95 protein-coding genes and 6 pseudogenes (2 of these 101 only partly in view) are annotated in these 115343 nt (G+C 60.0%); 61 read left to right on the top strand and 40 right to left on the bottom strand.

Features of this window, described 5'->3' with window-relative positions; translation table 11 throughout:
* The 4 genes from ABIB00_RS20560 to ABIB00_RS20545 form a co-directional block, all read left to right on the top strand.
* On the top strand, positions 1-224 hold the end of the coding sequence (locus tag ABIB00_RS20560) for a pyridoxal-phosphate dependent enzyme (protein WP_354105627.1). 1126 nt of this gene lie to the left of the window's left edge; 224 of the gene's 1350 nt are visible here — the last part of the coding sequence; the start codon falls outside the window, past its left edge; it ends in the stop codon at positions 222-224.
* Between the two features lie 3 nt (positions 225-227).
* Positions 228-977 carry a VTT domain-containing protein gene (locus ABIB00_RS20555; RefSeq protein WP_354105626.1) on the top strand — a complete coding sequence of 250 codons (750 nt, stop codon included), beginning with the start codon at positions 228-230 and terminating at the stop codon, positions 975-977.
* 91 nt (positions 978-1068) lie between these two features.
* On the top strand, positions 1069-1962 hold the full coding sequence (locus ABIB00_RS20550; RefSeq protein WP_354105625.1) for a transporter substrate-binding domain-containing protein: 894 nt from the start codon (positions 1069-1071) through the stop codon (positions 1960-1962).
* Positions 1963-2042: 80 nt separating this feature from the next.
* On the top strand, positions 2043-4784 hold the full coding sequence (locus ABIB00_RS20545) for a putative bifunctional diguanylate cyclase/phosphodiesterase (protein ID WP_354105624.1): 2742 nt from the start codon (positions 2043-2045) through the stop codon (positions 4782-4784).
* Between the two features lie 408 nt (positions 4785-5192).
* Here ABIB00_RS20545 and ABIB00_RS20540 read toward each other — a convergent pair whose 3' ends face one another.
* Both ABIB00_RS20540 and ABIB00_RS20535 read right to left on the bottom strand, forming a co-directional pair.
* Positions 5193-6740 carry a Fic family protein gene (locus ABIB00_RS20540; protein WP_354105623.1) on the bottom strand — a complete coding sequence of 516 codons (1548 nt, stop codon included), beginning with the start codon at positions 6738-6740 and terminating at the stop codon, positions 5193-5195.
* 148 nt (positions 6741-6888) lie between these two features.
* A complete protein-coding gene (locus ABIB00_RS20535) occupies positions 6889-7476 on the bottom strand; it encodes a hypothetical protein (RefSeq protein WP_354105622.1) in 588 nt (195 codons plus the stop codon).
* A 535-nt stretch (positions 7477-8011) separates the two neighbouring features.
* Between ABIB00_RS20535 and ABIB00_RS20530 the strand changes: the two are divergent.
* From ABIB00_RS20530 to ABIB00_RS20465, 14 genes and pseudogenes are all read left to right on the top strand, one after another.
* Positions 8012-8178: pseudogene (locus tag ABIB00_RS20530) on the top strand (cation acetate symporter); the annotation flags it as partial.
* Between the two features lie 784 nt (positions 8179-8962).
* Positions 8963-10297, top strand: a complete 1335-nt coding sequence (locus tag ABIB00_RS20525) for an NtaA/DmoA family FMN-dependent monooxygenase (RefSeq protein WP_354105621.1) — start codon at positions 8963-8965, stop codon at positions 10295-10297.
* 47 nt (positions 10298-10344) lie between these two features.
* Positions 10345-12048, top strand: coding sequence for an ABC transporter substrate-binding protein (locus ABIB00_RS20520; RefSeq protein WP_354105620.1), 1704 nt, complete (start codon positions 10345-10347; stop codon positions 12046-12048).
* Entirely contained in the window at positions 12045-13001 is a 957-nt protein-coding gene (locus tag ABIB00_RS20515; RefSeq protein ID WP_354105619.1) for an ABC transporter permease, read from the top strand. The genes ABIB00_RS20520 and ABIB00_RS20515 overlap by 4 nt, the downstream gene beginning before the upstream one ends.
* 89 nt (positions 13002-13090) lie before the next feature.
* Positions 13091-13870 (top strand): ABC transporter permease, encoded by a 780-nt coding sequence (locus ABIB00_RS20510; protein ID WP_247774396.1) that lies wholly within the window; start codon positions 13091-13093, stop codon positions 13868-13870.
* A 1-nt stretch (position 13871) separates the two neighbouring features.
* Positions 13872-15590, top strand: coding sequence for a dipeptide ABC transporter ATP-binding protein (locus ABIB00_RS20505; RefSeq protein WP_354105618.1), 1719 nt, complete (start codon positions 13872-13874; stop codon positions 15588-15590).
* A 766-nt stretch (positions 15591-16356) separates the two neighbouring features.
* Positions 16357-17742 carry an extracellular solute-binding protein gene (locus ABIB00_RS20500; protein WP_354105617.1) on the top strand — a complete coding sequence of 462 codons (1386 nt, stop codon included), beginning with the start codon at positions 16357-16359 and terminating at the stop codon, positions 17740-17742.
* Between the two features lie 82 nt (positions 17743-17824).
* The gene (locus ABIB00_RS20495; RefSeq protein WP_354105616.1) at positions 17825-18760 is read left to right on the top strand and encodes a carbohydrate ABC transporter permease; all 936 of its coding nucleotides are present in this window, start codon (positions 17825-17827) and stop codon (positions 18758-18760) included.
* Positions 18761-18770: 10 nt separating this feature from the next.
* Positions 18771-19631 carry a carbohydrate ABC transporter permease gene (locus tag ABIB00_RS20490; protein WP_354105615.1) on the top strand — a complete coding sequence of 287 codons (861 nt, stop codon included), beginning with the start codon at positions 18771-18773 and terminating at the stop codon, positions 19629-19631.
* Entirely contained in the window at positions 19628-20569 is a 942-nt protein-coding gene (locus ABIB00_RS20485; protein ID WP_354105614.1) for a ribokinase, read from the top strand. Before ABIB00_RS20490 ends, ABIB00_RS20485 begins: the two co-directional genes overlap by 4 nt.
* Positions 20566-21336 (top strand): SDR family NAD(P)-dependent oxidoreductase, encoded by a 771-nt coding sequence (locus ABIB00_RS20480; RefSeq protein ID WP_026233437.1) that lies wholly within the window; start codon positions 20566-20568, stop codon positions 21334-21336. The genes ABIB00_RS20485 and ABIB00_RS20480 overlap by 4 nt, the downstream gene beginning before the upstream one ends.
* Entirely contained in the window at positions 21329-22156 is an 828-nt protein-coding gene (locus ABIB00_RS20475) for an HAD-IIA family hydrolase (protein WP_354105613.1), read from the top strand. Before ABIB00_RS20480 ends, ABIB00_RS20475 begins: the two co-directional genes overlap by 8 nt.
* Complete coding sequence (locus ABIB00_RS20470) at positions 22156-23268, top strand: ABC transporter ATP-binding protein (protein ID WP_354105612.1); 1113 nt, start codon at positions 22156-22158, stop codon at positions 23266-23268. Before ABIB00_RS20475 ends, ABIB00_RS20470 begins: the two co-directional genes overlap by 1 nt.
* A 33-nt stretch (positions 23269-23301) precedes the next feature.
* Positions 23302-25077 (top strand): phosphoenolpyruvate hydrolase family protein, encoded by a 1776-nt coding sequence (locus tag ABIB00_RS20465; RefSeq protein ID WP_018457744.1) that lies wholly within the window; start codon positions 23302-23304, stop codon positions 25075-25077.
* On the opposite strand, the gene ABIB00_RS20460 is transcribed toward ABIB00_RS20465, so the two are convergent.
* Complete coding sequence (locus ABIB00_RS20460) at positions 25052-25726, bottom strand: hypothetical protein (RefSeq protein ID WP_354105611.1); 675 nt, start codon at positions 25724-25726, stop codon at positions 25052-25054. The genes ABIB00_RS20465 and ABIB00_RS20460 overlap by 26 nt on opposite strands.
* A 1089-nt stretch (positions 25727-26815) precedes the next feature.
* Between ABIB00_RS20460 and ABIB00_RS20455 the strand changes: the two genes are divergently transcribed.
* The 3 genes from ABIB00_RS20455 to ABIB00_RS20445 all read left to right on the top strand — a co-directional run bounded on the left by ABIB00_RS20455 (position 26816) and on the right by ABIB00_RS20445 (position 30549).
* Positions 26816-27967 carry a hypothetical protein gene (locus tag ABIB00_RS20455; protein WP_354105610.1) on the top strand — a complete coding sequence of 384 codons (1152 nt, stop codon included), beginning with the start codon at positions 26816-26818 and terminating at the stop codon, positions 27965-27967.
* A gap of 10 nt (positions 27968-27977) precedes the next feature.
* Positions 27978-28970: an AraD1 family protein gene (gene araD1 / locus ABIB00_RS20450; RefSeq protein ID WP_247410757.1), complete on the top strand. Its 993-nt coding sequence runs from the start codon at positions 27978-27980 to the stop codon at positions 28968-28970.
* Between the two features lie 226 nt (positions 28971-29196).
* Complete coding sequence (locus tag ABIB00_RS20445; RefSeq protein ID WP_354105609.1) at positions 29197-30549, top strand: aminotransferase-like domain-containing protein; 1353 nt, start codon at positions 29197-29199, stop codon at positions 30547-30549.
* Positions 30550-30607: 58 nt separating this feature from the next.
* Here the strand turns inward: ABIB00_RS20445 and ABIB00_RS20440 are convergent, their stop codons facing one another.
* Positions 30608-32053, bottom strand: a complete 1446-nt coding sequence (locus ABIB00_RS20440) for an aldehyde dehydrogenase family protein (RefSeq protein WP_354105608.1) — start codon at positions 32051-32053, stop codon at positions 30608-30610.
* 261 nt (positions 32054-32314) lie between these two features.
* On the opposite strand from ABIB00_RS20440, the gene ABIB00_RS20435 reads away from it, so the two are divergent.
* From ABIB00_RS20435 to ABIB00_RS20425, 3 genes are all read left to right on the top strand, one after another.
* The gene (locus ABIB00_RS20435) at positions 32315-33526 is read left to right on the top strand and encodes a CaiB/BaiF CoA transferase family protein (protein ID WP_354105607.1); all 1212 of its coding nucleotides are present in this window, start codon (positions 32315-32317) and stop codon (positions 33524-33526) included.
* 74 nt (positions 33527-33600) lie between these two features.
* On the top strand, positions 33601-34380 hold the full coding sequence (locus tag ABIB00_RS20430) for an enoyl-CoA hydratase-related protein (protein ID WP_354105606.1): 780 nt from the start codon (positions 33601-33603) through the stop codon (positions 34378-34380).
* Between the two features lie 1246 nt (positions 34381-35626).
* The gene (locus tag ABIB00_RS20425; RefSeq protein ID WP_354105605.1) at positions 35627-36952 is read left to right on the top strand and encodes an MFS transporter; all 1326 of its coding nucleotides are present in this window, start codon (positions 35627-35629) and stop codon (positions 36950-36952) included.
* A gap of 493 nt (positions 36953-37445) precedes the next feature.
* Here ABIB00_RS20425 and ABIB00_RS20420 read toward each other — a convergent pair whose 3' ends face one another.
* From ABIB00_RS20420 to ABIB00_RS20395, 6 genes are all read right to left on the bottom strand, one after another.
* Positions 37446-38681, bottom strand: coding sequence for an NAD(P)/FAD-dependent oxidoreductase (locus tag ABIB00_RS20420; protein ID WP_354105604.1), 1236 nt, complete (start codon positions 38679-38681; stop codon positions 37446-37448).
* The gene (locus ABIB00_RS20415; protein WP_354105603.1) at positions 38678-39553 is read right to left on the bottom strand and encodes a sugar phosphate isomerase/epimerase family protein; all 876 of its coding nucleotides are present in this window, start codon (positions 39551-39553) and stop codon (positions 38678-38680) included. The genes ABIB00_RS20420 and ABIB00_RS20415 overlap by 4 nt, the downstream gene beginning before the upstream one ends.
* 28 nt (positions 39554-39581) lie before the next feature.
* A complete protein-coding gene (locus ABIB00_RS20410) occupies positions 39582-39902 on the bottom strand; it encodes a Rieske 2Fe-2S domain-containing protein (RefSeq protein ID WP_354105602.1) in 321 nt (106 codons plus the stop codon).
* A gap of 154 nt (positions 39903-40056) precedes the next feature.
* Positions 40057-41052, bottom strand: a complete 996-nt coding sequence (locus tag ABIB00_RS20405; protein ID WP_354105601.1) for a sterol desaturase family protein — start codon at positions 41050-41052, stop codon at positions 40057-40059.
* Between the two features lie 109 nt (positions 41053-41161).
* A complete protein-coding gene (locus ABIB00_RS20400) occupies positions 41162-41992 on the bottom strand; it encodes a 3-methyl-2-oxobutanoate hydroxymethyltransferase (protein ID WP_247298928.1) in 831 nt (276 codons plus the stop codon).
* A gap of 327 nt (positions 41993-42319) precedes the next feature.
* Positions 42320-43255 (bottom strand): ribokinase, encoded by a 936-nt coding sequence (locus tag ABIB00_RS20395; protein ID WP_354105600.1) that lies wholly within the window; start codon positions 43253-43255, stop codon positions 42320-42322.
* Between the two features lie 246 nt (positions 43256-43501).
* Between ABIB00_RS20395 and ABIB00_RS20390 the strand changes: the two genes are divergently transcribed.
* The 7 genes from ABIB00_RS20390 to ABIB00_RS20360 all read left to right on the top strand — a co-directional run bounded on the left by ABIB00_RS20390 (position 43502) and on the right by ABIB00_RS20360 (position 50984).
* Positions 43502-44389 carry a helix-turn-helix domain-containing protein gene (locus tag ABIB00_RS20390; protein WP_354105599.1) on the top strand — a complete coding sequence of 296 codons (888 nt, stop codon included), beginning with the start codon at positions 43502-43504 and terminating at the stop codon, positions 44387-44389.
* 430 nt (positions 44390-44819) lie between these two features.
* Positions 44820-46334, top strand: coding sequence for an amidase (locus ABIB00_RS20385; RefSeq protein ID WP_354105598.1), 1515 nt, complete (start codon positions 44820-44822; stop codon positions 46332-46334).
* A gap of 36 nt (positions 46335-46370) precedes the next feature.
* Positions 46371-47228: a branched-chain amino acid ABC transporter permease gene (locus ABIB00_RS20380; RefSeq protein WP_026233434.1), complete on the top strand. Its 858-nt coding sequence runs from the start codon at positions 46371-46373 to the stop codon at positions 47226-47228.
* A gap of 7 nt (positions 47229-47235) precedes the next feature.
* A complete protein-coding gene (locus tag ABIB00_RS20375) occupies positions 47236-48453 on the top strand; it encodes a substrate-binding protein (protein WP_371827294.1) in 1218 nt (405 codons plus the stop codon).
* Between the two features lie 78 nt (positions 48454-48531).
* Complete coding sequence (locus ABIB00_RS20370; RefSeq protein ID WP_354105648.1) at positions 48532-49569, top strand: branched-chain amino acid ABC transporter permease; 1038 nt, start codon at positions 48532-48534, stop codon at positions 49567-49569.
* On the top strand, positions 49556-50290 hold the full coding sequence (locus ABIB00_RS20365) for an ABC transporter ATP-binding protein (RefSeq protein WP_018457729.1): 735 nt from the start codon (positions 49556-49558) through the stop codon (positions 50288-50290). Before ABIB00_RS20370 ends, ABIB00_RS20365 begins: the two co-directional genes overlap by 14 nt.
* Positions 50283-50984: a branched-chain amino acid ABC transporter ATP-binding protein gene (locus ABIB00_RS20360; RefSeq protein ID WP_354105597.1), complete on the top strand. Its 702-nt coding sequence runs from the start codon at positions 50283-50285 to the stop codon at positions 50982-50984. Before ABIB00_RS20365 ends, ABIB00_RS20360 begins: the two co-directional genes overlap by 8 nt.
* Before the next feature lie 35 nt (positions 50985-51019).
* On the opposite strand, the pseudogene ABIB00_RS20355 reads toward ABIB00_RS20360, so the two are convergent.
* Positions 51020-51547: pseudogene (locus tag ABIB00_RS20355) on the bottom strand (transposase family protein); the annotation flags it as partial.
* Between the two features lie 323 nt (positions 51548-51870).
* Here ABIB00_RS20355 and ABIB00_RS20350 point away from each other — a divergent pair.
* The 7 genes from ABIB00_RS20350 to ABIB00_RS20320 all read left to right on the top strand — a co-directional run bounded on the left by ABIB00_RS20350 (position 51871) and on the right by ABIB00_RS20320 (position 60738).
* Complete coding sequence (locus ABIB00_RS20350; protein ID WP_247376955.1) at positions 51871-53049, top strand: Tm-1-like ATP-binding domain-containing protein; 1179 nt, start codon at positions 51871-51873, stop codon at positions 53047-53049.
* The gene (locus ABIB00_RS20345) at positions 53042-53866 is read left to right on the top strand and encodes a phosphoenolpyruvate hydrolase family protein (protein WP_018457725.1); all 825 of its coding nucleotides are present in this window, start codon (positions 53042-53044) and stop codon (positions 53864-53866) included. Before ABIB00_RS20350 ends, ABIB00_RS20345 begins: the two co-directional genes overlap by 8 nt.
* Positions 53867-53896: 30 nt before the next feature.
* A complete protein-coding gene (locus ABIB00_RS20340; RefSeq protein WP_354105596.1) occupies positions 53897-55672 on the top strand; it encodes an FAD-dependent oxidoreductase in 1776 nt (591 codons plus the stop codon).
* Between the two features lie 299 nt (positions 55673-55971).
* Positions 55972-57384: a pyruvate kinase gene (pyk, locus tag ABIB00_RS20335; protein ID WP_354105595.1), complete on the top strand. Its 1413-nt coding sequence runs from the start codon at positions 55972-55974 to the stop codon at positions 57382-57384.
* A 354-nt stretch (positions 57385-57738) separates the two neighbouring features.
* The gene (locus ABIB00_RS20330; RefSeq protein ID WP_354105594.1) at positions 57739-58116 is read left to right on the top strand and encodes a nuclear transport factor 2 family protein; all 378 of its coding nucleotides are present in this window, start codon (positions 57739-57741) and stop codon (positions 58114-58116) included.
* 353 nt (positions 58117-58469) lie between these two features.
* Positions 58470-59420 (top strand): phosphotransferase, encoded by a 951-nt coding sequence (locus ABIB00_RS20325; RefSeq protein ID WP_354105593.1) that lies wholly within the window; start codon positions 58470-58472, stop codon positions 59418-59420.
* Positions 59421-59475: 55 nt separating this feature from the next.
* On the top strand, positions 59476-60738 hold the full coding sequence (locus ABIB00_RS20320; RefSeq protein WP_354105592.1) for an MFS transporter: 1263 nt from the start codon (positions 59476-59478) through the stop codon (positions 60736-60738).
* A gap of 96 nt (positions 60739-60834) precedes the next feature.
* Here ABIB00_RS20320 and ABIB00_RS20315 read toward each other — a convergent pair whose 3' ends face one another.
* Both ABIB00_RS20315 and ABIB00_RS20310 read right to left on the bottom strand, forming a co-directional pair.
* A complete protein-coding gene (locus tag ABIB00_RS20315) occupies positions 60835-61098 on the bottom strand; it encodes a hypothetical protein (protein WP_247396694.1) in 264 nt (87 codons plus the stop codon).
* The gene (locus ABIB00_RS20310; RefSeq protein WP_354105591.1) at positions 61098-61673 is read right to left on the bottom strand and encodes a hypothetical protein; all 576 of its coding nucleotides are present in this window, start codon (positions 61671-61673) and stop codon (positions 61098-61100) included. Before ABIB00_RS20310 ends, ABIB00_RS20315 begins: the two co-directional genes overlap by 1 nt.
* Before the next feature lie 118 nt (positions 61674-61791).
* Between ABIB00_RS20310 and ABIB00_RS20305 the strand changes: the two genes are divergently transcribed.
* Positions 61792-62649 (top strand): protein-L-isoaspartate O-methyltransferase family protein, encoded by an 858-nt coding sequence (locus ABIB00_RS20305; RefSeq protein ID WP_247405904.1) that lies wholly within the window; start codon positions 61792-61794, stop codon positions 62647-62649.
* A gap of 86 nt (positions 62650-62735) precedes the next feature.
* On the opposite strand, the gene ABIB00_RS20300 is transcribed toward ABIB00_RS20305, so the two are convergent.
* Positions 62736-63032 carry a chorismate mutase gene (locus ABIB00_RS20300; RefSeq protein WP_247396690.1) on the bottom strand — a complete coding sequence of 99 codons (297 nt, stop codon included), beginning with the start codon at positions 63030-63032 and terminating at the stop codon, positions 62736-62738.
* Positions 63033-63467: 435 nt separating this feature from the next.
* Positions 63468-64685, bottom strand: coding sequence for an MFS transporter (locus tag ABIB00_RS20295; RefSeq protein ID WP_354105590.1), 1218 nt, complete (start codon positions 64683-64685; stop codon positions 63468-63470).
* A 515-nt stretch (positions 64686-65200) separates the two neighbouring features.
* Between ABIB00_RS20295 and ABIB00_RS20290 the strand changes: the two genes are divergently transcribed.
* Positions 65201-65689: a GNAT family N-acetyltransferase gene (locus tag ABIB00_RS20290; RefSeq protein WP_354105589.1), complete on the top strand. Its 489-nt coding sequence runs from the start codon at positions 65201-65203 to the stop codon at positions 65687-65689.
* Positions 65690-66508: 819 nt separating this feature from the next.
* The gene (locus ABIB00_RS20285; protein ID WP_354105588.1) at positions 66509-67132 is read left to right on the top strand and encodes an NUDIX hydrolase; all 624 of its coding nucleotides are present in this window, start codon (positions 66509-66511) and stop codon (positions 67130-67132) included.
* Positions 67133-67688: 556 nt separating this feature from the next.
* Here the strand turns inward: ABIB00_RS20285 and ABIB00_RS20280 are convergent.
* Positions 67689-68842 (bottom strand): IS3 family transposase gene (locus tag ABIB00_RS20280; protein WP_354049800.1). Its coding sequence is split into 2 segments (ribosomal slippage): positions 67689-68584 and positions 68584-68842, totalling 1155 coding nucleotides; the frame shifts between segments, so codons are not numbered across the junction.
* 595 nt (positions 68843-69437) lie between these two features.
* Here ABIB00_RS20280 and ABIB00_RS20275 point away from each other — a divergent pair.
* A pseudogene (locus ABIB00_RS20275) lies at positions 69438-69584 on the top strand (IS3 family transposase); the annotation flags it as partial.
* A gap of 498 nt (positions 69585-70082) precedes the next feature.
* Here the strand turns inward: ABIB00_RS20275 and ABIB00_RS20270 are convergent.
* The gene (locus ABIB00_RS20270) at positions 70083-70271 is read right to left on the bottom strand and encodes a hypothetical protein (protein ID WP_354105587.1); all 189 of its coding nucleotides are present in this window, start codon (positions 70269-70271) and stop codon (positions 70083-70085) included.
* Positions 70272-70568: 297 nt separating this feature from the next.
* On the opposite strand from ABIB00_RS20270, the pseudogene ABIB00_RS20265 reads away from it, so the two are divergent.
* Positions 70569-71838: pseudogene (locus tag ABIB00_RS20265) on the top strand (IS256 family transposase).
* A gap of 142 nt (positions 71839-71980) precedes the next feature.
* On the opposite strand, the pseudogene ABIB00_RS20260 reads toward ABIB00_RS20265, so the two are convergent.
* Positions 71981-73391: pseudogene (locus ABIB00_RS20260) on the bottom strand (caspase family protein).
* Positions 73392-73752: 361 nt separating this feature from the next.
* Between ABIB00_RS20260 and ABIB00_RS20255 the strand changes: the two are divergent.
* From ABIB00_RS20255 to ABIB00_RS20245, 3 genes are all read left to right on the top strand, one after another.
* Positions 73753-74829: a DUF2336 domain-containing protein gene (locus ABIB00_RS20255; RefSeq protein WP_354105647.1), complete on the top strand. Its 1077-nt coding sequence runs from the start codon at positions 73753-73755 to the stop codon at positions 74827-74829.
* A complete protein-coding gene (locus ABIB00_RS20250; RefSeq protein WP_354105586.1) occupies positions 74826-75170 on the top strand; it encodes a PilZ domain-containing protein in 345 nt (114 codons plus the stop codon). Before ABIB00_RS20255 ends, ABIB00_RS20250 begins: the two co-directional genes overlap by 4 nt.
* Before the next feature lie 61 nt (positions 75171-75231).
* On the top strand, positions 75232-76278 hold the full coding sequence (locus ABIB00_RS20245) for an HD-GYP domain-containing protein (protein WP_354105585.1): 1047 nt from the start codon (positions 75232-75234) through the stop codon (positions 76276-76278).
* Positions 76279-76536: 258 nt separating this feature from the next.
* On the opposite strand, the gene ABIB00_RS20240 is transcribed toward ABIB00_RS20245, so the two are convergent.
* Together ABIB00_RS20240 and ABIB00_RS20235 are read right to left on the bottom strand one after the other, a co-directional pair.
* The gene (locus ABIB00_RS20240) at positions 76537-77307 is read right to left on the bottom strand and encodes a molybdate ABC transporter substrate-binding protein (RefSeq protein WP_354105584.1); all 771 of its coding nucleotides are present in this window, start codon (positions 77305-77307) and stop codon (positions 76537-76539) included.
* 1212 nt (positions 77308-78519) lie between these two features.
* Positions 78520-81537 (bottom strand): DEAD/DEAH box helicase, encoded by a 3018-nt coding sequence (locus tag ABIB00_RS20235; RefSeq protein WP_354105583.1) that lies wholly within the window; start codon positions 81535-81537, stop codon positions 78520-78522.
* A 12-nt stretch (positions 81538-81549) separates the two neighbouring features.
* Between ABIB00_RS20235 and ABIB00_RS20230 the strand changes: the two genes are divergently transcribed.
* Entirely contained in the window at positions 81550-81855 is a 306-nt protein-coding gene (locus ABIB00_RS20230) for a hypothetical protein (protein ID WP_354105582.1), read from the top strand.
* Here the strand turns inward: ABIB00_RS20230 and ABIB00_RS20225 are convergent.
* The 3 genes from ABIB00_RS20225 to ABIB00_RS20215 form a co-directional block, all read right to left on the bottom strand.
* Positions 81821-82621, bottom strand: a complete 801-nt coding sequence (locus ABIB00_RS20225; protein ID WP_354105581.1) for a hypothetical protein — start codon at positions 82619-82621, stop codon at positions 81821-81823. The genes ABIB00_RS20230 and ABIB00_RS20225 overlap by 35 nt on opposite strands.
* A 154-nt stretch (positions 82622-82775) precedes the next feature.
* Complete coding sequence (locus tag ABIB00_RS20220; RefSeq protein WP_354105580.1) at positions 82776-83408, bottom strand: hypothetical protein; 633 nt, start codon at positions 83406-83408, stop codon at positions 82776-82778.
* Between the two features lie 85 nt (positions 83409-83493).
* Complete coding sequence (locus ABIB00_RS20215; RefSeq protein ID WP_354105579.1) at positions 83494-85821, bottom strand: hypothetical protein; 2328 nt, start codon at positions 85819-85821, stop codon at positions 83494-83496.
* Between the two features lie 581 nt (positions 85822-86402).
* Here ABIB00_RS20215 and ABIB00_RS20210 point away from each other — a divergent pair.
* The 6 genes from ABIB00_RS20210 to ABIB00_RS20185 are packed head-to-tail and all read left to right on the top strand — an operon-like array spanning position 86403 to position 92695.
* Positions 86403-86966 (top strand): hypothetical protein, encoded by a 564-nt coding sequence (locus ABIB00_RS20210; RefSeq protein WP_354105578.1) that lies wholly within the window; start codon positions 86403-86405, stop codon positions 86964-86966.
* Positions 86966-87316 carry a hypothetical protein gene (locus tag ABIB00_RS20205; protein WP_354105577.1) on the top strand — a complete coding sequence of 117 codons (351 nt, stop codon included), beginning with the start codon at positions 86966-86968 and terminating at the stop codon, positions 87314-87316. Before ABIB00_RS20210 ends, ABIB00_RS20205 begins: the two co-directional genes overlap by 1 nt.
* Positions 87313-88584 (top strand): hypothetical protein, encoded by a 1272-nt coding sequence (locus ABIB00_RS20200; RefSeq protein WP_354105576.1) that lies wholly within the window; start codon positions 87313-87315, stop codon positions 88582-88584. The genes ABIB00_RS20205 and ABIB00_RS20200 overlap by 4 nt, the downstream gene beginning before the upstream one ends.
* Before the next feature lie 12 nt (positions 88585-88596).
* The gene (locus ABIB00_RS20195; protein ID WP_354105575.1) at positions 88597-89433 is read left to right on the top strand and encodes a hypothetical protein; all 837 of its coding nucleotides are present in this window, start codon (positions 88597-88599) and stop codon (positions 89431-89433) included.
* Positions 89430-91268 carry an SIR2 family NAD-dependent protein deacylase gene (locus ABIB00_RS20190; RefSeq protein ID WP_354105574.1) on the top strand — a complete coding sequence of 613 codons (1839 nt, stop codon included), beginning with the start codon at positions 89430-89432 and terminating at the stop codon, positions 91266-91268. The genes ABIB00_RS20195 and ABIB00_RS20190 overlap by 4 nt, the downstream gene beginning before the upstream one ends.
* Complete coding sequence (locus ABIB00_RS20185; protein ID WP_354105573.1) at positions 91265-92695, top strand: argonaute/piwi family protein; 1431 nt, start codon at positions 91265-91267, stop codon at positions 92693-92695. Before ABIB00_RS20190 ends, ABIB00_RS20185 begins: the two co-directional genes overlap by 4 nt.
* A 41-nt stretch (positions 92696-92736) precedes the next feature.
* On the opposite strand, the gene ABIB00_RS20180 is transcribed toward ABIB00_RS20185, so the two are convergent.
* Together ABIB00_RS20180 and ABIB00_RS20175 are read right to left on the bottom strand one after the other, a co-directional pair.
* Positions 92737-94041, bottom strand: coding sequence for a hypothetical protein (locus tag ABIB00_RS20180; RefSeq protein WP_354105572.1), 1305 nt, complete (start codon positions 94039-94041; stop codon positions 92737-92739).
* A 61-nt stretch (positions 94042-94102) separates the two neighbouring features.
* Positions 94103-94738: a hypothetical protein gene (locus ABIB00_RS20175; protein WP_354105571.1), complete on the bottom strand. Its 636-nt coding sequence runs from the start codon at positions 94736-94738 to the stop codon at positions 94103-94105.
* A gap of 93 nt (positions 94739-94831) precedes the next feature.
* Here ABIB00_RS20175 and ABIB00_RS20170 point away from each other — a divergent pair, with 93 nt between their 5' ends.
* From ABIB00_RS20170 to ABIB00_RS20150, 5 genes are read left to right on the top strand one after another with little or no spacing between them, the layout of a single operon-like run.
* Complete coding sequence (locus ABIB00_RS20170) at positions 94832-95386, top strand: hypothetical protein (RefSeq protein ID WP_354105570.1); 555 nt, start codon at positions 94832-94834, stop codon at positions 95384-95386.
* Between the two features lie 12 nt (positions 95387-95398).
* Positions 95399-96322, top strand: coding sequence for a hypothetical protein (locus ABIB00_RS20165; RefSeq protein WP_354105569.1), 924 nt, complete (start codon positions 95399-95401; stop codon positions 96320-96322).
* A 51-nt stretch (positions 96323-96373) separates the two neighbouring features.
* Positions 96374-97789 (top strand): hypothetical protein, encoded by a 1416-nt coding sequence (locus ABIB00_RS20160; protein WP_354105568.1) that lies wholly within the window; start codon positions 96374-96376, stop codon positions 97787-97789.
* A gap of 55 nt (positions 97790-97844) precedes the next feature.
* Entirely contained in the window at positions 97845-98768 is a 924-nt protein-coding gene (locus ABIB00_RS20155) for a phage exclusion protein Lit family protein (RefSeq protein ID WP_354105567.1), read from the top strand.
* An 18-nt stretch (positions 98769-98786) separates the two neighbouring features.
* A complete protein-coding gene (locus ABIB00_RS20150) occupies positions 98787-99290 on the top strand; it encodes a GIY-YIG nuclease family protein (RefSeq protein WP_354105566.1) in 504 nt (167 codons plus the stop codon).
* On the opposite strand, the gene ABIB00_RS20145 is transcribed toward ABIB00_RS20150, so the two are convergent.
* Entirely contained in the window at positions 99284-99571 is a 288-nt protein-coding gene (locus ABIB00_RS20145; RefSeq protein WP_354105565.1) for a hypothetical protein, read from the bottom strand. The two genes, ABIB00_RS20150 and ABIB00_RS20145, sit on opposite strands and share 7 nt — an antisense overlap.
* 118 nt (positions 99572-99689) lie before the next feature.
* On the opposite strand from ABIB00_RS20145, the gene ABIB00_RS20140 reads away from it, so the two are divergent.
* Positions 99690-99812, top strand: coding sequence for a hypothetical protein (locus ABIB00_RS20140; RefSeq protein WP_354105564.1), 123 nt, complete (start codon positions 99690-99692; stop codon positions 99810-99812).
* Positions 99813-99918: 106 nt separating this feature from the next.
* Here the strand turns inward: ABIB00_RS20140 and ABIB00_RS20135 are convergent, their stop codons facing one another.
* From ABIB00_RS20135 to ABIB00_RS20115, 5 genes are all read right to left on the bottom strand, one after another.
* Positions 99919-101058 (bottom strand): restriction endonuclease subunit S domain-containing protein, encoded by a 1140-nt coding sequence (locus ABIB00_RS20135; RefSeq protein WP_354105563.1) that lies wholly within the window; start codon positions 101056-101058, stop codon positions 99919-99921.
* 2 nt (positions 101059-101060) lie between these two features.
* Positions 101061-102617: a class I SAM-dependent DNA methyltransferase gene (locus ABIB00_RS20130; protein WP_354105562.1), complete on the bottom strand. Its 1557-nt coding sequence runs from the start codon at positions 102615-102617 to the stop codon at positions 101061-101063.
* Positions 102618-102631: 14 nt separating this feature from the next.
* On the bottom strand, positions 102632-105004 hold the full coding sequence (gene hsdR, locus ABIB00_RS20125) for an EcoAI/FtnUII family type I restriction enzme subunit R (protein ID WP_354105646.1): 2373 nt from the start codon (positions 105002-105004) through the stop codon (positions 102632-102634).
* Positions 105001-105957 carry a nucleotidyl transferase AbiEii/AbiGii toxin family protein gene (locus tag ABIB00_RS20120; protein ID WP_354105561.1) on the bottom strand — a complete coding sequence of 319 codons (957 nt, stop codon included), beginning with the start codon at positions 105955-105957 and terminating at the stop codon, positions 105001-105003. Before ABIB00_RS20120 ends, hsdR begins: the two co-directional genes overlap by 4 nt.
* A gap of 71 nt (positions 105958-106028) precedes the next feature.
* On the bottom strand, positions 106029-106904 hold the full coding sequence (locus ABIB00_RS20115; RefSeq protein ID WP_354105560.1) for a type IV toxin-antitoxin system AbiEi family antitoxin domain-containing protein: 876 nt from the start codon (positions 106902-106904) through the stop codon (positions 106029-106031).
* A gap of 323 nt (positions 106905-107227) precedes the next feature.
* Here ABIB00_RS20115 and ABIB00_RS20110 point away from each other — a divergent pair.
* Both ABIB00_RS20110 and ABIB00_RS20105 read left to right on the top strand, forming a co-directional pair.
* Positions 107228-107449: pseudogene (locus ABIB00_RS20110) on the top strand (DUF932 domain-containing protein); the annotation flags it as partial.
* Positions 107341-107814 carry a phospholipase effector Tle1 domain-containing protein gene (locus tag ABIB00_RS20105; RefSeq protein ID WP_354105559.1) on the top strand — a complete coding sequence of 158 codons (474 nt, stop codon included), beginning with the start codon at positions 107341-107343 and terminating at the stop codon, positions 107812-107814. The pseudogene ABIB00_RS20110 and the gene ABIB00_RS20105, both read left to right, overlap by 109 nt.
* Before the next feature lie 535 nt (positions 107815-108349).
* Here the strand turns inward: ABIB00_RS20105 and ABIB00_RS20100 are convergent.
* The 9 genes from ABIB00_RS20100 to ABIB00_RS20060 all read right to left on the bottom strand — a co-directional run.
* Positions 108350-109453, bottom strand: coding sequence for an FAD-dependent monooxygenase (locus tag ABIB00_RS20100; protein ID WP_354105558.1), 1104 nt, complete (start codon positions 109451-109453; stop codon positions 108350-108352).
* Between the two features lie 57 nt (positions 109454-109510).
* Positions 109511-109921 (bottom strand): hypothetical protein, encoded by a 411-nt coding sequence (locus ABIB00_RS20095; RefSeq protein WP_354105557.1) that lies wholly within the window; start codon positions 109919-109921, stop codon positions 109511-109513.
* 34 nt (positions 109922-109955) lie between these two features.
* Positions 109956-111143 (bottom strand): extracellular catalytic domain type 1 short-chain-length polyhydroxyalkanoate depolymerase, encoded by a 1188-nt coding sequence (locus tag ABIB00_RS20090; protein ID WP_354105556.1) that lies wholly within the window; start codon positions 111141-111143, stop codon positions 109956-109958.
* 3 nt (positions 111144-111146) lie between these two features.
* A complete protein-coding gene (locus ABIB00_RS20085) occupies positions 111147-111566 on the bottom strand; it encodes a ribbon-helix-helix domain-containing protein (RefSeq protein WP_354105555.1) in 420 nt (139 codons plus the stop codon).
* A 126-nt stretch (positions 111567-111692) separates the two neighbouring features.
* Positions 111693-112607, bottom strand: coding sequence for a L,D-transpeptidase family protein (locus tag ABIB00_RS20080; RefSeq protein WP_354105645.1), 915 nt, complete (start codon positions 112605-112607; stop codon positions 111693-111695).
* Between the two features lie 101 nt (positions 112608-112708).
* Positions 112709-112939, bottom strand: a complete 231-nt coding sequence (locus tag ABIB00_RS20075) for a hypothetical protein (RefSeq protein WP_247564498.1) — start codon at positions 112937-112939, stop codon at positions 112709-112711.
* A 147-nt stretch (positions 112940-113086) separates the two neighbouring features.
* On the bottom strand, positions 113087-113701 hold the full coding sequence (locus ABIB00_RS20070; RefSeq protein WP_247484032.1) for a trimeric intracellular cation channel family protein: 615 nt from the start codon (positions 113699-113701) through the stop codon (positions 113087-113089).
* Positions 113702-113718: 17 nt separating this feature from the next.
* Positions 113719-114966 (bottom strand): M20 family metallopeptidase, encoded by a 1248-nt coding sequence (locus tag ABIB00_RS20065; protein ID WP_354105554.1) that lies wholly within the window; start codon positions 114964-114966, stop codon positions 113719-113721.
* Between the two features lie 102 nt (positions 114967-115068).
* Positions 115069-115343 carry the final stretch of an NADPH-dependent FMN reductase gene (locus ABIB00_RS20060; protein WP_247282226.1) on the bottom strand. It continues 292 nt past the right edge of the window, so only the last 275 of its 567 coding nucleotides appear in the window; its start codon lies beyond the right edge, outside the window; the stop codon is at positions 115069-115071.

Raw genomic sequence — 115343 nt, 5'->3', positions numbered from 1 at the left:
GCAGCTGGCAGCCCGGCTACGGCTTGGTCGAAGCCACCGACCTTGCGTGGGCGAACGAGTTGGAGGAAGCCGGACTCAGCCTTGATCCAGTTTTTACTTTGAAAGCATGGCGCTCGTTGCTCACCATGTCTAAAGCGGGAGGGCTGAAGAACAAGAAGGTTCTTTTCTGGAACACCTACAACAGCTTTGATTACATGCCGCCTCTTTTATCCAGCTTGGGATAGCGGATGCGCGGTTACCAGCCACTGATCGTCTATATAGCAGTCGTCATGTTTCTGGCGCTGGCATATTTTGCATCACCTATATCGCGAGAGGCCTTTTGGCAGGTGTTTCCGGGGCTTGAAACAATGGCCCAAGCGCATCCACTCGCCACCGCTGTGGTGTTTTTGGTCACATCCACTGTCCTTGCATTTCTGGCCTTTCCCTCCATGCCAATGATTTGCCTGGCGGCCGGTTTTTACATGGACGGGTTGGAGGGAGGCGCCACCGTGCTCCTCGGCAGCGCCTTTGGCGGGTTGAGCGCGTTTCTCTTCTATCGAAAGCACATTCAACGTCCCGGCGCTTCATTATGTCAGCAATCGGCTGTGAGACTCTGGTTGACCTTGCTCGGACTACGCCTCTCGCCCCTCGTGCCCGCACCACTGGTGAATTTCATTGCCGCGATGCTTGACGTCACCCCTCTTCAGTACCTGACGACCAGCATGTTGGGCGGCGCGCCGCTGGTCCTGTTCTATGCGCAAATAGGGCAGCAAGGGCATCACTTATTGTCCGGCGAAACACCGCATTGGCATCAGTTTTCCGGATATTTGACCATATTATGCTTAAGCACGCTGTTGAGCGCGATGGGTCCGTGGCGGTCGGTGCTGAACGATCTCAAGAAACTGAAAGGCACGCCCGGATCGAACAATCTTCCGCTGCACTCAGCACCTGGTCTGCAATCAATCCTTTACCGACAAACTGGTTTTTCCGAAAACTGAAATCTACTTTGTTGTATTTCGCCATCCTTTCTTAAACTCACAGCTATAGATTGCAGGCGCTTCTCCTGGTACAAAGGTAAAGAGCGCCTCCATGTCCCTGAAACGCTTTGTCCGCGTGTCGCTGAGCGGCGCCATGGTCTTCCTTTTCGCGACTTCAGGCTGGGCAGCTGATCTTGCAGAGATCAAGCAGCGAGGCGAAATCCGCCATATTGGCATCCGCTACGCCAACTTTGTGACCGGCGCGGGCGATGGTTTGGAGGTCGAGCTGATGCAGGGCTTCGCCAAAAGAATTGGCGTTTCCTACAAGCTCGTCTACTCGGATTTTTATTCGGTCATCCGCGACCTGCTCGGCAAGGATGTGGTGCGCAAAAATAGCGAAGTGACACTGGCAGGTGACTATCCCATCAAAGGCGATGTGATATCGAGCGGCTTCACCGTGCTGCCCTGGCGTGAGGCCATTCTTCTATATTCCGAGCCGACCCTTCCTTCGCAGGTTCTCTTGGTGGCACCAGCCGAGTCTGATCTGCAGCCGATCCAGGACGGCGCGGATCTTGCGGCAGACATCGTCAACACCCGGAAGGCGATCGGATCCAAGAGCGTACTCGTGATGGAGCGCACCTGCTTGGATCCATCCAATTACGGCCTGGTCAACGTCGGTATCGATTTAAAGGCTTACAACAAGAGCGCCAACCTGAACGAGATGGTCCCGGCCATGCTCAACAAAGAAGCCGAATTGACACTGCTCGACGTGCCGGACGCCATTCTGGATTTGCGCAAATGGGCGGGCAAAATCAAAATTCTGGGGCCGATCTCCGAGCAGCAAACGTTGGCAACCGCCTTTCCGAAGGACGCTCCAGCTTTGCGCAATGAATTCAACGCGTATTTGAGCGAGATCAAGGCCTCCGGCTTCTATGACCAGCTGGTGGATAAATATTATCCCGGCATTCGTCGATTTTTCCCGGAATACTTCGCGAAAACGAATTGATGATATCTTCGCTGATTAGATTCAGTCGATCGTTAGCTCCACGCTGGCTCTTGATAGCAGCAGCGGCGTTTCTGCTGTCTATGTTTTATCTGACTGGCAATCTCTATACGTCGCAAGTGGAGTTGCGGCAAAACGCCGATGCGCGTCTGGTGTCGCTCGGTGAAGCGCGCGCCGCGGAGGTCAGCGATTTCTTAGCCGAACGGCGGCAGGCCGCCGCACGGCTCGCAGCCAGCGAGGACATTTCCAACTATTTCAGCAATCTCGATCTCGGAATGTCCGTCAAATATGGCCTCTTCGCCAATTTGGCTGCAATCGAGCGCCGCTTTCAGGCGACGGTGGGTGAGGAGAAATATCAGGGCCAAGCCGCCTATTTGCGGTTGGCTTTCTTCGATCGCAACGGCGTGGCGCAAGTTAATGTCGGCTCGTCCAGCGCGACGACAGCTTCGCCGGTGCGTAACGCCCTGGCCGAACCATATATTCAGATTGACGACAAGCGCCGCCTGATTGTGGTCAGCGTACCGGTACTCCAGAAGGGCAAGATAAGGGGAACGGTCGAGACCGTGAGCAGTCTCAATCTACTTTCCTCATTGGTGTCTACCAACAACCTCGGCCAGCCGCGCGAATTCCTCCTGGGAGACGATGGGCAGGTGCTGCTCCCGATCGAGCGAGAGCACTCGGCCGTTGTCACCGAAGGCCCCTCGCTGGCCAAGCTTCCGTCTGGCCGCATACAACCTCTGTCAAATCTCAGCGCTTCCGAGCTGAGAGGATATCTCGCACTTCGCTCGCCAGTTGCCGGTACTCGACTTTCCGTCCTGAGGCTGGCCAGCGAGGATGAGCTATACGGTCGTACGCTTTCACCCCTCTCCGTTTTCTATGTTGGCCTCTTCGCTATCGTGCTATTTATGCTGGCCATCGGCTTCGAGCGAATGCGTCAAAATGCGGCGCGGTTACAAATCAAGTTCGTCGAGTCCAATCGACATAGAGCGGAGCTGGCCGAAAACAATCTCGCTCTCTCTCAAGAGATCAGGCGGCGCGAAGCCATTGAGGCCGACCTGCAGCGACAGAGGGAGGCTCTTGACAAGTCAAACTCTGAATTGCGCATAGCCGCGGCTGCTTTCAATTCTCAGGAGGGCATGATCGTCACCGATACCAAAGGCGTAGTCTTGAGTGCCAACCGCGCCTTCGTGGGCTTAACCGGCTATACGATCGAAGAATTGGTTGGACAAACCCCGCGACTGTTCCGGTCTCATCGGCGTGATGGCGAATTCTACCGCAGTATGTGGGGTTCCGTTCAAGCAACTGGCGGCTGGCAAGGTGATATGAGTCTCAGGACCAGGAGCGGCGAAAACTGCGCGCGCTGGCTGACTATATCTGCTGTGAAAAACGAGGCGGGCGAGGTCACCAACTACATCGGCTCGTATTATGACATTTCTAAACTGAAGCACGCTGAGGAAAAGATCCAAGAACTCGCTTTCTTTGACCAGCTAACAGGTCTGCCGAACCGCGTCCTGCTAATCGACCGCGTGCGCCAAGCCGTCAATGCGAATATCCGTAGCAAATCCTACGGCGCTTTGCTGTTCATTGACCTGGACAATTTCAAGACACTGAACGACTCGCTGGGTCACCACATGGGCGATATGCTGCTGAAATGTGCGGCTCAGCGCCTCTCCCATTGTGTGAGGGCGGATGACACAGTTGCCCGCTTTGGCGGCGACGAATTTGTCGTTCTTCTCGCCAATCTGGGTACACAGAAAGCAAAGGTCGCAGCCTTACAGGCGGAAGCGATAGGCGAGAAGATACTCGCAGCCTTCACCGAGGTCTTCCAACTCGATGCGTATGAATATCCCTGTACCGCAAGTGTTGGCGTGACCTTGTTTTCGACTGATGAGTGCAACGTCGACGAGTTGCTCAAGAGAGCCGATCTGGCAATGTACGATGCGAAAACGGCGGGACGAAATGGCCTGCGGTTTTTCGACCCGGCCATGCAGACTATGATTACAGCCCGCGCTGCCCTCGAGACCGATCTACGAGAAGACCTTAAGAAGGAACGGCTTTTGCTGCATTACCAGCCGCAGGTCGATCACGAAGGAAGGCTGCTGGGGGCAGAAGCGCTGGCGCGCTGGCCGCATGCGCATAAAGGGATGATTTCGCCTAGCGAATTCATCCCGGTCGCAGAAAGCACCGGCCTCATCCTTCCGCTCGGCGCCTTGATGTTGAAGACTGCGTGCCGTCAGCTGGCTCGCTGGTCAACCGATCCGGCGACCGAACGCCTGACCATCGCGATCAATGTCAGCGCCCTGCAGATGCGTCAGAAGAATTTTGTCGAAGAGGTCCGCGCGATCATTGAGCAAACCGGCGCCAATCCCCATCGCCTCAAAATCGAACTCACTGAAAGCACATTAGTCAGCAACGTCGACGATGTGATCGCCAAGATGGGCAAATTGAAAGCGATTGGCATCGGCTTCAGCCTCGATGATTTCGGAACCGGCTATTCAGCGCTTTCATATCTGAAGCGTTTGCCGCTTGACCAGCTCAAGATCGATCGCAGCTTCGTCAAGGACGTTCTGGTTGACTCTAATGACGCCGCGATAGCCCAGATGATCATAGCGCTTAGCAGAAGCCTTGGCCTTTCAGTCATCGCCGAAGGCGTCGAAACGGAAGAGCAATATGCGTTCCTGGCGCGACATGGACAGCTCAGTTACCAGGGCTATTTGTTCGGACGGCCTATGCCGGCCGAGGATTTCGTGAGTCTCGCCCGAGCTTTCTCGACGCGTCACCGTTTGAAGCGGGTACGCGGGTCGGTCAATCAGGCTTCCGCATAGGCCGTCGGCGGGAGAGCGCCAATTGCTGTTATTTCCTGCTCGTTCTGAGTGGCGAAGCAGCCGTCCGAATGCAACCGACACAGCCAAAGCCCAAGCGAGGCCACAGCGGCGGCTCGTGGTCCAAATCGGCCGCGCCCCGGCGATGGGCGATGTCGCGCCTGCTCGCATTATGTCGTCGATCATCGGTGGTTCCGTGGTTCCTCTGGTTGCGTTGTTGCCGTTGGCGTGTCGCAACCCGATCCTACCGGAGAATTTCCGGTGGCCAGCGCAATGGCGCCCGCCTGCTACGGCGCTTTTAGAGGCGCACGACCGGGTGGCTTTGCTCTACCGAGCTACACCACAACCGTGGACACGACCCGTACCACCGCTGGAAAGAATGGGCTTCCTGTCTCTGCGCAAGACGCGCCGTTAGTCACTTAAGGCTCCGCTTTGACCGAATGAGTCCGCGTACAATTGCTCAAGTTTCACAACTTCATCTTGAGTGAGCTCGGCGAATTCGTTCTCTCGTGCCCGCTTTGAAAGTCTTCCTTGATTCTGTCGCAGAAAGCCAAACAGGTTGTTGAGCGTTCGCTCGGGCATGTCGATGATGTTTTCGACTCCGGATCGGAACATATCAAAGTTGCGCAGGAAGCTCGTCTCATTCGGAAGGTCCAGCTCAATCGTCTGGCGTACACATTCGTAGAGAAATTCCGCATGCGGGGTGGCGTCGAAGAAGCGGTAGAAATCGCCGGTATCGTTCAAAACCTTCACATTATTCTTTGGGGTCGCTTCCCATTGAACGCACGGAAGTAGCCTGCTGGAATAGCTTTCCAGCACGCCTTTGTACTCGGTGATCCGGTCAAGAATCGCCGACGACACTGGAAAATGGACCCCGGCCGGATTAAATCCGCGCCGCGCGAGGACATGATGCATCAGATATCGATGGATGCGTCCGTTGCCGTCCTCGAATGGATGGATATAAATAAAGCCGAACGCGAGCACCGCCGCCGCGATAATGGGATCGAGCTCGTTCTCGGCGGCGAGATCGAATGCGATCAATCCTGCCATAAGAGAGGCGATGTCTTCATGCCTCGCGCTGATATGGTCCGGGATAGGGCGCTGTGTATCGCGGTCATGCTCTCCGACGAAGCCTCCTTCCTGCCGGAACCCGAGCTTCACGAAACGCTCGTCTCCGATGACGATGCCTTGCAGGCGCAAAAACTCCCGCTCATCGAGCGGCGCGCGCCCAGCCTCGCCGATGGCGCGTCCCCATCTTTGAATGCGATCCTGAGGCGGCCTTTCTCCCTCGATGATGTAACTGGACTTTGAATCTTTCAGCAGCAGAAAGGCGGCGGTCCGCGCGAGCAAATCCTTCGGGACTTCGCTGACGACAGCGCGCGCGCGCTCCTTCCAGTTCTGCGCGAGAAATTGGTTCAGCGCGGCCGTCTTGAAAACGAGCGGACAAAATTCCGCGGTGCCGGGAAGGTTGTTGCGAACGCGATGCCGGGCGGAATTCGTGCCAATCCCTCCGAACTGGAGGTCGGTATCGATGGCGTCTACATATGAGACCTTGTCTGTAAGCGACAGATTCAGCTCGCGGCCAAGCAACCACTCGTACAGAAACCAGATGCGGCGTGTGTAAATTCCGGTCGGCTTCTGCCGGACAAGCTCCGCGATATCACCCTCATTGACGACGCGGAAAAGTCGCTTCAGGACGGAAAGATCGACTCCTTCGTTCTTGAGGGCAAAAGTCAGGTGTCCCTCAAGCGAGGCCTGGGGAGCATGGCGAGGCGTGTAGATCCGCCAACCATCCTGTTCAATGATGCGGTGCCGGGCTCCGATGGCCGAAAGGGTGCGGGGGACCGGCACGGCCAGCTTGTAAGTGTCGATGAGCGCGGCATAACCCGCGGGGACAGCGGGCCCAGGCAATCGCCTATCGTGAAAAACATTCACCGATCCTGAAAATTCTGCGCTCACTTACATTCCTCTGAAAACCACTTTCCGTCCTCGAATTCTAGTCACTCACAGCCTAAACTTCGAAATTCTATGATGCCACGCGAAAAATAATCTCTCAACCTAATAATCATGAAAATGGTTCACTTTGGACGAAAACCCGGCCCCACCATTACAGTAGCGGACCAGGTCGGTCCGGGATGGAACCCGTCATGGCGCCGGTGATCGCCGACGTCCTGGTTTCCGTGCCCGCCGTCATTTTCATGAAGTTCCGATAGGGCTGATTCCGCCGAAGACGACGAATTCTCTTGGCATTCACGCACTGCGATGCCGCGGGACGACCGCGGTCCAGCCAATCGCACGGCACGACCTGCGAGGCGCTGCCGCTCTTGAAGATCGACCCGGGCGTGCAGAAGCCGACAGAGGCCACATCCTTGTCAATCGCGGCTCCGACCCTGACCGCAAGAGAGAGGCCGTCGCCGGTGACATCGCATGAGCAAGCGTGTTCGTCATGCTGGTGGGGTCCGCTTAGTTCGGATCCCTGTGAGGGCCGGTATTGACCGGCCGGCGTTTCGATCTCGCTCGATAGCCCCTCGACCCGCTCATCCAGTCGTTTCCAGTCTTCCGCTAAAAAATAGACCCGTGCGTTCCTCCTGGAGCGAGGCATGGTGTTGCGGCAAAGCCTACATTCCCTGTTCGAGTTGCCCGCTCTCTTGGCAATTAGCGCCAATGTGCTTTCGCTTTGCATGTCGCGCATCATCGAGGGCTCACGCGTGTCCGAGCCACCCCGTCACCGTAGTCCTTGCGCGCAAGGATCGATGCCGTCGTAGGCATGCCGTCATTCGCCCACATGGTTGTTGTCCCGCGACGAGCCCGACGAGACAGCCTTGCCTTCGGCGAGGCAGCAAATCCGCACAGTAAATCGCAAAATTTCATGGTTCCCCTCGCTTGCGGCTCGGCGGAAGCTGGCCGGTAGTGGATATAAGACCTTCGGGGGGTGATGGACACGCAGACTTCCGTCAATCCCGGCGTCGCGTGTCGTGCTGTCATGCTCGCGCGGAGGCGTCTCAGGATCGCGCTGCTGCTTTGTGCGACGATGATCACGATCTATTTCGGCTTCATGCCATTATTCGCGTCGACAAGCCGCTGTTTGTGCTTGCGCCCGGGCTCTCGCTTTGCATCATGATCGGCCCTCTCGTCATCATTTCATCGTTCCTGCTCTGGTGATCTATCTGCGGTGGGCCAACCTGGTATTTGATCCCAGCTTTCGCGACCTCGAACGTTAGGACCTCGCGGTGGCCATCAACTCGCTCTCGGTCGGCTTCTTCTTCGCATTTGTTGTCCTGACGCTCCCGATTGGGCGGCCCGACGCACCCGTACCACGGAGCACTTCTTTGCCGCGGGCGGGGAGATCACAGCATGGCAGAATGGCTGGGCGCTCGCCGGCGACTTCCTCAGCGCGGACGTTGCTCACGACCGTCCTGATCGAGCCGAGGTGCCGCAGGGCCAGCCGATCTCGGCGCCGCTTTCCGTCGTCGCCTGTTTGATCCCGTTGGCAACGCTCTTTAGCCTCGATGCAGCCGCTGAAAAGTCTCGGCCAGATCGCCTGCGCGGCCCGGCTCGATGGTGGCATCGAGAATCCCCGTCGCTGACACCGTGCGCGCGTCCCCAACGACGATGCTCCAAGAGACACATCAGATTTGCAATCACTCGCCTCGGCGTGACTTTGGGATCGCGCTCCGAAACCGCGACAAGCAGACTGCACGCGCACAAATCCTGCAAGCTCGAAGACAACGAGGCTGTTGTAGAAGAGTATGCCAGCGCGCGGTAGCAGATTGAAATACGCAACTATTGCGTTTGATGTCCGCTCGCTTGATTCTCTCGCGATCGAAGGCCGCGGGTGTCGGCCGTGGAGTGGTCATGACAGCGGCTTTGGTCATCGCGCGAGTTGCGCGCATTGTAAGGCTCACCAGCAGAGTTTCGGGCAAGTACAATACACAATGTCCCCCGGCCAACGGTCGCTCGAGCGAATTCGTCAGAGGTCCAGCTGGTTCGCGCTTGGGCAAGTGTTCGGGCTCCTTGAGCGCGCGAGTTGCTTCACCTGATCCGCTAATCTCGACCGGCGGCCTCGCCGCGTCCTCGGATGCCGCTCGTTCTCTGCGCGAGAGCGCAAGAAGCAGCCAGGTAGCGTAGCCGAGCCAACACACCCCTTAAACTGCGCATGCCATCCCGCGCTTGGAGAATTCATGTCTTCTGCAATCCGAACGCTTCATCTTGGGCTTAATCTTCACGGCGCGGGCGGACACGCCGCAGCATGGCGTTGGCCGAGCACCAATCCGAGCGCTTTCTTTGACATCGAGCATTATCTTCGCGCAGCGAAGGTGGCGGAGCGCGGCTTGCTCGACGCGGTGTTTCTTGCAGATACCCCGGCAATATCTTGGGATATTACCCGCCGACCGCCAGTCAACGGGCTTGAACCTACGCTTGTTCTCACCGTAATCGCACGTGAGACGAAGCACATCGGACTGATTGCAACCGCATCGACGACGTACAATGAGCCGTACAACCTGGCGCGTCGTTTCCAATCACTTGATGTCATTAGCGGCGGCCGCGTCGCCTGGAATGCTGTCACGACCTCCAGCCCCGCGACGGTCGGCAATTTCGGTGGGCGCGAGCTCGGTCGCGAGGAGCGCTACAAGCGCGCCGAAGACTTCGTCGAAACGGTCCGTGGGCTATGGCTGAGCTGGGGAGATGGAACAATCGTCGGGGATCAGACATCTGGAATCTACGCCAATCCCCAGTTTCGACTGCTCGACCCTAACACCAATATTTTTAGTGTCCGCGGTCCGCTCACGCACCCCGGTTCGCGACAAGTGCACCCGATCATCGTTCAAGCGGGAGGCTCGGACGACGGATTGCGGCTCGCTGCGCGCAGCGCCGATCTGGTGTTCGCTGCTGCGGGCGACCTGGAGACAGCGCTGCGCGAGGCCGGACGCCTGCGTGCGCTGTCGCATCAACTCGGCCGGCGGACGGCGCCGATCATACTGCCGGGCCTGGTCACCTTCGTTGGCGGCACGGAAGAGGAGGCGTATCGCCGCAAGAGAGCGATCGACGAATTACTCGATCTGCCCAGCGCGCTCGTCGCTTTGGCGCGAGGCATCAATGTGGCGCCCGAAAAGCTCAGCCTTGACAAACCCATTCCCGAGGAACTGCTGCCCGATCCGAATGATGTCCCATTTTCGGTCGGTCATCACCGCACCATCGAAAGCTTGGCACGCCAAGGCCGGACAGTTGAAGAGATCATAAGCAGCGTTCAAGGTTTCGGCCATCGCGTGATCGCGGGCGCACCGGAACAGATCGCCGATTCGATCGAGGCATGGTACCGCGCCGGCGCAGTTGATGGCTTCAACATCATCCCAGATGTGTTGGAGGATGGTGCGCCCGCCTTCATCGATCATGTCGTTCCAATACTGCAGCGCCGCGGACTGTTTCGCACCGAGTATCGGGAAGAAACCTTGCGTGACCGTTTTGGCCTTGCGCTCCCAGGGGGCGTTCCGTCGCAAGAGCGGGCGACGGCCTGATCGCCCGTCTGCCTCGCGGTTTCACTATCAATAGCTTGGAGTTCGATATGTCTCTGTCCGACACACAATCATCTGCGTTTCTCGCGGGCCAGCCACACGCCTACAGAAAGCAAAAGGCGGCAGCCATTGCAATCGCGCTCTCCACGCTGTCGCAGATCGCCTATGCGCCCAGCACTTATGCTCAGGACGATTCGAGCGATAGTACGAGGCGCGGTGGCATTATTCGATATGGCCACTTTCAGGAGCCGCCTTGCTTGTTCGGAGGATGGGTCCAGCAATGGTATCTACAGCGGCAATATAGCGACAATCTAGTCGCCCGGACCAAGGACGGGGAGATTGTGCCATGGCTGGCCACATCATGGACCATCTCCGACGACAAGAAAGTGTACACGTTTGAGATCAAGCCGAACGTGAAATTCACCGACGGGACACCGCTCGATGCACAGGCAGTTGCCGACAACATCAATGGCTGGCTCAGCACCAATCCGGACCTCCGCAATCCGACGGCCGCTCCTTACCTCAGCGACAACTTTGAATCGGCAGCGGCAATCGCGCCCGCGACACTTCGACTAACGCTAAAGGCGCCGTTCCAGCCGTTGCTCAATGTTCTGGCCCAGTCGTCCCAGGGCATTCTGTCGCCAACGGCGCTCAAGCGTGGACTTGCGGTGAACTGCGAGAACCCGGTCGGATCGGGTCCATTCATCGTCCAGAAGTGGAATCGGGGAAAAGAGGTTATATTCCGCCGCAATCCCGACTACAACTCCGCGCCGGCAACAGCCAAGCACCAGGGACCGGCTTACGTTGACGGGATCCAGTGGAAGTTCTTCCCCGATCAGACCGTTCGGTATGGCTCTCTGCTAACCGGGGAATCTGATGCAGCTTACGACGTTCCAGCCGTCGCTTGGAAAGATGCCAACTCGCGCTTCACTGTCTTGCGGCACATTACGGGTGGCACGCCCCTGCGCTTGGCGTTGTATACGGCTCGCTCGCCTTTTGACGATCTGCTCGTTCGCCAGGCGTTTGCCTATGCCGCCGACCGAAAAGCCGCGGTCGAGTCCTCGTTCCTGGGCTCCTTGCCGTTTGAAGGCAATGGCGCGCTAAGCCAAAGCTCGCCCGAATATATCAGCGAGCTTGCCCCGTCATACAGGTATGACGTCGGCAAAGCCAATCAGCTCCTGGATCAGGCAGGTTGGACCGAGCGTGACAGCAGGGGCGTTCGCCTCAAGCATGGCAAGCCGCTCGTCGTACGCATCTCCTATTCGAGCTCGTTCTTGAAGCCCGACGGTGAGCAGGCCGTGCAGGTGATCCAACAGCAGGCAAAGGCTGCCGGCTTCGACGTGCGGCTTCAGCCAACGAACCAGGCCGATTTCTTCGCCGGGAAAAATCTCGGTCCGAACGATTACGAGGTCGTCCTTCTCTACTGGGTTGCTCCCGGCGCTGAAATCTTCCGCATCTCCTGGAAGCCTGACCTTAATGGTGAGCTCAATCGCTTCAATCCCTCACGCTACCAGGACCGGGCACTGTGGGACATTATTCAGAAGGCCGAAAAACACTTCGACAATGCTGAGCGAACCGCGCTCTATCAGGAAGCAGAGCGCAAGATCGTCGCTGACGCTCCTGTCGTGGGGTTCGCAGTCCTTGACGTCACTCTAGCTGTGCAAGCACATCTAAAGGACATTTGGCTCGACCGCGGCTCCGTCGGCGAGCCGGTCTTCTATGATAGCTATTTCGACAAGAAATCCGCCCCGTGAAAGTCGCAGCCCGCAGACAGGCCGTGTGGTTCGCACATCGCATCCTGTCCGCCGCAGCGACCGTATGGGCTGCGGCAACATTCACCTTCCTTGTCCAATGTCTGCTGCCAGGTGACCGCGCCCAGATCATCCTCAGTGTCGTCAGCGGCAATGTAGGGGCGGCCCCTCGACAAGAGCTTGCGGCAATCAACGCACAATATGGCTTCGACCAGCCGATTTTCTTGCAATACGCGAAATACATCTCCGGGATTTTGCAGGGGGACCTTGGCCAATCCTACCACCAGCATCGGCCAGTGGCAGCCATCATTGCCGAACAGATTGGGCCAACCGTCCTCCTTGCGGTCGCCGCGCTCGTAACCGCGTGGGTGATCACTATTCTGACCACAGTTTTTGCAGCCGGGAGAGATAATTTCTGGGCGAAGCTGCTGAGCGGGATGCAGGTTCTGTTGGCGACCGTGCCGCCTTACTGGCTAGCTACCATTCTGCTCGTCCTCTTTGCCGTACAGCTTCGCATCTTTCCTGTGGTGGGAGGCAATTCGGCGATCGGCCTCATTCTTCCAACCCTGGCGCTGGCGTTGGAACTGTCTGGGCTCTTCGGGCAAGTCGTTACGAGTGAGTTCACGCGTTTGCTCGAGTTGCCCTTTGTAACTTCGGCGCGAACGCGAGGCATGGGCGATCTCGGCGTGCGGTTTCGTCATGTCCTGCGCCATGCAGCTTTGCCAGCAATCACCTTGTCAGGCTGGGCGTTCGGTAAGCTTCTGTCCGGTGCCGTTTTAATTGAGGCCGTCTTTGCCCGACAGGGACTTGGCGGCGTCCTGGTCGCCGCTACATCCACGCGCGACGTTCCCGTCGTCTCCGGCGTCATTCTGGTCTCCGCTGGCCTGTTTGTCATTGTCAGCGTGACCGTCGATTTCGCCTACAGTATCGTTGACCCAAGGATCAAATTGGCATGACTTGCTCTGCCGCGCTACCAGACGTCCTCAAATCTCACTATTGGAAGGAAGCACTTTCAACGGCACAGGCAATTCCTTTGCGGGTTTGCTTGGCCATAACCATCGTTACCTTCTTCTTAACAGCGGCGGCCGCGCCCTGGCTGCTACAGACCCATGATCCGCTGGCGATTGACCTGACGTCCTCACTACAGGCCCCGTCGCCCAGCCACTGGCTGGGGACTGATCAGTCCGGTCGCGATTTATACTCCCGCATTGTTGAAGGGGCAGGGCAGTCCCTGACCATCGGTCTTGGCGCGACCGCGTTGAGCGTGTCAATTGCACTCGTTCTGGGGTTCGCCGCCGGTCTTTGCGGCGGAGCCATCGATAATGTTCTCAGCCGTTTGCTCGACGCACTTTTCGCGCTACCGGTGCTTTTCCTTGCGCTTCTGTTCGTGGCCGTTTTCGGCACGACTGTGCTGACGTTGGTCATCGCGGTCGGGATCGGAACGGCCCCGGGTTATGCCCGGATGATCAGGGGGCAGGTCCTGTCTGTTAAGGGCGCAGGATATGTGGAGGCAGCCAAGGCGCTTGGACACCCTTATTGGCGTATCGTGCGAAGGCACATCCTCCCGAATGCCATGAACCCGTTGACCGCGATGATCACGCTTGGCGTCGGCCAGGCCATCATCTGGGCATCTGGCGTTGCGTTTCTGGGACTCGGTGTTCCCCCTCCAGCCCCTGAATGGGGGGCGCTCCTGAATGCTGGCCGCAACTACGTGATCTATGCGTGGTGGCTCGAGATCATGCCGGGTCTGGCAGTGGTGATCTTTGCTCTCAGCGTGACGGTGATCGGACGTTATCTGCAGAACCGCCTCGAAGGAAAGGGCTGACATGTTGCATGTTCTTCCTCCCCAGCCTCCTCAGCCAAGTCTTCTCAAAGTAGATTCGCTGCGCGTGTCATTCGGACGCGACGATCCAAGCGGCACGGCCGTGCGTGGCGTGTCGTTCTCGCTTCGACCGGGGCGTTGCCTCGCGATCGTCGGCGAATCCGGCTCGGGCAAGAGCGTAACCGCGCGCGCTCTCGTCGGGCTTGCGGGCCATGGCGCACATGTTCATGCGCACGAGATGAACTTCACAGGGACAGACCTGACTGACCTCAATGAACGTTCATGGCGGCTCATCCGGGGCAAGAAGATCGGCTTCGTGCTGCAGGACGCCCTTCTCTCGCTCGATCCACTCCGTCAGGTCGGCAGAGAAATCGGCGAGGGCCTCCTTCTCCATCGTGCTGTCCACTCCCGTGAGGAACTCAAACGCCGCGTGGTTGAGCTGCTCGAACTCGTTGGGGTTCCTGAGCCTGAGATCAAAGCCCGGCAGCTGCCGCATCAATTGTCCGGTGGCCAACGCCAGCGAGCCCTCATTGCGTCGGCGCTCGCACTCGATCCAGACCTCTTGATCGCCGATGAGCCAACCACCGCGCTCGACGTGACCGTGCAGGCACAGGTGCTGGCGCTGCTGGAGGAAACCAAGGCACGGGGCAAGGCTCTGATCCTGATCAGCCATGACCTGGCGGTGGTCTCGCGCATGGCGGATGATGTTCTGGTCATGCGCGAAGGCGAGGTCGTCGAGCGTGGACCAGCTGCGCAGATCTTCGGCGACCCGCAACACGATTACACCTCGCAGCTCCTGAACGCGGTACCCTCGGGACGTCCCCGCGGCTCCCGTTTGTCGTCCACGGCGATTGCACGGCTACCCAAGTCTCTGAGCCCGCTGCAACAACAACCCTCGCCTAAATCCACTGCAATCATCCTCAGTGCGACCAATCTTGTGAAGCGATTCAACGGCCCTGATGGCGTCCCGCGGACGGTGGTTGACGGTGTGTCCTTCGAGCTTCGGTCAGGCGAAACACTGGGCCTTGTAGGGGAATCAGGATCAGGTAAATCCACCACAGCCCGCCTGGCGATGGCTCTGGATACTCCCGACGAGGGAGCCGTCCTGTTCCAGGGAGAGGCGTGGAGCGAAATCGCCGAACGCAAGCGTAGGGCGCGACGCCGCTCGATCTCCGTGATCTATCAAGATCCGCTCAGCTCCTTTGATCCACGCTGGACCGTCGGCCGCATCATATCTGACAGCCTCCTTGATGTGGACACCGGGTCGGAGCGTCGCCTGCGCATTATTGAGCTGCTCGAGTCGGTGGGCCTATCGCCAGCATTCCTGGATCGCCGGCCACTGGAGCTCTCGGGCGGCCAGCGCCAACGCGTCGCGATCGCGCGTGCGATCGCGCCAAAGCCAGCTGTGATCGTCTGCGATGAACCGGTTTCCGCTCTGGACGTCTCGATCCAGGCGCAGGTGCTCGATCTGCTCGGGGATCTCAAGGCGCAGCTCGGTATGAGCTATCTCTTCATCTCGCACGATCTCGGCGTGATTCGCCATCTCAGCGACCGTGTCATGGTCATGCGCCATGGACGTGTCGTCGAGAGTGGCGATACGGATGAGGTTTTCCTCAATCCACGGGCGGACTATACCAAGCGTCTGATTGCTGCGGTACCTCGCCTCGTCCGACCAGTCGCAACCGATCGCTCCTCGAGCCTCGTCAGCGGAGAGGTCGCATGAATGCGCCAGTACTTTCGGTTAGGTTTAGCGTGGATTGGGGACCAATAGACTGCCCGCCGAGACCGATGTCCCGCCAATCCCATCGGGGCTGCTGATACCTCTTGCTTGCAAACGGATCGGAGGATCCGTCTCAACCAATAGACGAGACCCCTCCTGATATGGTTGAGCCGGCTCATTGAAGGCGAGTATGCGGGCGGTCCAAGCCGCACAAGCTTCTCTAGAGTCTATGTTGCTTGCTGATTGCCATGCACGACGATCTGTCCGGGCATCTCACGACTTCTCCACCTGTGACGGGATGGAGTAGGTGCAGACTCATTTGAGCGCTTTCTCCTGACACGATTGCCGTGCAGCGCGGCGACCGCTTCAACGCGAATATTGCTGCGCCCATACCACTTGGCTGCACTAACGCCCATCATATCGCCGCTTGGATCGCGCTCCAGAAGCCGTATATCGTATACGGCAACGGAGCACCGATCCCGATGCGCGCCCTGTGCGCCTTAGTGCTGTTCGTCTCGAACTGGGGTATAAACGCAGCCATCACAGCGCTCGCCAGGCTGTGGCGTCAACCGGGGCCCATTCCAAACTCCGCTTCTTCCAATTGATACTTTCCCAATCGCCCGACTTTTTGACTTACCCAACCTTACCCAATCCGAGCCTCAAAGGCCGCTTTCGTTGGATGCGCGAAGATTAGCCTCGGCAACGCCGCGGCCGCTTGAAGAGGAGGGGGCGCGTGGTTTGCGGGCCAAAGAGCCCATCGGAGGGAATCATGCCAAGGACGCTCGCCGCTTTGCGCGGCCATACGGCTAGTTTTGCAAAAAAAGCTCTCATCTGCTCCACGCTTTTGGCCGGAACGGCCATGGCGTTTTCCCAAGCTAAGGCGGACGACATCAACTGGCGCCAGTTCGAAGGCACGTCGATCGTCTGGGCCTACGACATTCATCCGTATGCCGACGCGGTCGCGGCCCAGTTGCCGGAATTCGAGAAACTCACCGGCATCAAGGTGACGCCCGAACTCTATCCCGACGATGCCTATTGGAATAAGCTGACCATCCAGCTCAGTACAAAATCCCGCAGCTGGGACGTGGTGGGCACGGGCATTCAACCGGCCTGGGATCTCGCACCGGGCCAGTTGCTCGAGCCGCTCGATCAGTATCTGAACGACGCTAAGCTCACGGCCGCGGGCTACGACTACAAGGATTTCTTCCCTGCATTGCGGGATGCGCTGACCTGGAAAGTCAAGGAAGGCCAAATCGAGCCGGGAAGCGGGCAGGTGTGGGCGATCCCGCATGGCTTTGAGAACATCCAGCTGTTCTACCGTAAGGACATACTTGCCAAATACGGCATCGGGGTCCCAACGACCCCGCCAGAGATGTCCGCCGCCTGCGATAAGCTGAAGGCTGCGGATCCCGCCATCACCCCTTTGGGCGTGCGCGGCGTGCGCTTTTGGAGCAGCATCCACACAGCTGCCATCTCGATTGCCAGGTCCTATGGCGTGCATGATTTCGTCGTCCAGGAAGGCAAGTTGGAGACAGGGCTGGATTCGCCCGAGTCGATCGCCTTCCACAAAGACTATGTGGACATGATCAAGAAATGCGCGGCGCCGTCCTTTGCCAATGACAACTGGTACCAGGTCGTTGATGGCATCAATTCAGGGCGCACCGCGATGGCGATTGATTCTAATATGTTCGGGTTTTGGAACGACGTGGCTGGCAAGCCCGCGTCCGGCAAAATCGCGTTCGCACCCCCATTGCACGCTCCGACTAGCAAGAACTTCGAGTCGAATATCTGGATCTGGTCGCTTGCGATGAACGCTGCGTCCCAGAAAAAAGGAGCCGCCTGGCTGTTCATCCAATGGGCGACATCGAAGCAAGTCGAGCTGAACGGCGCCATCGCCGGCAAGCTCGTCAACTCTCCGCGCGCCTCGACCTGGAGCGACAAGGCCTGGCTCGACTATGCGGCAAAGCCAGAGTTCAACAATTTCGTAGACACGTTTAAAACCGTGCAGGAACGGGCGCAACTCGCCTTCACAGCCCGCGTCGGCTTTGCCGAAGCAATGAACGCATGGGCCGTAGCCATGCAGAAAATGGTCAACGGAGCCGACGTGAAGGCGACGCTGGCCGCCCTTGCCTCGGAAATCCGTTCGTCAATGTGAAACAAATGGGGCGGCGAGCTCATCGCCGCCCCATGCATTTTAGAGATAGACCGAGATGGACCTTCGAGGATCCGACGGGCTCGTGACGCTGCAGTCTTCAGCTAGCCCACTTGTTGCGTCAAACGATAAGGCGGTCGCGCGCGCCGAGCAGTCGCATCTTGACTGGTGGAGCATCGCAGCCATAGCGCCAGCGATCACCATATTGCTCGGCTTTCTTTTTCTGTTCTTCTATGGCGTCTTTCAGTCGCTGACGGATCTCAAGTTCGGTCGGCCGCTGGTCCACTTCGTCGGCCTCAACAACTATGCAGCGCTGATCAAGTCGGATGATTTCTGGAACAGCATTCGGGCCACTCTTGTCTACGCCGGATCGGCGGTGGTTGCGGAGGCTGCCTTCGGTCTTGCACTTGCACAATTGTTCGCGACCGAAGTCATCGTTGCACGGCTGATGCGGCCGGTCATCCTCTTGCCCCTCGTGCTGCCTCCGATGAGCGTAGCGCTCATGTGGACGACGATGATGGACCCGCAAAGCGGGATCCTTAACTATCTGCTCTCGCTTGCAGGAATCGCCCGCTTTGCATGGATTTCAGATCCCAACACCGCAATGTTCTCGCTCGTCCTGATTGACGTCTGGACCTACACGCCATTCTTTGCGCTGATCATTTTCGCAGGCCTTCAGGGTATCAATGAAGAAGTGAGGGAGGCCGCGCGTGTCAATGGCGCAAAAGGGTGGGCAACCTTTGTGCATATCGAGTTGCCGCTGATCGCTCCCTACATTCTGATCGCCGCGGTGTTTCGGCTGATCGAATCGCTCAATCAGTTCGACATCATTTTTGGCACTACCCAAGGCGGGCCTGGAGATAGCACCTCCGTTCTTTCCGTGCGTGCCTACATTATCGCATTCCAGAATCTCGCCTTCGGGCGTGGTGCAGCCCTCATGGTCGTCAACTGGATGATTGTGCTGGTGGGAACGTTCGCCATGGTCAAGCTGTGGCGCGTCGTGCGGCAGCGCGTCAGCTGAGGGCCAACGTATGCGACTGAAACGCGCCGCCTCCGTCAATTTGATCCTGAACCTGCTCGTCGGCATTTGCGCATTGATTCTCGCCTTCCCGCTTGTCTGGATCGTGATGATGTCGCTCAAGCAGCAGGCAGAGGTCATGACCTGGCCGCCGACCTTCTTGTTCTCGCCGACATTGGAAAACTTTCGCGTCTTGTTTGACGTCGCCCAAGCCGGAGCAACCAGCTACGGCACTATCAAGATCGATTTCCTGACCCCGATCACGAACAGCGTCGTCATAGCGCTTGGCTCTGTCTTCGTGTCCCTGCTCGTGGGGGTCCCTGCCGGCTACGTGCTGGCAAGGCGGGACATTCCCCTCAAAGAAGACATTGCCTTCTTCATTCTGGGCTTCCGCTTTGCCCCGGTCCTACTGGTCGTCATCCCCCTGTTCAGCGTTTTCCAGACGATTGGCCTGTATGACACCTATATCGGCATGATCTGGGTCTACCAGGTCGTCACACTGCCGATGATCGTTTGGCTGAGCCGCTCCTATATCGAAGATATCCCAAAGGACATCGAAGAGGCGGCTGCCATGGATGGCGCCAAGCCGGTCAGGGTCGTGTTGCACATCGTGCTGCCGCTTTTGAAACCCGGTCTGATAGGGGCCTCTCTGCTCATCTTCCTGCTCGCGTGGCACAATTTTGCCCTCGGCCTGATCCTCTCTTCGACCAAGGCGCCGGTAACCGTCGCTCTGCTCAAGCTGCTAAACCCGGGCGTGCAATTCTATCCCGTCATGGCGGCAGGATTGGTCGTGACGATGATCATTCCCGTGATCCTGATCGTCATCGGCCAGCGCCACCTGGAGCGTGGCCTTACCTTTGGTGCTGTAAAATGAGTGCCAGGCCGTTGATGTTCTTCGGAACGACAAACCTCGATCTCTGCTTCAATGTCGAGCGGCTGCCAACGCCAGGTGAAAGCCTGATGGGAACGCTGACCCGTCACCCTGGAGGGAAAGGCGCCAATCAGGCTGTGGCCGCGGCTCGGCTTGGCTTGAGACCGCACTTTTACACGCGCCTTGGCGATGATGATGCGGGTCATTGGCTCCTGCAGTCCCTGACAGAGGCCGGCGTTTGCGCCGACGCGATCAAAATCGCGCCGGGCGAAGTCTCCGGCTCGGCTCTGGTCATGGTCGGTGACGACGGCACTAACATGATTGTCATAGATCCCGGCGCCAACCTAAACGTCACGCCACAGATGATTGAGAACGCCGCGGAATTCATTCAGCACAATGCGATCGTGGTCGCCGAAATGGGTATGCCGGTCGGAGCGCTCAACAGGCTCTTCGAGCTGAAGCGGGACAAGGGATTCGAGCTGATCTTCAATCCGGCGCCAGTGAGGTCCGGGCTTCCGTCGACAGCGTGGAGCTGTGTCGATTTCGTCACACCGAACCAGACAGAGGCGTTTGAGCTGACAGGTATCGAGGTCGACGACTTTAAAGGTGCCGCCCACGCTGCGTCCAAGCTTCTTGATCTCGGGCCAGGTGCCGCGCTGATCACCCTCGGGGCACAGGGCGCCTATTATGCTGATAAGACCCGCTCTTTTGCCCTGCGAGCCTTTCCCGTGAGAGCGGTCGATACTACCGCCGCAGGCGATGCCTTCAACGGAGCATTCGCCGCATCACTGGCCGAACGGCTGCCCTTGAGAGAAGCAGTTAGGAAAGCGCTGGCGGTAGCCGCGCTCTGTGTGACTAGACGCGGCGCGCAAAGCTCCATGCCGAGCGCCGAGACCGTTGACGAGTTTCTGAAATCCCAAACGATCCTGGAGTTGGAATGACCGAACAGTTCTCAGTTTCAAACAGAACGGTGCTCGTGACCGGTGCCGGGGGCGGCATCGGGTCTGCCATCGTGAATGCGTTTCGATCTGGTGGAGCGAATGTCCTTGCCACCGATGCCAACCTGGAAACTCTCAGGAGCACTCTGGCAAGCCTGCCCCATGGCAATGGCGTACTACCGATGGCGATGGATGTCGCAAGCGAGGACGATGTTAACAGGGTTCTGGACGCGGTCGCCAAGCACTTTGGCCGGCTCGATGTGCTGGTTAACAATGCGGGCGTCAAATCTGCCCAACCGCTCCTGAATGGCGATGCGGACAAAATCGAGCGGACCATACAGATCAACTCGGTCGCGGTCCTGCGCTGCTCAAAGCTCGCGATCGAGCGCTTCATGAAGGACAAAGGGGGCCGGATCGTCAATATCGGATCCTCGCTATCGTCCCAAGGTGCAGTCTTTAACTACCAGGCGGGCGGCGCCGACTATTGTTTGTCGAAAGCAATTGTTCACGACCTCACCAAGCTGCTCGCCTATGAATGTGCCCCACACAAGATCAATGTGAATGCCATTGCGCCCGGGATCATCGATACACCGATGCATGGGCGCCCGCGCGAGGAAACCGAGGCACGTCACGGGGGCCGTATCCCGCTCGGACGGGTCGGCGTGCCGGAGGATATCGCAGGTCTTGCTGTTTTTCTTGCAAGTCCTGCAGCTTCCTACATGACCGGGCAGATCGTACACGTGAATGGCGGGATGCTGATGAATGGCTAGTGTCGCTTCTCCCCCCATTTGGCCGCCAGTGGACGGTATCATTTCGGATCTCGACGGCGTCGTCTACCGCGGCAACGCGGCTATCGTCGATTCCGTGGAGGCATTTGGACGGTGGCAGGCAGCCGGATTGCCCATCTGCTTCGTGACGAACAACTCGACGCACACGCCAGCAGATGTCGTCAGCAAACTGGAAGGCCTTGGGCTTGTTATTGCGCCGAAGGACGTGGTCACCAGCGCCATCACCGCCGCCGAGCTCATCCGCGCTACATACCCGGAGTTTGGGCGTATTTTCGTCATCGGCGCGCCATCCCTTACGAAAGCCATGACAGACGCGGGGCTCGAGGTGACGGATCGAAAGCCCGACGCCGTGGTCATGGGGCTCGATCGACAAATTACGCATGAGAAGCTGCGGATTGCGGTCGACGCGATCCTAAATGGAGCAGCCTTTATTGGCACCAACCCCGACCTCCTGTTGCCGACCGCAGGTGGATTCGAGCCCGGGGCAGGAGCTACGATCGCCGCCGTGGCTGCCGCCACGAAAGTGGAGCCTTTGATTGTTGGTAAGCCGGAGCCGCATATGATCGAGACTGCACTTTCCCGCCTGGGCACGGTACGCAGCGCCACCTTGATGATCGGAGACCAGATTCAGACTGATATTCAGGCTGGCAAGAGAGCAGGGCTTCCGACCGTGCTGGTCACGACCGGCGTGCCGCCCCGAGATGATCCCTCACTGGTATCGCCCGATTTCATCGTGTCCAGCCTGTCTGAGGTTGGGATAGCCCGAGCCACCATTGGAAGCCAGCGACCGAGGAGAGCGTGATGGCCGATGTTCGCCTGGAAGGTATCAATAAGGCCTATGGGACGATCCAAATCCTGCGGAATGTCGACCTGATCATTGAACATGGCGAATTCGTCGTGTTCGTTGGACCATCGGGTTCAGGCAAGTCGACACTGCTCCGAATGATCGGAGGGCTCGAGCGTATCAGCGGCGGGCGGCTCTTGATCGACAATGAAGTCGTCAATGACGTTGATGCCGCCGACCGAAACATCGGCATGGTGTTTCAGAGCTACGCACTCTATCCGCACATGACCGTGCGCGAGAACCTTGCCTTCCCCCTGCGTATGGCCAACGTTCCGAAGGCCGGGATTGAGGCCAGGGTCACCGAGACCGCATCACTCTTGCAGATCGATCATCTGCTGGGACGCAAGCCTCGGCAACTGTCAGGCGGACAAAGGCAACGCGTGGCTATTGGGCGTGCCATTGTACGCGAACCCAAAGTGTTCCTGTTCGACGAGCCGCTGTCGAATCTCGATACTGAGTTGCGGGTGCAGATGCGGGTGCAGATTGCCAAGTTACACAAGCAGCTTGGCAACACCATGATCTACGTGACCCACGATCAGGTCGAGGCAATGACAATGGCCGACAAGATCGTCGTACTCAAGGACGGCAACATCGAGCAAGTGGGCAGTCCGCACGACCTCTATCACAATCCGGCATCTCGCTTTGTCGCCGGGTTCATCGGCTCGCCTAAGATGAACTTTCTCAGCGGCCACATCGAATCAGCGCACGCGACGGGCATGGGCGTCAAGCTCGATGCAGGCGCGACAATCCTCGTCCCCGTCCAGCCGAACCAGTCGCTTGTCGGCAAGCCGATCACGGTCGGAATTCGCCCCGATGATTTCTCTCCATCCGCGGCGGAGAAGACTGATATTGGGATCGAGATCGACGTCGATTTCGTCGAGCATCTTGGCAGCGTCACCTACATCTACGGCAATGCTGGCAGAGAATCGATGGTTGCCAAGGCACCGAACGCGGCGGCGCCCAGTAGGTCCGGCAAGGTTCGTCTTGCGGCTTCGCCGGCGGACTGCCACCTCTTCATGATGAACGGAAATGCGTTGCGACGGTTGCATGCGCCGGCAAATTGGAGCTAGCCTTCCGACCTGCCCTGCAGGAGGCGGGACGGCATGCACACGCGGGTGGACCAGGTCAAGGGCGGCGGGATCAGGCGGTTCTTCCGGAACTCTCGTTCTTTTGTACTCGGGGCGGGGATCGGATCAGGCATGGCCGCCAGAGCTGCCGAGCGGGCGGGCGCGGATTTTGTGCTTGCGCTCAATGCTGGCCGGTTTCGCGCAATGGGTGGCTCTTCACCTGCTTCAATTCTTCCGATCCGCAACAGCAACGAATTCGTGGCTGGCTTCGGTCGGACCGAGATCCTGCCTTCAACGAAATTGCCAGTCTTTTTCGGGGCCTGTACCTTCGATCCAAAGCTCGACATCGACCGCTTTCTCGAGCGCATCATCAGCTGGGGCTTTTCCGGGGTCACCAACTTTCCTTCCGTGATCCACATCGATGACTACAGAAGATCTCTGCTGGAAAAGTCCGGCCTTGGCTACGAGCGGGAAATCGAACTCCTGGTCAAAGCTGCACAACACGGCCTGATGGCAATCGGCTATACGCGCACCCAGCCCGAGGCAAGGCGCATGGTCGAAGCCGGCGTCGAGGCCATCTGCATCAATTTCAATCTCAACCGGCCGATCGAAAGCGGATGCGACCCCACGATCAGCCTGTCCGAGCTCGCCGCGCGCACAAGCGCTGTTGCTCGCGTCGCTCAATCCATCGACAGGAACACGATCTGCCTGATGGGGGGCGGGCCAATTACGAAGCCTGACGAACTCCTCGATATCTGCCGCGAAACAGGCGTTCAGGGCTTCATCGGCGGCTCGTCGCTCGACCGCGTCCCGTTGGAAATGTCGGTCCTTGAGGTGACTTCAGGCTTCAAGACCATTCACTTGTTGCGGGAGAAGGTCGATCTTCTCGAGCGTCAGCTCCAACTGAGCGGATTCAGGCACGGTGTGATCGCGCAATCCTCAATCATGAAGCGCGTGCTCGAGACCGCAAGGCGCTTGGCAGGCCATCCCAGTCCTGTGCTGGTGTGGGGCGAGGCGGGGTCAGGAAAGCGACGAATAGCCAGTCTGGTCCACGCCTTCAGCGACAAGAAACTGACCAAGCCTGCGCTGTTTCAATGTCGGCCCGGCCCAGCCATCGATACGGTCGGCGTCCTGTTCGGCGCCGGGCAGACTGAGACCAGGCGACGCCAAGTGTCGCTCCTGGAAACCGCAACGGATTCTACGATCCTGCTCATGCATGTCGATCAATTGTCCCGGGACGGGCAAGAGCGTCTTGCCGACTATCTGGAAACCGGCAGTTTCACGCCGCTGAATAGCGTAGCACTGGCACGTTCCTCTGCACGGATCATTGCAACTGCAACCGTTGCTCGCGGGGGGGCTCTTAACGCTGTACTATGCCCTCGGCTTGTTGCGCTATTTGCCGGGCTAGATATTGGGTTACCCCCGCTGCCCGATCGTCTCGAGGACCTTCCGCAACTTGTTCAGCATTTCACGGTGGAGGCTAAAGGAGATTCGAATGCCCAGACGCTCGGTATAGAAAATTCTGCGTTCTTGGCGCTCGCAGGCCACAACTGGCCGGGCAATTTGAGAGAACTACGCCAGATCGTGAATCAGCTGGTGACGTTGCAACAAACGCACATTACGGCTGATGTCCTGAGGCCACTCTTGACGGCGTCATCACCTCTGAAGCCGACAAGCGCGTTCTCCGAACGCGAGTGGATCATCGAGGGCTTGAAACGAAACAAGCTGCATCGAGGGAAGACTGCCCGGTATCTGGGGCTTTCAAGAAAAACTCTGTACAACAAGATCAAGGGGCTGAGGATCTTGGAGTAGCAGTTGCCCTCTTGTTTTTGCCCACCGGCCGCCTTGAAGCTGTCACGTCTAAGAGCCCGAACTTCGGGATCGACGACCCCTGTTGGTCAAGCCTGGCCAATTCCATCTCGTCGCAAATCCTCAGCGCGAGAGCCGTTTCCGGCAAGTAGACAATGCCATGGAGATGCGGACCAAGTCGTCTCTCTGCCGATATCATCGCAGCATCATCGGCAGCGGCGAACAAGATCTTAAACCCCAGGCTAGCAAACCATTCCAGGCGCCGAAGTTCGAGCTCCTGGCCGGAATCGACCGGTTCGCCAGCCGCAGATCGCTCAATCATGGAGGCTGGTGGGAACTTTACTACTCCGCTGACCCCAGCTTTTTTCAACGCTTCGGCAACGTCCTCCCAACACGCGAACGGATCGATCATCATGATGGCCGCGTACGTGTGGGCGCGCGTTATCTCGGAAACGTTTTGCAAGCCGCGCAGCAGACAGTCATTCCAATCGATAATGGGCAAGGTAGCCATCACGAGTATGGAGCCCTTCGGAAGGCTGCGCAAAGATGGTGCGTAGATTTCCAACGGCGCACCTTTACGGCCGACGGGCAGAAGACTGGCAAGTTTCCCGACGCCTGTCACTTTCAACGCATTATACCCGATTTTACTCATCGTATCATTCGCCGATCTTACACGTGATTTGAACCCGGTCTACATGTGAGCGCACGCCGGATCCGCTGGCAGACCGGGCTTGTCTGCTTCCTCCCTCGACTTAAGCCGCTGTTGGAGAAGTCCAGCAGCGGCCTCTTTTTCAGGTTCCGGGCCAGTGAGGGCATGCGATGCCACACATTCCGTCAGAAGCTTTCCGAGCAGGCGTGCTTTTTTGAACTGCGGGGGACCATCTTCGAAGCACTCGCAGGAGTGTGGCTCCATCCGGTCCTTCCGCGGACATACTAATCAGATTGCAGGTAAAAGCAGGTCGGCATTCTGCGTGCGACACCCGATAAGTCTGTACGGCGCGGCGATCTCCTCCTAGTCGAAGTCCTCGATCCCGGACACAACTAGGACGGCGATGGAGAAGCACGCAGACTTTCTTGGTGCTCAAGATAGAACTTGTTCATCTTGGCTATGACCTGCGGAATGTTCGTCTCGAACGATCTACTGAAGCTGGTCTCTCATGTCGGCCGAGGCGCTCGCAGGCTCGACGCACCTGCAGGTCTTCGTTCCAATGCTCGTTGATATCTGCTCAGCCTCCACGCGCGTCAGTCTCGGAAGGGTGATCTTCGGCATGTCCGGCCTCCTCTTAGGCACGACAGAGGGTTGTACCAATTATAGAGCTCTTGCCGGGTGGCGCCGCCCGATCTTCGTACATTCCGACCGCGAAGCGTCCGGCCAGATCGTAGCCGAAACTTGTTGGGCGTTGCGTTAGCCTTGTGAGGACGAATTCGCGCGGCTCCTGCAGGGGGAACGTTCGCAGTATCCGAGGCCGATGCCCGTTGCGACTCGGACCGATAGCCGGTCGCGAGTGGCCATGTGAGCGCCGTTTAGGACAGCGATCGAGACCGTCGCACCAATCGTGACCGACGAGCAATTTGGCAAGCAAGTGCGGGCTAGTCGGGCGACCATAAGAGGGCAATGCCCCGATGTCAACCAAGAGAGCTGAACCAATCTGCGATTGATATATCTCAATAATCGTGCGACCCTTGCCATGTGTATGGAGCGGCCACAGAGGCGCCCGATAAACGGCAACAAGGACGTGAGATGACTAGGAACTGGGATGAAGCGATCGAGCGCGTCAAAGATCGCATTCGTTCGACAGCGCAGCAGGTGGGCGATAGTTTCCCGCATTGGGCTGATCCAAATACCGGAATCTGGAAAACGACAGCTCATGGTGATTGGACCGGCGGCTACTGGCTCGGAATGTTGTGGCTTGCGTCGCGAGACGAGGAAGGCGAGCGCTACAAGCATTTGGCTGACGAAGTCTGTAAGCGTCTCGTATCCCGCGTAAATGCCGACACAGCCTTCAAGGCTGCGACGTTCTACTACGGTGCCGGCCTGGGGGCGCTGCTCGGAGGAAGCAAGTCAGCGCGAGAGTTGGGTCTCGCGGCGGCAAGAGACATCAAACATCGATTCGACCCCAAGCTGGGTTTGGTGCCGCTCGGAGCGAATGCCGAAGAAGGATCACATGTTGGAGCGACCGCAAGCAGCATCGATAGCTTGGTCGTATCTCTGCTGCTCTTTTGGGCTGCAAGGGAGTCGAACGACAGCCAAATGCTGGACGTCGCCGCCAAACATACAGCCCGGGTTCTCTCAATCCATCAACGAGAAGATGGTGCCTTCGTTCAATCCTCTTCCCTAGACGTGCAGAGTGGCGAAGTGCTTCAACGCTATACGCACAAGGGATACAGCGAAAGCAGCGTTTGGGCGAGGGCGCAGGCATGGGGCGTGCTGGGTGCGACCATCAGTTGCCTCTCGGGAGGCATCGACGAGCGCTTCCTTGCTGCCGCAGTCAAGGGTGCGGATTGGTGGATTGATCACGTGCCAGCCGATGGCATTTCTTACTGGGACTTCAACGATCCTGCGGCCCCGAATACTGAACGAGACACAGCCGCGAGCGCCTTCATGGCGTCTACTCTGTTCAAGCTGAGTTCGGTCGCGCCCTGTGAAGGCAAGCGTCAAAAATACAAAGATGCTGCGGAAAAGACGGCCGCCGCTCTCGTCGATGGCTATCTCACCCCGTTGGGAGACGATGACATCAGACCCGTCGGCATGTTGGTCGAGGGCTGCTTCAACAAACGGGAAGATTCTCGGCCCGAGGACTACGTCAAAAATGCCGAGCTTATCTTCGGTAGCTATTATTTGTTTGAGGCGCTGCTGATGCTCAGCGGTCGCCTGCAGCCCTCTGAGGTGTAAGGAACGCGAGATGCGACTAGTTCAATTTGTGACGCCGGAAGGCCGTCGGCAGGTGGGCGCCATTCTCAACGATGGTGCCCAGCCGGTGGTCGTCAAAGATGCGACGAGCGTCCGCGAGCTTGCGCTGGAAGCCGCGCGCTCGGATGCGTCCTTGGAACAACTTATTTCGGCACGGGGGGGTGAGGGAGAAGTCGATTATGACGAAATTGTTGCCGAGAAGAGGTTGCTTCTGCCGCTCGATCATGCGGAGCCGTCCCGCTGCACCATTTCCGTGACGGGCCTAACGCATCTCGGAAGCGCCGAATCTCGAGATGCCATGCACGCAAAATTAGCAGCAGATGATCTCTCCGACTCGATGCGCATGTTCAAACTCGGTCTTGAAGGTGGCAAGCCGAATCATGGAAGCATCGGGGTGCAGCCCGAGTGGGCATACAAGGGGGATGGTTCGTGGGCGGTGCCTCCTGAGCATCCGCTTAGTTTGCCGGCGTGGGCCGAAGATGGCGGCGATGAAGCAGAGGTCGTGGGCCTCTACGTCATCGGCGACCAAGGGGAGGTCCTGCGTGTGGGCTTCAGCCTCGGCAACGAGTACTCGGATCACGTGATGGAGCAGCAGAACTATCTCTATCTCGCCCATTCAAAATTGCGCGAGTGCTCTTACGGTCCCGAAGCCTTGCTCGGCGAGCTCCCGAGTGACGTAACGGGTACCGTGCGCGTATCGCGGGCCGGTTCAACGATCTGGTCTGACAAATTCATTTCCGGCGAAGACAACATGTCACATACCATCCGCAACCTTGAACATCACCACTTCAAGTATCGCGGTTTCCGTCGGCCGGGTGATGTTCACGTGCATTTCTTCGGCGCGAGCGTTTTGAGCTTCGCCGCCGGGGTCAGGCCGCGCAGCGGTGACGTCTTCGAGGTGGAATCGAAAGCGTTTGGCCGACCATTGCGCAACCCACTTATCGCGGACGAAAAGACGGAGCTCCTTTCGGTCAAGGTACTTTAGGTTTCACAATCGAGGCAGGTCTACCTAAGTGACGCTTGGGTCCTTCATGGAGCGAGTGACCGTGCGGCGAGGCGGCGGTCACTGACCTCTCCTGTATCCGGAGCGCTCCGCCGTCTTTCGACACGTCGGAAATCTGTTGAAAATCAGCGGCTTCTCGCCCAAATTCGTGATTGCGAGCTCGGCCTCGGGAGTTGAAGGTCAAGGTCCTCTAAGATAAGCGGTTGAAATGCAAAAATGGTATCCCGAACTGCGCCCCGGCAAGGCACCCGCTTTTCTCCGTTTACTCGAGGCTATTGAGAAGGACGTTTCGTCCGGGTCGCTTGCTGTCGGGGCGAAACTCCCGACTCAGCGTGACTTGGCGGAGCGCCTCGGTCTCAGCGTCGGCACGGTGATCAAGGCCTACGCAGAGGGGCAACGCAGAAGCCTGCTCGTTGGCCACGTTGGCCGAGGGACGTTTGTTGCAGAACAGCGCCAGAGCGTCCAGTCTCGCGTGCGGGTGATCGACCTGAGCTTGAACATACCAGGCCCCTCGCGGTTGCCGAAAGTGCTCGCAGATAGCAGGTGGACGTTCCCCAGTGACATCTCCGATTATGTCGGCTACCTCTCTCAGTCCGGGGTGATGGATCATCGTAGCCAGTTCGCCAGGCTGTTGCGCGATACCGGCTTCGATACCGGACCTGACAATCTCGTCGTCACGAATGGGGCGCAACACGGGTTCTCGTTGACACTGAGCGCCATTTGTCAGCCGGGTGACAAGGTATTCGTCGAGGCCGCCACTTACCATGGCATGAAATCGTACGCTCATTTCGCCAAGCTTGAGCTGGTCGGGCTTCCAATGGATAGCGAAGGCCTCGTTCCGGAGGCGTTCGACAGAGCGGCGGCTTCGGGCAATGCGCGAGTGCTGTTCACGATGCCCACGGTCCAGAGTTCCACGGCCACAATCATGGGAGCCGCTCGCCGCCAGGAGATTGTGCGAATTGCACGCAAGCACGACATCCTAATCATCGAGGACGATGCCTACGGCTTCTTGGACCAGGCCAGCATTCCTCTCGCCTCGCTGGCTCCGGAGCGGACGTTCTACGTCAATACGCTGTCGAAATGTCTGGCGCCAGGCCTACGCCTGGGCATGCTCGTCGTGCCCGAACAGTATATACCCCGTATCCATCAGGCCATGCGGGCGACCGTTTGGATGGCGTCTCCCATCTCCTCCATGATCGCCTCCGAGTGGATCGAGAACGGCCTTGCCGCCAAGGTGCGTCAGTCGTTGGCACAAGAAGCGAAGAACCGCGTCAAACTCGCTTCACAGATCCTACGGCCGCATATTAGGGCCAACCATCCACCGAGCTTTCACGTCTGGCTGGATTTGCCGAGTGGCGCCGTCGAGCATGTTGCCGCCAGAGCATTGCAACGTGGAGTGATCACCACGCCGTCTTCCGCTCTGCTTGTCGATCCGTCGCTGATCTCGGGATTGCGAATCTCGATCGGCGTGCCGGATCGTATCGAGGATCTCGGGTGGGCCTTGCGGCAATTGGCCGGATCGTTAGAGCCCACCAACGAAGCTGACATGTCCATCATCTGAAACCAGAATGCGCCGAGCGCATTCTGGTTGTGCTGTCTCTTCCGGAAGTGGCACCTGGTCAGATGTTGCCGCCGAAGGAATAGGACGTCTTGACTGTCGTGTAGAACTCGGCGGCATATCTGCCCTGTTCGCGCGGTCCGTAGGACGAACCCTTACGGCCGCCGAACGGAACGTGGTAGTCCACCCCCGCGGTTGGCAGGTTGACCATGATCATCCCCGCTTGAGCATTGCGTTTGAAGTGACTCGCGTACTTCAGACTCGAAGTGCAAATCCCAGACGACAGTCCGAACGGGGTATCGTTTGCGATCTCCAGGGCATTTTCATAGTTACGAGCACGGATCACCGTTGCAACGGGTCCGAATATTTCCTCTCGTGCGATCCGCATTCGATTGTCGACTTCCGCGAAGAGGGCAGGAAATAAATAGAAGCCCGGCATATCTCGACTAAGCAGTTCGCCGCCAGCCACGAGCTTGGCGCCTTCATCCTGGCCTAGACGAATATAGCTGAGATCTTGATCGAGCTGACGCTGATCGACCACCGGGCCAATGTGGGTTCCGGCTCTGCAGGCGTCGTCCACTACAAGGGATTTCATACGTTCTGCCATTGCCGCAACGAAATCGTCGTGGACGCCATCTGTCACGATAAAGCGGGAGGAGGCAGTGCAACGCTGGCCCGTCGAGAAGAAGGCGCTGTTCACTGCACATTCGATGGCGACGTTGAGGTCGGCGTCGTCCAGAACGACCATCGGATTTTTCCCGCCCATCTCAAGCTGAACCTTTTTCATCGGATGAGCCGTCGTACAACTCTGTGCGATATGTTCCCCCGTGGAGGTCGAGCCGGTGAATGAAATCGCGGCAATTTTGATATTCTTCAGCATGGCCTCACCAACGACGGAGCCGCGGCCCATGACGAGGTTGAACACACCTGGCGGAATACCTGCGCGCGAGATGATCTCCGTTAACGCGTGCGCCGATCCTGGCACCAGCTCTGCTGGCTTGAATACGACCGTGTTCCCGCACGCGAGAGCAGGAGCAATCTTCCAGGCAGGGATCGCGACGGGAAAATTCCAGGGCGTGATGAGCCCCACAACGCCCACGGGTTCTCGCGTAATCTCGACGTCCACCCCAGCGCGAACGGACGGCAGCTTCTCGCCTGGGAGACGCAGACATTCACCCGCGAAGAACTGGAAGATCTGTCCTGCACGCGTGACCTCGCCAATCCCCTCTGGAAGGGTCTTACCCTCTTCGCGGGAGAGAAGCCGCCCAAGTTCCTCCTTCCGTGAAAGGATCTCGGCGGCGATCGCATTGAGGCAATCGTGCCGGGTCTGGATGGTTGAATGGGACCAGGCTCGGAAAGCGTCGAATGCCGCGTCAATCGCTCGCTCCACATCGGCTGCCGAAGCTTGCGCAAATTCCCCGACCACGTCGGACGTGTTCGAAGGGTTCACGTTCGGCACTGCGTTTGACGCAGCAAGCCATTCCCCGGCGATGTAATTCAAAGTCATCGATGTCCTCCAAATTAGGTTTGTCGAAAAATGCCATGCGGGCGGATGGCGAATTCATCATCGCTCTACGCGTCAGCGGCGTTGGTACCGGAATTCCCGCGGGACAGTGCTCGACCGCGCCGCAATCCAATTCCACATATATTGGGATATATCAATGCCACATTGGGCTAGCATATGATTTGACCTGTTTAGGGTTGTGCTGTAGCCTTCGTGTGTCGGCTCGTGGCCAACCAAAATCAGATCCATTAGAGAGGTCGCCAAGTGATCGCTGAACCCGCAGACAACACGCTCGCCCCCAAAGCCGGCGCCCTCAACGGAATTGTCGTGCTGGAAGTGGGAATGGTGATGCAGGTCCCTCTTGCCGGCCAAGTCTTGGGCGATCTCGGCGCGGACGTCATCAAGGTCGAAAGACCCCAGGGCGACATCACCCGTGGGCTCGATTTCGAGGCGACTCGGGTTGGGGGAATGAGCTCCTACTATGCAGCCATGGGACGCAATAAGCGTACACTCGCCTTGGATCTCAAGAATCCAATCGCCAAGGAAATCCTGCTTCAGCTGGTCGATAAGGCCGACGTGCTCATGCATAACTTCCGACCGGGCGTGATGGAGCGACTAGGCCTCGGATTCCCCGAACTGAGCGCGCGCAATCCTCGGTTGGTCTATGCCGCTGGGTTCGGCTTCGGTGAAAGCGGGCCTCTGGCGAACCGGCCCGGCCAGGATATGTTGGCGCAGGCTTTCAGCGGGCTTGCTCGCGGCGGGCTTGAAGAGCATCAACCACCTCACTTGACCAATTCGCCTATCGTTGACTACGGCGCTGCAATGTCGCTTGTACAAGGTGTTCTCGCCGCCCTTATTGAACGTCAAACCTCTGGGCTCGGCCAAGTCGTCTCGACCTGTCTGTACGATGTTGCACTCGCCATGCAACTCTGTGAAATTGCGAGCGAGAGCATTTACGGAACGAAGACGAACTGGATCAGTCAGTCGATCTTCTTCAAAACTAAGGACGGCTGGGTCTCGGTGGTTATGCTGTTCCGTGACAATCCGCTTGGGCTGATGTGCCAAGCGCTCGGCCTGCCCGACATCAGCACGCGACCTGAGCTGTCAACCCGCGAAGGTCAGGTTGCGAACCTTTCGACCGTTCAGGAATATTGCGCGGAGGCGATAGCCTCACTCACGACCGAGGCGGTCGTGCAGCGACTGTCTGAGGTGGATCTCCTTTGCACGGCCGTCAATGAGATCGCGGACGCCGTCAGTCAGGCCCAAACTGCGCACAATGGCATCATGTGGCAAGTAGATGTACCCGGGCGCGGAACCGTTCCGTTGGCCGGTCTTCCGATTAGCCTGTCGCGTACCCCGCCAGGCATCCGGATCCACCCAGCACCGATCGGTGCTGCCACCGACGAGGTGTTGTCCTCATTCGGATTCTCAGTCGAGGCCATTGCCGAGGCCCGCAATAGAAGGGCGTTCGGCTAGCCGCCGCGACCTTCGTTCGCGGCTAGCGCGAAGAAGCGCCATAAATTCCAAGCCAAACCTTCACGGATCATCCTTTGACCACATCAGACCTCCTCATCGCGTCCACGCCGTCCCCACATGTTCGGCTGTTGAGCATGAATAGACATGCGAAACGAAACGCTCTGAGCAATGAACTCATCGCACATATTGCCCAAGCCTGCCGCACTGCCGTTTCCGACGAGGATGTACGTTGCATCGTGCTCACAGGAGGTGACGCCTTCTTTTGTGCGGGCGCGGACATCAAGGAAATGCAGCAGCGCGGGTTCGAAGCCATCAACAACCCTATCAGGCGGAATAATTGGAGAGATATTACGACCTGCGTGAAGCCCATCATTGCAGCCGTTGAAGGTGTATGTTTCGGCGGCGGGAACGAACTGGCCATGCTCGCCGACATCGTGGTGGCGGGCGAGAATGCACAGTTTGGGCAGCCAGAAATCAATATAGGCGTGATCCCTGGCGACGGAGGCACTCAACGATTGACCCGCGTAGCAGGAAAATCATTGGCAATGTTGATGGTTCTGGGCGGTCAGCCAATTTCTGCTCAGGCCGCGCTGCGTGCCGGGCTCATCGCGGACATCGTCCCCACCGGCACGGCGAGCGCGCGAGCGCTCGAGATCGCAGGCCTCATTGCGCAGAAGCCGCCGCGCTCCGTAGAACTCGCCAAATCAGCCGTGCTCGCCGCATATCAGACGCCTCTGGATGCCGGTGTGGAATTCGAACGACAGGCAATTCGGGTGGCCTTCGCGACTTCGGACCAGCAAGAGGGGATGGATGCCTTCTTTGAAAAGCGCCCGCCCAGATATCGGGGAGAATGAGATATTCGACGCAAGGGCCTTTGCCTTCCGTCGTTGGTGCGGAACGGCTCCACCAGAACGAGGCATAAGGCGGCGGTCTTCACCAATCGAAATGCCAATACCTGGCCACGCTCCCCTCTCGGCTTGGGAGTAAGGGAGCCGTTCGCAGTATCAGGGTCGCGATGTAACCGTGCCCAGTGGCTGAGTTCCTAAAATGGGCGATGTGCTGCGCCACGGCGACTGACTCGTGCGCACTGTTAGTGATGCGCACCTTCGTCGCACCTCGCAAAAACGCGCAAAGCACAAACCTCCTTCGCCGTATGACAAGGCCGCGCGGCAATCTACTGCAGCATTACCGACACCTTGGATGACGGCGGCCCAGCCATTTGCCTTCCAGTATGCTCCGTCAAGGTGGTTAGGATGGGAGTACAGCGACATGTCCGCGAACGCGATCACCTCCTCGTACGCGAGAGACCCATGGACGGGGACCGGGTGTTCCGACTCAGCCCATCGTAGCGCCGCTGTTCGTTGCCTTTCCTTTTCGAGCACTTGAATCCTTGGTGTTGTCAGTTGCGCCGGATGTTGAGAGAGGCGGGCGCTGATCGCTCCTGCAGATCCGGAGTTCAGGGCCATTTTTCGTCGAGGCGATCAGCATTTCCGGCCCCGCAATGTAACCAGCGCGCGCATTGAGCTAGCGCACTCTGGCTCGAAAAATAGAGCATCTTGCGCGCGATTATGCAGCGTTTATCGCGATTCTGCCGACGTTCCTTAACTTCACCACGAGTTCTCGCGATCCCGACGCGCCATTAACTAGCCCAATTCGGTATTGCTGTGGTGCAATATTGACATTGGGCTATCTGCGTGTTGTGCTGCTCGCGTGAGAACTGGGGCAAGTACGACCGGCGTTGAAAAATAGCGACCGTGAGCGAGACGCTCTTTTCGCCCGCGGATGATGCCGCCAACTCACGGCGTCATCGCCATAGAAAGACGAACGCGACGCGCAAAGCGCGGGTGCAACAGGAGGGAACGGTGAAATGAGCCAGACGCTCGCATATGCAGGCAGCTTGCAATATCAAAACGAAACGGCTCAGGGACGTCATCTCCGCGCACCTCTGTCTTCTCGCCTGAGTTCGCCGCGCACAGCGCGGAGGTGCTCGCTTGTATTCCGCATCAGCGCCACTGAAGCCGACGAACGGCGATGACCTCTCGCCTCGCACTCCTGCGCCCATCATCCATGACGAATTGATTAAAGGAGCGGAAGCAAACCATGCAATTGACAGCACACCCGGTAGGCAACGTCGTTGAGATTGAAAAGTCCGTCGCGACGAGGTCAATGACTCTGGGCCTCGGCGGAGGCGTCGCCCTCGAATTCTACGACTGGCAGCTCTATGGCTTCATGGCGGCATTCCTGTCGCCGCACTTCTTTCCAGCCACTGACCCTGTCGTCTCGCTGCTCGCGGGACTGGCAGTATTCGGAGCAGGGTTTGCCGCACGGCCTTTAGGGGCGGCGCTGCTCGGCCCCATCGCAGATCGCATCAGCCACAAAGCCGTGATGCTGATCGCTGTTTCCGCTATGGCGCTATCGTCGCTGATGATCGCAGTGCTGCCAGGCTACAAGGATCTTGGCATCACTGCCACCATCGTGCTGGTTTCCCTCCGACTGGTGCAAGGCCTCGCCGTAGGCGCCGAAGCGGGCGTTGCCAATGCGATCGCGATCGAATTGGCACCGGCAGGTCAGGAGGGACGATACCTTGGACTGGTCAATGGCACATTCATCATGGTGGGCTCGATCGGAGCCAGCTTGGTTGCTTTCCTGGTCAGCGGCGCCGTGTCCCCTGAAGTCATGCGCGATTGGGCTTGGCGCGTTCCGTTTGGAGTCGGAGGTGTTCTAGGCTTGCTCATCATCTATCTTCGGCAGACCCTTCCAGAAACCCTAATCGCTCGCGCTATGCATCGGGTCGACGAGGACTCGCGCATCCAACAAACGACTGGCGGAGTGTGGAAAGCCCTTTGGAAGGCAAGGCTGTCGCTTTTCGCCGCGATTCTGGTTGTTGGCGGCGTGCAGATCGCTAATTACACGTACAATTTCGGTTTGCCTAACATTGCCAACGGCGTATTCAAGGAAAACAGCACTTATGTGTATGGCATCGTGACGGTCATGGGCGCGATTTGGATGGTGTTCTCGCCGACAATCGGTGCCTTTGCGGATAAGGTGAAACCGTCGCGGGCGTTCGTGATGATGCGCCTGCTGCTAATCCCGTCGTTCTTTCTATCCCTGCTCTATGCCGAGAAGAGCATTCTGACCTTCTCCATCGTTATGTTGGTGGGCGGAACTCTGGTCGGCTGCAATATGGCGCTATATAACTTTATTGCCACAACGTTGATGCCCAGAAATATTCGGACGACCGGCGTCGCCCTCGGGTACGCTATTGGCGCAACGATATTCGGCGGTACCACACCATTCCTGCTGCTATGGCTCCAACGCTCTAATCTGTCCTGGGTGTTTCCATTCTATGGCACAGCCGTCGCGTTGCTTAGCATCATAGTTTATCTGATCGCGAAGAAACGAGGCGGCGTGTACGTCGGGGATTAGGCACGGCGGAGCTTCGTCTCCTACCTCTGCCTACCCCAGCGTGAACGATACCCGCACGAAAGGCCCCGCCTTTGGACGGGGCCCTTCTCATTCAGACCGATTGCAACACGGAAATGGCCTGCTCTGGATCGAGCGTCATCCGCAGATTAAGGACGTTTGTGATCTATAGTCGCAATCTTAGCCTCGGCGGGCACAATGGGCAGGTTTTCGTTCCTCGTATCTACGACCAGTCGATGGTCCGCGGCGCTCCCGAAGTCGACCGCGGATGGATCCTGGCGCGACGTCGAGCGCAAGCTGATCGGCGCAGGGAGCACAGCCATCAGCATCCAGCCGTTCTAGCCCCGCACTCGTATAGCTCCAGCGTCATTGAGGACCACATAGGCCAGCCGCGTAGCGCGCCCGAGCGGCGAGCAGCATCAGCATCGGATTAGCGCCAGTTCTCCGGCTGTAATCAGGATCGGCGCTGAGGCGGTCTTGGATACCGAATTCTATTCTAACCCATTAGTTTCTTCATGTTCATCTCGGGCCTTGCGAGCGCGTCTGCTGTAGGTCTAAGCCGCCTCCCGATCATGATTTCGGCGGCACGAATTTCTCTCGCTACGACACCTAGGCTCCCGAATCCGCATGCGGCCACCAGGCGCCCATCTGCTGCGAGGTAAAACAAGATCTGAGCCCTCGCACCAAAGTCTCTGATTATGGGGATTCCTCCTTCCGGAACGAGGCCCACGATTTGCAGTGTCTCGTCGTATTGATCCGACCAAAACCAAGGAACGTCCTCGTAAGGACGGTTCTCGCCCAGCATGTTCGCCGCCGCCGCCGCACCTTGCCGCTGGGCGTTGCGCCAGACCTCCAGCCTGATTCGCTTTTCATAGAGGCGGTGAGGAAACGAACAGCAGTCACCCGCCGCGAAAACGTGCGGATCTGAAGTCGCGAGCGTCTCGTCCAGAGCGATACCGTCCTCGATTGCTAGTCCCGCCGCTTGCGCAAGGCCGACATTCGGCGTCGCGCCGACTCCAACGATCACGAGATCGGCGTCGCGCGAGCGACCGTCGGCCATTACCACCTTGGAACGGCCTTCGCTCCTATCGATGCGTTTGACGATCGCGGCTATCTCGATGCGCACGCCAGAACGTTCGTGCTTGGCTTTGATCAACTCGGCCATAGAAGCTGGCACTGCCCGCGTAAGTAGCCGCGGTCCTGCCTCGAGTACGGTCACCGAAGCACCTCTCGAGACGGCGCTCGCGGCAACCTCAAGCCCGATGAAGCCGCCTCCGATCACGATCACGTCGCATCCTCGACCAATGACATAGCGGATGCGCGTGGCGTCCTCGTACGTCCGTAGTGTCGCCACCTCGGCTCCTTCGGCGATCGGAACGCTCAGTTTCCGAGGTCGGCCTCCCGTGGCCAGTAGGAGACGGTGATACGCTATCGCTGAGCCGTTTGAGAGCGTAACCATGTTGGTCACGCGATCAATTGAGACCGCTTCGCTTCCCTGAAGATACTCTATTTCCAACTCGGCAAGGCGTTGTGACGTCACAATCAGCTTGGGTCCAGGGTTCATTTTGTCGAGCAGGAGCGCCTTGGATAGAGGCGGGCGCTCATACGGCAGTATAGATTCGTTGCCTACTAAGACCACTCTGCCCCGCCATCCACGTTCGCGCAGGGCGATGGCGGCGGCTGTGCCGGCTTCGCCCGCGCCGACAATCACTATTGTGGATTTTGCACTCAAGTGGCCACCCGATCGCCAGTTGAAGGCGGCGCATCGTTTGCCACACTCTCGAACACGTTGAGCACGAGGGATTTGAGTAAGAGAGCTTCCTTCCAACGATCTGTGCTGTCGTTGCCTTGTCGGTCGGTAATTGCATAAGGCTGCGGACCAAGTTCGCAGACGAAAGCGAGACGAGCATCCGCACCAGCGCGCCTTTGCCAGCTCTTGAATCCATACTTCCACCAACAGAGAAACAGATCCAACCAGATTTTGTGCTGAGGGAACGTGATCTCAATTTGTATCTGCTCGCGCGATGCAACGCGGCCATGAAATGCCCAGGTGCGGTCGAGCACCTGCCGCACCTGCGCTTCGTCTTCGTCCGAGATCGGATACCAAAACTCGCGGCCCAATAGGACGTGCGAGAGATCAGCAAGCATGCGCATCTCGGGAACCTGATCCATCAACTCGAGTGTAAACGGGAGATCTGTCGTCATCCTATTGCGATGCGTCTCGAAGTAGATCGGCATGTTCGCATCTTGCGCCACCCTGATCCAGCCTTCCAGCAGCGGGACACAGTCGGCGACACGGCGCGGGCGAATGTCAGGCTGGACGTCGAGATGCACGACGTCGAGGCGCCGAGCAAGGTCAATGGCAGCTTTCAGGTGATCGATCGTCTGCGGGAAGCACATACCCTCGACTGCAAGTCCCGAGCCGGCTAGGGCACGTGCAATCAGGGCGACGCGCGCAGGATCAGTGCACGAGGTGCTAATGCCGTCGAACCCGGCTTCTTGGATCATCGCTATGTTCTGATCGATGGAACGTTCGACCCCGTCGGGCTGGCGCCGTTCCATCGCCCAAAGGGACTGTAGTATAAGCAAGCTCTGCTTCGACATTGTCCTGCATTCCGCCCTTTGGCTCCAATTAGAGCTTGATGAAGACGGTGTCGTTCTCGACCTTCACCTCGTAACTGCGCAAGTCGACGCATGCGGGCAAAGCACGCGACTCGCCCGTTCGGTAATCGAAGGTCCCGAAGTGCTTGGGACACTCAAGCATTCCGCCGTCGACGATGCCATCCGCTAAATGGACTTTCTCGTGGGAGCAGTGGCCATCGATCGCGAAGTAGTCTCCCTCGGGAGAGCAAACAATTGCAAACGTGCGGCTACCATGATCGAAGCGAAGGGTCTCTTCGGGCATCAATGCATTGGTAGCACAGGCGGCAACCCATTCTCCTTGGCTAGTCATTCCGTATCCCTCTAAATCTAAATCGCAACAATTGCACCGATGCCTTGGCAAATCCGCGACCCGCGCAAATGTCCTTGGCGGGCGGACGGGAGGCTCCCGCGCGTGCGCAGTGCTAATAAGAAGAGAGCCGGACGGACATTCCGCAACATCAGAGCTAACTGCCGCGCGCCCACTTCTTGGCCTTTATGCGTTTGTACATCCTCTCGTCCGCTTCCGGAGAACCGTCGTGAGCTGTGCCGAACCACTCGTCGAGCGGGATGCGACGCTCACCGTAGTTCACTTCGAAATACTTGTGGTGGAGGTAGTGATAGAAGTTGTCTGTGTTGACGGCCTTCACATCGTCTACGACCACCCGGTCGAAACCGGTGTGAGACTTCGCGGCGGACAACCCTGCGTGCATGAGCTGAAACATTGCATGCACCGGGTGGGAGGGCACGACGAAATGGATCAGCACGCCGGAAAAATAGGCGATGTGTTCAAGGGGAGACATTGACAAGCCCGACCACGGCCCCGGGTTTACGTTCTTGTGGTGTACTTTGTGTACGATGTGGTACAGCGGCCCGATATGAATGAGCCGGTGAATCAGATAGAAGTGCAACTCGCGCCAGACCGGCATCACTAACACAAGGATGGCGCAATAAACCGGGTGCTGTCCGAACTCGACGTACGGCAAATAGCTGTTAGCGTAGAGCCACCAGGTGGCCGCCTCGTATGCGGTCCATACTGGCACCGCGCTACACATGGTCCAAAACACGTTCTCAGCCGTCTGGCTTCCGAACATAAAGGCCGTATTGTCGGTGTCGGGCCACTTTGCATTATACTTGAAGTTGGTTTCCTGGCGCCGTTGGATATAGAGGATGAAGTGAAAGCTGCCATAGACTAGGAGCGTTAGCCCAGCGTTGCGCAGCAGAATGAGCAAAATCCAGTCAGCGCGGAATTCCCGCATTGTATCAAGCGCGGGTGTCAGATAGATCCACGATACAAGCGAGATCACGAAATAGAGGGTATTCCAGGGCAAGAAGTACCCCGGCAACCAACGAATAACTTTCTTCGGTTGCACTGGCCAGACAAAAATCGGCGCGCGTTCGGGCCTCTTGTTCGGTGTCCAATTCCCGCGTTTGTCGCGCGCCCCGTATAAGATGTCATCCATATTTGCTACTCCATCAACGTTTTGAAGAGAGAGGCTCGCCTACGCGGCCAGATCCTCAGGCGCCGAGACATCATCGCGGTTATCGCCCGCACGAGACTCAGATCAACACTCAAACGCCCTCTTGCTTCAGCCTTGACATAAACGCGGCGAATTCGTCGTCGTCGATAATCGAGGTTTCCTGCGGCCCCGGAAACGCATTCGCACTGACGTCAGCGCGAAATGCACTGAGGGCTTTCACACGCTCTTCCTTGACACGCTCTTGCAGCGCTTGCAGGTTCCCATAGGTCCGGGCGTGCCGGGGCCGCCGGCCTTCGCCACCACATATGTCCTCGGTGAAGAGAAAGATCACGTCCGCATCAGGTCCGGAGCCAAGCGAAACCGTCACCAGTCCGGTTCGCCGACGGATCTCTGCCATGACTCTGGCGGGGATAACCTCGCATTCGACTGCAAAAGCGCCGGCCTCTTCGAGGCGGCGGAAGCGGTGAAAAAGCGTCAAGGCTTCGTCGGCATTCTTGCCGAAAGCGCGAAGCTTTCCGACCCAGGTCGATTTCCTTGGAACGAGTCCCAGGTGACCCACGACCGGAATATCTTCGGCCGCGAGCATAGAGACGGTCGCCATGCCGCGTGCCGTGATCACCGCATCGGCGCCGTCGGTCAGCGCCTTCAATGCGGTGCGTAGGATATCGTCCCGGGTTACGGCATCGGCAAAGCCCAGTGCCGCGGTGACGAAAAGCCGTTTCGAGCCCTTGCGCACGGCCTCCACGTTGCGGGCGCGGGCAACCAGCATCTGGACACCAGCTTCCTCCGCAGCTGCTGCCTCGTCCGCCGTCTCAGCGGTGACTTGAGTGTAGCGCTTGCCCGAGTCTCGGGCCGCGCACAGATCGGCTACGGTCACCGTGCGCTCAGCTTCGCGCGCGGCCCAATCGTAAATCCGCGGCATCTTTTCTCACTAGCTCTCAAGGTTATTACCAAAGGTCCGGCGCGTCGATTCGGCGCCTGTGAAGGAATTTCGGAGGGTCGCCTCGCCACCTATCAACTGCGTGTCGTCCTGCGGTCGAGTGTCCATGTACAAAGTCGTCAAGCCGCCGGCCATCACTGTGCACATGGTTCGATATGCGGATGCCCTGCAGCGACAGGGAGACGGAGTGCGTCGGGTTTCGACATGCTGGCTCACAGCCGATCCTCACCTCGCTAATGCCTCTCTTGACGACGGAGCAGGCCAAGTCGGCATCCTGAAGCATATGGTTCAGGCTCATTCTGATTCCTTTCAACCCGACGCGAAAATTGTACGATACATCTCGTCGACTGCTCTACGTGTTGCCATGCCAGGAATGACCCCGAGCTTGGTGCAGACCAGGGCGCCGCAGCAAACCCCGAACCGCGCGGCTTCGATCACATCCCGTCCTTCGGCCAGAGCCACGGCGAAGCCGGAATTAAACGCGTCGCCAGCGCCGGTCGTGTCCACGACGTCGACCTCGGCGGATGGGATGGCTGTATCGATCGTGTCGGTCACAATGAGCACGCCGCGGTCGCCAAGGGTTACGATCACATTGGCGGCGCCGCGCTTGCGCAGCAGCTCCACTAGCTCGCGCGAAGGGCGCGGATCGTCCGGCCGTAGACCGAGCAGAATACGGAGTTCGCTCTCGTTCGGCGTCAGGTAATCGACTAGCGGGAAAATCTCATCAGGAAGCGGCGCGGCGGGAGCTGGATTAAGGACAGTTTTCTTGCCATGTTTTCGGCCCAGCTCCATGGCTCGCATTGCTACCTCGACCGGGGGTTCGAGCACCGCCATGACGACGTCGCTCTCCCGGATGCGGCTCTCGGCGCGATCTACATAAGCCGGGTCCATAGCGTTGGTTGCGCCATAGTCCATGATGATGAAGTTCTCACCGCGCTCGTTGAGAATGATGAAGCCCACCGCCGTTGGACTTTCAGCGATCTGCTTGACATGCGCTGTACCAACGCCCTCGGCCTTGAACAGATCGGTTGCGATATCGGCGAACTTGTCTTTGCCGATGATGGCCACCAGCGAGGAGTCCGCCCCCAGCCGCGCGGTCGCAACCGCCTGGTTTGAGCCCTTTCCGCCAGGCCCCATATCGAAACTGCTGCCGAGCATTGTGACGCCAAAGACGGGAATGTTCGGAGCCCGAATGGTAAGTCCCACTGCGAAGCTGCCAACGACGGTGATTTTCGGTTTACCCATCGATTCCTCCCTTGAAGGTGCTTAAAGCTCGCGCTTGTGTGGATTGCCTCCACGATATCGGCATAAGGGAAGTGCGGCGCTCAGCGTGACGGCGCTGTTCGCGGGCGCTGAGTATTGACACCAGCTCCTCCCTAAATACTCGCAGCAGCCGCCCAAGGAGACAAAACGTGCATCCAGGATGGCCCATCGGCGAGTTTGCTTATTGGTCGTTGTGAGCGAGCATAGATGTGCAGCTCGTGCGTAGAAATGGACAAAGCACGCTCTGATTTATATAAAACGCGCATGGTAAAAATACTGCAGCGCACATTTTTCCCTGAGAGCCATCAGTATGTCCTTCCTGATGGCGCCTGGACTCGCTGCGCCTTTACGGTGCTGAGGGCTGGTAAAGTCATTACTGCCCCTGACCATCACATCGCGCGAGATAGCTATCCGGGCCAGGACATTCTCTACTGCACAGCGGGTCGTGGCTTCGTATCGAGCGAGGGAAGGACATTGAGTGTTGGGCGCAATCAGTTGATGTGGATCGCCAACGAGACACCGCATGCGCACTGGCCCGACGAGAGCGATCCCTGGACCGTTCTATGGGTACGGGTCGACGGACCAAACTGTGCAGCCATTCGGCGAAAGGTGTTCGGCGGTGGTGCAACCCTCGCAACAATATTGGCGCCGAACAACATCGACCGGTGGTTCGAAGAGCTGTTTGGTGTCTTGCGCGCTCGAGATGATAACGTCGATATGGCCCTCAATCACCTTGTGGCAGAACTGCTGCACCTCATAGCAGCGCCTTCACCCAAGCACGGTGAGTCTCGTCTTCCAGCCCCATTGCGCGCCATCGTCTCAAAGATGCGGCAGGCTCCAGCGCGATCCTGGCATGCCGAGGAACTGGCCTCCGTGACCGGGCTCAGTGCCGCACAAACGCGGCGGCTATTCCAAAGGTATCTACAGATCAGTCCGAGACGCTGGCTGATCCGAGAGCGTATTTTGATGGCGCAAAAGTTACTTTTGGAAACTGACGCGGGGCTCGATGCTATCGCCGAACGCTGCGGTTTCTGCGACGTCTATCACTTCAGTCGTGAATTTAAGCGCAGCACTGGCACGGCCCCCCACACTTGGCGGCGCGCCGAAGGGAATTGAATCGATGCGTCGCAGCCTTCAACGTTTGGCCATTAAATGTTTGGAGCACATCTCCAAGATGACGTAGCTGGATGTTTCCCTGCGGAAACTAAGCCCCTAATGCATCGCGTTACTCTGTCAGATCACTGCCACATTGCAACTGTCAGCTGATGACGCTGGTTTTCTAGAATCCCCGTGCCTCTTCGTAACACCCGAAGTGCTCGCGTTGACCGCGACAGGAAGTGGCAAGGTTTGGCGGCTCGGCAGGGGCTCCGCACCCAAATGCATTCAGCACCCGAAGCCGCTTTACCCAATATTACCCAGATCACGTTGCGCGCCCACTTTGGGCGAATGCACTTGCTCCGCAGTATGTGGCGAGTAAGTGGCCATCGTAGAATAATCGATGGGCGGCACGTCCAAATGCCGGGATGAAATTTCTTAGGAGAGCCTCATGTCAGTCGCCCTTCCCACGCCAACCCAGCTTCGTAGCATCGCCGAACAGTGTGGTCTCTCACTGACCGATGAGGACGTTGCCTCGTTCCGAGGCCTGATGCAGGGCTCGCTCGAAGCGTACAATCTCGTCGCTGCAATGCCCGACGAATTGCCGGTGGTCAAATATCCACGCACTCCGGGCTATCGGCCGTCACCGGAGGAGAACCCGCGCAACGCCTGGTACCGCAAGTCGACGGTGAAGGGCGCGGCGAGCGGCAAGCTCAAGGGCAAGACGGTGGCCCTGAAGGACAACATCATGCTGGCCGGGGTGCCCATGATGAATGGCTCGGCCACCCTCGAAGGCTACGTACCCGACTTCGACGCCACCATTGTTACGCGCATGCTCGATGCTGGTGCCGAGATTGCCGGCAAGGTTCACTGCGAGGCCTTCTGTCTCTCGGGTGGCAGCCACACCAATGCGACCGGTCCGGTGCATAATCCACACAGGATGGGCTATTCGGCCGGCGGTTCTTCCTCGGGAAGCGGGGTTGTGGTCGCGCTCGGCGAGGTCGACATGGCGATCGGGGGCGACCAAGGCGGCTCGATCCGCATGCCATCCTCGTTCTGCGGCACATACGGTATGAAGCCGACCTGGGGTCTCGTTCCCTACACGGGCATCATGCCGATCGAGGTCTTTATTGATCACACCGGACCGATCACGGCAACAGTGGCCGATAACGCGCTGCTGCTCGAGGTGATCGCCGGTGACGACGGCTACGATTCGCGCATCAAGGCACCAAAGGTTGACGAATACACCAAGGCCTTGGGTGCAGGCATCAAAGGGATGAAGATCGGCATCCTTAAGGAAGGTTTCGAGCAGCCGTCCGCGGAGGCTGCAGTCAATGAAAGCGTACGCGAGGCAGCCAAGCGCTTTAAAGATCTCGGTGCGACTGTTGAGACCGTCTCCATTCCGATGCATCTCCTGGGGGCGGCGATCTGGACCCCGATCGGAACCGAGGGCGCCGTCCAGACCATGATGTTCGGCGACGGCTATGGTCTCAGCCGAGGCGATCTCTACCCGACCTCCCTGATGAATTTCCATCGCGGATGGCGGCGGCAGGCGGACTCGTTGTCCGAAACGAACAAGCTGTTCCTGTTGCTCGGCACTTACATCAACAACACTTTTGGTTCCAGGTTTTACGGCAAGGCCGTCAATATTTCCCGCCGCCTCGCTGCAACATACGACAAGGCTCTGGAGACCTATGACCTTCTACTCATGCCGACGACGCCGATGAAGGCAACGCCGCTGCCGCCTGCCGGCGCCAGTCGCGAGGACTATTTCACGCGCGCGATCGAGATGTTCACCAATACCGCGCCATTCGACATTACGCATCATCCAGCCATGTCACTGCCCTGCGGAATGGTCGACGGCCTACCAGTAGGCCTGATGCTGGTCGGTCGTTACTTCGAGGAATCCACCGTCTACCGCGCCGCCCATGCTTTCGAACAGATGGGCGACTGGAAGACGATGTGAGGCGGGCTGCGATGGCGCCCGGGTGGATCGCAACATATGACTAACGCATTCATGGCGGCATTCGACATTCTGAGCTTCGGCGCGATCATGGTCCTGATCGTACTGGGCCTCGGAGTCATAGCGAGCATGATGGGCATCTTCAATTTTGCCCAAGGCGAGTTCGTGTTGCTCGGTGCCTATATTACGTATCTCGCCTATAGTCATGGTCTCCCCGTTTGGGTCGGTATGGCGGCCGCACCGATCCTCGTCGGATTGCTGGGTTTTGTACTCGAAGCACTCATTATCCGCCGCTTCTATGCGGCACCGATCGTGGCGATGCTCGGCACCTATGCCCTCGGTCTTATCATCCGAGAAACGGTGCGGGGCCTGATTGGCGGCTTCTATCTGACGGTTCCGGAGCCGATTGGCGGATCTATCGCTATCGCCACGATGCACATCTCGGCCTGGCGCTTCGCGATACTCGTGATCACGGGTTTGGTGATGGGGGCCTGCTATCTGCTCCTGTCGCGCACGAGCTTCGGCCTGCGCGTTCGGGCGACGCTGGAAAATCCAGCGCTGGCGCGCGCCTCTGGCGTTTCGACGACCTTCATCTATGGCGCCACCTTTGCCTTCGGCGCAGCGTTAGCGGGGCTCGCCGGTGCGCTTATCGTGCCGGTTTTCGATCTATTTGCCGATCTCGGAATTCGTTTTCTGATCCAGGGATTTGTTGCCGTCATGGTCGGTGGCGTCGGCTCCTTCATCGGACCGGTGGCAGGGGCCGGCGTAATCGGCGCTCTTACCGCGGCGCTACCTTGGGCAGTGGCACCGGTAGTCGCCGACGTGCTCGTCTTCGTGCTTGCCATCTGTTTCATCAAGTTCCGCCCGCAAGGCCTCATCGCGCAAAGGGGAGTGTAGTCATATGATTGCTGATCGCGTCCAACTCACACGTCGTCGTTTCCTTTCGAACTTCGCTTTCACGGCTGGTGCGATCGCCACAGGAGCCAGCAGTTGGGTGATCCGCCCCGACTGGGCCAATGCGGCCGAAGGCCCCATCAAGGTCGGCATCGCGATCGATCTCACCGGCCCAATCGGCTTTGCCGGAAAGGCGGATGCCAACGTCGCCAGAATGGTGATCAAGGAAATCAACAATTCCGGCGGACTTTTGGGCCGGCCGCTCGAGCTTTATATCGAAGACACCGCCTCTAATGAATCGGTGGCGGTGGGCAATGTGCGCAAGCTGATCCAGCGCGACAAGGTGGACATGGTCCTCGGCGGCCTCGCGAGCTCGATGCGCAACGCGATCAAGGATGTAATCGTATCACGGGGCAAGACGCTCTATATTTATCCACAATTCTATGAAGGTCAGGAATGCACACCATACCTGTTCTGCACCGGCGCCACACCGGCGCAGCAATGCGACACATTTATCCCTTGGCTGATCAAGAACGGCGGCAAGAGGTTCGCCCTTCCAGGTTCTAACTATATCTGGCCGCGTAATCTTAATGCATACGCCCGTAAGTTGATTGAAGCAAATGGCGGCGAGGTCGTGTTCGAGGAGTATTATCCTCTCGACCAGGTCGATTTCTCCGCTACTGTCCACGGGATTATCTCTAACAAGGTCGACACTGTCTTCAACACTGTCATTCCACCCGGTGTCGGCCCCTTATTCAAGCAGCTCTATGAAGCGGGCTATCTCAAGAACGGCGGACGGCTTGCTGCCGTGAATGAGGATGAGAATTATCTTAGCCTCCATCCGGTCAATGAGATGGAAGGGCTTGCGAGTTGCCTCGACTATTACAAAGCAGTCGCCAAAGATGATCCCGTCTCCGCCAGAATTCAGGCGGCCTATGAAAAGGAGTATCCTGGAGATTCCCTGTTTGCCGCGAGCAGTGCCGCGCCCAGCACCTATCGCGGTCTGAAACTTTGGGAGGCCGCGGTCAAGGAAGCCGGGAAGGTCGATCGCGAGTCGGTGGCTGCGACGCTCGATCACGCAAAGATCGCGGAAGGTCCGGGCGGACCCGCCGAGATGGTGCCGGGCAAGCGGCACTGTAAGATGAACATGTACACGGCGGTGTGCAAAAGCGGGAAGTTTGAAATCGTGGAACGTAGCAATGGGCTTGTTGATCCCAGGGAATGCTGACGAATCGCGGTGGATGCGATGAGCGTGGTAGAGAGGCCATCGGTGCCCACATTAGAAGTGAATTGTGCGACGGCTGAAATGGCGGAAACCGCCTTTGCAGGGCAAGTTGGCCCTGCGCGACGGGTCCTGCTCATCATCGAAGGGCTAGTGCTGATTGGAGCACTAGTCCTCCCGGTGATGCTGCACGACTATCTTACGGTGTTTGCGACTCGCGTCGTGATCCTGGCGATCTTCGCTCTCTCGTTCGATCTGGTGTGGGGGTATGCCGGGATCATGAGTTTCGGGCAGGCCCTCTTCTTCGGCTCGGCAGGCTATGGCGTCGCGCTGCTTGCACGCGATCTCGACATCACCTCAATCCTTTTAGTGCTGCCGGCGGGCACACTAATCGGCCTCGTCTTCGCGCTGCTGCTCGGTGGTTTCCTCCTACTCGGCCGGCATCCAGCCAGCGTGATCTTCGTTTCGCTCGGTACGCTCACCGGCGCCTATGCCGCCGATCGTCTCGCGCGAGGCTGGTACTATCTTGGCGGCCAGAACGGCATTCCCTCGATTCCGCCGATGACGCTCGGCTCCTACGAACTCTCGGAAGGGCCGATCTTTTACTATCTCGCACTGGGGCTTCTCGTCATTGTCTACTTAGCATGCCGCTTCCTGGTGCGCTCGCAGTTCGGTCTCGCGCTCGCTGGCCTCCGCGAGAACGAGCAGCGCATCGCTTTCTTCGGCTATAAGACACAGCATCTGAAGGCCATAGTGTTCGCGATCAGCGGCGCCATCGCAGGCCTGGCCGGCAGCCTCTATGCCTTCCACGAGGGTTTTGTGTGGCCCAACATGATCGGCGTTGTGGTCTCCACGCAGGTCGTGCTCTACGTGCTGTTCGGCGGCTCCGGCACGCTGATAGGCGCGGTGATCGGTACGGCCATCGTCGAAGGCCTCTCTTTCTGGCTGTCGGACAATTACCGCGACATCTGGCCGATCATTCTGGGCCTGCTCCTGCTACTCGTGATCCTTTTCCGGCCGCTCGGGCTTATCAGCATAGTGTTGACGGAGCGCGAGCGCGTGGGTGGCTTCGCCGCGAAAGCGCAAAACAAGAAGAGGGCGCAGCATCATGCCGCTTCTTGAAGCCGCAGGCATTGGAAAGATCTTTGGCAAGCTTACGGCACTCGATGGCGCGGCTCTCACGGTCGGCGAGAACGAGTTCCACGGTTTGATCGGGCCGAACGGTTCGGGCAAAAGCACGCTGATGAAGTGCATTGCCGGGGCGGAAGTGCCGACGAAAGGCAAGGTCAGCTTCATCAACACTGACATCACCGCATTCACGCCCACCGAGCGCGCTCGGGCTGGCATGAGCCTGAAGTTCCAAATCACATCGGTGCTGCCAACCCTCACCCTCTACGACAATATCTTGCTCGCGCTGCAGGGGCACTGCTCGCTTCTTGATCTTGTGTTCTCGCGCAGCCGCAGACAGTTGCACGACCAAGTCATGATGATGCTCACCCAGTTTCGTCTTGCCGATCGCGCGTTTGATGCCGCAGCAGCGCTTTCTCATGGTCAGCAACAATGGCTGGAGATTGCGATGGCGCTCGCGGGCAAGCCCCGGCTCCTGCTTTTGGACGAGCCCACCGGAGGCATGAGTCTGGAGGAGCGCCGCGTCACCGGCGAACTCTTGCGACCAATCAAAGAGCATTGCTCTCTCGTTATCGTAGAGCACGATCTCGATTTCATCCGCGATATCTGCGACCGCCTCACCGTCCTCGACCAAGGCAAGGTGCTTGCGACAGGAAGCGTCGCGGAGATCCAGGCCAACAAACGTGTCCAGGAGATCTACTTGCGCCGTGCTTAAACAACAGTTCCTCGACATAAGGCATCTCGACGCGGGTTATGGCCGCAGCCAGGTGCTGTTTGACATTACCCTCGGCATTCCTAGGCGCGGCGGTGTCGCCGTGCTTGGCCGGAATGGTGCAGGCAAGACCACGCTGATGAAGGCCATCGTCGGCGAGCTACCAAGCTGGAGAGGCGAGGTTTTCTTTGATGGCCACGATTTCAATCGCCTCCGGACCGAGCAGCGTGTGCGCGCCGGTATCGGCTATGTGCCGCAAGAGCACTCGGTGTTCGCACGCCTCTCGGTACGTGATAATCTCGCAGTGGGATCGCTCTCCAACACCGACGCTTCGGCGATTGATCGGGTCCTGACGATCTTTCCCAAGCTCGGCCACCGCTTGGATCAGGCAGCCGGCACTCTTTCGGGCGGCGAGCGTAAGATGCTAGCGATCGGGCGTGCGCTACTGGGAAGCCCACAGCTGCTGCTGCTGGATGAGCCGACCGAGGGAGTTTGGATCGGCGTGATCGAGGAGATCACTGAACGCCTGACTGCGCTCACCAAGGAGATCGCGGTGATCATCGTCGAGCAACACCTGGATCTCGCTTTGCGCGTGGCGAGCCACGCGTACGTACTCGATCGCGGCCGCATCGCGCTGCACGGCGCGGCAGGCGATGTCCGCGGCAATCCGGAACTTCTGCGGTACCTCGCACCTTAGTTTTTAGCGCCAGTCCGAGATAGTTAACTCACTCGCTAAGTGAGCTTGGCGGAGCAGGCGAGGGTTCGCCATAGCGGTCCGGCGAACAGGCCGCTCAAGCGTTGTCTGAGTCAGCGAGGATGCGGCGGCATGTTGTGGCCAACGGCTGAGAGGATGACATTTGCGGCATCGTCGGCGCTGCACTTGAGGTATGTGGCCGAGGTCACCTTCGGCTTTTGTGTGTCCGATCATGGGCTCGATGGGGAAGCGGCGGCGCAGCTCTCGCCTAATGACACCGAAGACGCCGCGCTTCTCCCGAAAATGAAGACGCGAAGGTGAATTTTGTGCGTCGTGACCGCAGTGCCCCTGCTAGGCCCGCTCAATCGCACAGCCACAGAGTGTCTCGGCGCAGTCGATGACGTCCCGCAAACGTGTGACCTTCGCAGGGGGGCGGGCATTGCGCCGGCGTGCAGCACGAATAGGCCACCACGGGCCCGGCGGTTTGTTGCTGAGGACGGAGGTCCTCACGTCCAATTCGTAGGGCGCGGCGGCCTTTGCCGAATGCACTCCGGCTCCGGGGCATGGGTTGCGCTTGCAGGGGCGCCAGGATTGCTTGGTCGAGCCCACAGACACGCTACATCAAGTTCCAGAAGGACGCGCTTTTGAGAAAAGCTGAGGGGAGGCCGGCAGTCTTCCTATAAGCCGCCGTTTCAGGGCATCTACCCAATCTTACCCAATCACACTCCTCGCCGATGTTATAGCCAGCGTCGGCTCGGTTTAGACCACATGCTATTAAGAATGATCCGGGAGGAAGATCGTGTCTCACCATTGCACGGGCGACCAGGGGTCGGTCCGGGATGGTAATCGATCTGGGATTTCGGCCGGCGCCTCAGGCGCGGTTGCAATCGTGGCTACGCTGGACACCAAAGGCCCCGAAGCATCCTTCCTCTCGGACATCATCCAAACATGCGGCCGAAAGACCATCCTGATCGATATCGGGACCTCAAATAATGAGGTGAAGGCCGCCCACGCAACTGACGCGAGCCGCGCGCGCTCAGCCTCGCCCGCCGAGCTCCTGAAAGAGATTGCCGCAGCTACCCGCATAAAGGTGGCTGGCCTGCTCGCCTCGGGCGCAATCAGCGCGATTGTGGCCATTGCAGGAGGCAAGGGAAGCGCTGTTTTCGGCGAGGTCGTGTCTGATTTGCCTTACGGCTTCCCCAAGCTGCTGGTGACCAGTGCAAGACCAGCGCTCCTGGCCGAACTCGCGATCCACAACGACATCATGCTCTATCCGACCTTGGTCGATTTCTTCGGCATTAACGCGTTCACGGCAAGGGTGCTGGAGAATGCAGGCCGAGCCATTGCGGCCATGCGCTATGTGCCGGCCAAGCATGGGTGCGAAAGAAAGATTGTTGCGATCACGGCCTTCGGTGTGACGACGCCCGCGGCAACTCAATGCGTGGCACGTCTTGCAGAGGCCGGCGCAGACGCGATCGTTTTTCCTGCCAACGGTGCTGGCGGTCGCAAAATGGAGCAGCTGATTGCTGCCGGCGAATTCGATGCCGTGCTCGATCTGACCACAACGGAATTGGCCGATGAACTCATGGGAGGCACGGCCAGCGCCGGGCCCGATCGGCTCAAGGCGGCCTCGCGCCGCTCAATCCCACAAGTCATCGCGCCCGGCGCGATCGACATGGTCAATTTTGGTCCACCGGCCAGCGTTCCCGATCAATTTCGCGGCCGCCAATTCTATTCACATACACCGTACACGACACTGATGCGAACCACGCCTGCGGAGAGCGCAAAAATCGGCCGGGTTACGGCCGAGCGGCTCTCGCAAGCACGCGGGCCGGCAGCCGTGCTTTGGCCAGCCAAAGGCGTGTCAGATTACGACCGAGAGGGTGGCGTCTTTCGCGATGCCGATGCCGATGGGGCATGGCTCCAGGCAGTTAAGGACAATCTCCGGCCAGAGATCGTTGTCTGCGAGCTGGACTGTCACATCAACGACCCCGAATTTGCCGAGGCCGCCGTGACGTGGCTCCTCAAACAATTAGGTCAAGGAGGCACGTCCCGTGCGGATGTTTGAGCGAACCGAAATTCTCTCGAGGATTGCAGGTCAGGTCGCGGAGCGAAAAGCGGTCCTTGCCGCGGCGAGCAGCTGCGGCCTCGTCGCAAAATGCGCGGCACTCGGAGGGGCGGATATGCTGGTGGTCTACTCTACTGGGCTCTCGCGGCTCATGGGGCTCCCCACCAGTCGTATTGGTGACTCCAACGCGCGTACGCTGGAGCTTGCGGCAGAAATCCGCAACGTCGTGTCTTCCGTACCCGTCATAGGCGGCGTCGAGGCCTGGGATCCCCTGCGGCTCGATCTCGACGATCTTCTCGACAATTTCCTAGCCGCCGGATTCTCCGGTGTGATCAACTATCCGACCATCTCCACGATGGGAGAGAAATGGCGTGACCGCCGCGGTCGCGTTGGACTTGGGTTCGAGCGCGAGCTCGAGATGATTGCGACTGCCCGCAAGAAGAACATCTTCTCGCTTGCCTACGTTGCGAGCCCCGAAGATGCCAAAGCCATGGCAAGCAGCGGAGCCGACTGCATCGTCCCACATGTCGGCGCGACGCGCGGCGGGCTCGTGGGCCATGAGGAGGGCCAGTCCATCCAGGAGGCGATCCAGCGCATCAACGAGATCAACGCGGCCGCGCAAGCGGTCCGCTCGGACGTCATCCTGCTCTGTCATGGTGGGGCAGTCGCGGAGCCCCAGCACACGTTCGAGGTCTATCGGTCGACTGAGTGTGTCGGCTTTGTCGGGGCCTCCTCAATCGAACGAATACCGATTGAACGCTCGGTCAAAGCGGCGGCAGAGGAGTTCAAAGCCGTTCCCCTTCCGCGACATCACTGACGTTCAAAGAAACACCGCAGCGAGGCGGAGATGGACAAGCCGATCAACCAATCAGGCGAACAAAGGACAGCGGCATTGCCACCAATAGATGCTACTCAAACGTTCGAAACAGAGGTGCTCGTAGTCGGTAGCGGGGCAGCCGGCCTTTCGGCGGCACTCTACGCCGCAAAGAATGGACTTCGCGTGACGGTTTGCGAAAAGTCTTCGCGTCTCGGCGGGACCACGTCGCTGTCGAATGGCATGATCTGGGTTCCCTGTTCGCTTCAGGCGCGCTCCGCCAAAATCGATGACTCGCTTCCGAAAGCCAGGACATACCTCGAGCATGAGCTTGGCAATTACTATCGGCAAGACTTCATCGAAGCCTATCTTGAGGACGGGCCGACTGCGCTTGCCGCTCTCGAGACCGGGACAGAGGTCAAGTTCACGCTGGCCTCCGCGCCCGATTATCACTCAAGCCAGGTCGGCGGAGTCGACAAGGGCCGGGCACTCAGCCCTGCACCCTACGATGCGCGGCTGCTCGGCCCCGACTTCGATCTGATCGGCGACCCCATTCGCGTTGTGCTCGGGGGGATGATGATTTCTTCCAGCGAAGTCCGACGCTTCCTGAATCCGTTCCAATCGTTTGCTTCCCTCAAGCATGTCTTGCGTCGCGTGACTCGCTACGCGCGGGATCGCTTGAGCTACAGGCGCGGCACCGAGTTCAGCGGAGGCAATGCCCTGATTGCGCGCCTGCTCGTGAGTTTGCGGAAGTTAGGCGTAGAAATATGGCCGGCGTCTCCTCTCGTTGAGCTCGTCATGGAAGACGGGCGCGTCACAGGGGCAATCGTCAAACGCGGCAATTCTGAGATCCGCGTGCGCGCATCCCACGCTGTCATTCTCGCGACCGGCGGCTTCGCCCGCAACGCGCAGCTGAGAGCCGAGCTGAGCGGCCCACACCAGCATGACGACACGCTGGCTCATGCCGATGTTACAGGCGATGGCATTAACCTTGCCTCGAAGCTCGGAGCTGCAATCGACAAGGACGTCGCTTCTGCAGGGTTCTGGACTCCAGTCTCGATGCTCAGGAGTGGGACAGGCTCCCAAATTGTCCCCTACGGATGGCTCGACCGCGGACGACCCGGCGTCATCGCGGTTGCCCCGAATGGGCAACGTTTCGTCAACGAATCCAATTCATACCACGATATCTGCCTCGCGATGTTTGGAAACGGATATCCCGCAGACAAGCGGTTCTACTTCGTTTGCGATCACGAGTTCGTTCGGCTGAGGGGCATGGGACATCTGCTGCCTTGGCCATGGACGCTGAGTATCCGGAAGTACGCGCGGCTCGGCTACGTCACACTGGGCCGAACGATACCGGAGCTAGCCATGCAAATTGGGTTGAATCCCGGCGAGCTCCAAAGGACGGTCGAGGAGCATAATGCGCACGCCGCCACTGGCGTCGATCCGCTCTTCAAACGCGGTGAATCGGCGTTCAACCGCACGCTTGGCGATCCCTCGGTAGGAACGAAAAATCCAAATCTTGGGCCCATCCAGAGTGGCCCCTTCATCGCGCTGCCGATCGTTCCGGCAACGCTCGGCACAGCCGCCGGCTTGGCGACCGATAGCTACGGCAAGGTTCTGGACGCAGAACGCAAGCCAATCCCGGGTCTTTATGCCTGCGGCAATGATATGACCTCACCAATGCGTGGAATTTATCCGGGAGCAGGCATCACCATCGGCCCCGGCATAGTCTTCGCTTACCGGGCAGTTTCGAACATTCTGGCATCCGCTCATCGCGTGCAGAAGGCGCCTGCATCCGCAACGTGAAATCGCGACTCACGGCATCTGTATCGCGACACGAGGTCAATTCGGTCGTCTTGATGCCGTCGATTTTGCTGCTTTGGGAAGCAAGGACCATGTCTTCATTCTGGCGGCGTTCTCCTGTTCGAATCTCTGCTGGATGCCTCCCGGACCGCGTTGAGCCGGGGTGATCAATTTCGCCTTCGGCGGAGGTGCATTGCGGCGGCGGGATGCGAGCCCATCACGCGAGAGTCTGAACGCCATCATCGAAGACCGACCTTCGCATTTTATCACACGCGTTTCATCCTCTTACGTCTGGAATCAACATGCGTCGTTCGCGCCTCGCCAAAATCGTTGCGACCGTTGGTCCGGCGACAGCTGCACCAGAACGATTGCGTGCTCTCTATCTCTCAGGCGCAGATACGTTCCGACTCAATTTCAGTCACGGGAGCCTGGACGATCACGCACGGGTCTATGACTCGATCCGCAATCTCGAACGGGACTTCGGCACGCCAATAGGCGTCCTGCAGGATCTGCAAGGACCGAAGATCCGCATCGGCGCCGTCGAAGGCGGCAAGCTCGATCTACGCGCCGGCGAGAAGGTTCGATTTGTGCTCGACGGAGCTACGGGCGGAACGCAATCGATCCCACTACCTCATCCGGAAATATTCGCGGCCGCACGTCCGGGCCAGACTCTTCTCGTCGACGACGGCCGAGTGCGCCTGCGCGTTGAGAGTCCGGGCGATGGGCAGATCATCGCGACAGTTCTCGTCGGTGGAGCGATCCGCGATCGCAAAGGGGTAAACCTGCCAGGTTCGCTGCTTGCTATATCTCCTCTGACGAAGAAGGACCGCGGCGACCTCGCCTTCGGCCTCGCACTCGGGGTCGACTGGGTCGCCCTGTCGTTCGTCCAGAAGCCTTCCGACCTCCTAGAGGCGCGCGGGCTGATCGGCGAGCGTGCCGGTCTGATAGCGAAGATCGAGACGCCTATGGCGCTCGATCGTATCGACGATATCATTCTCCTGTCAGACGGCATTATGGTCGCACGCGGTGATCTCGGTGTCGAAATCCCGCCCGAGGAGGTGCCGGGCCGACAGAAGGAACTCATCCGCGCCTGTCGGCTGACCGGAAAGCCCGTGATCGTCGCAACACAGATGTTGGAGTCGATGGTGGCTGCACCGACAGCGACGCGCGCGGAAGCCTCAGACGTCGCTACCGCCATCTACGATGGAGCTGACGCGGTCATGCTGTCGGCTGAGTCGGCAAGCGGCGCCTATCCAATCGAGGCAGTTGTCATGATGGACAAAGTAATCAGAAGTACTGAACGGCATCATCTCTATCGGTCGCTGGTCCAAGCCTCGCAAGCCGACGAAGAGATGTCCCCACCGCATGCAGTCGCCGCCGCTGGTGCAGACCTTGCGGTGACCCTCAATGCGAAGGCGATCATCGGTTTCACCGCAAGCGGCACGACGGCGGCGCGCATCGCGCGCAAGCGGCCCCCGGTGCCGGTTCTTGCTCTCACTCCAGATGAGAACGTCGCGCGGCGCATGTGCCTGCTGTGGGGGGTGCACAGCATCGTTTCAGACGATCCCGCCACCGACGAGGAGATGACGCAGATAGCCGCAGCGGTGGCGCGCAATGAAGGTTATCTTGAAGCAGGTGATTTGATGATCGTCGTATCCGGCGTGCCGTTTGGGCAAATAGGTGCAACCAACAACGTCCGTATTGTCACCTGCTAAAATGGTTCAGGACAATTTCGCTACATCTGCCCTAAGAAACGAAGCACTACGGGCCGAACAATGATCGCCGACAACGCTCTGATTCTTCATCGGTGAGACCAGGAGCTGACCTTGCTTGGGCTCGACTACAGCATTCGGCTCGTTGATTTGCTCCCGGTTATCGAAGAAACGCTTTCGGTCGAAATGGCGCAGTGATGCGGCGGGCCGGATGCAATGCTCTGGCAGTTTTTTTGAGCTCCTCGGAGGTTCGAACAGGCAGTGCTTGATTGCGAGTAGCCGGTGTTAGCCGTGATATACGGCGTACGGGAACGGCGTTCCAGCTTTTCAGAGTCATAGCGTCGAACGAGATCTGTAATGAAAAACAACTTCTTGGTGCCGGACGTCAACGAGTTCCTGGAGCTCTGGGAGCAAACCTTCAATGTGCACGCGCCGGAACGTCTGGTTGGGCTATACGCCGATGATGCGCTGTTTCAGGGTACATCGAGTGCTAAGCTCTGCATCGGGGCTAAAGAGATAGGCACTTACTTTCATGGTATCGCTACCGTAAGAATGGACGTATGGCATTCCGTCACGTTGGCGTACAACGTTGTTTTGGTGGTGGGACATTATGTCTTTTCACGGATGCGGAATGGTCATGAGGTGTCGACGCCGGCTCGGTTCACCTTCGTATTACGTCTCGAGGACGGCGTGTGGAAGATCGTACACCATCACTCATCTGCCATCCCCGATTGATCGCCGAACCAAGCTTTGCGGTATCGGAGTTTGTAGCTGAAGTGGCATACTCAAGCTGCCTCTCGCCCCATCGTGCCTCTGGATCGCCCAAATTTGTCGAACAGCGCTCGCAACGAGAAACAGGACGGCAGCGAGGTAACGCCTGTTTTGCTGAAGCGAGTGACGGCAGAAGGGCAGTCCCTCGATCGAACGAAGCGACGCCTTCGAGCTGGTGCGCGACCAGGCCGCCCACCCACTTATCCGACCAGAGCTCCGCTCGCATATCTGCTCTGCTCGGCGCTTGTCGGCCGTCACAAGACGAGGCGTGGTGTTCGTGATATCCGGGCGGCGCATCGGCGATCGGATAGGTGGACATGCAACAGGAACTACGCGCGGCCGTCGAGCGAGCGATTCACGCCTACGTTGCCGATACCTATGGCCTAACCGGCAGGGTCTCGACAGTTGTGAAAGGTGCGAATTGGACGTTCGTGGTTCGTGACGGCGCCCAAGATCGGGCTTTCGTTCGTCTGTATCGAACATGGGGCCGCTCCGCTGCCGATGTGGCCAGCGAAATGGCCGTGCTCCGAGCCCTTCAAAGTACGCCTGCGCTTGACGCTTCTCGGCCCCTCATCGACCATGAGGGAAGGTCGTTCTCCACATTCGAATTGCCTGACCGCACCAGGCGCCTTCTTGGCGTCTTCGCGCCGGCTGCGGGGCGGGAACTCGCGGCTACACCGGCCGATTGGTATCGCGCCGGCGTTGCCCTGTCCGATTTGCACCGCCAGACCAGGCTCACGAAACTGGCGCCGAGCAGGGAACTTCTGAGCGAGGCGAGGGACAAGGAGACGCTCGCGATGATCGCCGAGAGGTCTCCAAGGCTTGCCGACGACATCAGCAAATCACTAAGTCTGCTCCTGGGCGCCGGTGCAAGCCAGTCGATTGGCCCGACAGGGCTTTGTCATGGCGATGTCAGGCCGATGAACATGCGGGTTCAGGACGAGCGCGTCACATTCTTCGATTTCGATGATTGTGGCCGCGGCCCTCAATGGCTCGACGTGGCGGCCATGGTGCTTTGGCTAGAACTCACGGCCGATGACCATGTTGGCGCACTGTGGAAGGCCTTCCTGACCGGATATGGCGTGGACGAAAATGAGTCCTTTGTCTATTTTGTGTGCCGGATGGTGGCTGGACACCAGCTGCGCATACTGCGGTTCTTGTTTGACTATTGCGAGCTCGACGGCGCGCTGTGGGCTGATGTTCTGACCCAGGCCAAGACGACCGTGAGCAAGGCCGCCCACCGCCAGCTTCGCGCATTTGTCTCCTGATGCGAGGATCTATTCGTGATTGCCTGCAGCACTCGAGGCTACTCAGGCGTAAACTGTGACCGCCCCGACGGGCGGGTTTTCCGAGATCGCTTTCAGTGAGCCAACGAGAGAGATGCACGGGTTCCATTCGCAAGTAATGCAGCGACGTTGCTTCATTGGCTTTTCTTCCATCTCCTTCTTCATCGTCGGCGCCGGAATTGTCATGCCGGCGTGGGTTGCGTTCGATGTGGGCGGATCGAACCTGGTGGGCCTGGTTCTGCTGGCCTCCAGTCTTGCCGGTTTTGCCCTGGCGCCGCTTAGCGGACATCTCGTCGACCGTCACAATCACCTCAGGGTCACCGCATCGGGACAACTCGTCAGAGCTTTGGGCTTGCTAATGTTGGCTCCGGTACAAGTTTTGCCCGATGCGCTCTCGCGTCCTATCCTCCTTCTATCAACAGTTCTCGGAGCTTTCGGCTACGCGATTCTAGCAGGCGCGATGAGCGGCATCCTGCAGTGGCTGATTCCCGAGACCGAGCGCATGCGCTTTAACCTGCGATTGTCGTTCTTCAATCAGGCGGGGATGGCTTTGGGCACAGGTGCGGCCGGCTACGGCATCGCTCACGTCGGCAGCGCGACGACCGCCGCCCTGTTTGCCTTCGTCGCGATCTCCGTTCTGCCCCTGTTGAGGAATCTGACCGCGTATCCTACGCGCACACACGCAGCGAAGCGCCTCAACCTGTTTTCGGCTTCTCGTGAAGCGATCAACTATCTTGTGAACGAGCCCCAAACCCTATCCGCGTCGGTATCAGTGGGCCTGGTATTTGCCGTCATTCAGATCACAAACCTGTTGTTACCTGGATTCGTCAGTCATTCGCTCGGCGGAGGTAGTCGCCTCTTCGGTACACTCGAGATGACGGCTGCGATTGCGGGCATGGCCGCTCTAGCCGCTGCGGGGATCCCAGCCGTGGCCAGAAGAATGGCTCGTATGACGACGCCCCTTGTGGCCGCCGCGGGGGGCTCGTTGCTCGTCCTGTCCTTTGCGACCGACCCGCTTGTCGCAATTGTGCTCTATGCGGCGGCTGGGATGCTGTGGAACCTATCGCGGGCGGCGGCGAACGGACATCTCTTAACCGTGGTCGATTCCGCGCTAATCGGACGCGTTCAAGCCTTTACTAGTCTTTTAACCGGAGCGGTTGGTGCGCTGATCTTCCTGCTTCCCACTTTGCTTCCGAATACGACGGAAGCTCAGCTCTACATGGCATGCGGCGTGATGATCTTAGTCGCGACCGCGCTCCTCGCTCTCTGGACTCGCCGCGGCAGACCCGCTCGCACCTGACAGGTCAGCATCGACGATGGGCGATGCCGCCGAGTTCTGGGGCCGAAGGGCGACATCGTGGACGCTCGCGGACGATATCCCCCGGCATACTTTTGTCTATTGCTGATTTTTCTCCGCTTGCTCAACGGCGCCAATACTGCCGCCTGCGCCAGTTCTCCCGCGCCCGTCGCAGTCTTGTTTCACGCCAACATCCGCCCCCGCAGCCCTGATGAGTTTTCTGAGCTCTTGAGCCGTATTAGCGACCTTCCATCCTTGACGGTCGGACATCTGGCGCACCTCCTCATCGGTGGCGGAAAGGATTTCCACGCTTAGCGATTCGAACAATCGCTCCAGATCGAGACTCGGGTGCCAGCGTGTCATCACTTGTTCCAGTACTGGTGTTGGCGCAGCAACGTGCGCCTCATCCGTCGTCGTGTCGTGTCGTAATCGAGCTCGGACATCTCATGGATCTTGCAAATCTCTCTAGCCGCCAGACCATCAGCCATGCCTGCGATGATTTTCAGCGCCAGTGGATCACCCTCAAACAGCCGATAGATGTTGGCCAGCGTCTGTGCGGCAACCAAGATCCGCTCCGGATCGGGCACCTCGTCGGCATCTCCACCGGGCCCGCTCCGCTGGTCCTCGTTATCGCGGCTCACGAACAGCCTTTGCTCAAGCCGCGCACGACGCCAATGGTCGTTGCAGATGCTGCGCATCACACCCGACAGGAAGCCCAGGATGGGCACGCCGGGCGGCCAGGGGCGCGAGCCGTCGAGGGTGCGTGCAATCGCCTCGTGGAGGATGTCGGTCCAGGAGAGCCCTCCCGGCAGGTCGCGGCTCCACAATCGTGCAAGAGCTTTGAGCCGCACGAGATCGATATCGGACAGGGCATCTACGACATCAGTCGCATGGGCGACCGCGTTGGCAGGATGGGGAGTGATAGTCAATGGTTCCATGTTCACAGTGCTATGCGCTCCAGCCAGCCCAGTGCGGACAGCCGAAGAAAAACATTTTTGACGTGTCTGCCCGACCGGAGTTCAGACGCATCGTCTGTATCGCAACAGGAGAGCCTTCATGGACGACACGTTGGCAGCGGCGCGCCGCTGGTATGCAGAAGACCTGGGATACAAAGTCCCGGTCCTGCGTAACCCGAAGCTGATCGAGGCCTTCGCCACCGTTCGGCGCGAGCAATTCGTAGGCCCTGGGCCGTGGAGCATCATCTCCGACCCATACAGCGACCCATTTCTGACCCCTGATGACGACCCGCGCTGGCTCTACCATGACGTTCTCGTGACGATCGATGCGAGTCGTAACCTCAACAATGGGATGCCCAGCTTCTGGGCCCGCAATTTTGACCATCTTAACATCGCCGCCGGCGAGCAGGTACTTCAGGTCGGTGCCGGCACCGGATACTATTCGGCGGTGCTGGCCGAGATTGTCGGACCCGCTGGTCGTGTGACGGCGATCGAAACCGACACAGAGTTGGCGTCGCGGGCCCGAGTGAACCTCGAGAGCTGGCCCCAGGTCGATGTCGTCTCGGGCGACGGCCGGGCGGTAGATGTCGGCAAGGTTGATATCGCCATCGTGTTCGCCGGAGCCACTCACCCATCCCGTGTCTGGCTTGATCGCCTTGTCGAAGGTGGCCGGCTTCTGATGCCTATGACCGACGATACCTGGAAAGGCTTTCTTCTCCATGTGGTACGGCGTCGAGACCACTTCGAGGCCTCTTCCATTGGTGCCGTCTCTATTTATCCTTGCACGGGTGGACGCGATGAGGACGCTGCAAGACGTCTACATAACGCGATCGACGGGTTGCCGCTTCGCAACCTTCCAATTCGCGCGTTGCACGTAGGTGAGCCGAGATTTAACGACTCAGAGAATGTGTGGTTTAGCGGGCCGGGCTTCTGGCTCGAGCGTGATCCTCCATGCTAAGACGACCTACACTGATCGAGCGCATACCTGTTCAGCCAAGTTGAAGATCACCGGCTCCGACGAGAACGCGCGTGGTCGAGCCAATTTTACACGTCGGCGTTTGCTCCACGAGTAAGGTCGTGATGCAGGATCACTTCTTTGCTAATGAATGATAGGAACTTCTCGGCAAACTCTGGGTCAAGGCTAGCTGCCTGTGCGAGCGTGCGTAGTCTTTCTACTTGGCGTTCCTCACGAGCTGGATCTGCCGAAGGCAATTGAAGTCGCGCTTTTAGTTTTCCGACCTGCCGAGTGCACCTGAAACGTTCCGCGAGAATGTGGATAAGGGCCGCGTCGAGATTATCGATGCTGCTCCGCAGTTCGTTCAATTCGGATGGAGTTTCCAAGTTCGCGTCTCCTTTCTATGCAACCATACTTTCCAGCTGGACACCCGGGTCTCTGGCTGAAACATTTTCAGGCTTTCCGAGTCACTGGGCCCTAACAGCCCGGTCTGATTGAACTAATTCGATCAATCTCAGTACGCCACCTCGGCATTGAAAGCATTTCTGACTCGAGCGCAGTAAATCAGTATTGGCCCATGTGGCCATCGAGGTCTGCGGGTCTTGGATAGCCAGGCGGCCAACAATCTCAAGAACCACGTACGTTACTGCACTTTCAGGCTCGGCATAATAACGGCATCCGCGGTGCCTAGCCAGCCGCCGCGGTGCGGGCCAGCGCGACCAGGCCACCGCATTCTTAATTTGGGCGCGGTGAAGGATCGTCGAGCGTGCCAAGTGGTGGATGCCCTTGCTCTATGAGGTCTGGTCATAGGGTCGTATGCCTTAGTCGAACCCACGGACTGCCGGAGTGGCAGCTTCTGCAGCTGCAACTTCACTCATAAAAGCAACAGCCAGTCCGAAGCCGATGAGGCCAATCAGGATCGACCCTGCAGCAAGGGATGTGACCCCGCTAGTTTCGACGAGGATACCGCCGAGAACGGCCCCGATGGCTATTCCTGCGAAGGTGGTCGAGCTGTTCATTGCCAAAACTAGCTTCGACCTCTCCCCGGCTAGATCGAGAAGCCGGTGCTGGATCGGAACGAGATACATGTAACTCGCGTTGCCCCAAAGAAATGCGATGAGCACGGTTAAGGCACCATGATGCCCGAACCCTACCAGAGCTACGAGAACCATTAGTTGTGCGCCGATCACCGCAATGAGAACTTTGTAGGGGCCGAAGCGATCAGTTAGAAAGCCGCACGCTGCGTTTCCTGTCACAGCTCCGAAACCGTACGCAAAGAGCGCGCCTGAGAGCAGCGGCACGCCTGGAAGCAGAGAACCGGTGATAATGACGCTCACATAGGAGTAAACAACGAACTCGGAAATGACCACGAATAGGGTAACCGAAAGAACACCGTAGATAGCCTTGGGGAAGTCTTTCGAAGCCGGGCCATTTCCGCGCTCCGGCGCCTTTGCAGAGACACCGGACATCATAGGGGCAAAGATCAGCAATGCCAGGAGCCCCGCAACTGCCACAAAACCGAAGGCAAACCGCCAGCCGATGGCATCAGCGATCCAGCTGGTCGCCGGAACACCCGCAACTTGTGAAACGGTCATACCACCGAAGATAAGGGACAATGCCGACCCTTTGCTACCGGGCGGCAGCAGCTCGGTTGCCAATGCGGTGGCCGCCGGGGTGAACATGGCTGCGCCGTAGGCTGAAATGACGCGAGCTGCAGCAAGGGTTGCAAAGTTCGGAGCGATCGCACAGATCACGTTGCCGATGATGAAGATTGAAACGGATAGGATCTGGACGTTGCGGCGGCTTGCGGCCCGGAACATCCAGGCATTCAGCGGCGCAAATACAGCGTAGGAGAGTGCGTAGATTGAGATTATCCATCCCGCCGCACCGGTTGAAATGTTGAGGTCACCAGAAATCACTTCTAGTGCCCCGATGATGACAAACGTATCTAGGCCAATAGCGAACGCAGCGATCATCAGAGCGGCAAGGATTAGCTTTGTTCGTTTATCAGGAGGAGATAAGCTCATGATCCTGGCCATTCAGTTCATCGCGAGGTGTTCAAAGCCGTCATGCAACTCAGGATAAGGGGCGGCCGATGGTCGTGCCTGAATACCCGGGGACGACGGCGCTGCCACGGCCCCAGCACCTCTCCACATCCTGTGTGATCTCAAGCTCGGCGGGATATTCGAGCACCAATCTGCGTAAGCCCCGCATCATACAAGCCTTCCAGGAGGTTTTTCGCTACAACCGGCGCTGTTGTTTCGAAAAGCGGCTTTATTTGATGCTTTCGCGTCGATCTACCCCACCCCGGCGAGCTCGGCGAGTATGACGTCTCGCAGCTTGGCCCCTTCGAAGTGGAGATATTTCACGCTGGCATGACGCGTACATCTTCTCGCCCGGCAGGGCGTGCAAATGCGGAGCGTCAGGATGCAGCGATTCGGTGCACGCGACCCGCTACAGATCACGATTTGGCTCATCCCGCTGCGAGTTTTGCGGGAATGCTGCGGCCACAATCTGAGATACGTTTTGGTGAATGGTTGCGAAGGAATCACCAATGAGCAGCACAAAAGTTGATGGCGAAACGGTATTGCGCGCGGCTTACACTGGCGATGCCCAGGCGCTCTATGACGTGACGGCACAATCGGTTCAAGAACTGGCAATCACCCATTACAAGCCCGAGCAACTGGAGGGGTGGATGGGAGAACGTACTGCCAAATATTACGAGGATGTCATCGCTGCGGGCACCACGATCATAGCCGAGCAGAACGGCGAGGTATTGGGGTTCGTCGACTCAGTTCCTGGCGAGGTGACCCGCCTTTTCGTTTTGCCGAAGGCAGCAGGCCGCGGAATTGGTGAGCGATTGCTCAAAGCTGGTCTTGAAGCCGCGGCAAAGGAACACCCAGGACCAATCAAAATCGAGTCAACCTTGAACGCGCAACGGTTCTATGAACGTCATGGCTTCAGGGCCATCCAGAAGGGCTACTTCTCTCATGGGCTTGGCGGAGATCCGATCGAGATTGTCGTCATGGAAATGGCACGATAGAGCAGAGTGCAGAGCACTTGGTCCTCAGATATCATCTCTATCTGCAGGCCGGCGCGATTTCGAAACATCATGTCGAGCCTTCCTCCTAAGCCGCACGACGTGCCGCCATGAACAACCTAGACCATCGTCTCACCTCTTCCGATCGCACGTACGAAGCTCATTTCGACCGCTCGAACAATCGGTGCCTTCGGTGCCTTCGCCATTGGTTCGAACACATTTGTCATCATCGAAGCAGTCGATGTGAGCTTGCCCACTATGCTGCGCCTTAGACCCCAATTCGCTCTTCGCACCGGCCAGCCTGCCACAGCGGAGCTAGTTTTTAAGTAGTCGCCGCCGCGTAGCCTCGAGTCCGGCGATTTGCCAGGACGCGCGGTATGGAGGCGACCGGCACAAGCATCGACGCGGCCCTCTGATGCTGGCCGATCTCCAGGACATCGCGCCAAGCGCATCTGCGGACTCGTGCGCTGGAACTTGCGACCTCATAACATCGCTCACGCCGCACAAGCGCGCTCAGCTCAAAATGACGTACCAGGGGCCGTCACAGGAACCGTAGACAGAAGCTGGGGCAGGAGATCCCGATCTTCAGGAGGCCGCGTCGCGGCGAATTCCGCCCTCCGTTATCCGATGATCGCCGCGCTGGGCATTCAAGACCCTGCCTCGCAAGCGGTTTGTGCGGGTGCGACTTCGCTATATTGCGCGGCGACTCGGGATTGGTCATTCATCGCTGTTTGCGCTGACTCTGGCTGACTTCCAAAGCATAAGCTTTCGCCTCAATGCGCCGTTTGCTATGATATCATCGGAATGATGACGGAGTGCGCTATGGAGCCTCAGTGGCTGACGTATGGGAAACGATTGCAAGCTATTGCGTCTAGTGGGCTCCATTTTGCGCGAGATCAGTTTGATCGAGAACGTTACGAGGAGATTGCCTCTATAGCCAATGAAATGCTCGCCGACTTGGGAAGTGTTCCCATCGAGAGGATAGAAGGGCTCGTCTCTGATTTCGCGAAGGGCTATGCGACACCGAAAGTCGATGTGCGCGGAGCGATCGTAGAAGAGAACAAGGTCCTTCTGGTCCGTGAGAAGAGCGATGGTCTTTGGGCCTTGCCTGGCGGCTTTGCAGACGTTGGCCTTTCTGCTGCCCAAAATATCGCAAAGGAGTTGTACGAAGAGGCCGGATTGAAAGTGTCTGTTCGTCGCCTCTACGGGGTCCGACACAAGGCCGGCGCTTCCTATTCGCCTGATGTCCGGGATTTCTACAAAGTTTTCTTTCTTTGCGATAGGCTCTCAGGCGGTGAGGCCGGGCCCAGATTGGAGACGAGCGAGGCGATCTTTTTTCCGAAAGATCGGCTACCTCCGCTGTCGCGAGGTAGAACTATCGAGAGTGACGTTGAAGCAGCCTTCGCATTCGCAACTGACGCGAACAAACCTGCCTTCTTCGATTGAGAGCTCGATCCATTCTCTTGGTCCGCACTCTTTCGTCCGTCAACACCGATGTTGCCGAATGAAGAGCTCCGCATGACAGAGAGAATCATTCGGGCGCCATCAACCACGGCGCCTTGCGCGTGCTTTTGAAAGTCGGTCGCTGGTCGCTATCTTCACTTCTAGTGAACGTCGCGACCGAGCCCTTCGGCACTCATTCGGTGGTGTAGTGCGGACGCTGCGCACAACGCTCAATGGGTTTCGGGTGCGTCATCGCAGCTCAACGTAGCTGACATTGGTCAAGCAGCTTCATTAGCGATCACGTCGACCAACAAAAGTAAGGGCGCTGAAATTCGACTGCATTGGTGACCGCCTCTATGCCACGCTCAAATGCGTTCGCCTGGCTCGCGAGCAATCATAATTGCGCATTCGATACGACCCAAACGTGTGGCCTCTCGACCTTTGCAGGAGCCCGCTCTACCCAGCTGAACTAGGTGTGCATCTCTTTTCGCCCAGCCTACCTGTCTTCGAAGTTCAAGTGTTGGAAAACTGAGCTGCACCCGGTTCTGTTGACACCGGCTTAAGCTAATCCGACCTTCCGTTCGAACTCCATAGGGCTCAGATATCCGATCGTCGAATGCCTTCGCTTCGGATTGTAGAAGCGCTCGATGTAGTCGAACACGTCGGCCTTGGCCTCGTTGCGTGACCGGTACACTTTGCGCGCTGTTCGCTCGGTCTTCAAGGACGAGAAGAAGCTCTCCATTGCAGCGTTGTCCCAGACATTGCCTGACCGGCTCATCGAGCAGACCACGCCGTGATCGGCCATCAGCCTCTGGAACTGTTCGCTGGTGTATTGGCTGCCGCGATCGGAATGATGCAACAGCGCGTCCGGCTTGCCTCGTCGCCAGATCGCCATCACCAGGGCATCGGTGACGAGCTGTGCCGTCATTGCTGTACTCATTGACCAGCCGACCACCCGCCGCGAGAACAGATCAACGACTGCGGCCACGTAGAGCCAACCCTCCGCCGTCCAAACATAGGTGAAGTCAGCGATCCATTTGCGATTGGGAGCGGGCGCTTCGAAGGAGCGGTCGAGCACGTTGGGAGCGACGGCGGCGATCTGCCGCTCACCCAGATCGGGCGGCAGTCGACGCCGTCGTGGGCGTGCTTTAAGGGCCTGCAGCCGCATCAATCGTTCGATCCGGTGCAGCCCGCAAGATATCCCTTCGGCCAGCAGGTCGTGCCACACCCGCCTGGCGCCATAGGTCCGGTCGCTGGCCAGGAAGCTGGCTCGAACCTTCGCGCCAAGCTCTTCTTCGGTCCGGCTGCGTTCACTGCGCGGCCGTGTCAGCCAGGCATAGAAGCCACCCCGCGAGACACCGAGCGCCTCGCACAACCATTCCGCCGGCCAGATCCTTCGGTGCTTCGCAACGAAACCGAACTTCACGTCGATTCCTTCGCGAAGTAGGCCGCGGCTTTTTTTAGGATGTCCCGTTCGGCTTTAAGCTTGATGACCTCGCGCTTCAGCTGCGCGATCTCCAGTTGCTCTGGCTTCATCTGACCGTGGCCAGGGAATGCATGTTGCGGATCGTCCGCAAGCTGCTTCACCCAACTGCGCAACTGTGTCGGATGAATACCAAGGTCTTTGGACGCCTGCGCATACGACACGCCGCGCTGCTTGATCAGCCGCACGGCCTCAAGCTTGAACTCCCGCGTAAACTGCCTTCTCTCCATGACGCACCTCCTGCTCCATAAAACACCTAACTTGGTGTCTTCGGAACCGGGTGCAGCTCAAACCTTCAACTCAGCGAGTTTTCAAAGAACAGCTCTCGCTACCGGCGTACGTGGCGCTAACGGCTTCCTTACTGTTCATCTGCTTACGAGGTACTTACACGAAGAGCCTTCCGGCTGGAGCAGCTTGCGGACAGTCTCTCAAAGCACAGAAATTTCAGCTCCGTCGAATCGAAATGCCCTTTGACGCCCACACTCGGAGAACGATCACGTTACGCGGCGCTGCTTATCTAGCCCACCGGAGACGTTCGCTGCGGCCATCTATCAACGGGCACAGGAAGCCGTCTCGTGCGCTCTCGGAACGCAGTGCCGATAGGGGGTCCCAGTCGAACGCCGATTGACAGGTTCGTCGGCAGATGCGGCTTTCTTTGAACCCACTGCTTGTCGTTCAGCCAGAACAGTCCTTTGCGCATCGAAGCCCCGTCCGAATCACTGTTGGGCACGGGAATCAGAATGGGCACATTAGGTACAGACCCTAGCTAGGCCGGTGAACCGTCTCGGGTTTGCCGGAGGCTCCAACTCCTGAGAGGACGGAGCCATGACGAGCAAGACGACGATCAAGTTTTCACCCGAGGTCCGGACCCGAGCGGTTCGGATGGTTTTGGATCACGCCGGCGAGCACCCGTCGCGCTGGGCGGCAGTGAGGACAATCGCGGCCAAGATCGGCTGCACGCCGCAGACTGTGCCGCCGAAGCAATTGAAACGATCGCCGCCGCCGCGCCTCAGCTTGAACGCGTCGCTGACGCCCTGGAGACGATCACTGCTTTGCTTGCGAGCTGCATCGGGGTTGGCTCAGCTCGGTGCTACGCCGACGGCGAGCGGTTTAGCAAAGAAGTGCCGACGAACTATCTGCGCACCGGCAACGGCGCCAAGCCGTTTACGTGAGACGCGGACAACGCGGAGAGCGGCAATGACTGATCGCGACGTAGTTAAAGCACTGAACGCACTCGCAGAAACGCCCAATCAAGCAGCGGTGAAGCTAGACGCGATTAGCCGCAGCGTTGTCGCGAGCGGGCTCTTGCCGCACGTTGCACCGGGCTCGCCAGTCGCGCGCATGGTAGAGCAGGGTGAGCGGTACGCCGCAATGCTGCCGCAACCCGCTGAGCGCACGAAGTGGACACCGCCGAAAGTATAGTTCAAGGGCAGGCCGCGCAGCATATTCGCTGCGCAGCTCTGTTTTTTGTCAGCGTTGGTGACCCAGGCCGATGCCCAACACGAGGGCCTTTTGGCGCAGAGAACCGATAGTTCGCTTCATCTCCTTCGAGATTTTCAGGACTGGCGTTCGATCCTTCGAGTACTTCTTGAGCGACCGTAAATCAGCGGGTGTCCACTCGCGGCGCGTCGGCTTCTTCTTCTTGGCAGGACGTTTCAAGTTAGCTCCTTAGTTCTTCGAGGGACGGCGCTGTTAGCACAACGACTGCGATCTACAAACTAACAAGTAGGTAATAGCGAGCGGGCCGCAGGACATCAGCCAGTTAACACTGAACTTGATCGTCATCGTGTCGGCAATGGCTGCCAGCGGTCCAATCTCGTCTCCCCACCGGATCCACTGACAGAGTTCAATTTCTAGGGGGATGCCCCGGGTTCTCTTGAATTTCTGAAGAGGTCGGCGTTGCCCACCTTGAGCCGGTAGGCTCGGGGTGCTGATTCCACAAAGGAGAGCAACGCCATGACGAGAGATATCACACCGGCTGGTTGGCCGGCGACCGGGGCTGTGGACGAAGCGTTTGCGGAAGTGCGAGCGAGCTTCGATCGGTTCTGCCTTGCGGCAGGGATCGAGGCGCTCAGCACGATGATGGAGGCGGATGACGGCGGCCTGCGGGCCGCGCCACGGTCGCGATGTGGCGCGGCGGGCGCACCGTTGGGGCCGAACGCGGGGAGGGATTGGTTTCCACGGCGGCAAGATCGAGGTCGAGCGCCCGCGGGTCCGGGGCGTGGATGGCCGCGAGGTCACGATCCCGAGCTGGGAAACGGCGGCGCAGGAGGACTGGCTCGGTCGCTGGGCGATTAACCTGATGCTGATCAATGTGTCGACGCGCCGGTTCGGCCGCGCTGTCCGGCTGCCCGAGGGTGACGTGCCGGCACCGCCCGGATCGGGGATTTCGAAGTCGGCGGCCTCGCGGCTTCATCGCGCTGTCGGCGGCGCGGCTGGCCGACTTCATGGCTGCCGATTTGTCCGCGCTCGACCTTCCGGTGGTCCAAATCGACGGGCTGCATCTCGGCGGCGATCTCGTGCTGGTGGCCGCGATCGGGGTTGACGGCGAAGGCAACAAGCATCCGCTGGCGCTGGTGGAAGGGGCGACCGAGAATGCCGCAACGGTTCAGGCCCTGCTGGACAACCTGGTCTCGCGCGGGCTCGACCCGACGGTGCCAAGACTGTTCATCGCCGACGGCGCGAAGGCATTGTCGAAGGCGATCCGCCGCACCTTCGGTTCGGCCGCTGCGATCCAGCGCTGCCAGATCCACAAGGCGCGCAACATCATGGAACGCCTGCCGAAAGACCATCATGCGGCCACCCGTCGGGTGCTGCGCCAGGCCTGGGAGCTCGATGACGCCGACAAGGCTGAAAATTGATCCGCAATCTCGCGCGTCGACTCGACCAGCAATGCCCCGGCGTAGCGGCGAGCATCCTCGAAGGCCTCGACGAAATCCTGACTGTCGTCCCGTTGAAGCTGCCGAAGGAGCTTCGTCGATCGCTCGCCTGCACCAACATCGCCGAGAACATGATGGGCACCATTCGCCGCGTCACGCGCAACGTCAAACGCTGGCGCGATGCCGGTATGGCCTTGCGATGGGTCGCGGCCGGCATGATCGAAGCCAACAAGGGCTTCCGACGATTGAAGGCGCGTAAGCAATTGTCGGTTCTGCGTGCGGCCCTTCAAGCTCGCCACAATCGCATGACGATCAATCCCGTTGCCCACCTCACGAGGGCAGCGTAACATTCATTCCGGCAACGTCGGCCCGACGTAGTTCAACACCGATCGGGACATCCCCATTTCTAGCGGCGCAAGCTCACCCAAGAATTGGGTCCCTCACTTTGCAAAGGTCTTAGAATTTCAACCTGGACTTGTTGATCACGGGCTACCGTCGGAACATACCGTGCATCATACCCCCGAAAAGTTGCCCCGGACCGGCAAACGGTCCGCCACCACTGCCACCGCTACCGCTACCGCCCCGGCGCGCTCACCGGGCGGGCTTGTCCTCGGAAGGTTCGTCGCTGCTTCCCGAGTTGCTCGCAACAATTTCCCCAAGTAACGCCTTGTGCTGGAGCTTGTTGAGATAGCCGGTCGACGGATAGCCGCGGGCGGCCTGCCATCGCTTGAGTACCGAGCGGGTATCACCGTTGAATGCACCCGTCACCTTGATGTCAAACCCGAGCCCGTTGAGACGACGCTGCACGTCGCGGCGTTGACCCTTGTCGAGGCCGATCTGATCTTCGGTGAGCTGGCTGGCATCATCGGTGAAGGTGGCAGGATCGACACCGGAGGTAAGGTTACGGGCAGTGGTCGACGGGCCGTTCTCGATGTCCGCGAGCCGCGCCAGCGCCAACGCCCTGAACTGACCGTTTGGGTATGCCGAGATATATGCGTTGAGTTCTTCGGGCTTGTTGGTCTCTTTCACCGAGCGCCTACTCAAGCTCGATACCGTCGGAATGACCGCTGGTGTTGGTGGCCGGTGCGCTGGTGGAGTTGCTCGGTGTGGCGTTGGCAAGCTGGGTCTGCTGCGCTGGATTGAGGTAGACGGCACCGATCAGGTTGGTGTGGCCCCAGGGAAGCTGACCTTTTTGCGTCTCCTCGTTGACCTGCGCGCGGACTGAGGTCATGGCCTGCTGGATCTCGACCCCCGGCTTGGTGATGTTGTCGATCAGCGCGCGGGTGAAAGGGCTATTGTTGCCCTCCTGGCCGTCGAGCGCTGTTTGGCCTGGGCCAGTTGCAAACGCGATCAGAGTGCCTTCGCCGGACTTCATTTCGGCCAAGCCGCTCTGCACGTTGACGCCACGGGTCGTCGAGTTGGCCTTGATCTTGGCAGCGAAGGGATTGTCTCGGCAGGCATCGAGAAACACCAGCTTGACTTTGGCGGCGCTCATGGTCTGGTCGAGGGTCAGGTCGATGTTGATGGCCGCGCCAAGCTTGACGTCCATCTCGGACTTGATGTCGGCGTCGACGGGCAGCAAATAGTTGCTGCCGTCAACCGCGATGCCGTGGCCGGCATAATAAAACACTGCGACGTCGGAGCCCTGTGTTTTGCGGCCGAAGTCCAGCAGCTTGGCCGTCATCTGATCGCGGGTGAGGTTCGAGCCTTCGATTACCTCGAATCCGACATTGCGCAGCGTCGCCGCCATTGCCTTGGCGTCGATCGGCGGGTTGGGCAATGGCGTCACCTGCCTGTAGGCGCCGTTGCCGACGACGAAGGCGACGCGCTTCTCAGCAAGGGCTGCATTCGCGCTCGCTAGAAGAGCTGCTGCCGTTGATGTTGCGATGAAAAAGCGCACGAATGTTGCAAATAAGAAGCGCATGATCTTGTCTCCTCGCTTGCCTGCAAATGATGCTCCATTCCCGCCAACCTGACAGTTGAGTGCAATACTGAACCGATCCCGGAGAGCGGATTGTGATCTAAATCACGCCGGTATCGTGGGCCTTCATCGAACTGGCGGCGCGCTCTCCCGGAAGCGCAAGCTTATTCTTCGTGAACGCGACCGCCAAGCGCCAAGGTCAAGCGACGAAGCGGTGCTGAAGCGAAGCGCTGTTCAGGCGAATAAGAACATACTGCACGCATGTCAGGTGTCGCATAAAAGGTATCTTAACAACTTTAGCGCGTAATACCTTCGATATTAAATGAATCTGGGCCAGCCAATGAGGGCAATTTCTGCGGCCGATCTCATTACTGAGTTGGATGCCACCATCGCGGGGAGCTCATCCGAACGTTGTGCGCGCATGCTCTGGCGCACCACCGAGCTGCTCGTCGACGGTAATAACCGATTGCAAGAGCCGCAGGTCGGCCTGCTTGACGACGTTCTAATGCGCTTAGCCCGGCGGATTGCGCCGGGTACGCTCGCCGAGCTCAGCACGACGCTCGCCGAGCTGGGTACTGCGCCGATGAAGACCCTGCGACGTCTCGCCTCGTGCGGCGATCCGGCGGTCGCAGTCCCGATCCTTATGAAATCTCCCGCCCTATCGCCGGCTGATCTCGTGGCGATCGCGACGTCCGGCAGCGAGGATCACCTTCTCGCCATTGCTGGCCGGCGCAGGATCGAAAGCCCAGTGACTGAGGCAATATTGCAGCGCGGCAGCAGCAAGACTTGTCTGGCCGTCATCAGCAATCCGGGCGCTGAATTCTCAGGCGCGGCCTATGCCAACTTGGTCCGTAGGGCTGTGGAGGACGACGAGATCATGAAAGCGCTGACGCTGAGGCCAGACACCCCGGACATGGTGGTTCGGGAGCTGCTGTCGGCATCGCCACGGCCAGCGAATAAGGCTTCCAACGCAACCGCTTCCTCGCAAGTATTAGCGACAGCGAAGCGACCTTACGACACTGAGTACGCCGCTGCGAGGCCGGAGATCATATCGCTCAATCGGAGCGGAAAGCTGAGCGACTCGACTGTCAATCGGTTCGCGATCCGGCGTGAGAGAGCCAACCTGTTCACGGCGTTGTCGGTGCTGTCGGGAGCACCGATTGAGGCCATCGAGCTGGTTATGGCAGAGTCCGGTTACGAAGGTCCGGTTATGGCGTGCCGGGCATCGCGCTTGAATTGGCAGACCACGTTAGCCGTCCTCAACACTCGCGGCGCGGGGCTTTCATTAGGCGAACGCGCACGAGCTCAGGAGCTGTTTGAAGCGCTTCATCTCTCGACCAGCCAATGGTCCGTTCGTTGGGGAGAAATGTCCGCCGGCGCCCACGGTCGTACTGCAAGATCGGCAGGAAACCAATGAAATTCCACGGTCGCAAGGCGTCTCGGGTGCGCATGGACAACAGACAGCCCGTGAACCTGATGGGCTCCGACGGCACTTGGCGGCGAAGCTGCGTCTTGCTCGATATCTCGAACACCGGCGCCAAGATCGAAGTCGAAGGGACGCTCGATGTTCTTTCGGCCAAGGAGTTCTTCATGCTGCTGTCGTCGACGGGACTGGCCTATCGACGCTGCGAGCTGGTCTGGATCGACGGAACCACGGCTGGCGTCCACTTTATCCAGGCAAATGGCAAGAAGGCCCAAACGACAGCGAGCCACAGAGGCGTGCAAACCAACTTGAGCCGAGCAGTGTCATCGAAGTGAGCCAATAACCTTGCACCACCGGCCCATTCGGACCGGCACCCGACGAACGCAGGCACCAGTCATGCTCGTGCACGTATTGGCCGACACTTCCGAGAAGCTCTTCGGGCTCAGCTCGCTTTTTGGAGGGCAGTTCACCGTTGCCGGCGAGCGGCTCGATGTAGAAGCAAAGCTTCCGCACGCTGCTGCTGCGGTCGTCGTCCGTGCCGACCTGCGGGCGGTCGAAAACATTGCCGCACTGAAAAGGAGAGCTGCGCGGTTCGCCAAAGCAAAGAAGCGCATCTTCCTCGTCGAGCAAACCTCCCACTTTTGCATCTCGCAAGCTTATGCGCTGGGCGCAACGTTGGTGTTGCCGGGCAAGATCGACGTGACCAAGCTCCTGGCCGCTTTGGCTGATCCAGGCCACGAAACTGGGTCGACGAGCGGCATCTCGCAGCCTGACAATGCGGTTGAGGCCGCAGCAACCGCCATTGCGTCGATGTTCACCTCGATCACCCTCGGGGAGCGGGTTGACGTCGCCGGTCCCAAAGAGGCCGGCCGCAAGATCACCAACCGAATTTCCGAGCATGGGCTATCCGATTGGCTGGCCACTGTGCGGCGCCATCACGAGGGAACGTTCCAGCACTGCCTGCTCGTGACCGGCGTCGCGGTCGATTTCGGCCTCAGTCTCGGCTTCCGTAACAGTGACATTGAACGGCTCTCCACTGCTGCCATGTTCCACGACATAGGAAAGGCGAGGGTGCCCCTGGCGATCCTGGACAAGCCAGGACGCCTCGACGACAACGAGCGAGCGTTGGTCGAAACCCACCCGGCGACGGGTTACCATGTGCTGAAGGGGCACAGGGACATCTCACCTGAAGTCCTCGATGCGGTCCGGCACCATCACGAATATCTCGATGGCAGCGGCTATCCTGACGGCCTTTGCGCCGAGAACATCACCGACATCGTTCGCATTCTCACCATTTCGGATATCTTTGCGGCGCTGATCGAACACCGGCCGTACAAGCCGACAATGCCGCGCGCGGCGGCATACGAGATTCTCTGCGGCATGAGGGGAAAGCTGGAGAGGGCGCTAGTGGCCTCCTTCAAGCATGTTGCGCTTACGAGATGAATTCTGCTGAAACCTATGCAGGGATACTCCAACTCTCGACTCAAGGCGTGATCGGAGACGGTCTCATTTCCATGCACTTCGGCTTCTGGCCCATCGCGTCCCTCCGCGCGGTGCAGCCGCTGGTCTGGAGTCCAGCGGAAAGCGGAAGTCACCGGCCGAGGGGCGAACCGACGCGGTTGACCCAACTCGGACATCTCCATTGGGAGGAAAAATAGTCTCCGAAGGCGCGCAGCCGTGTGGCGCGCCACTCGCTCCTATTCAAACCCCTTTGCTCTTAACGGTCTGGGCGGCAGGCGAGGTAAGGAATGTGACCAACGTTCTTGCGGCATCAGTCTGGTTGCCGCCGGTAACGACGCCAGGGGCGAATTGGGTGTAGTTCTGAATCGTCGACGGCAACGGGCCAACGAACTCGACGGATGGCTGGGCCAAGACTTCGCTGATTTGATTGAACCCGATCTCAACGTCGCCGCTGGCAACGCTTGCGTACAGCACTTTCCCGGGCGGAGAGAGCTTGGTCTTGGGTTTCATTTCCTCAGCGATGCCCAATCGTTCGAGCAAGCTGGCCATGTAGATGCCACTGGCACCCCCACCGGCCGGATCAGGATAAGTAATCGAGCTTGCGGCCAACATCGCACGTTTGAAGGCGTCGGCTGAACTGATGTCGGGCTTCGCGGCACCCTTGCGCACAAAGGCACTAACACCGACCTTCGCGATGACGATGCGGTCGCCCGCCATGACTTTGTCTTGCGCTCGAAGTTGGCCCATCAGTGGCGCAGCGTTTATCACAAGATCGGCAGCCTCACCCTTTTGAAAACGGTCCGCGATAGCGCCCGCATTTCCGTAAGCTACGGTTACTTTGTGTCCCGAGGATCTTTCAAAATCCGGGACCAGTACGTCGATCGCCGGGTGCAAAGCCACGGCGCATAGAAGCTTGATTTCGGCACCGCTGGCGGCAAACCCAGTGACGCCGATAAAGGCAACTCCAAGTACAAGTTTTGCTGAGAATCTCAGTATGATGCGCCCATTCATCTTCTCTCTCCCTCAGAACCTTTGAACTGCCCGCTCTATTGCGCACGCAGCTTAGTGAGAGTTTGGAATGTGCGGCCGATGGCACCGAGGTGAGCCTAGAATCAATATAAATTGCATCGCCGGCACTTCTTCTATCAAATTTATCTCAGTCCGCCACCGACCCGGAAGTTCTTTAACGACTGATATCGGGCACAAGCCGGATGGCGTGCGCTGCGAGGGATAGCCGGACGATTTCCGTGCCTTCACCCGCTTCGCCGGAAAGGCTCGCGAATCTGGCTGAGCCGCAACAGACGTCGAAAGCACAGGGACAATTCTGCCTGCAGTCAGCACCGCCGCGTGAACGTGCCAACGCGGACCGCGAGGCGAGCCACGCTTGAAGCTTAGGACCTTATGGGCGGCATAGTTGTCGACGCGAGACGAAGCGGTTTAGAAGAGGAGGTCTGGGGAATTGCCGCAGCATCGCGACAGCGTGCCAGCGCGCAATGGCTGCTACTAGAACTCGACGACCGCATGATATTCGCTCGCCGGCCGGCGATTGAAGCGGGCACTCGGTCACGTCCACGAAAGGACCTTCCATGCAGAGCGGGGTTATCGGAGCTCGGAATATCGGCGCGACTTTGACAGAAGCTTTCGGCAACCGAGCGAGAAGCCTGCCGAGCACATGGCGTAAGACGTTATGGGACTAACCAAGTCCATCCATTTGAAATTATTACTGAATTGTAGTTCGCATAACATAGATTATGGAATATCTCCGCATTTTCCGAATGCCCAAACTCGTCCATAGTTTGGGTTTGTTACGACGCGGTCGCTTGTCTTCTCCGGATAGCGTCGCGTTGGCGTCGGCTTCGTTTCCGCACGCGTCGAACTAGAGCAATCGAAGGCATCGGTGACAGAGTCGTGGCTGGCGTCGGCTCCTCGATCGCGCGGACATCAGGCAGCTCCGTAGCTTGTTGGGCGGTGTAGGTGGCGGATGCCTTGACGTTCTGGCTGTCGGTCTGGGTATAGAGTGCGGCAAAGTAGGCCGCGCCAGCGTGGTCGTCGACCGTTCGAGACCAATCGATGTCAATTGAAAAGCAAACTACGCCAGAGTGCTCTATTGTATTCTAGGTTATCGGACGTCAGTCCTCCGCGCGACACTTCATGCCTCTAAGCATTCGCGCTTGCATGAGGTAGTGGCCGAAGGCGGCAACGGACAGTCGGTTGAGCCGCTGACTATAGATCGTCGAATAGCGCGAGATCATGTGCCTTCCGGACGCGGGCCAGCGTATCTTCGAAGCTTTCATGGTTGTCGCCCACCGGAATGAGCGCCTCGATTTTGGCGAAGGCGGAACGCGCGGCCGGTCGCGAATGATCGCTCAAGTGGACGGCATTGGCGAGCAGCTCAGCGTTCGCGCATCCTTTGCGCACGGCGCCGCTCAAGGTGAGCAGAGTGGTCGGGATAAGGAACTCCTCGCCGGAAGCAAGCGCCTTGGCTGCGAGGATCCGCGCCGGTAGACCTGCGACGAACGCCAAGTCCGCAGCCAGGCGCACCGCGAAGTGGCGCGCGGTCTCGCAGGTCTTGATATCCTTCTTGGCGGTTCCCATCGCCCGCTCGAGATCGCACAGTGGCTTGCCGGCCATCCACGCTGTGAGGAGAGTTTTAAGCACTGGCAGGGCGTGCTTCGCCTTCTTTTTGTCGCCGTCGAGAGCGCGATAGTCGGTGCCGAATAGCCCCTCGATATCGTTGGGCCGGATCAGCTGGAGCAGCCATTCCGGCTGCTTCTCGATCCAAGCGAACAGAGCGGCGATACAGTCAGTCGCGGTGCCCGCAAAGGCTCCGGCCTCTACCAACGCAGTGAGGCTGGCGACGACCTCATAGGGCAATCCCGCCGACGCAGCGACGCGTTCCAGCCAAGTGAGCTCTTGCTCGGGCGCAAGTTCTTTACGGCGTGCCAAGGCTGAATCGATCCGGCTCTCGATCCATTTCTCCTTTCCCGCCTGCCGCTTGCGATAGGCGGCGAAAGACCGCCGGATCATTGCGGTAGCGGGTTCGTCGGGCGCGTCGTCGTCGCCGACCGGGAGGCGGGAAAGCAGATAGTCCTCATTCCCTTCGTGCAGGCCGTTATGGATGCGGTCGAGCAGGGCGGTCAGCGGATCGTCGATCGTTAGGCATTGGTCCGATTGCGAGAAGATGCCCTGGAGTGTCATCCAATGGCTCGCGATATTGTTCTTGGCGTCGTCGATGTTAATGACCTTGCTTGGGACGACGAGAACGAAGCCCTGGCCGCCCTCGCCCGCCCGGCCCGCGCGCCCCGCAGCGTTAAGCAGCTCATGGGCATCAAGCTGCTTCATCTTGTCGCCTTCTACGTCCCAGCGGCTGTCGCCCGCGATGAGCACGATGTCGCTGGGCAGGTTCATGCCTTGTGCGAGCGTCGAGGTGGCGAACAGCGCATCAATGCCGTCACGGCGTTTAAACAACGATTCGTGCAGCAGGCGCTCCTGCTTCAAAAGCTGGGCATGATGGCTGGCAGCGCCGCCGTCTACCCTCCCCTTAGCGTCGAGCTTCAGATAGCAATGATCTGGCCCGCCCAATTCTTCCTCGACCAATTTGCGCCAAGCGCGCTCCTCATCCGTCAACACCACCCGGCGCTTGGGTAGCAGCTCGCGAAAATGCCGCACGGTGGACTCGGCAGCGATAGTGCTCTGGACGAAGGTCAGGGTCTTGAGACCGTCCTCGGCCGCCGCCGCGGCAATTGTCCCGGCGACCTTGTTACCGTTGGGGGTGAGATACCAGTCCTTGGTCCGCTTGTTCGTACTCGTCGCAAACAGGACGGGCTCGTCGAGCAAGGCCATCAACGCATAGTCGCTGCGCTTACGCGTCGCCCAAGTCTGGCGGAGGCAGAAAAAGGCGAACGGCTGTGCGTCGAGTTGCGCCTTGAGTTTGGTCGGGACGCCCTTCGTCGTGGCTTTCGCCCGCTCAGTGGCGAGCAACTTCTCGAGTTCGGTGACACGATCAGCGCTGTAGGCGACACAGCCGCGCGCTTGACGCGTTGGCTTCCACGCCAGATCAAGCGGCAGGCAGGGACGGCCGGTCAGCTCACCGACCCATCCGGCGATTTCCTCGGCATTCTGCATCATCGCCGAGATTAGCAACAGGTCGGCATCCGGCGCTGAATGGGTGAGGTTCAAAAGGCAGAGCATTGCATCGATGCTGCGCCGGCTGCGGTCCGCTTCGCGCGGGTGCAGGAGATGGCACTCGTCGAACATCACCAGCCCAACGTCCGCAAAGGCTTCGGGCTGTATCGATTGGAGCATCAGGCACCGCTCGGGCGTGGTGACAATGATCTCGGGTAGCACGATTGCGTCGGAGAAGGTGATCTCCTCGTCGAGATCGCCGAACACGCTGAAGTCCATGAAAGCGTTCGAGAGCGTGAAGGCGGTCTGATCAACCAGAGCGAGGGTCGGAGCAAGCACGACGACCTTGCCACCGGCAAGAAGCGCTGCCGCGATCTTGAGTTCGGCGAGGGTGGATTTGCCGCCGCCAGTCGGGAAGCTGATGGCGGCGGACGTGCCCTTGGTGAGATAGCCTTTGTCGAGCGCGGCACGGTGGTTGCGCCAGAGATAGGGGCGCTTGTTCGCTGCACGTCGAATGATGCGCCACCATTGGCTCCCATCGACGCCCGACGGAGCACGCACGCGGCACAGGGCCGCTTCCGCCAAGTCACCGGATAGAGCGAGCAGAAGCTTCGCGAGATGAAGCGGGCCCGGAAATACGCTGACAGCGTGCGGCCCGTCGACGTCAAATACGCCTTCGATCGACGCGATGCATAGGTCTCCGACCTCGGCGAAGATCGTCTGGGCCTCGGATACCGCTATCGCTTCGGGATCGTCGGCCGGTCGGATGAGCAGTTCCCGCGCGAGCTGGATGACGCCGGCGTGGAGCCGCCGCAGCAAGGCGTCGACCGCGCGGCCCGCGCCGCTCCGATCTGCCGGGCGTTCATAGTCGAGATCGCCGTCATTATCGATAATCGACCGCAGCCGACCTGCCGCAAGATCGCCGATCGCGCGAATGAGCCGCGCTTCCGCACCATGGTCTTCAGCATCGGTGACCAGGCGCTTGGCCATTTCTGCGGCATCGCTCTGTGAATCTGCGATCAGGAAGAGCAATGTGCCGCAAATTTCGGGGGCCACGCGGATGGCGTCGATATAGGGTGCCCGCTTCTCGTCGTCCGCGGCAACGACCTCGGCCATCAGACAAAGCTGATGCGCGGTGCCGGCGACGAAGGCGGCGGCCGCCCGGTCGGCGCGTTCGGGCGCGGTTGCGACCAGCAGCTCTTGCGCCGCTGCCAAGCGCCGCATCTCGTCGAGGAGCCCGACCAGTGCCTCGCTGCGGTCCTCAGCGGCAGCTGCGCCCCGCAGCCGCACGCGCGCGGCGACGATCTCGGCGAAGACATTGGTGAAGCGGCGCGGCAGCTCCTCCAGATCGAGCGCTTCGAGCGGCGGGGCTCCGGCTATCAAGTCGATGGTGATGGGATCAAACATCGTCGCGCCATTTCTCGATGTGCTTGATTGTCTTGGCCGCGAACTCCTTCATCCAGTCGCGCAGCTTGGGGATGCACATGGTTTCGGCCTGGCGCCGTTTGCGGCCGCCCGGAGCCACCTTGTCGAATCCTTTGAAGAGAGATTCGCGCTCGTCATCGTCGTCATGGCTGTTGTCGGCGGTGATGGCGACGCGATAGTAGCGGGCTTCATCCCAAAGAATGGTCTCGACCGCCGCGTCGATGTCCATCTTGGCAAAGCGCAGTTGGTTCGCCCCAAGGATCGCGCCGGTCTCCTGAATGAGCTCGGGCATGCGTTCGCCGCGTTCCAGCGCGCGAATGCCTTTCCAGACGTCGCCGGTAATCGTCGAGCGTGGGTTCACCGTTGCCTTGTCCTCAAAGATCACGACCGCGGCGATCTCTTCTCCGGCCGCATCGAGCTTCAGCTGCATTCCGTCGAAGCCCTTGTGCGCGAGAATGGCGTGGGGGGCACGCACGACGGCGCCGGCGTCATGGCGGTGCGCCGCGATCCAGGAAATCGCCTGAAAGATCCAGCCGTCCCGATGATAGGGATCCTTGCCGTCCTCGACAGTCAGCAGCTTGATCGCGCCCTTGGCCGCGTCGGCGCGAGTTGCGGGCGCCTTTTTGTCGATACCGGCGAGAATGGCGGCGACGTGGCGCGACTGACCCAAGGCGAGCTGCGCGACCTTAACCGCGAGGTCGTCCCCGTTCGCTACCACCCAACGCGAGCCATGACACAGCTTGCCGTGAATTACGGACGTCAGCGCAAGCGGCATACTTCCAACCTCCCGCAGATAGAACAATTCCTGACAGAGGACATTGTCGATCACCCTCAGTGTCTCAAGGAGCAAAGGCTCGACCGGCTTGCGCCATTGATCGACGAGAAATAGCGGTCGATTCGATCCTGCATAAGCTCGTGGACCTGGTCGCTCATGCAACCGATATCCAGCCGAGCGTGCGCTCGATGCGTTGCCGGTAAGCGGTCGCGATCTGCAAAGGCGCGCGACGAATATATTCTTCGGCGCGCCTGCGCGGCTCTCCTTGAAGAGCGGCGAGATACGCAATCACCTGATCGGCGGATGGCGTGATCGTTTTCACGCCGAATTTCGGTGGGAGCGCCGTCCAGACCACGCCTTCGAGCTTCGCCGCAACGGCCCAATCCGCAATGACGCTCGCGACAGCATCCGCGGTTGACGCGCCCGACTGCCACAGGCCAATCGACGACGGGATATTTGCGTTCGGCACGCCCTCCCTCGCGCCGAGCATTTTGCGTGCCTCGTCCGGCGACGTCGCTTCCAGCTCGCTCCAAAACACGGTCACCGGCTTAGCGCCGTCGGTGATAACGAGCGTCATGCGCCCGTCTTTCGATTGGCGCGTGAATTCGACCGGGAGCGCCGGGCCATTCAGGCGCCATCCACCGACGATGGGCAAATCGGCGGGACTCCAGACCAAAGACCCCCATCCTACACAGGCGATTTTCATGGGCCCGCCGGCGCGTTGCACGGCTTCGCCGCGATCGAAGCTCCGGCGATCTCGCCTCGTCTGCAGGACGATTCGAGCCATATGGGCGCCTCTGTTGCGATTCCGGACGCCCACGCCACAAGACGATCCTCATGGATCACGCGGAAGCCTTGGTCATGGCCAGCTGTCATAACGCCCTCCGGCCGGAGACTGAGGAAATGGGCGACGGTGTTGGAATGTCGCTGACCAGTTCTCCACCGCCCTCGCGGATGGCTTCGTGCACCAGCAGCCGGACTGCGCGCAGGAAATGTTCGGATAGAGGATCGAGCGCAGGTCCCGGCACAGGCGCGGACAAATCGTAGATCGTCTGAATTACTTTGGCGCGGCTGAATGTCGAGCCAGGTCCCCGATATTCAAACGCTTCCATCCATCGTTGGCGCGGGATGCGCAGAATCTTTTCGTCGACGAAGGCATGAAGGCGGGCGAACACCTGCCGCTGGACCCGCGCCAGCGCCTCGTCGGCCTCGGACTCCGAAGGAGCCGCCGGATGCCAGCGGATCGGCCGGTCAAGGAACTTGGTAATCGACTCCGACAGGCGCGCAACAAAATCGGCGACTGGCTTGAGATCCTTGTACTCGCCATTGTTGATGTCGAGCACGACGCGGCGGTTAAGAGCCTTGATCTCAGCCCAATGGGCGGTGCGGATGTTGCCCGACCTGTTGAAGCCAAGAATGGCGTTCCACCGGGCATGAAAATCGACACTCGCAGCCTGGATCGCGAGCACGAGGCCGGCCGTGTCGTACACCGGGCCGACCAGCGGTGGCTCGACAGGGGCGATGGCGGATGCGCAAAAATCCAGGATCTTCCCCAGTTCGGCCGCAGGGCCGCGATTCTTCTCCGTGAGCGTGCGATCGAGAAAACCTAACATGAAGCAACGCTCATCCAGCTCACGCTCGATCGCCCGCACTGCTGGCAGGCCGACGATCTCCCGCAAACTGGCGAGCTTCTGATGCACGGATGAAAGGACATGCGCGCGTTGCGCCTCAAAGGTCGGCAAATTGGCCTGCCCTCGCACAAGGTCGAAATGGGTGAAGGCGAGCGCGAGTTTTTTCTGGAATCCGCTCGCCGCGACAGCGCGAAGGACGGACGCCGGCGCCTCCAGCATCGGCGCCTTCGCGGAGTCAACGAGCAGAATCACGTCAACATCGTTGAAGCGACGCGCGACGCGGGATGCAACGCCGGCAGCAGGGTCGCCGACATGACCCAACCCCTCACCGTCGAGCAGGACGAGACGGGCATTGCGCGTGGTGAACGCGGGTGTAAACGGCCCACTAATCCTGATGCCATCGACCAGAGGAGTCAGCAGCGTGCCGAACGCCCGAGCGTAATTCGATGAAAAGCGACGCACCGCCCGCACGAAAGCATCGCGGTTCTCGCCTGCGTATTCCCAAGCGAGCGGCCAGCCGCTTCCGTGAGTACGGAGTTCCGAGGCGATGACCTCGAAGCGGAGTCTTATCTCGTCCATGATGTCATTTACGAGATCATCGAAATCCGAAAGAGTCTGGACAAAGTCTTCAAAAAGGTCCTGTGCCGCTTCCTTGTCCGACGCAGCGAGTAGACCGAGATCGACATTGAGTTCGGCTTGCAGGCGCTCTTTCGCCTCGCCGGCAAGCGCCCTGATGCGCGTCAGCCATGATTTCAGAACATCCTGCATCCGCTTGATGTCAGCGGCGGACGGCAGCGTGGCGTCGGGCTCATCGGGCGGCTCATCGGCCTGTGGCGCGTCCGGATCGTAGTCCCAGTCCGACTCCGTTTTCGCCGCCTCGCGCGGGGACTGGCGCCATGATCCGACAATGTAGCCGAGCCGGAACCGCAAATCCCGGTGCGTCAGCAGTCTCTCCGCGAGCTTGTCATCGCTCAGGTCATCCCAAAGCGCGGCGCAGGCGTCGGCAACGCATTCATGGACATTTGTGTGCACCGTCCATTCATTGAAAAACGTGACCGCGGCCCGGTATGGCGCGCTTGCCGCGGTGATGACCTCGATATCGGAGATCGTGGTCCGAGAGGCCGACGTGGAAGGAAAGCGGTCTCGTTCCGGATGGGAGCCCATTAGGTGCCGGAGCAAGGACGTCTTCCCCGCACCGGTGGTGCCGACCATCAGAACCTTCGAGTAGCCTTCCTCGGCGGACGGCAGCGGCAGAACCTCGTTCCTGATCTCCCACGTGTTCGACGCCGCATTTTCGATGTCGTCATAGAAGGCGCGGACAATCACAGGGTCGAAACGGCGCTCGGCATCCGCCCTCTTGGCGATGCTGTGCCATGCCGGATCGCCGAGCAGAACATTCATCTCGTCCACGAGCGCCTGCGCGGGGGCCTCGTCCGAGGTTCCGAGACCACGGCGGATCTTCCGGCCCTGCTTGCCGCGGGCGTCCTTCCGGAGCGGATGCCGGAAACTGATGACCCAAGCCCCCTCCTTGGTAGGGCTCTTCGATGCTGTGTATTTTTGCAAGGCCATGACGCTTGTTCCTGATTGTTCCGACGGCTTTCTATAGACGGCGCAGGCGGAGGGTCAACAAGATTCTGGAACAACCGGGAACAATGGCCGTGCGTCAGCGGCGCCTTCGCCGTCCTACAGTCTTGGGCTCCTGTGCGCGGCCGCTACGAGGAAGCTTGTCGTGCGGCCTACAAATCCGTCTAAGCCAATCCGGCACACAGCATCACTATGTGCAATTGACCGCCGCACCATGTGCAATTGACCGCCGCGCTGGCCAAACTAGGCCGGCTGGACGAAGCGAGGGCTGCCGCCGCCCGTGTGCTCGAGCTTCATCCAGCGTTTCGCTACGGACGCCAGTTTACGGGAATGAATTTGTGCCCCACCGCTCGGAAGCTCTTGGCGGCGCGTTGCGAGACGCCGGCACGGTGAACCAGGTGCGAGATGATAATGATCTTTTCTGACACTTTTCAAGAATGGGCTGTCGGCAAGAGGCGGGCGGTCGGGGTCCAGCGAGCTGGGGAAAACGGCGTCGCATTCCCGGATACCCTTGACGGCGACGGATTCGCTCACCATCTTCACGTACACGACGTGAGGATAGCAAATTGCGGCATAGACTGATCGAGCATAGCGGCGGCAAAACCGTTCTTTCGGGCGCCATTCCCGGGCGCAAAGTGCTGAGCGCACTGATCGCGGCGACGCGTTCGACGCAAGCGCCTGCGCCTGCTTTCCTCGACTTCGACGGCATCGAAGTGGCTACCGCGTCATTCCTGCGCGAGGCGGTGATCGGCTTCCGCGATTACGCCCGGCAGTCGTTGCCCACGGTCTATCCCGTCGTCGCAAATATGGCTCCTTCCGTCGCCGAAGAGTTGGACTTTTTCGTCCGGGCGCGTGGCGACGTCATTTGGAGCTGCGACCTCGATGCAAAGGACCACGTCGTCGGCGCTCGGCTAATCGGCGATCTCGATCCTGCTCAACGATCGACTTTCGATGCGGTGATCGAACTCGGCGCGATCACCGCTCCCGAGCTCGCCGCTCGCTTCGCGGACCAAGGCATCGGACCGACCGCGTGGAACAACCGGCTATCGGCGCTGGCGACCAAGGGCCTGCTGGTCGAACGCAAGCAGGGCAAGTCCAAGTTATTCAGTCCGCTTCTGGAGATCGCCTGATGGGCCTTGACTACCTCCGCTCACAGACCGGCAAGCCTTGGCGCAAGCGCTGGGACGGTGGCCTTGACCGCCTGAAAGCGCCAAGCCTGTTCGACCTCAACGTGTCTGAGGCTGCCCGCACCGTCACAGCCGAATTGACTGGCGGCTGCGGCGTCAAGGCGGGCGACACGCTGATCGTCCAAATCGGCAGTGACGGCCTCACCATCAGCGATGGGCTACGGGCGATCGGCCGCGTGACCAATCCTTCACGGGAATTGACCACGGCCGTCCGCGACGGCGGCGGCTACGCCGAGGGCGTACTCCAACGCGTCGGCCTGTTCGGCGACACCGCGGAGATCAGCGTCAAATGAACCGCAGGCCGCCCTACGAACCTTCGCGCCATTTTTCCCAGCCGAACAAGCTGTGGGACGACGCGACGCGCCATGCGCCTTCGTTGGGCTGCCCGACCTGCCTCGAACGCGACCGCTGCGGCGGCGTCCACACGGGCAGCGGCATCTTCGATTGCCGAGATCTCTGCACCTGCAAGGACAAAAATAAGTGCGACATGGTCTGCCGGTTCAAGCCGAGCCAGTTCGTCGCCCGCATGCGCGAGGTCGGCGGGCTCGGCTTCGAGAACGCGCCGCGCGTTGCGGCGAACGGCGTACCGGACCTGCCCGCTATCGCGCCCTTCGTCGATCATCGCTACGGCCGCGCCGCCGCGCTCGATGAGCCAGTAGTCGCGATCTCGCTCTACGAACTCGTCAACCTTGCGACCGGCAAGCCACACGTCACATCCCGCGCCGAGCTCGCGGCGCGATTCCTCATCCCCGAAGGCGCGGGGATTGTCGTCAGTGGGGTCGACAAGGACGGCCCAATCGAACGCTGGTGGGAATTGAAAGAGCGTGACGCGATCATCGCTGCTTTGGGGGCCCTCGGCGTTACGCTGATCACAACGCCGAACTACAGCGTCCTGACCGACGTGCCGCGCACCGACAACCTTCATTCGATGAAGCGCATCCTGCTGGCCTGGACCGAGCTGGCGGCAGCGGGCCTGCCGACTGCCTTGCACGTGAACGGCCGCACCCGGCACGACTATGCCCGATGGGCAGGGCTCATCGCTGCACGCCCCGAGATCGAGATCCTCGCCTTCGAATTCGCCACCGGATGCGGCCGAGGAGAACGAATCGACTGGCACGTCGCCGAACTCTGCGCGCTTGCAGGCCGCGTCGGACGTCCGCTTGCGCTTGTCATCCGGGGTGGCGGCCGCAAGCTTGCCCAGCTGCGGCGCCACTTCGCCCAGGTGACCTTGATCGAGACCGAGGCCTTTTCGCGAACGATCCGGCGCCGGCGCGCCTATCTGACGGAGTCTGGCCGCGTCAAATGGGCAAAATACCCGACGCTGAGGGGCGCGCCGATCGACGACCTCCTGGCTCATAATATCGCGCTGGTTCGCGCCTCCTACGAGACGCCGGCAAAGCCCGCCTTACGGCTGAGGCCGCCGACCCGGCCCCTGCGGCGCGCAGCGCACCGAGATGGTGAGCCCGTCCAGCCAAGCCTTCTGCGCCAGCTCCACCTGTCCGGTGAGACTCGGGGCGTCGCCCCAGAGCCGCAGGACGTAGTCGCCGCTTCGAAACCTTAGCTCGGCGGCGTCATGAGCCAGTGCTCGAAACAACTGACCAATGCCGTAGCCGTGACCGGTGCTCCGCGCATGCCGCGACGCGCCGTCGGACGCAGCGATCCGCAGCGCCGCCCCGGAATCAGCGAGGCCGGCGAAATGGGAATTTTCGCGCAGGCTGGCCAGTACGCCGCGGCCCGCGTCGGCAACGACAAACTCAAAGGCGCCATCGCTCGCGCCATAGGCGACGAGGCCGCTCTCCGGCCGCCCGCTATGCTCGAAGACATTGTCTTGCAATTCGCCGAGCGCCCCTATCAGCGCTACCGCCAGTCCCCGAGGAAGACCCACTGCAACAGCCGAATTCTCGGCATGTTTAGCCCACTGATCCCAAACCAATCCGTCGGATCCATGGTCGTCGAGGTCAAAACGCGACAATGGAAACGCGCCAGCGCGGTCACGGACACCCGCGCCGCTGATTACGCCATCGCTCAACGCGCCGACAATCTGGTGGAACACCGGGGGTTCAACCGCTATCGCGCGGTAGGCATCGGGCGACGTGGCTGCTGCGATCGCCAACTCGACCAGCGGCCCTATCCTGCCCGATCGGCAAAGCGTTACCTGCCCGAGTTTGGGCAGCCGACCGGCCACTGCTTGCCAAAGCAGATCATCGACCGCCTCGAAGTCCGCGGCGACCTGTATTGGCGCGCCTTTGTTCAAATCTTTCCCCCACCGCGCCGACCGGCGCACGGACCTCGTTGTGCAACCGCCTCTTTTAGCACAGCGGCGGACAACTACTCAGCCCCTGGTTGCAGCTATACCCATAAAAGTCTCGAACAAGGCGGCGATTCGCGCGCGCTAATCGGGAGGAGATGATCATTAGTCTCGATCTTCCCAGTAACGCACGTGCACTGCCATCTTCTACGGCGGATGCTTTGCGCGACCTCGCGACAGACAGCCGAGCGATTCAGCCGCTCGACGCACCCGCATTCCTGCGCCTGTTTCAACTTCGGGGCGCCCAGATCATGTGGTTCTTGGGAGCGGGCGCATCGCGCTCGGCTGGCATCAAGACCGCCGGTGATATGATCTGGGATTTCAAGCAGCGGCTCTACCGCTCGCAAAAGAAACTACCGCCGTCGGCCATCACCGATATCGGTGAGCCGGCCGTGCAACGAAAGCTTCAGGCCCATTTCGACGGGCTGGGCGGATTTCCACCTGCCGGCTCGGAAACGGAATACTCGGCCTATTTCGAAGCGACTTACCACGCGCCGCGCGATCGGCGCGCATATCTCGACGAACTCATAGCACGCGGCAAGCCGTCGTTCGGCCATCATGCGCTAGCGCTGCTTATGGCCGAAGACCTCTGCCGGATCGTCTGGACCACCAATTTCGACCGCACAATCGAGGACGCCGCCGCCGAGCGATTCGCCGGCACCGGACGTCTGATAATCGCCGATCTAAAGGATCCCGAGAAAATCCGTCGTGCCGCCGATGAGAACCGCTGGCCGGTCTACGGCAAGCTTCACGGTGACTATCATTCGGACGCGCTCAAAAACACCGACGAGGAACTTCGCCAGCAGGACGCGGAAATGCGGCGCAGTCTGGTCGACGCGTGCGGCCGGGCCGGCCTGGCCGTCATCGGCTATAGCGGTCGCGACGCCTCGATCATGGAGGCGCTCACGGAAGCCCTCGATGCAGGTCGCGGCTTTCCAGGCGGGCTCTTCTGGTTCACGCGCAGCCAAGATGCGCCGTATCCAGCCGTAACGGAGCTGATCGCCCGAGCGCGAGCGCTCGGCATCGACGCTCACCTTGTCGAGTCTGAATCTTTCGATGAGCTTTTTTCGGATCTTCTGCGCTTTTTACCGCAAACCGCCGACAGGCTGGCTGGACTTGCCGGCGCGGCCCGACCTCGCCTGTCGACCGCAAAGCCGCGACCGATCGGCGGCGCGGTGCCTGCAGTCCGAACGAACGCCTTGGCCGTCACATCACGGCCGGCTCTCTGTAGAATCGTTGACTGCAAGATTGGCGGCGACAAGGAAATCGAGGAAGCGATCGCCAAAGCCGGTGTCGACATCATCGCGCATCGAGTTCGAGACGGCGTCCTCGCGTTCGGACGTGACGCCGACGTTCGCAAAGTCTTCGAACCCTATGAGATCAAGGCGTTCGACCAACATCCGCTGTCCTCGCGACGCCTCGTCAAGGAGGGCGGCGAGCGGGCGTTGGTGCGCGACGCACTTTTCCGCGCCATCGCGACACGGCCTGGCCTCGCTCACGAGCGCCACCGCAGTCGCGTCCGGCTGGTGCCGATCCCGGGAGCCGTTCCGGCTTCGGTCTTCAACAATAACAAGGCCAAGCCGGTCGACCGCGTGAGCGGTGTGGTGCCGCAAACGGACATAAGCTGGAGCGAAGCCTGCAGCCTCCGGGTAGATTATCGCCTGGACCAGCTCTGGCTCCTCATCGAGCCCACGCTGAGCGTCGGGCTCAACGACGAGACGCCTGAAGACCTGGTCGAATTGACACGGGAGTTTGTCCGCGAGCGCCGGGCGCGTCGGCACAATCGCCTCGCCAACGCTATGCTCGACGGCTGGATCAGCCTTATTGTCGGGCGCCAACCGAGCGTGCGTCTCAGGACCTTCAACATCGCAGACGGCATCGACGCCGAATTCGAGATCCTGCGGACCTCTGCCTTCAGCGGGATCGCCAAGCCATGAGCGCCGCGGTGCAACCTTTTCGCCTTCCCGGCCACATCGTGCTGCCCGAGCCAAAACTCCGCTTCGGATCGGACAATGCGCATGACGTCGATATCCACCCCATGGAGGGGCTGATCCGGTTTGGGCCTTATAGTCAGGGAAAGCTGTCTCCGGTCGCAAATCCGATCCGTATCGGCATCATCGTGCCGGCAGATCTCGAGGACGCGTTGATCCGGCAGATGCGGGAACTGGATCAGTCCCATCAGCCGCGTGAGCGGAAGCAGTATCTACCGTCCTTCCCCGGCTTCGAGGAAGTGTTCGGCGTTCGGTTGGCGCGCGGAGGTTCAGCCAGCCGTATTGTTCTGTCTCGAGACCTGGATCAGCAGATCGAATCCGCTGAGGCGCCCCACGTCGTTTTAGCTGACGCATTGACGCGCGCGCTTTTCGCGCTTCGCAACGCGCGCGACAGCTTCGACGTGGTGGTCATTCTGCTCAAGGAAGCCTGGTCGCCCGCGTTTCGCGGTCCCGCCGGCGAAGACTTCGATCTCCATGATTACGTGAAGGCTTATGCTGCGTCCGAAGGGATCTGCGTCCAGTTTCTGCGCGAAAACAGCGCGTTGAACTATCGGTGCCGGTGCAGCGTCGCTTGGCGGCTCGGGATCGCGCTCTACACGAAAGCCGGCGGAACGCCCTGGGTGCTCGCCGACGTCGACCCCGAGACGGCCTTTATCGGCATCGACTATGCGCTACGCGCCGGCGACGATGCCGCCCAGCGCTTTGCTATCTGTTGCAGCCAGGTTTTCGACGCCGAAGGATCAGGCCTCGAATTCGTGGCCTATGAGGCCGACGGCGTCCATATGTTCGGCAAGAACCCTTATCTCCGCCGCGATCAGATGTTGAAGGTGATGGCGCGCAGCCTTGCTATTTATCAGCGGAAGCATTCCGGAGATTCGCCGCGGCGCGTGGTGGTGCACAAGAACACCGAGTTTCGAACTGACGAGATCGAAGGGGTCTTTGACGCGCTGCCCAACGCTAACTCGATCGAGCTTGTGCACGTACAACAGAGCTGTGGTTGGCGCGGCGTGTATATCGCCGGCCCGCAACAACCTCACGGATATCCCTGTCGCCGCGGCACGACCTTTCAGCTCGGCACCAATGAAGCGCTGCTGTGGACGCAGGGAAATCTGCCGGATGTCGCGAACGGGCGGGATTATTTCAAAGAGGGCAAAGGCACACCCGAGCCCCTGTTGCTGGTCCGTCACGCAGGTCTCGGCAGCATCGACGATCTTTGCCGCGAAACGCTCGCGCTTACGAAGATGGATTGGAACAACGATGGCCCCTACGACCGACTGCCGGTGACGCTGAATTTCGCGGGCACGCTCGCAACCATCGTCAAGCGGATGCCCAAACTACAGCCACAATCCTACCCGGTGCGGCTCTTCATGTAGCCGCGCTTGCGTCGGCTCGCCGGAAAGAGCCACCTGTTCGGCTAGATTAGGGGCGCGCCCTTATCGAGCAGACCGTCGAGAAAGTCGTCCCGCGAGCCGGTCCGTCCCGCGAGCGTTGCGAGGATCAGCGTCTCGACCACCAGGCGGGCCAACGCCCGCGCCATGACCCGCTCTTTTGTCGAGATCGCCGTCATGGAGCGCCCGTGCAGGAAGGCGCTCCGCACGTCGAAGAGTTGCTCATACTGGTCGGCGAAGCATCGATTGCCCAGCAGGGCGGCCACCCGTCCACGCATTCTATTTGTGGCGCGCATCCCTTTGTGGCGATCTGGAGCGACGCGAAAGCTCTTTTGGTAGTCCGCGCGCAACCCGAGCGCCGCCTCGATCGTCGTTATGTGCGCAAGGAATTCGTCCACGCCATCGGCCAGGAACGCGCGGACGAGGAAGTGCGCGATCGGCGTCTCGAACAAAACCGACCGCTTGGCCTGTTCGACGGTCACCCACCGGCTCTGGTCCCAGACAGTCAGCTCGGTCTTGGCTACCTCCTCCAAATGCAGCTCGACGGGGCGCTCTTCCTCGTATGTCCCGCCATAGCCGTCGTCGTAGACTCGGTCCTCCCAGCTCAGAGTGTCGGGTGACGGCGGCGAAGCCGGACGAACGAAGATGTCGCTGTCGATCGTGTAGACCCATGGCACACGAAAGCCGCGCCAATCGACTTCCTGCATGGTCGACCAACTTTCCCAAGGGGCCAGCAGGAGGAAGAACAACGCATCTTCCACGATGGCCGGAAACCGCCCCTTGTGCGGTTCGATTCGCCCCAGGTCCTGGCTCAGATCCATGAACAGGACCGGGACCGCGCGCTTCTCCGGTTCCTGCTCCAACGCCACGGACTCCTCGACGATGAGCCAGTGGAATTCGTGAAAGCGCTCGGCATCGAAATCCTGACGCGGATAAAACCGCCTCAGCCTGGCCGCATCGATCAAGTTACGCAGTTCGTCCGCACTCAACCGGCACACTCTGGCCGGACCGAGTGCGAGTGGCGGCAGGTCGGCAGCAAGATCGAGCGGCGCGAGGTGAATGCGCCTAGCGTGAGTGGCGCGCAGCGCCGCATCGAGTCCCTTCGCCGCCTCCTCCACAGACAAGGCAAGATCGGCCGCTGCCTTCTGCAGGTGACAGGGAAGGCCCAGAGCTCGCAATGCCGTCGAGAGGGCGAAGTTCGGCCCCTTCTTGCCGGCATTCGGATAGCAGTCGCGGCAAGTCTCGCGCAGCCGCATGAAATCGGGATGCGCGAGAATATTGTCGGGCCCTGGTGGACGTAGCCGCCACAACTCCGTCATCGCCAGGAGCATCGCGGTGCTCGGCCCCCTCTCGCTCATCGGGACACCCGCAACCCCACCGTCAACACCCGTCTCATGCGCCGGTCCTTCCCGCCGCCTGCTCGGCCGCATTGTTCGCGTTCACATCCAAAACCTCACCACGGCTGCCGACGAGCGCGATTTCGATGCCGGCCAAGGCGCAGCGCGCCGCAAGGCGCTCGGCAAGGCGCAAGGTGCCGTCCGTCAGCGGGACCACGGCAACCTGACGCCCCTGCGATGGCGTCGCCATCAGCATTCCGACCGTCTCGCAAAGGCTGCGGTAAAGCCGAGATACCTGGCCCGGATGCCGCGTGTTGATGATGCCGCCTTTGCACTCAGCCGAGATGACCTGGTCGCCGACATCTGCGACGACATCGCCGAGGCCGGACTTGGGATTGACGGTGATCGTCTGGCCCTCAGGGTTGCGATAGACCCCGCCATAGGCGGTGGTCCCGAGGTTCGAGACCTTGGCGAACCCTCGCCGCCCTAGCCAGCCCGCGAAGTCGAACTGTTTTCCGTGCTCACCGTCGGGATGGACGCGGACGTCCCGCGCGCCCTGCGTGCGAAGCAGATGCATGGCATATGCGACCATGACGGCGCCCTCGTAGAGATGATGTTCATGAGGGCCGTCCGACTTGCCGACACGGTTCGGCGGCGGCTCCAGCGCCGTCACGGGATCCTCGAAATCCAATCCAGCCTCCCGTTCGGTCCGCAGGCGCACCGCGTGCCGCCATTGACAGCAGCTTATAACCGTCCATATATGCCCGGTAAAGGAGGGCCTGTCATGTTTACCTATAGCCCCGATAAATTTGCATCGCTCTATGCGTCCGAACTTGGCCAGCGCATCTGGGCCTTTCTCACCCAGCCCGAGAACGTCGCCCGCCTCGAGACCGCCTCTGAACTCGGCAAGCCCGCGGTTGAAGGCATCGAGGAACAGCTACTGGCGGAGTTTCGCGAAGAGATCCTGGCCGACCGCGTGAAGCAGATGGTCGGCCATATGGTGCGACAGATTCTGGAGCAGCGCGATTGGGTGCTCGAACAGACGGACGTGAAGGTACAGTCCGTTCCTTTCAGCAAGGCGGCGCGCTATCGCCGGCCTGACTGGTTCACCTTCCATGCTTTCCGCAACACTAGCGATCCGCGTGATGTCGTCATCACCGATCGCCGGCAGAACCCGACGCTGCCCGCCGGCCAGCGCTGGACCTTCTATGCGACCTTCGCCAGCCCGCTCAAGGCGGCCGTGGCGTTCGGCGTGCACGATATCAAGCAGCTTCGTCAGCAGGTCCATTCCCATGGCTTCCACAGGGTGCAGGTCCCCCGAATGCTGCGCCGGGCATGAGACGAGCCGACGATGAGTGATCTTTTCGACGTCGACGGCGCCAATCTCGATCGCGGTTTCGAGAACCTGAAAGCCGCCGAGCATCCGGTCGAGCAGCAGCTTCACGCCATGCTGCAAGAGATGTGGGAGCGTTACGAACCCTATGCCGATCCCGACTTTCGGCAGGGGTTCGCGCGCGATGTCGATGGGCGCTTCTGGGAGATGTATCTGGGCTGCACCCTGCTCGATGCGGGCCGCACCCTGCTGCCCGTCGTCGAGCGCCAGCGCGAAGGCGGTCAGCCGGATCTCTGCGTCCTGGACGATGGCCGCCGAATCTGGATCGAGGCCATCACTCCCGATGAAGGCGCGCCAGGTCCCGACCAGATCGTGCGCCCGGTTCCCCTCAACGAGGGCGGCGGCGTGTTCGCCGCGCCGATCCGTCAGGCGCAGTTGCGCACGTCCGGGGCGTTCTGGACCAAGGCGCAGAGGATCGCGCGCTATCTCGAGCGGGGCGTGATCGCCCCGGAGGATACGCGGATCATTGCGATCAGTGCGAGCCGCTTCGGCGTCTATGTCTCCGAGCAGCCGTTGCCGTTGATCATGACCACGTTGTTTCCGATCGGAGACGCCTACATCACCATCGATCGCGAGAGCGGCGACGTGGTCGACGAAGGATTTCATCCGGCCCCCTTCATCAACCGCGAACGCAATCCGATCCCGCGCACGGCATTTCTCGACGAACGCTTCGCCGACATCTCGGGTGTGATCTGGTCGCGCGTCGGGCTCGGCAACCTCTCACGCCGATCCCGCCCGCTGACCTATGTCCACAACCCGTTGGCACAGATTCCGCTGGCGACAAACTGGGGCGTCTGGGATCGCGAGTTCGTCATTTCGCCGCGCGGCGACGCGTGGGAGGCCCACGACATCCTGGCCCAGGCTGCGGCGGAGGCATCATGACGATGCGGCCGCGTCGCCGCGCCCGGCGCTTGCCGACCCGTGAGGTAGACCATGGCCGTCGGCGATGAGCAGCGACTGATCACACCGATCAGCCAGCGGCAGTTCGAGCTCTATGCACTGTCGCTCGAACGCGGGCCAAATTTCGATCCTGCACAGATCTGCGGGAGCTATCAGGCGGAACCCGGCACCGCGAGCGGCTGCATCCTGCTTGATCCGGAGCGCGGGACCTTCACCACCCTAGCCTTGCGGCGGCGTGTCGATCATCGCTGGGTCCGCGTCGATGAAGGCGGCCCCTATCCCACGCCGGAGGCCGCGCTGGATCACCTCAGCCTCAGCATGCGCGCCGGCGAGCCGGCGGAGCCTTTGCCGCCGGGCGCGCGGCGGCGACAGCTTCTGCTGAAGACCGGCCCCCGCGGGACATCGCCGGAGTTCGGCCTGCTGACGAGCACGATCAGCCATTTCCCCGCGCTGATGGCGGTCGGCGAATGCTATCTGGCGCTTCCCAATCCAGACGCCAACTTCGTCACCGATCTGCAGACCAACAATTTCGCGTCCCGCCTCTTCGAACTCTACCTTCTCGCTTGCTTCCGCGAGCAAGGCCTGATCGTCCGTCAGGACCATGTCTCACCCGACTTCCTCATCGAAAACGACGGCGCCGCCTGCTGGGTCGAAGCAGTGACCGCGAACTCCGAGACGCCCCGCTCCGGCGGGATCGGGGACTGGGTGCATGCTCCGGTCGACCGGAACGCGCGCCTGACCGGCGCGCCCGCCGAGCGCTTCGCCAAGACGCTGCGCGGCAAGCTTCAGCGCAACTATCATGAGCTGGATCACGTGAAAGGTCGGCCCTTCGCGCTGGCGATCGCTGACTTCCATGAATCCGGCTCGATGGTATGGAGCCGCGAAGCCTTGCCGACTTATCTCTACGGCCTGCGGGCAGACATCGAAGGCGAAGGCGCGGGACGATGTGCGGTCGGCACGCCGATCACCAACCTTACGGGCAAGCACGGCATTCCGGCCGGACTGTTCCGCGACCCCGACTGCGCCGACCTCTCCGCCGTCATCTTCAGCAATGCGGCAACGCTCGCCAAATTCAACCGCATGGGCTTTCTCGCCGGATGGCGGCCGCCAGGCCTCACGATGACCCGCCGCGGCATTCTTTTCGATCGAACCCCGGGCGCGCTGGAGCCCATTGACTTCGATCTGTCAGTCGACAGCGCCGAGTACCAGGCGCTCTGGCCCTGGGGCGAAGCCTGGTGTCAGGAACTGGAGGTCTTTCACAACCCGCAGGCAACCCACCCCATTCCCTTCGATCTCATCCCCGGCGCGACACACTGGTTCGAGCGCGACGGCGAAGTCGAATGCAGCACCATCTGGGCGAACTCGGTCATCTCATCGATCACCCACCTGCGCATGGCCGGCGAGCCCGAGAAGACGGCCGCCGCGCTGGGCGAAGGTGAGCAGCCATGACCCGCCTACCGGACCTGCGCCGGCGGCGTCGCTCATCAGAGGAGAACCGCTAAGCATGGCGACCGAACCATCCGACCGGACGATCGTCCTCCACCTCTTGCGCGGCGCTGTGCCCGAGCGCGCCGACGAGATCAGCGGTCTCTGGAGCAAATACGGCCACGCCGTCGAAGTTACGCCGAGCACCAAGGGCGTCACGATGAATGCGGACGCCAGCCGCATCAAGTTCGACACCAAGACGATCGACTTCTTCTGGCTGCTCGGCTTCAGCGTATGGCGCGCGATCGAGGTCTATTCGCCCGCGTTGCTGCTCGCGACGGCGACCGCGACGCCACTCGACCAGGCGCTGGGCGTCGACGCCGAACGAGGGCAATACGAGTTCGACTACAGGCAGCGGATCGCCAGCGCCCAGTCGCTCATTGCGGCCGAGCAGACCGCGGACATCGTCTGGCCGGCGGACGTTCCCCAGCCGACCGCGGACCGCGGCGGCTTGAGAGACGATCAGCACAAGGCCGTCTTCGATCTCGTCGCATTCGCCCTTGCCTTCGCGCTGCTGCACGAATTCCGGCACGTCATGTTCTACGCCGACAGCAGCGCGCCTTCGACATTGCCCGAAGAGGAAATCGCCTGCGACACGTGGGCCCGCGAGTTCATGACGACCGGCCTCGCCGCCTACGCGACGGCGCACGGACATAGCTACGCGCAGGTCCAGCAAAAGCGTGCGATGGGAATAGCGCTGGGCGCCGTGATCATCCATGCGATGACGCCGACCCACGCGCATTGGGGCAGTCGGCAATATCCGCCCATCGCCGAACGGCTGACGGCGATGATCAGCGGCTACAGCCTGCCGGCGGGTTCGTCCTTTTGGCCATTCACGGCCTGCCTGTTGATTGCGCTCATGCGGCAGGAGAACCGGCCGCTCGATATCGTCGCGAACTCAAACCAGGAAATGGTCGAGATCTTGCTCGACCGGCTCCGGTAACCCCGCAGGGAGCGCGCCGTGCCGGTCTATTTCCTTGGCGAAGACGAAAATGGATGTTCCCCGGTCAAGATCGGGGTTGCGAAGAATATCGAAGCGCGCAAGCGCGACCTCCAGACCGGCAACCCTCTCAAACTGCGGCTGCTCGGGTGGATCGAAACGGCCGACGCCTTTCAGCTTGAGCGACATCTCCACCAGCATTTTGGCGCGACTCATGTGCGCGGAGAATGGTTCGGCATCGAGCCGGCAGACGTCCGGCCCATTCTCATGCGCGCCGGCCGCGATGGATTTGTAGCCAAGAACGCCAACGCCTTTCAGATCACCGGCTATGATCGCGATGCTGTTCCAGAATATCTTGGCGTGTGGGAATGGGCAGATCTTGAGATCGACGAATGCTGCCCCTTTTGTGGATGCCTCTGCGGCATGCATTTCCAGGACACTTCGCAAATGTACTACTGCATCCGCTGCGACACGCTGACCGACTTTTCGGAGTTCGATCCCCGCCGCGAAGAACCGGACTATTGAGCCATGGCGGCCTTCGACAATGAGGCAGCGGCGCGCGGCGTGAGCGAGCAGTGGCTCGAGGCGCGTGCGCCTGGCTTCAGAAGCTTCCCGATGCTGACCGCCGCGCCATCTTCGACTTCGCTTTCCTGTGGAGCCTCTTCGAAGCCCAAGTCATGGGCAATTTCGCCCGCGCCGATCGTATCCGCCAGAAGGTGGACGCTTGGGCGCAGGCGGGAATGCTCGAGGCTGAACTCGGCTATTTCCGGAACCGCTATTTCGCCGACGGCGCGCTGACGCACCATTTTCCGTTTCTAGCGCTTCGGCCATCGGATCACCCCGAACTCGTCCAAGCCGTAATCGAGGGCGCCAACGACGATCCTCGCGACCGAATGCTCGCGCTGCTGATGATCGTCTGGGCGCTTGCGCAACAACCTCTTCCACGGCGCCAAATGGGCCTACGGGCTTCGCGACCAGCGCGAGAATTTCACCCATGCGAACAACGTCCTGATGCGGCTGCTCGAACGGCACGGCCAGCTCGGCTGACGAACCTGGCAAGACGAACGCACGCCAATCCCGGTTCTCGCAAAAGCGGCTCTACTAGTGCGGAGACAGTCTTTCCCCAGCTTCACGAACGCAAACGTTACCGCGCTTAACGGAATGCCTGCTGCATCAGCGCTGGGATCAAGTGATCAAGTTCAGCTGCGACCTCAACCTGACCCGCCTGAACAGCGCCGGCCTTTTGTTGAAGCTCGTCGAACCAGACCTGCGCATCCAACGATGGCAATGGAACCTCGATAGCCGCCAGCTTCTTCTGATTGAGGGTCCTGTTTCGATCTGCACTGCCTGGCGAAGCCGCTTGCACTTGGGCGAGTCCCGCGTCGCTCTGGAGAAAATACCACAGGAAGTTTGGTGTCGCCCTTTTACTATCGACTACGGAAGTGAGGTAGCGGTGAGAGCCAACCTTTCCGTGGTGCTCCGGTTTCGCCACCGCAAAAGCCCCCTCCCACGCCTTGATATTACTGAAGACAATATCTCCGCAGTGAATTCGGAAGAGCTTTTGCCATGTTAATTCGCCGCCAATGAGGTCCGGCTTCTTGAAAAGTCCTTTGCCGAACGACCGAACGCCGAGCTCTGCATAAACGCCATTCGATTCAAGGTCGACAGGTCGACGGACTATCGGTGCGATGTCCCCCATGGCGACGTGGGGAGCGCGAACAACAGCTTTGCGAAACGCTGAGTTGAGCGTCGCTCTGAGTTCTGACTGCGTGGCGCGTGCTACTTGCCGCAAACCGGCGATCTGCCTAGCGGCACCATCAAGTCTATCAACAACCTGCCGTTGCTCCTCGATTGACGGAAGCTCGACCACGATGGCTGCCAATTTGTCGGTCCCAAGCGTTCGATTCCGACCTGCGCCGCCAGGCGAGGCGAGCTGCAACTGTTTCAGGCCGCGTTCCTGGATAAAGTACCAATAAAGATAACGCGCTAGGGCAATTTGAGGATTGGTGACACAGGTCAAGAACCGGTGGGAACCGATTGTCCCACGTTCTTCCTCACCTGCAACAGCGATTGCCCCTTCCCAAGCGAAGACGATATTAAACAGCAGATCGCCAGGTTCGATTGCGAAGACTTTCTTGTCTCCGATCACCAGGCTCGTCGAAGGCGGCTTGTGAAAGATGCCCTTTCCGAATGACCTGACGCCAATCTCTTGGTAGATTTGATCTGGTTCGACCTGCACCGGCCGACGGACAAGCGGAGCGACTTCCGCCATCGAATAGGCAACACAAGCCATGCTTAAGCCCGTTCCGACAATAGTAGCCTGAGCTCATCAAGCGCGCTCAGCACTTGCTTCTCCTTAGCGATAGCGCTTTCGACGATCTGCTCAGGCGGACGATGATCGACTACATCTTTGGCGTGCGGATTTTGGATATCGAGATTTACAGTGATGACGCGGCCCTGTTCATCGCGCTTGATCAGGTCGGGACCGAAGACCTTCCACGCCCGCGGCCCTTCTTCACGCGCCGACCACCAAGCGAGACAATCGGCGAGCTCCTTAAACTGTAGCGGCTGGGTCTTGGAATACTTCCGCCGGCCCTCCGGCAAAGGTTGCTCCCAATACCAGATGTCATGCGTCGGACCTGACGTATCGAAGAAAATGATGTTGGTTGCGATGTCAGTGTAGGGCGCGAACGATCCTTCGGGCAGCCGGATGACGGTGTGAACATTGAACTGTTCCAGAAGGTCGGCTTTGATCCGTGCGGCAATGCCGTCGCCGAAGAGGATTCCATGCGGCACGACGACGCCTGCGCGACCAAGTCCGCCACGCTTGAGCCGCCGCATGATGAGCTGCAAAAAGAGCAGCGCGGTTTCGGCGGTTCGACGATCTTCCGGGAAATTCGTGAGGATCCCAGCTTCTTCTTCACCGCCGAATGGCGGATTGGTTAGGATGACTTCGACCCGGTCTCTCTCGCCAATCTCGGTCAGCTTGAACCGCAATGCGTTGCCGAATTCGATGTCGGGCGCCTCGATCCCGTGCAGCAGCAGGTTCATCTGCGCAAGCAGGAACGGAAGCGAGGAATCCTCGCCGCCACGTAGAGTTTTGCGCTGAAGGATTTCGCGTTTCTCGACCGTGCCGGCTTGCGGTCTCATATGGTCGAATGCAGCAGCCAAAAACCCGCCCGTGCCGCAGGCGGGATCCAGCACGACTTCGCCGAGCTTGGGGTTGATCACCTCGACCATGAGGCGCACCACGGGACGCGGCGTATAGAACTCTCCGTTCTGACCCGCGGCGTCCCGCATTTCCCGCAACAGAGTTTCGTACATCCGACCGAGGGTCTGAATGTCCTCGGTGCTGTCGAAATGGATGTCATTGATCAGGTTGATGACGTCCCGCAGCACATACCCGCTTGTCGCGTAATTCCTAAGATCGCGAAACACCGCGGAGACCACGTCGCGCCGCTGCCGGCCGGCGCCATTGCCGCGCAGACCTCGTAGGAAGGCGAACAAACCCGGGCCCTGAGTGCCGTCCGCGCGAACGGCCTGGTCGCCGTTGATAAACGAAAGCAGGTCCGGCCCGGTAATGCCCGCCGGATCGGCCGCCCAGTCTCGCCAGCGGTAAGGTGCATCGATCAGGAGTTGGTACGGTTCGTTGGCGAGCACCGCCTCGTCCTCGTGGACGCGCTCCATGTCGTCGACGAATTTCAGGAACATCAGCCAAGTGAGCGTCGGCAGCCGCGTGAGGTCCGTCTTCAGCTCCCGGTCCTTGCGCATTTTGTTGCGCGCGGATTTGATAAGGCTGTCGAGCCGCTGCGCCGTTGTTTTTGCCGGCTTGATTTTTTTCTCAGAGAGCATTCACAAGTTCTTCCTTAAGCGGCGTACAACAGGCCGGACATTTCGTTGACCGCGTCGCGGAGCTTATCCGGACCACCGAAGCGGCGAGCGATTTCACTGGGATTGCCGAACCCGGCCAGCGGCGGCACCTTCAAAATACCCGGCAGGGCGAACTGCGCAGCGCCATGCTCGGCGTATTTCTCGAGCAGCGCCTCCAATACGGTTCGCGCATCGCCGCCATACCGGTCAAAAAAATCGGTGCGGTCGCGCTTGAGCCGTTCGGCGCGCTCACGTCGCGTGCGGAGCGGCGCGTTCCAGGCGAGATGGCAAAGGAGATCGAACGGATCATCCTCCGGCCGTCCGGCTTCTTCGGCCAAGCTCTCAAGGTCGATGCCCCGTTCAGCGAGTGCCTCGACGATCGCGTGGCGCTTGTCGGCGAGCATCCAGTCGGCGCGGAAGCTTGCCGCGGTCGGATAGAGCGTGCGGACCTTTTCGCCGGTCCAGTCCGTCAGCTTCTTGCAGGTCAGGCGTTTGCCGTCCGTATCGAGCTCGTAGACCAGATGCGCGACCACTTCGACCGTGCCGCCATCGACGTAGAGCTTACGCGATTCTCCGGGCTCCTCGTCGGGTGGAAGACCACCGTCGGTTTCCGTCTCGATCTCGTCCGGCGCCTCGGGCGCTGGATTTTCCTCTTCTTGGGTGGTGACGATCTCACCCTCAGCGTCGATCTCCGTGATCGTCTCTGCGGTCGGCTCACCGTCGAAGTCCGGATCGGCGAATTTTTCGGTCGCGGTGCCGGTGTAGTCGAGGATGTTGAAGAACAGCTTGCCGTAGTCTTCGCGCAGCCGTGTCCCGCGACCGATGATCTGCTTAAACTCCGTCATCGAGCCGACCACGCGCGCCAGCACGACGTTCTTGCAGGTCGGCGCGTCGACACCTGTGGTGAGAAGCTGAGACGTCGTCAGAATCACTGGGACCTTCGTCTCGACGTCCTGGAAACGGCTGAGCTTGCCCTTGCCGATGTCGCCCTCGTCGGCCGTCACGCGGCAGGCATAGTCCGGATACTCCGCAACGATGTCGGCGCTAAGATTGGCAAGGGCCCGACGCATCTCGCTTGCATGCTCCTGATCCACGCAGAAAACGATCGTCTTCGCGAAGCGATCGGTCTGCGCGAGAAAATGCGTGAGGTGGCGCGCGATCGCTTCGGTGCGTGCGCGCAGCGCGACGACGCGCTCGAAATCCTTGGTGTGGTACTCATCGTCGGGAATTTCGCGCCCGAAGCGGTCGAGTTCGCCCTTCGTTGGTCTCCACCCCGCCGCATCATAGTCCGTGACGACCCGGTGTACGCGATAGGGCGCCAGGAAGCCGTCCGCTATGCCTTGGGCCAAGGAATAGGTGTAAAGCGGCGCGCCGAAGTAGGTATAGGTGTCCCGATTGTCTTCCCTCAGCGGCGTCGCCGTCATGCCGAGCTGATAGGCCGGCTCGAAATAGTTCAGAATGTCTCGCCAATTGCTGTCGTCGCGCGCGCTGCCGCGGTGGCACTCATCGATGATGATCAGGTCGAAAAAGTCCGGTGCATATTCCCGATACAGGCCCGGTCGGCGTTCGTCGCTGGCGATGGCTTGGTAGATGGAAAAATAGATGTCGCGGCCGTGGCTGATTTCGCCATTCTCGATCTTGAATCGGGCGTCGCCGAAGGGCGCAAAAGTCTTGGCCATCGGGTCGTCGACGAGAATGTTGCGGTCGGCGAGGAATAGGATTTTGGGTTTGCGGAAGTCCCCGCGCTTGTTCCACCCGGCCGTCCACAGCCGCCACGCGATCTGGAACGCTACCGCGGTTTTTCCCGCTCCCGTGCATAGAGTGAGGAGCGCCCGCCGCTGGCCCGTCAGAACAACCTGAAGCGCGCGATTGACTGCGATCTCTTGGTAGTAGCGCAGCGGCCTTGCAGGATCGGGAAACCCCGGCGCGAGCAGGCGCTCGGCGGCCGCGTCATCCGTCAGACCGAGACCGGCCCGTTGTCGACCCCACAGCTCAGCGGGCGTCGGAAAATCAGTCCGCAGGGTTTCCAGGCCGGTGAGAAAGTCGAATTCGAGAATTTCCGCCCCATTGGTGGCGTACGCGAATTTCAGGCCGAGAATTTCTGCGTAGTCCTTGGCCTGCTGCAAGCCATCGGCGGCGGATTTGTACGCAGCCTTCGCCTCGACGACAGCGATCGGGTAGTCGGCGCGGTAGCGCAGGATGTAGTCGGCACGCTTTTGCCGGCCGCGCTTCGCCTTGCCACCGATGAAGATCACGCGACCATCGGTGAAGGTCCGTTGCTCGTTGATGGCGTGGGGCGCACCCTCCCAACCTGCCGTCTGCAGGCGGGGAACAACGAATTTTCGACAGGTATCCGCTTCAGTATTCACCTGGTTTCCCCACGTGACCGCTTCGCTCGTCTCGTACGTGGCGCCAGCGACTTGTCGCCCGATTTCCAAGCTTTGACGTTCTGTGCTTTCCACCGCAGCGCCGGACTGGCTTCCATCGAGGCGCGCACGTTCTCCGGCACGTCCAGAGAAGACACATCGATCTCACCCCGATCGAGCACGCCATCCAGAAATGCCCTCTCCCCCGCCGTGAACTGAAACAGCGGCGTGAGCTTCTCCCGGCATTCTGCCGTGACGTTCTCGATCCAGGCCGCCGGACCGCCAAAGGCATCGAAATACCGGTCGTGCAGGCACATGGTCAGCTTGCCGCTGATGTCGCCGACCTCGCATCCGATCTCGTCTGGCGAGGCCGTGCGCCAGTCGAAGCTCTTGGCGCTCGCGCCGATCATCAAGGTGCCCGCCTTGATCTTCGCCCAGTCGAGACCCGGCATGGCGACGATCCGGTGCGCATCGAACAGATCACGCGCCGTGCGTCGCGTGACCAGCGCGACCATCTTGCCGGCGACGATCTCGTGGATATCGAGAACCGGCACGTTCGTGGCTCGGTAGGATCCGATTATCGCTGAGGACATGCGGTTCACACCGTAGAGAGGGCCGCGGTAGAGATAGTTGATATCGATCTCGATGGTCCCCGCCCCACCGAGCGCGGAGGCATAACGGTAGATCCATTTTCCGCCGGCGTGTTCGGACGGCTCACGACGCGCGGCATAGCCCTTCGATTCCATCAGCCGCTCGATCCGGTCCTCGAGTCCCGGCCGATCAACATCCATCTGCTCTTTCTCGATCGCGCCGACATAGTTGACGTCGATATCGACCGAGAGGCGGTCCAGATCGGAATGGAAAACGTTGAGCGCCGTGCCGCCCTTCAAGGCGATCCGTGGCCCGATCAGCGTGTCTGCGCCAAACGCATCGAGAATGTCGATCAGCCGGATCACCCGCTCCAGCGTTGCGGGCTGAAGCTGCCGCTCGGCCGCGATGTCTTGAAGTGTTTCCCGCGACGCGGCCATCAGACGCCTTCAAAGGCGGCGTCGACCGCCTGCGTAGGGAGAAGCACGCGCCACGACTCGACTAACGCGGCATGACCAGGTTCAGCGCCCAGCGCATAGTGTTTCGATCGCGGAAGCCGTGCCCGCAGGCGCGCCAGGACGTCGTCGGCGACGCCGAGCGCGACGCGCCGCCTCTCGAGCCACCAGCCGGAAACGGAGGCGAGCGACCGATTGTCCAGCAGTTCGACATAGTCGGCGACCTTCGCCGGATCGAGATAGCGCACCAAGTCCAGCGACTTCAGGACTTCCTCGGCGCCGCCAGCGAGTTCCGGCCGGTGCAAGACGTCGACGACCGTGCGTTCGACCGCGGTCACACGGACCGTCACCCCTTGCCGATCCATGGTCGTGGTCAGGTAGTCGGCCTTGCCGGCCGCCGCCAACGCCTTCGGCGGCGTGACGAAGCGGCAGGCGCCAAACGGCAGATCCACCCGTTCGGTCCGTCCGGCGCTAACGAGCTGGACTTCGTTGAACTCGGAATAGGCTACGCCGTGCAGCTCAAGGGCTGAGTGAAACCCCAGGACGCCATCGGGACGGAGCTTGCTCGCCGCGGCGAAGCGGTCGATCACCATCCGCTCCGCCGGCAGATGAGCGGGCACCGCGGCAAACACCTCGCGACTGACGCGCTTGATGTTGCCGGCTCGCAGATGATGCCGAAGCAGGCTCGTAACGTTGGCTCCGCCCGCCGGGTGGCCGAAGGCCGCCGCGAACTCCGCCCGGGTGAACACCGGATGAGCCGACAGGAAACTGGCCGTTTTGTGCTGGCGAGGTTGCATAGTGGGTCTGTGATTTTGCGTCAAAGTGGGCAGTAAATAGCCATTATGGCGCAGATTTGTCAACAGAGTCTTCTCGGCGAACAAAAGCCGGGTACTGTCCTATCAGTCGCAAAAAATGCGCCACATGGGGTACGAAATGTCCCTTCCAACGCATTTTCCAGGACAACGCGCCCCCTACGCGTCATCAAACCTGTGGCCTCGACATAGGCCCCGAATACGCAAGTCTGAGGGGAAGGCCTTCCCCTGCGGCCGAGCCCAGGGTCTCTGCCGACCCCTTCTGCGGGACACCCCGCAACGCCCCGAGAGTGAGAGGGCTGCGGCTGTCCCCGTGACGGGTTGAGGGTCGAGAGAGAGGCTCCCGGCCGGCCCGTCATGGAGATTCTGCCATGACCCAGACAAGCACCATCGCCGATCACGACGCCTTCGGCGCGCCGCCGGTTTCAGCCGGTTATAAAGTCGACATCTCGCGCGGCGAACGGATCGGGCGGGTGTCGTCCGAATGGTTCTCGCGGCCCGACGACGAGCGCTACCTGTCGCTCAGCGCCCTCTACGCCGCTGTCCGCGCACCGCGATCATCGCGCTGTATGAGGAAGGCGATCGGATCTTCCTGATCGGTTTCAGCCGGGGCGCCTACACGGTCCGATCGGTTGCAGGGGTCATGACCTATTGCGGCGTCCCGCGCCATATGCCCGATGGCTCGCCCTTGCGCCGCGATCCAAAGAGCATCCACAAGCTGGCCGAACATGCGGTCAAGGATGTCTATCAATTCTGTCCATCCTACTCGCGCAAGATTCTTGGATACCGGCGGTCCTGCTGGAGACTCGAGATGCAATCGCTACACAATTTAGACGGCAGTAGGGCAGTACAACCACCGTCAACGGCGCCGAGCACGCGAACGTTTTTCCCTTCTTCATCGGCGTGTTCGATACTGTCGCCGCCCTCGGCCACAAATATCTGGGCGCGGCGCTCGTGACCGCCGGCATTGCGCTACTGATCGGGTTGCACTGGCTCGGTGGCTTCCTTCAGCCGGTCTTTCCATGGGCCGGATGGGTGGCCTGGATTCTGAGCTACCTCGGCATCCCCCACAGCGCTGATTGCTTTTCTCATGAACTATCTGAAGATCGCGCCATCACTCGTAGCGCGGCAGTTTCCGAATCTCGCGCAGGGCTGGGCCTGAGATCCCCATAGGCGCGCGCCTCGTTGGCTCGGCGCTTGTCCCGAGATGATGTTCTGGATGCGCTCGTCAATTCCGACGTCCATTGCCACGCGCTGACGACGCCGCCGCTCGAGCTGAGACAGCAACAAGTGGACCGCCGATTCCTTCAACTAGCGCCGGCCGGTCTACCATAGGAGTTTTGAAAACAGTTGGGTGCGCTCGCGGCAACGTGTCCCAGATCACCCGTCGCAGCCGAAAAGCAGCGCTGATGATTTGGCCCACTGGTCTCAAAGCGGCGAATCGACGAAACGATCAGGCAGAGCAACTTAGAACGCGGCAGCAGCGAAGAGCCTTACTCGTCCGTCCGCCCCTTCCATTCGCGGTACTGCCTAATAAACGCGGGACATGCCGAAGCCAGTCGGTCAGGATCGATACGACCCGACCGACTTATGTACCGAAATGCGAACTCCCAGGGAGGGAGTTGCATGTTTTCATCGAAACGCTCGTACCAACCGGCGCTCTTGACTGCAGCATCGAGTAGCTTCTGCACAATCGGCTTTCTTTGCGTCTCGAAGAGGGCCAACGCAGCCGGGATATCGCCATCGGTGGAGGCGATCGCACTAACAAGCGCCTGCACATCTTCCAGCGCAAGGCGGGTGCCCGACCCGATCGAGTAGTGGGCTGTCCGAAGCGCATCGCCCACCAGAACCATGTTCTTGTAGGACCAGCGCTCGTTGGTGATCTTCGGAAACTGCCGCCAGATCGATCGGTTCGAAATCACCTCAGCCCCATCGAGCACATCAGCGAACATTTTTTCGCACAGCGAGCGGGACTCTTCCACGGACAGCTTGGCCAGACCACGCCGTTCGAAGTTTGCGGCGGTTGTTTCTACCAGAAAGGTACTTTGGCTTGGCGAGTAGCGATAGTGATGCGCATTGAACGGCCCCTCGCCTGTCATCTTGAAAGTCTGCGTCAGGGCGTCGAACGGACGCGAAGCGCCAAACCAGGCGAACCAATTCGTCAGCGTCTCGATCCTGGTACCGAATTCCACCTCGTGCCTGGTGCGCACCAATGAATTCACGCCGTCCGCGGCCACGATCAGGTCGGCATCGCCGAATTCGGCCAGATCAGTAACGGCCTTTCCGAATATCGGAGACAGTCCGGCCTGCCGGACCTTCTCGTTCAGAATACGCAATAGAACAATGCGTCCCATCGCCGTAAACCCGATGCCATCAATCCGGATCCGCTCTCCCCCGATCCGGATTTCGATGTCGTCCCAGGATTCGAGGCCGGCGGAGATCGCCTGCACCAGCTCGGAATCGTCATCGGCCAGGAACTGCAGCCCTTGAGCAGACAACACGACCCCGAAGCCGAACGTGACGTCCTGAGGGTTCTGCTCAAGTACGAGAATGTCGGCCGAAGGAAGCAGGCGCTTGAGCCTATAAGCGACATACACGCCAGCCGGGCCGGCCCCAAGGATACGTATCTTGCGGACGCGGCTGCGACATACGGCCTACTCCCCGGCTTCGGGTTCTTTGTGAGAGTTCAAAATGACGAGCACTTCGCTCGGCAATGGAGCCTTGCGACGCCCGTCGTCCCCGTGGATCGCCCAAACGCGGCTATCGAGCACTTCCGCAAACGAACGTCCTTCTTCCGAATAGACGTGCCGGACGGCGAAGGACATCTTTCCTATCCGCTCGACCACTATCCGATGATCGACGATCGCATGAAGATGCGGCGCATCGAAAAATCGCATGTTGAACTCCACGCACGGAATGCCTTCGATTCCCCCGTCGCTCAATTTACGATTCGGCGGATACCCGAACGGGACGGCGCGCCAGCTAAACCAGACCGAAGCGATCTTCAGCTCTCTCCGTTCCGCCTCTCCTCTTCGCGCGAAACCGCTCGGGCCGATCAGCCGCATCCGTCATTACTCTCGGGAAGATCGGACCCGCAGGTTACCCACTAAGAGAATGCTCGAGGAAGAAGCGCAGCATTTCCCTCGTCGCATCCGGCCCCTGAGCATCGGTATAGGACCCTGCGGGACTGCCGCCCGACCACGCGTGTCCGGCGCCGTCGACGTTCCAGTGTTCGGACATCGCCCGACCGCCCCCGTCGATCAGAATGGTGCGAGTATAGCCATGGCCGTCGGGTACGCGTCCGCGAAGCACCTTCCTCGTCGGTCTCGTCGCTCCGGCCGACTGCTCGATGATCTGATCGCCATTCTTTGGATGGACCGTCGTGTCGCGATCGCCATGGAAAACGATGGTCGGCACAGAAGTTTTGCCGTTGGTAATTGCCTTGGACTCGCCTCCCTGCCGCATGGCGGCGAACGCAGAGGGAAGATCGCTCGCGGCGCCGCACGCCAAGCCCGAATGAACACCGACGGCAGCGTAAAGGTCGGGATACGTCGCGCCCATGATGGCGGCGGCGGCCCCGCCGGCCGACAAGCCTGCGACGTAGACGCGCTTCGGATCGATCGCATGGTCCCGCATGACCTGGCGGGTGATGCCGGCGATCATAGACGGCTCGCCTCCGCCGCGGCGCTGGTCGCCCGTCCGAAACCAGTTCCAGCACTTCGACTGATTGGCTCCGCTCGGCTGTTCGGGATAGACGACGAAGCAATTCCGCTCCTCTGCCATGAAGTTCATCCGGGTGCCGGCGGCGAAATCGTCCGGCGACTGGGTGCAACCATGGAGCATGACGATCAGGGGGAGCTGTTTTCCCTGAGAGCGGTTGGGGATGAACAGCTTGTAAGTCCGGCTTCCAGCTGCGTTGCTGAAGGTACCGGCGATGAATTGGGTGTTCTCGGGCACGATATCCGACGTTGACGGCGGAGCGCGACCGATCGAACCTTGCAGGCCGAACCCAGAAAACTTCCTCGTGCCCTCGAGCGACGCGGTGCGTTTGCGTCCTTGAACAGGGCGAGGCTGCGTCGGCCGGCTTTCCCTCCTCTCAACGACGTCGGCCTTGGCATCGATGGTTGGCGGCTCGAGCCGCGCGAGCGGAGCCTGAGCGTCGCTGCGAGACGTCGGTGCTGGGGCGCTGCCGCCCTGAAGCATGCGCTGCAGGAGTGCGGTGGCTTCGACCAGTTGGCCGGCACGGGTGAGGCGCGTGGCTTCGCGGACCATGTCTTGATTCAGCATCGTTCACCTCGTTCTGTCGGCGAGAGCGGCCTTGACCGCGGGAGTGGCGTGAAGCGCCCCAAGCACCGACACCGACACGATGGTGGCGCGGGCCAACTCGGGAGTGACGTCCTGCGCGATGGTGGCCAAGCCCAAGACGTTGATCTGCAGCATCTCGCCGGCGCGCCGCGCCGCTTCGAGATCTTCGCGGGTGTAACTGCGCAGACCGAGGTCCAGGCTCTTCCGGGCCGTGGAGTGCCTCACGACGTCTGCATGACGTTCGAGCTGGTTCCGGATGGCGGTCCGGATGAAATCGGTCCGATTGGAATAGAACCCCTCCTGCACCATGAGATCGACGTGACCGAGATCGACATAGCCAAGGTTGATCGTGATCTTCTCGGTGTCGGAAGTTTTGGGTCGCAGCTCGCGCAGATTATCGGCCATGCAACATCCTTTCACCATCCAGTTGGATGGCCATAGGATGCTAAATGGATGCTTTATGGCCTAGTTCAAGGGGGGCGGCTGGCCCCTGGAGCTGTAAGCGCCGACCTGAGCAGAGTCGTCGGGGGATCACTTCACGCGGTCGACGAATTCCACCGGTGTGCCCTTGGAGAGCCGTTCCGCGACACGCTCGGCATCCCAATTCGTGAGCCGGACGCAGCCGTGCGATTCCGACTTGGAAACTTTTCCCGGGAACGGCGTGCCGTGGATCCCGTAACCGTCGCCGGAGAGATTGATCCACATCGAGCCGACCGGATTGTTCGGGCCCGGCCTGATGGTGAACGGCTTGCGGGAGTGAACGCCCTTGAAATGGTAAGCCGGATTGTAGCGGTAGGTCGGATTGTGATCGATCTCCGTCACCTTCAAGGTGCCGGAGGGGGATGGTTTCTCCTCACTGCCGATCGTCGCGGGGTAGAATCCTATCAGCGCGTTCGACTTGTCGAACAGCTTGACCGTCTGCCGGCTCTTGTTGACTTCGACCTTGGCCGCCTTCTCTGAAGTCTGCTCGGCTCCGGAGTCGATCACGACGATGGCCTCGCCGGCGCGGTCGAAGTGCCTTCCCGGATTCAGGGCGGACAGCAGATCCTCGCTCATGTGAAACTTCTCGGCCAAGCCTTCGCGCGGGCTGCCGTAGGACAGCTTCGGAATGTCCTTCATGTCCTCCATCTTCGCAGGCAGCTTCTTGAGGAACGGCCCTGCGACGTCCTCCTCCGCTATGGTGTAGTTCATCGTCACCGGGCGGTTATCCGCAGCAAGTTTTGCCCAAACATCGGCGTTGAGGTCGTCGGAGACCGGCAATTGCTGCGCCTCTTCGAAGGCCCGCAGTGCCTTCTTCGCGTTCTCCCCGAACCTTCCGTCGATCTCTCCTGGCGAGAAGTGCGCCCGGTCAAGCAGGACCTGCAACCGGACCCCCGCCGAGGTCGGCTTCTCGTTGGACAGGGTCTTCTTCGAGGGCTCAGCCGCGTCGATCGCGGCAGGCTTCATTTCGGCGGCAAGCGCGGAGCTCGTGACGCCCGCCAGCACAAGACCGATGACGATGCATCCGAACGACACATGCCGGCCTGGCTTGCGGTGGCGCTGGTGGATCACTTCCGGTCCGCAGGCGCCTGTGCATTCGCCTTGTTGTTGGCGTCGGCCTTGTTCGCTTCGTGATGACCGACGGCGCAGCCGGCCGCAGCGCCGAGCTTGCCGTGTCCCGCCATGTGCCCGGCAACGCCGCCGACGATGGCCCCCTTGATGCAGCCCTTGGCGTCCGCGCCGGGTGCGAAAGCCAGCGAAATGGCGGCCACGCAAGCCGCTGCCAAAATCAATCTCATGAGCGTTCTCCCATCGTGAAAGTTAAGGATGCAACGGACTGGAACGCGCTCCGTTCCGTGCGCAGCGCAAGATGATCGACAGCGGGCCGGCGAGCGCCGACTAGCACCTCTCCGAACCTGCGAACGCGTTTGGCCAGCCGGGTCGCACTAGTCCATGATCTTCGCAACCGGAAGCCGCCAGCCACGCTTCATTGCCATGACGCGCAGCGAGAAGCATGAAATCAGCGCCACCGCCGTCACCGGCGCGACTGGCAACTGCAACATGTGCCCAACCACCACGATGGCCGCGGCCGCAAGCGCCGCGACCGCATATAGCTCTGCACGGAGCACAGTAGGAATCTCGGCGAGCAGCACGTCGCGCACCATCCCGCCGCCGATCCCGGTGACCATGCCGAGCACTATGGCCATCAGCGGGTTCAGCCCGTGGGCCATTGCCTTCGATGCGCCGGTGACGGCGAAAAGCGCAAGACCTGCGGCGTCGAAGATGAGGACCGCGTTCGACATCCGCACGATCAAGGAAGAGAAGAAGAACGTGATGACACCAGCGAAGAGCGATACGCCGAGGTAGCGCCAGTCGGCGATAGCGCCGGGAGGAACGACGCCGATCAGGAGATCCCGGGTGATGCCGCCCGAATTGGCCGCCGCGAACGACAGTACCAGAATGCCGAACAAGTCCAATTTTCGCTTGACCCCCGCCAGCGCCCCGCTAAGCGCGAAGACAAAGGTGCCGGCCAGATCAAGCACAAGCGGAAGCGCTTGCATGATGCCGCTTTCCGGCACTATGCCGGCAACCAGGCGCGAGCCGCGACCACCAGCGCCTCCACGCCGGTTTGCAGGGTGGGGTGAAGAACAGGTGCGAATTTCGGACTGTGGTTCACCGGCAGTTCGGTGAGCTTGTTCGCTGCTTTCGCCTTGGCGTAGGTCTCCGGATCGGTACCGCCGACAAACCAGAAAACCGATGGCACGTGCCATTCGGTCCCGAACGACCCGAAGTCCTCGCTCGCAGGCGCGGGTCCGGTTGCCCTTACCCGCTCGGTGCCGAAATGACGCCGGAATGCGCCCACCACGCGTTCGCTTGCATCCCGGTCGTTCACGTTGAGAGGATAGTGGTCCAGCGAGGTGATCTCCGGTTTGCGGGGGGCGCCGGAGGCCCCCGCCTCGGCATTGACGATCCGCTCGATGGCAGCCAGGACGCGCGTCCTTACTCCGGCATCGAAAGTCCGTACGTTCAGCTTGATGATGGCCTCGTCCGGAATGACGTTTTCTTTCGTCCCCGCCTGCAGGACGCCGATAGTCACGACTGCTGCTTCCGCAGCGGCGATCTCGCGCGAAACGATGGTCTGCAGCCGCAGCACGGTGGCCGCCGCCATCACCACCGGATCGATGCTCGCCTGCGGCATCGACCCGTGCGCGCCGCGACCGAACAGGCGAATTTGCAAGCTGTCGGCGGCGGAGGTGATCGCGCCTGCACGTCCGGCAACGGTGCCCGACGGCCCAACCATGACATGCTGCCCAAGGATTACATCTGGTTTCGCGAAACGCTTGAACAGGCCGTCGTCGATCATGGCCTGCGCGCCTTCCGCCGTCTCTTCGGCGGGCTGAAAGACCGCCATGATCGTCCCGCGCCAGGTGGTTCGGGCCTCGGCGAGCAATTGGGTGGCGCCTACAAGCCAGGTTACATGCATGTCGTGACCGCACATATGACTGACGGGGACGGTGTTTCCGTCGCGATCTTTGGCCGTGATCTTGCTGGCGTAGGCAAGCCCGGTTGCTTCCTCGACGGGCAGTGCGTCCATGTCCGCGCGCAGCATGACCGTCGGTCCCTCGCCGTTCCGTAGCAAGCCGACCACGCCGGTTTTGCCGACGCCCGCCGTGACTTCGAAGCCCGCGGCGCGAAGTCGGTCGGCCGCCAAGGTCGCCGTGCGGATCTCCTGCATCGACAACTCGGGATGCGAATGCACATCCTTGTAGAGTTCGGCCAGGTCGGGAAGCATTGCGCCAAGGTTGCCTAGTGCGGGATCGGACATGGGCCACTCCATCGCAGGACTTGAAGCAAAGGAAGCTTTTCCCTTTTTCACAATCCGGCGCAAGCAGATCGAGCCGGAATAGCGCTGGCTTGCAGAGGGCCCCTAAGCCTGTTTGGAGGTGTTAGCGGACACCCACGCGGCATAGGACTGCATGAAGCCCTGAAGGAATTTACGCGTTTCCTCGTTGACCAGCTTTCCGTCCGCGTCGAACAGTCTGTCGGCGCCGCCGATATAAGCTTCCGGTTGCGGCATCGCGGGCACGTCGAGAAATACCAACGACTGTCTCAGATGATGGTTGGCGCCGAAGCCGCCGATGCCGCCCGGCGAGGCGCTGACGACAGCGCCAGGCTTGCCGCTCCAGGCACTCTTGCCGTAGG

It is taken from the genome of Bradyrhizobium sp. LB14.3, assembly GCF_040547985.1.
Classification (GTDB): Bacteria; Pseudomonadota; Alphaproteobacteria; order Rhizobiales; family Xanthobacteraceae; genus Bradyrhizobium.
The sequence above is the reverse complement of the archived record's forward strand: the minus strand, read 5'-3'. Positions and strand labels throughout refer to the sequence as shown.

Excerpts from the sequence above, each read along its gene's own strand:
- ABIB00_RS20550 (WP_354105625.1), top strand. The coding sequence starts at position 1,069 with ATGTCCCTGAAACGCTTTGTCCGCGTGTCGCTGAGCGGCGCCATGGTC.
- ABIB00_RS20295 (WP_354105590.1), bottom strand. The coding sequence starts at position 64,685 with ATGGCCAGGATCATGAGCTTATCTCCTCCTGATAAACGAACAAAGCTA.
- ABIB00_RS20480 (WP_026233437.1), top strand. The coding sequence starts at position 20,566 with ATGACCGAACAGTTCTCAGTTTCAAACAGAACGGTGCTCGTGACCGGT.
- ABIB00_RS20215 (WP_354105579.1), bottom strand. The coding sequence starts at position 85,821 with ATGGCCTTGCAAAAATACACAGCATCGAAGAGCCCTACCAAGGAGGGG.
- ABIB00_RS20095 (WP_354105557.1), bottom strand. The coding sequence starts at position 109,921 with ATGCGGCTGATCGGCCCGAGCGGTTTCGCGCGAAGAGGAGAGGCGGAA.
- ABIB00_RS20395 (WP_354105600.1), bottom strand. The coding sequence starts at position 43,255 with ATGGGTAAACCGAAAATCACCGTCGTTGGCAGCTTCGCAGTGGGACTT.
- ABIB00_RS20075 (WP_247564498.1), bottom strand. The coding sequence starts at position 112,939 with ATGAGATTGATTTTGGCAGCGGCTTGCGTGGCCGCCATTTCGCTGGCT.
- ABIB00_RS20520 (WP_354105620.1), top strand. The coding sequence starts at position 10,345 with ATGTCTCTGTCCGACACACAATCATCTGCGTTTCTCGCGGGCCAGCCA.
- ABIB00_RS20070 (WP_247484032.1), bottom strand. The coding sequence starts at position 113,701 with ATGCAAGCGCTTCCGCTTGTGCTTGATCTGGCCGGCACCTTTGTCTTC.
- ABIB00_RS20245 (WP_354105585.1), top strand. The coding sequence starts at position 75,232 with ATGCTCGTGCACGTATTGGCCGACACTTCCGAGAAGCTCTTCGGGCTC.
- ABIB00_RS20400 (WP_247298928.1), bottom strand. The coding sequence starts at position 41,992 with ATGCCGCGGATTTACGATTGGGCCGCGCGCGAAGCTGAGCGCACGGTG.
- ABIB00_RS20535 (WP_354105622.1), bottom strand. The coding sequence starts at position 7,476 with ATGATGCGCGACATGCAAAGCGAAAGCACATTGGCGCTAATTGCCAAG.
- ABIB00_RS20250 (WP_354105586.1), top strand. The coding sequence starts at position 74,826 with ATGAAATTCCACGGTCGCAAGGCGTCTCGGGTGCGCATGGACAACAGA.
- ABIB00_RS20190 (WP_354105574.1), top strand. The coding sequence starts at position 89,430 with ATGATCATTAGTCTCGATCTTCCCAGTAACGCACGTGCACTGCCATCT.
- ABIB00_RS20525 (WP_354105621.1), top strand. The coding sequence starts at position 8,963 with ATGTCTTCTGCAATCCGAACGCTTCATCTTGGGCTTAATCTTCACGGC.
- araD1 (WP_247410757.1), top strand. The coding sequence starts at position 27,978 with ATGCGACTAGTTCAATTTGTGACGCCGGAAGGCCGTCGGCAGGTGGGC.
- ABIB00_RS20135 (WP_354105563.1), bottom strand. The coding sequence starts at position 101,058 with ATGGCTTGTGTTGCCTATTCGATGGCGGAAGTCGCTCCGCTTGTCCGT.
- ABIB00_RS20145 (WP_354105565.1), bottom strand. The coding sequence starts at position 99,571 with ATGGTGCGTCAGCGCGCCGTCGGCGAAATAGCGGTTCCGGAAATAGCC.
- ABIB00_RS20490 (WP_354105615.1), top strand. The coding sequence starts at position 18,771 with ATGCGACTGAAACGCGCCGCCTCCGTCAATTTGATCCTGAACCTGCTC.
- ABIB00_RS20440 (WP_354105608.1), bottom strand. The coding sequence starts at position 32,053 with ATGACTTTGAATTACATCGCCGGGGAATGGCTTGCTGCGTCAAACGCA.
- ABIB00_RS20505 (WP_354105618.1), top strand. The coding sequence starts at position 13,872 with ATGTTGCATGTTCTTCCTCCCCAGCCTCCTCAGCCAAGTCTTCTCAAA.
- ABIB00_RS20425 (WP_354105605.1), top strand. The coding sequence starts at position 35,627 with ATGCAATTGACAGCACACCCGGTAGGCAACGTCGTTGAGATTGAAAAG.
- ABIB00_RS20255 (WP_354105647.1), top strand. The coding sequence starts at position 73,753 with ATGAGGGCAATTTCTGCGGCCGATCTCATTACTGAGTTGGATGCCACC.
- ABIB00_RS20485 (WP_354105614.1), top strand. The coding sequence starts at position 19,628 with ATGAGTGCCAGGCCGTTGATGTTCTTCGGAACGACAAACCTCGATCTC.
- ABIB00_RS20165 (WP_354105569.1), top strand. The coding sequence starts at position 95,399 with ATGAGTGATCTTTTCGACGTCGACGGCGCCAATCTCGATCGCGGTTTC.
- ABIB00_RS20240 (WP_354105584.1), bottom strand. The coding sequence starts at position 77,307 with ATGAATGGGCGCATCATACTGAGATTCTCAGCAAAACTTGTACTTGGA.
- pyk (WP_354105595.1), top strand. The coding sequence starts at position 55,972 with ATGCGTCGTTCGCGCCTCGCCAAAATCGTTGCGACCGTTGGTCCGGCG.
- ABIB00_RS20310 (WP_354105591.1), bottom strand. The coding sequence starts at position 61,673 with ATGGAACCATTGACTATCACTCCCCATCCTGCCAACGCGGTCGCCCAT.
- ABIB00_RS20365 (WP_018457729.1), top strand. The coding sequence starts at position 49,556 with ATGCCGCTTCTTGAAGCCGCAGGCATTGGAAAGATCTTTGGCAAGCTT.
- ABIB00_RS20090 (WP_354105556.1), bottom strand. The coding sequence starts at position 111,143 with ATGCTGAATCAAGACATGGTCCGCGAAGCCACGCGCCTCACCCGTGCC.
- ABIB00_RS20185 (WP_354105573.1), top strand. The coding sequence starts at position 91,265 with ATGAGCGCCGCGGTGCAACCTTTTCGCCTTCCCGGCCACATCGTGCTG.
- ABIB00_RS20180 (WP_354105572.1), bottom strand. The coding sequence starts at position 94,041 with ATGCTCCTGGCGATGACGGAGTTGTGGCGGCTACGTCCACCAGGGCCC.
- ABIB00_RS20290 (WP_354105589.1), top strand. The coding sequence starts at position 65,201 with ATGAGCAGCACAAAAGTTGATGGCGAAACGGTATTGCGCGCGGCTTAC.
- ABIB00_RS20105 (WP_354105559.1), top strand. The coding sequence starts at position 107,341 with ATGGTTCTCGCGGCCCGACGACGAGCGCTACCTGTCGCTCAGCGCCCT.
- ABIB00_RS20235 (WP_354105583.1), bottom strand. The coding sequence starts at position 81,537 with ATGGCCGAGGTCGTTGCCGCGGACGACGAGAAGCGGGCACCCTATATC.
- ABIB00_RS20225 (WP_354105581.1), bottom strand. The coding sequence starts at position 82,621 with ATGCCGCTTGCGCTGACGTCCGTAATTCACGGCAAGCTGTGTCATGGC.
- ABIB00_RS20330 (WP_354105594.1), top strand. The coding sequence starts at position 57,739 with ATGAAAAACAACTTCTTGGTGCCGGACGTCAACGAGTTCCTGGAGCTC.
- ABIB00_RS20465 (WP_018457744.1), top strand. The coding sequence starts at position 23,302 with ATGCACACGCGGGTGGACCAGGTCAAGGGCGGCGGGATCAGGCGGTTC.
- ABIB00_RS20065 (WP_354105554.1), bottom strand. The coding sequence starts at position 114,966 with ATGTCCGATCCCGCACTAGGCAACCTTGGCGCAATGCTTCCCGACCTG.
- ABIB00_RS20390 (WP_354105599.1), top strand. The coding sequence starts at position 43,502 with ATGGACAAAGCACGCTCTGATTTATATAAAACGCGCATGGTAAAAATA.
- ABIB00_RS20230 (WP_354105582.1), top strand. The coding sequence starts at position 81,550 with ATGCGCGGTGCCGGCGACGAAGGCGGCGGCCGCCCGGTCGGCGCGTTC.
- ABIB00_RS20385 (WP_354105598.1), top strand. The coding sequence starts at position 44,820 with ATGTCAGTCGCCCTTCCCACGCCAACCCAGCTTCGTAGCATCGCCGAA.
- ABIB00_RS20130 (WP_354105562.1), bottom strand. The coding sequence starts at position 102,617 with ATGCTCTCTGAGAAAAAAATCAAGCCGGCAAAAACAACGGCGCAGCGG.
- ABIB00_RS20085 (WP_354105555.1), bottom strand. The coding sequence starts at position 111,566 with ATGGCCGATAATCTGCGCGAGCTGCGACCCAAAACTTCCGACACCGAG.
- ABIB00_RS20155 (WP_354105567.1), top strand. The coding sequence starts at position 97,845 with ATGGCGACCGAACCATCCGACCGGACGATCGTCCTCCACCTCTTGCGC.
- ABIB00_RS20410 (WP_354105602.1), bottom strand. The coding sequence starts at position 39,902 with ATGACTAGCCAAGGAGAATGGGTTGCCGCCTGTGCTACCAATGCATTG.
- ABIB00_RS20380 (WP_026233434.1), top strand. The coding sequence starts at position 46,371 with ATGACTAACGCATTCATGGCGGCATTCGACATTCTGAGCTTCGGCGCG.
- ABIB00_RS20325 (WP_354105593.1), top strand. The coding sequence starts at position 58,470 with ATGCAACAGGAACTACGCGCGGCCGTCGAGCGAGCGATTCACGCCTAC.
- ABIB00_RS20080 (WP_354105645.1), bottom strand. The coding sequence starts at position 112,607 with ATGAAGCCTGCCGCGATCGACGCGGCTGAGCCCTCGAAGAAGACCCTG.
- ABIB00_RS20445 (WP_354105609.1), top strand. The coding sequence starts at position 29,197 with ATGCAAAAATGGTATCCCGAACTGCGCCCCGGCAAGGCACCCGCTTTT.
- ABIB00_RS20415 (WP_354105603.1), bottom strand. The coding sequence starts at position 39,553 with ATGTCGAAGCAGAGCTTGCTTATACTACAGTCCCTTTGGGCGATGGAA.
- ABIB00_RS20340 (WP_354105596.1), top strand. The coding sequence starts at position 53,897 with ATGGACAAGCCGATCAACCAATCAGGCGAACAAAGGACAGCGGCATTG.
- ABIB00_RS20170 (WP_354105570.1), top strand. The coding sequence starts at position 94,832 with ATGTTTACCTATAGCCCCGATAAATTTGCATCGCTCTATGCGTCCGAA.
- ABIB00_RS20315 (WP_247396694.1), bottom strand. The coding sequence starts at position 61,098 with ATGACACGCTGGCACCCGAGTCTCGATCTGGAGCGATTGTTCGAATCG.
- ABIB00_RS20220 (WP_354105580.1), bottom strand. The coding sequence starts at position 83,408 with ATGGCTCGAATCGTCCTGCAGACGAGGCGAGATCGCCGGAGCTTCGAT.
- ABIB00_RS20475 (WP_354105613.1), top strand. The coding sequence starts at position 21,329 with ATGGCTAGTGTCGCTTCTCCCCCCATTTGGCCGCCAGTGGACGGTATC.
- ABIB00_RS20455 (WP_354105610.1), top strand. The coding sequence starts at position 26,816 with ATGACTAGGAACTGGGATGAAGCGATCGAGCGCGTCAAAGATCGCATT.
- ABIB00_RS20160 (WP_354105568.1), top strand. The coding sequence starts at position 96,374 with ATGGCCGTCGGCGATGAGCAGCGACTGATCACACCGATCAGCCAGCGG.
- ABIB00_RS20460 (WP_354105611.1), bottom strand. The coding sequence starts at position 25,726 with ATGAGTAAAATCGGGTATAATGCGTTGAAAGTGACAGGCGTCGGGAAA.
- ABIB00_RS20405 (WP_354105601.1), bottom strand. The coding sequence starts at position 41,052 with ATGGATGACATCTTATACGGGGCGCGCGACAAACGCGGGAATTGGACA.
- ABIB00_RS20470 (WP_354105612.1), top strand. The coding sequence starts at position 22,156 with ATGGCCGATGTTCGCCTGGAAGGTATCAATAAGGCCTATGGGACGATC.
- ABIB00_RS20305 (WP_247405904.1), top strand. The coding sequence starts at position 61,792 with ATGGACGACACGTTGGCAGCGGCGCGCCGCTGGTATGCAGAAGACCTG.
- ABIB00_RS20370 (WP_354105648.1), top strand. The coding sequence starts at position 48,532 with ATGGCGGAAACCGCCTTTGCAGGGCAAGTTGGCCCTGCGCGACGGGTC.
- ABIB00_RS20205 (WP_354105577.1), top strand. The coding sequence starts at position 86,966 with ATGGGCCTTGACTACCTCCGCTCACAGACCGGCAAGCCTTGGCGCAAG.
- ABIB00_RS20555 (WP_354105626.1), top strand. The coding sequence starts at position 228 with ATGCGCGGTTACCAGCCACTGATCGTCTATATAGCAGTCGTCATGTTT.
- ABIB00_RS20345 (WP_018457725.1), top strand. The coding sequence starts at position 53,042 with ATGTTTGAGCGAACCGAAATTCTCTCGAGGATTGCAGGTCAGGTCGCG.
- ABIB00_RS20500 (WP_354105617.1), top strand. The coding sequence starts at position 16,357 with ATGCCAAGGACGCTCGCCGCTTTGCGCGGCCATACGGCTAGTTTTGCA.
- ABIB00_RS20545 (WP_354105624.1), top strand. The coding sequence starts at position 2,043 with ATGTTTTATCTGACTGGCAATCTCTATACGTCGCAAGTGGAGTTGCGG.
- ABIB00_RS20195 (WP_354105575.1), top strand. The coding sequence starts at position 88,597 with ATGAGCCAGTGCTCGAAACAACTGACCAATGCCGTAGCCGTGACCGGT.
- ABIB00_RS20285 (WP_354105588.1), top strand. The coding sequence starts at position 66,509 with ATGGAGCCTCAGTGGCTGACGTATGGGAAACGATTGCAAGCTATTGCG.
- ABIB00_RS20200 (WP_354105576.1), top strand. The coding sequence starts at position 87,313 with ATGAACCGCAGGCCGCCCTACGAACCTTCGCGCCATTTTTCCCAGCCG.